The 115,343-nt window shown below is 72.8% G+C and carries 87 protein-coding genes and 1 pseudogene (2 of these 88 cut by a window edge); 55 read left to right on the forward strand and 33 right to left on the reverse strand.

Features of this window, described 5'->3' with window-relative positions; genetic code table 11:
- A protein-coding gene (locus AB0I42_RS09850) for a glycogen debranching N-terminal domain-containing protein (RefSeq protein ID WP_357535855.1) crosses the window boundary here: on the reverse strand, nucleotides 1-1,618 show its 5' portion. The gene continues 485 nt to the left of window position 1, outside the view; 1,618 of the gene's 2,103 nt are visible here — the first part of the coding sequence; it begins with the start codon at nucleotides 1,616-1,618; its stop codon lies beyond the left edge, outside the window.
- A gap of 162 nt (nucleotides 1,619-1,780) precedes the next feature.
- On the opposite strand from AB0I42_RS09850, the gene AB0I42_RS09855 reads away from it, so the two are divergent.
- The 4 genes from AB0I42_RS09855 to AB0I42_RS09870 all read left to right on the forward strand — a co-directional run bounded on the left by AB0I42_RS09855 (nucleotide 1,781) and on the right by AB0I42_RS09870 (nucleotide 6,125).
- Nucleotides 1,781-2,773: a substrate-binding domain-containing protein gene (locus tag AB0I42_RS09855; RefSeq protein WP_357535857.1), complete on the forward strand. Its 993-nt coding sequence runs from the start codon at nucleotides 1,781-1,783 to the stop codon at nucleotides 2,771-2,773.
- Nucleotides 2,774-2,799: 26 nt separating this feature from the next.
- The gene (locus tag AB0I42_RS09860; protein ID WP_357535858.1) at nucleotides 2,800-4,044 is read left to right on the forward strand and encodes an extracellular solute-binding protein; all 1,245 of its coding nucleotides are present in this window, start codon (nucleotides 2,800-2,802) and stop codon (nucleotides 4,042-4,044) included.
- Between the two features lie 67 nt (nucleotides 4,045-4,111).
- Nucleotides 4,112-5,212 carry a sugar ABC transporter permease gene (locus tag AB0I42_RS09865; RefSeq protein WP_357535860.1) on the forward strand — a complete coding sequence of 367 codons (1,101 nt, stop codon included), beginning with the start codon at nucleotides 4,112-4,114 and terminating at the stop codon, nucleotides 5,210-5,212.
- 1 nt (nucleotide 5,213) lies between these two features.
- Complete coding sequence (locus AB0I42_RS09870) at nucleotides 5,214-6,125, forward strand: carbohydrate ABC transporter permease (protein ID WP_357535862.1); 912 nt, start codon at nucleotides 5,214-5,216, stop codon at nucleotides 6,123-6,125.
- Between the two features lie 6 nt (nucleotides 6,126-6,131).
- Here the strand turns inward: AB0I42_RS09870 and AB0I42_RS09875 are convergent, their stop codons facing one another.
- Nucleotides 6,132-6,776 carry a GNAT family N-acetyltransferase gene (locus AB0I42_RS09875; protein ID WP_357535864.1) on the reverse strand — a complete coding sequence of 215 codons (645 nt, stop codon included), beginning with the start codon at nucleotides 6,774-6,776 and terminating at the stop codon, nucleotides 6,132-6,134.
- Between the two features lie 32 nt (nucleotides 6,777-6,808).
- Here AB0I42_RS09875 and AB0I42_RS09880 point away from each other — a divergent pair, with 32 nt between their 5' ends.
- Complete coding sequence (locus AB0I42_RS09880) at nucleotides 6,809-8,080, forward strand: glycosyltransferase 87 family protein (protein ID WP_357535865.1); 1,272 nt, start codon at nucleotides 6,809-6,811, stop codon at nucleotides 8,078-8,080.
- Here the strand turns inward: AB0I42_RS09880 and AB0I42_RS09885 are convergent.
- A complete protein-coding gene (locus AB0I42_RS09885; RefSeq protein WP_357535867.1) occupies nucleotides 7,973-8,527 on the reverse strand; it encodes a GNAT family N-acetyltransferase in 555 nt (184 codons plus the stop codon). The two genes, AB0I42_RS09880 and AB0I42_RS09885, sit on opposite strands and share 108 nt — an antisense overlap.
- Nucleotides 8,528-8,620: 93 nt before the next feature.
- Between AB0I42_RS09885 and AB0I42_RS09890 the strand changes: the two genes are divergently transcribed.
- Both AB0I42_RS09890 and AB0I42_RS09895 read left to right on the forward strand, forming a co-directional pair.
- The gene (locus AB0I42_RS09890) at nucleotides 8,621-9,850 is read left to right on the forward strand and encodes a crosslink repair DNA glycosylase YcaQ family protein (protein ID WP_357535868.1); all 1,230 of its coding nucleotides are present in this window, start codon (nucleotides 8,621-8,623) and stop codon (nucleotides 9,848-9,850) included.
- A gap of 59 nt (nucleotides 9,851-9,909) precedes the next feature.
- Nucleotides 9,910-10,578: a DUF2752 domain-containing protein gene (locus AB0I42_RS09895; protein ID WP_357535869.1), complete on the forward strand. Its 669-nt coding sequence runs from the start codon at nucleotides 9,910-9,912 to the stop codon at nucleotides 10,576-10,578.
- A 12-nt stretch (nucleotides 10,579-10,590) separates the two neighbouring features.
- Here AB0I42_RS09895 and AB0I42_RS09900 read toward each other — a convergent pair whose 3' ends face one another.
- Both AB0I42_RS09900 and AB0I42_RS09905 read right to left on the reverse strand, forming a co-directional pair.
- Nucleotides 10,591-11,394, reverse strand: coding sequence for a DUF4097 family beta strand repeat-containing protein (locus AB0I42_RS09900; protein ID WP_357535870.1), 804 nt, complete (start codon nucleotides 11,392-11,394; stop codon nucleotides 10,591-10,593).
- An 80-nt stretch (nucleotides 11,395-11,474) separates the two neighbouring features.
- The gene (locus tag AB0I42_RS09905; RefSeq protein ID WP_357535871.1) at nucleotides 11,475-11,957 is read right to left on the reverse strand and encodes a toxin-antitoxin system HicB family antitoxin; all 483 of its coding nucleotides are present in this window, start codon (nucleotides 11,955-11,957) and stop codon (nucleotides 11,475-11,477) included.
- A 156-nt stretch (nucleotides 11,958-12,113) separates the two neighbouring features.
- On the opposite strand from AB0I42_RS09905, the gene thyX reads away from it, so the two are divergent.
- The 4 genes from thyX to AB0I42_RS09925 all read left to right on the forward strand — a co-directional run bounded on the left by thyX (nucleotide 12,114) and on the right by AB0I42_RS09925 (nucleotide 15,998).
- Nucleotides 12,114-12,857: an FAD-dependent thymidylate synthase gene (gene thyX / locus AB0I42_RS09910; RefSeq protein ID WP_357536058.1), complete on the forward strand. Its 744-nt coding sequence runs from the start codon at nucleotides 12,114-12,116 to the stop codon at nucleotides 12,855-12,857.
- A gap of 52 nt (nucleotides 12,858-12,909) precedes the next feature.
- Nucleotides 12,910-13,830 carry a 4-hydroxy-tetrahydrodipicolinate synthase gene (dapA, locus tag AB0I42_RS09915; RefSeq protein WP_357535873.1) on the forward strand — a complete coding sequence of 307 codons (921 nt, stop codon included), beginning with the start codon at nucleotides 12,910-12,912 and terminating at the stop codon, nucleotides 13,828-13,830.
- Nucleotides 13,827-15,515, forward strand: a complete 1,689-nt coding sequence (locus AB0I42_RS09920) for a ribonuclease J (protein ID WP_357535875.1) — start codon at nucleotides 13,827-13,829, stop codon at nucleotides 15,513-15,515. Before dapA ends, AB0I42_RS09920 begins: the two co-directional genes overlap by 4 nt.
- 102 nt (nucleotides 15,516-15,617) lie before the next feature.
- Nucleotides 15,618-15,998, forward strand: coding sequence for a DUF2784 domain-containing protein (locus AB0I42_RS09925; protein ID WP_357535877.1), 381 nt, complete (start codon nucleotides 15,618-15,620; stop codon nucleotides 15,996-15,998).
- A gap of 313 nt (nucleotides 15,999-16,311) precedes the next feature.
- Here AB0I42_RS09925 and AB0I42_RS09930 read toward each other — a convergent pair whose 3' ends face one another.
- The 3 genes from AB0I42_RS09930 to AB0I42_RS09940 are packed head-to-tail and all read right to left on the reverse strand — an operon-like array spanning nucleotide 16,312 to nucleotide 20,201.
- Nucleotides 16,312-17,886 carry a YbjN domain-containing protein gene (locus AB0I42_RS09930; protein WP_357535879.1) on the reverse strand — a complete coding sequence of 525 codons (1,575 nt, stop codon included), beginning with the start codon at nucleotides 17,884-17,886 and terminating at the stop codon, nucleotides 16,312-16,314.
- On the reverse strand, nucleotides 17,883-19,715 hold the full coding sequence (locus tag AB0I42_RS09935) for an HSP90 family protein (RefSeq protein ID WP_357535881.1): 1,833 nt from the start codon (nucleotides 19,713-19,715) through the stop codon (nucleotides 17,883-17,885). The genes AB0I42_RS09930 and AB0I42_RS09935 overlap by 4 nt, the downstream gene beginning before the upstream one ends.
- Nucleotides 19,716-19,730: 15 nt before the next feature.
- Complete coding sequence (locus AB0I42_RS09940; protein ID WP_357535883.1) at nucleotides 19,731-20,201, reverse strand: YbjN domain-containing protein; 471 nt, start codon at nucleotides 20,199-20,201, stop codon at nucleotides 19,731-19,733.
- A 243-nt stretch (nucleotides 20,202-20,444) separates the two neighbouring features.
- Here AB0I42_RS09940 and AB0I42_RS09945 point away from each other — a divergent pair, with 243 nt between their 5' ends.
- The 14 genes and pseudogenes from AB0I42_RS09945 (at nucleotide 20,445) to AB0I42_RS10010 (ending at nucleotide 41,011) form a co-directional block, all read left to right on the forward strand.
- Nucleotides 20,445-22,955, forward strand: a complete 2,511-nt coding sequence (locus AB0I42_RS09945) for a DNA translocase FtsK 4TM domain-containing protein (RefSeq protein ID WP_357535885.1) — start codon at nucleotides 20,445-20,447, stop codon at nucleotides 22,953-22,955.
- Nucleotides 22,956-23,010: 55 nt separating this feature from the next.
- Nucleotides 23,011-24,477, forward strand: a complete 1,467-nt coding sequence (gene rimO, locus AB0I42_RS09950; protein WP_357535886.1) for a 30S ribosomal protein S12 methylthiotransferase RimO — start codon at nucleotides 23,011-23,013, stop codon at nucleotides 24,475-24,477.
- Between the two features lie 52 nt (nucleotides 24,478-24,529).
- Nucleotides 24,530-25,129, forward strand: coding sequence for a CDP-diacylglycerol--glycerol-3-phosphate 3-phosphatidyltransferase (gene pgsA / locus AB0I42_RS09955; protein WP_357535888.1), 600 nt, complete (start codon nucleotides 24,530-24,532; stop codon nucleotides 25,127-25,129).
- A pseudogene (locus AB0I42_RS09960) lies at nucleotides 25,126-25,614 on the forward strand (CinA family protein); the annotation flags it as partial. The gene pgsA and the pseudogene AB0I42_RS09960, both read left to right, overlap by 4 nt.
- Nucleotides 25,615-25,977: 363 nt before the next feature.
- Nucleotides 25,978-26,535: a helix-turn-helix transcriptional regulator gene (locus AB0I42_RS09965; RefSeq protein WP_357535890.1), complete on the forward strand. Its 558-nt coding sequence runs from the start codon at nucleotides 25,978-25,980 to the stop codon at nucleotides 26,533-26,535.
- 231 nt (nucleotides 26,536-26,766) lie between these two features.
- Nucleotides 26,767-27,633, forward strand: coding sequence for a PspA/IM30 family protein (locus AB0I42_RS09970; protein WP_357535891.1), 867 nt, complete (start codon nucleotides 26,767-26,769; stop codon nucleotides 27,631-27,633).
- 28 nt (nucleotides 27,634-27,661) lie between these two features.
- On the forward strand, nucleotides 27,662-28,447 hold the full coding sequence (locus AB0I42_RS09975) for a hypothetical protein (RefSeq protein WP_357535893.1): 786 nt from the start codon (nucleotides 27,662-27,664) through the stop codon (nucleotides 28,445-28,447).
- A 319-nt stretch (nucleotides 28,448-28,766) separates the two neighbouring features.
- Nucleotides 28,767-34,583 carry a ThuA domain-containing protein gene (locus AB0I42_RS09980; protein ID WP_357535895.1) on the forward strand — a complete coding sequence of 1,939 codons (5,817 nt, stop codon included), beginning with the start codon at nucleotides 28,767-28,769 and terminating at the stop codon, nucleotides 34,581-34,583.
- Nucleotides 34,584-34,763: 180 nt separating this feature from the next.
- Nucleotides 34,764-35,294, forward strand: a complete 531-nt coding sequence (locus AB0I42_RS09985) for a hypothetical protein (protein WP_357535896.1) — start codon at nucleotides 34,764-34,766, stop codon at nucleotides 35,292-35,294.
- A 164-nt stretch (nucleotides 35,295-35,458) separates the two neighbouring features.
- Nucleotides 35,459-37,606, forward strand: a complete 2,148-nt coding sequence (locus tag AB0I42_RS09990; protein ID WP_357535898.1) for a fibronectin type III domain-containing protein — start codon at nucleotides 35,459-35,461, stop codon at nucleotides 37,604-37,606.
- Nucleotides 37,607-37,770: 164 nt separating this feature from the next.
- Entirely contained in the window at nucleotides 37,771-39,504 is a 1,734-nt protein-coding gene (locus tag AB0I42_RS09995) for a BCCT family transporter (RefSeq protein WP_357535899.1), read from the forward strand.
- Between the two features lie 9 nt (nucleotides 39,505-39,513).
- Entirely contained in the window at nucleotides 39,514-40,206 is a 693-nt protein-coding gene (locus AB0I42_RS10000; RefSeq protein ID WP_357535901.1) for a dihydrofolate reductase family protein, read from the forward strand.
- Nucleotides 40,203-40,664: a deaminase gene (locus AB0I42_RS10005; RefSeq protein ID WP_357535903.1), complete on the forward strand. Its 462-nt coding sequence runs from the start codon at nucleotides 40,203-40,205 to the stop codon at nucleotides 40,662-40,664. Before AB0I42_RS10000 ends, AB0I42_RS10005 begins: the two co-directional genes overlap by 4 nt.
- 110 nt (nucleotides 40,665-40,774) lie before the next feature.
- Nucleotides 40,775-41,011 (forward strand): hypothetical protein, encoded by a 237-nt coding sequence (locus AB0I42_RS10010; RefSeq protein ID WP_357535904.1) that lies wholly within the window; start codon nucleotides 40,775-40,777, stop codon nucleotides 41,009-41,011.
- Here the strand turns inward: AB0I42_RS10010 and AB0I42_RS10015 are convergent.
- The 16 genes from AB0I42_RS10015 to AB0I42_RS10090 all read right to left on the reverse strand — a co-directional run bounded on the left by AB0I42_RS10015 (nucleotide 41,004) and on the right by AB0I42_RS10090 (nucleotide 72,748).
- Nucleotides 41,004-41,825 (reverse strand): DNA-formamidopyrimidine glycosylase family protein, encoded by an 822-nt coding sequence (locus AB0I42_RS10015; RefSeq protein ID WP_357535906.1) that lies wholly within the window; start codon nucleotides 41,823-41,825, stop codon nucleotides 41,004-41,006. The genes AB0I42_RS10010 and AB0I42_RS10015 overlap by 8 nt on opposite strands.
- 42 nt (nucleotides 41,826-41,867) lie before the next feature.
- Complete coding sequence (locus AB0I42_RS10020) at nucleotides 41,868-42,182, reverse strand: helix-turn-helix transcriptional regulator (protein WP_357535908.1); 315 nt, start codon at nucleotides 42,180-42,182, stop codon at nucleotides 41,868-41,870.
- A complete protein-coding gene (locus AB0I42_RS10025; RefSeq protein ID WP_357535910.1) occupies nucleotides 42,179-42,385 on the reverse strand; it encodes a type II toxin-antitoxin system RelE/ParE family toxin in 207 nt (68 codons plus the stop codon). Before AB0I42_RS10025 ends, AB0I42_RS10020 begins: the two co-directional genes overlap by 4 nt.
- On the reverse strand, nucleotides 42,351-43,844 hold the full coding sequence (locus AB0I42_RS10030) for a hypothetical protein (protein WP_357535912.1): 1,494 nt from the start codon (nucleotides 43,842-43,844) through the stop codon (nucleotides 42,351-42,353). The genes AB0I42_RS10025 and AB0I42_RS10030 overlap by 35 nt, the downstream gene beginning before the upstream one ends.
- A 179-nt stretch (nucleotides 43,845-44,023) precedes the next feature.
- The gene (locus AB0I42_RS10035) at nucleotides 44,024-45,085 is read right to left on the reverse strand and encodes a methyltransferase (protein WP_357535913.1); all 1,062 of its coding nucleotides are present in this window, start codon (nucleotides 45,083-45,085) and stop codon (nucleotides 44,024-44,026) included.
- A 26-nt stretch (nucleotides 45,086-45,111) separates the two neighbouring features.
- Nucleotides 45,112-46,563, reverse strand: a complete 1,452-nt coding sequence (locus AB0I42_RS10040; protein WP_357535915.1) for an MFS transporter — start codon at nucleotides 46,561-46,563, stop codon at nucleotides 45,112-45,114.
- Nucleotides 46,556-51,034 (reverse strand): amino acid adenylation domain-containing protein, encoded by a 4,479-nt coding sequence (locus AB0I42_RS10045; RefSeq protein ID WP_357536060.1) that lies wholly within the window; start codon nucleotides 51,032-51,034, stop codon nucleotides 46,556-46,558. The genes AB0I42_RS10040 and AB0I42_RS10045 overlap by 8 nt, the downstream gene beginning before the upstream one ends.
- 97 nt (nucleotides 51,035-51,131) lie before the next feature.
- On the reverse strand, nucleotides 51,132-54,434 hold the full coding sequence (locus AB0I42_RS10050) for an amino acid adenylation domain-containing protein (RefSeq protein ID WP_357535917.1): 3,303 nt from the start codon (nucleotides 54,432-54,434) through the stop codon (nucleotides 51,132-51,134).
- Nucleotides 54,431-55,177, reverse strand: coding sequence for a DUF6875 domain-containing protein (locus tag AB0I42_RS10055; RefSeq protein WP_357535919.1), 747 nt, complete (start codon nucleotides 55,175-55,177; stop codon nucleotides 54,431-54,433). Before AB0I42_RS10055 ends, AB0I42_RS10050 begins: the two co-directional genes overlap by 4 nt.
- A gap of 5 nt (nucleotides 55,178-55,182) precedes the next feature.
- A complete protein-coding gene (locus tag AB0I42_RS10060; protein WP_357535920.1) occupies nucleotides 55,183-56,562 on the reverse strand; it encodes an NAD(P)/FAD-dependent oxidoreductase in 1,380 nt (459 codons plus the stop codon).
- Nucleotides 56,559-59,849: an amino acid adenylation domain-containing protein gene (locus AB0I42_RS10065; protein ID WP_357535922.1), complete on the reverse strand. Its 3,291-nt coding sequence runs from the start codon at nucleotides 59,847-59,849 to the stop codon at nucleotides 56,559-56,561. The genes AB0I42_RS10060 and AB0I42_RS10065 overlap by 4 nt, the downstream gene beginning before the upstream one ends.
- Nucleotides 59,846-65,824 (reverse strand): amino acid adenylation domain-containing protein, encoded by a 5,979-nt coding sequence (locus AB0I42_RS10070; RefSeq protein WP_357535923.1) that lies wholly within the window; start codon nucleotides 65,822-65,824, stop codon nucleotides 59,846-59,848. Before AB0I42_RS10070 ends, AB0I42_RS10065 begins: the two co-directional genes overlap by 4 nt.
- Nucleotides 65,825-66,514: 690 nt before the next feature.
- A complete protein-coding gene (locus tag AB0I42_RS10075) occupies nucleotides 66,515-66,724 on the reverse strand; it encodes an MbtH family NRPS accessory protein (protein WP_357536062.1) in 210 nt (69 codons plus the stop codon).
- A gap of 266 nt (nucleotides 66,725-66,990) precedes the next feature.
- The gene (locus tag AB0I42_RS10080; protein WP_357535925.1) at nucleotides 66,991-67,230 is read right to left on the reverse strand and encodes a CPCC family cysteine-rich protein; all 240 of its coding nucleotides are present in this window, start codon (nucleotides 67,228-67,230) and stop codon (nucleotides 66,991-66,993) included.
- Nucleotides 67,231-67,278: 48 nt separating this feature from the next.
- A complete protein-coding gene (locus AB0I42_RS10085; RefSeq protein ID WP_357535926.1) occupies nucleotides 67,279-68,064 on the reverse strand; it encodes an SAM-dependent chlorinase/fluorinase in 786 nt (261 codons plus the stop codon).
- A 106-nt stretch (nucleotides 68,065-68,170) separates the two neighbouring features.
- Nucleotides 68,171-72,748 carry an ATP-dependent helicase gene (locus AB0I42_RS10090; protein WP_357535928.1) on the reverse strand — a complete coding sequence of 1,526 codons (4,578 nt, stop codon included), beginning with the start codon at nucleotides 72,746-72,748 and terminating at the stop codon, nucleotides 68,171-68,173.
- A 226-nt stretch (nucleotides 72,749-72,974) separates the two neighbouring features.
- On the opposite strand from AB0I42_RS10090, the gene AB0I42_RS10095 reads away from it, so the two are divergent.
- The 12 genes from AB0I42_RS10095 (at nucleotide 72,975) to AB0I42_RS10150 (ending at nucleotide 84,323) form a co-directional block, all read left to right on the forward strand.
- Nucleotides 72,975-73,334, forward strand: a complete 360-nt coding sequence (locus AB0I42_RS10095; protein WP_357535930.1) for a hypothetical protein — start codon at nucleotides 72,975-72,977, stop codon at nucleotides 73,332-73,334.
- 226 nt (nucleotides 73,335-73,560) lie between these two features.
- Entirely contained in the window at nucleotides 73,561-73,965 is a 405-nt protein-coding gene (locus AB0I42_RS10100) for a hypothetical protein (protein ID WP_357535932.1), read from the forward strand.
- Nucleotides 73,966-74,270: 305 nt separating this feature from the next.
- Nucleotides 74,271-77,093, forward strand: a complete 2,823-nt coding sequence (locus tag AB0I42_RS10105) for a Na+/H+ antiporter subunit A (protein ID WP_357535933.1) — start codon at nucleotides 74,271-74,273, stop codon at nucleotides 77,091-77,093.
- Nucleotides 77,090-77,242, forward strand: a complete 153-nt coding sequence (locus AB0I42_RS10110) for a hypothetical protein (RefSeq protein ID WP_357535935.1) — start codon at nucleotides 77,090-77,092, stop codon at nucleotides 77,240-77,242. Before AB0I42_RS10105 ends, AB0I42_RS10110 begins: the two co-directional genes overlap by 4 nt.
- The gene (locus AB0I42_RS10115) at nucleotides 77,239-77,787 is read left to right on the forward strand and encodes a Na(+)/H(+) antiporter subunit C (protein WP_357535936.1); all 549 of its coding nucleotides are present in this window, start codon (nucleotides 77,239-77,241) and stop codon (nucleotides 77,785-77,787) included. The genes AB0I42_RS10110 and AB0I42_RS10115 overlap by 4 nt, the downstream gene beginning before the upstream one ends.
- Entirely contained in the window at nucleotides 77,784-79,289 is a 1,506-nt protein-coding gene (locus tag AB0I42_RS10120; protein WP_357535938.1) for a Na+/H+ antiporter subunit D, read from the forward strand. Before AB0I42_RS10115 ends, AB0I42_RS10120 begins: the two co-directional genes overlap by 4 nt.
- A complete protein-coding gene (locus AB0I42_RS10125) occupies nucleotides 79,286-80,062 on the forward strand; it encodes a Na+/H+ antiporter subunit E (protein ID WP_357535940.1) in 777 nt (258 codons plus the stop codon). The genes AB0I42_RS10120 and AB0I42_RS10125 overlap by 4 nt, the downstream gene beginning before the upstream one ends.
- Complete coding sequence (locus AB0I42_RS10130; RefSeq protein WP_357535942.1) at nucleotides 80,059-80,322, forward strand: monovalent cation/H+ antiporter complex subunit F; 264 nt, start codon at nucleotides 80,059-80,061, stop codon at nucleotides 80,320-80,322. Before AB0I42_RS10125 ends, AB0I42_RS10130 begins: the two co-directional genes overlap by 4 nt.
- Entirely contained in the window at nucleotides 80,319-80,705 is a 387-nt protein-coding gene (mnhG, locus tag AB0I42_RS10135) for a monovalent cation/H(+) antiporter subunit G (RefSeq protein ID WP_357535944.1), read from the forward strand. The genes AB0I42_RS10130 and mnhG overlap by 4 nt, the downstream gene beginning before the upstream one ends.
- Nucleotides 80,706-80,896: 191 nt before the next feature.
- Entirely contained in the window at nucleotides 80,897-82,222 is a 1,326-nt protein-coding gene (locus tag AB0I42_RS10140) for a hemolysin family protein (RefSeq protein WP_357535946.1), read from the forward strand.
- On the forward strand, nucleotides 82,219-83,283 hold the full coding sequence (locus AB0I42_RS10145; RefSeq protein ID WP_357535948.1) for a hemolysin family protein: 1,065 nt from the start codon (nucleotides 82,219-82,221) through the stop codon (nucleotides 83,281-83,283). The genes AB0I42_RS10140 and AB0I42_RS10145 overlap by 4 nt, the downstream gene beginning before the upstream one ends.
- A gap of 11 nt (nucleotides 83,284-83,294) precedes the next feature.
- A complete protein-coding gene (locus AB0I42_RS10150) occupies nucleotides 83,295-84,323 on the forward strand; it encodes a sporulation protein (RefSeq protein WP_357535949.1) in 1,029 nt (342 codons plus the stop codon).
- A gap of 165 nt (nucleotides 84,324-84,488) precedes the next feature.
- Here AB0I42_RS10150 and leuE read toward each other — a convergent pair whose 3' ends face one another.
- Together leuE and AB0I42_RS10160 are read right to left on the reverse strand one after the other, a co-directional pair.
- The gene (gene leuE / locus AB0I42_RS10155; protein WP_357535951.1) at nucleotides 84,489-85,148 is read right to left on the reverse strand and encodes a leucine efflux protein LeuE; all 660 of its coding nucleotides are present in this window, start codon (nucleotides 85,146-85,148) and stop codon (nucleotides 84,489-84,491) included.
- 10 nt (nucleotides 85,149-85,158) lie between these two features.
- A complete protein-coding gene (locus tag AB0I42_RS10160) occupies nucleotides 85,159-86,409 on the reverse strand; it encodes a bifunctional pyridoxamine 5'-phosphate oxidase family protein/GNAT family N-acetyltransferase (protein ID WP_357535953.1) in 1,251 nt (416 codons plus the stop codon).
- Nucleotides 86,410-86,461: 52 nt separating this feature from the next.
- Between AB0I42_RS10160 and AB0I42_RS10165 the strand changes: the two genes are divergently transcribed.
- The 8 genes from AB0I42_RS10165 to AB0I42_RS10200 all read left to right on the forward strand — a co-directional run bounded on the left by AB0I42_RS10165 (nucleotide 86,462) and on the right by AB0I42_RS10200 (nucleotide 95,319).
- The gene (locus AB0I42_RS10165; RefSeq protein WP_357535956.1) at nucleotides 86,462-87,784 is read left to right on the forward strand and encodes an aminotransferase class I/II-fold pyridoxal phosphate-dependent enzyme; all 1,323 of its coding nucleotides are present in this window, start codon (nucleotides 86,462-86,464) and stop codon (nucleotides 87,782-87,784) included.
- Nucleotides 87,785-87,813: 29 nt separating this feature from the next.
- Nucleotides 87,814-88,479 (forward strand): UdgX family uracil-DNA binding protein, encoded by a 666-nt coding sequence (locus tag AB0I42_RS10170; RefSeq protein WP_357535958.1) that lies wholly within the window; start codon nucleotides 87,814-87,816, stop codon nucleotides 88,477-88,479.
- A 152-nt stretch (nucleotides 88,480-88,631) separates the two neighbouring features.
- Nucleotides 88,632-89,987, forward strand: coding sequence for an MFS transporter (locus tag AB0I42_RS10175; protein WP_357535960.1), 1,356 nt, complete (start codon nucleotides 88,632-88,634; stop codon nucleotides 89,985-89,987).
- 2 nt (nucleotides 89,988-89,989) lie between these two features.
- Entirely contained in the window at nucleotides 89,990-90,190 is a 201-nt protein-coding gene (locus AB0I42_RS10180) for a DUF3046 domain-containing protein (RefSeq protein ID WP_357535962.1), read from the forward strand.
- 180 nt (nucleotides 90,191-90,370) lie between these two features.
- On the forward strand, nucleotides 90,371-91,417 hold the full coding sequence (recA, locus tag AB0I42_RS10185) for a recombinase RecA (protein ID WP_357535964.1): 1,047 nt from the start codon (nucleotides 90,371-90,373) through the stop codon (nucleotides 91,415-91,417).
- Between the two features lie 23 nt (nucleotides 91,418-91,440).
- Nucleotides 91,441-92,172 carry a regulatory protein RecX gene (locus AB0I42_RS10190; RefSeq protein ID WP_357535966.1) on the forward strand — a complete coding sequence of 244 codons (732 nt, stop codon included), beginning with the start codon at nucleotides 91,441-91,443 and terminating at the stop codon, nucleotides 92,170-92,172.
- A 644-nt stretch (nucleotides 92,173-92,816) separates the two neighbouring features.
- Complete coding sequence (rny, locus tag AB0I42_RS10195; protein ID WP_357535968.1) at nucleotides 92,817-94,586, forward strand: ribonuclease Y; 1,770 nt, start codon at nucleotides 92,817-92,819, stop codon at nucleotides 94,584-94,586.
- An 88-nt stretch (nucleotides 94,587-94,674) separates the two neighbouring features.
- Nucleotides 94,675-95,319, forward strand: coding sequence for a LysE family translocator (locus AB0I42_RS10200; protein WP_357535970.1), 645 nt, complete (start codon nucleotides 94,675-94,677; stop codon nucleotides 95,317-95,319).
- A gap of 109 nt (nucleotides 95,320-95,428) precedes the next feature.
- Here AB0I42_RS10200 and AB0I42_RS10205 read toward each other — a convergent pair whose 3' ends face one another.
- The 4 genes from AB0I42_RS10205 to AB0I42_RS10220 all read right to left on the reverse strand — a co-directional run bounded on the left by AB0I42_RS10205 (nucleotide 95,429) and on the right by AB0I42_RS10220 (nucleotide 98,854).
- Nucleotides 95,429-96,400, reverse strand: a complete 972-nt coding sequence (locus tag AB0I42_RS10205) for an amino acid ABC transporter permease (protein ID WP_357535972.1) — start codon at nucleotides 96,398-96,400, stop codon at nucleotides 95,429-95,431.
- The gene (locus AB0I42_RS10210) at nucleotides 96,397-97,107 is read right to left on the reverse strand and encodes an amino acid ABC transporter permease (protein WP_357535974.1); all 711 of its coding nucleotides are present in this window, start codon (nucleotides 97,105-97,107) and stop codon (nucleotides 96,397-96,399) included. The genes AB0I42_RS10205 and AB0I42_RS10210 overlap by 4 nt, the downstream gene beginning before the upstream one ends.
- Nucleotides 97,108-97,149: 42 nt before the next feature.
- Complete coding sequence (locus AB0I42_RS10215) at nucleotides 97,150-98,037, reverse strand: glutamate ABC transporter substrate-binding protein (protein ID WP_357535976.1); 888 nt, start codon at nucleotides 98,035-98,037, stop codon at nucleotides 97,150-97,152.
- Nucleotides 98,038-98,101: 64 nt separating this feature from the next.
- Nucleotides 98,102-98,854, reverse strand: a complete 753-nt coding sequence (locus tag AB0I42_RS10220) for an amino acid ABC transporter ATP-binding protein (RefSeq protein ID WP_357535977.1) — start codon at nucleotides 98,852-98,854, stop codon at nucleotides 98,102-98,104.
- Between the two features lie 147 nt (nucleotides 98,855-99,001).
- On the opposite strand from AB0I42_RS10220, the gene AB0I42_RS10225 reads away from it, so the two are divergent.
- Nucleotides 99,002-99,502 carry a hypothetical protein gene (locus tag AB0I42_RS10225; protein WP_357535979.1) on the forward strand — a complete coding sequence of 167 codons (501 nt, stop codon included), beginning with the start codon at nucleotides 99,002-99,004 and terminating at the stop codon, nucleotides 99,500-99,502.
- 61 nt (nucleotides 99,503-99,563) lie between these two features.
- On the forward strand, nucleotides 99,564-101,060 hold the full coding sequence (gene miaB, locus AB0I42_RS10230; RefSeq protein WP_357535981.1) for a tRNA (N6-isopentenyl adenosine(37)-C2)-methylthiotransferase MiaB: 1,497 nt from the start codon (nucleotides 99,564-99,566) through the stop codon (nucleotides 101,058-101,060).
- A gap of 60 nt (nucleotides 101,061-101,120) precedes the next feature.
- On the opposite strand, the gene AB0I42_RS10235 is transcribed toward miaB, so the two are convergent.
- The gene (locus AB0I42_RS10235) at nucleotides 101,121-102,329 is read right to left on the reverse strand and encodes a DUF349 domain-containing protein (protein WP_357535983.1); all 1,209 of its coding nucleotides are present in this window, start codon (nucleotides 102,327-102,329) and stop codon (nucleotides 101,121-101,123) included.
- Between the two features lie 177 nt (nucleotides 102,330-102,506).
- Between AB0I42_RS10235 and AB0I42_RS10240 the strand changes: the two genes are divergently transcribed.
- From AB0I42_RS10240 to dapF, 3 genes are read left to right on the forward strand one after another with little or no spacing between them, the layout of a single operon-like run.
- On the forward strand, nucleotides 102,507-103,319 hold the full coding sequence (locus tag AB0I42_RS10240) for a class III extradiol dioxygenase subunit B-like domain-containing protein (protein WP_357535984.1): 813 nt from the start codon (nucleotides 102,507-102,509) through the stop codon (nucleotides 103,317-103,319).
- Nucleotides 103,316-104,257, forward strand: coding sequence for a tRNA (adenosine(37)-N6)-dimethylallyltransferase MiaA (gene miaA, locus AB0I42_RS10245; protein ID WP_357535986.1), 942 nt, complete (start codon nucleotides 103,316-103,318; stop codon nucleotides 104,255-104,257). The genes AB0I42_RS10240 and miaA overlap by 4 nt, the downstream gene beginning before the upstream one ends.
- 7 nt (nucleotides 104,258-104,264) lie before the next feature.
- Entirely contained in the window at nucleotides 104,265-105,110 is an 846-nt protein-coding gene (gene dapF, locus AB0I42_RS10250) for a diaminopimelate epimerase (RefSeq protein WP_357535988.1), read from the forward strand.
- A 1,184-nt stretch (nucleotides 105,111-106,294) separates the two neighbouring features.
- Here dapF and AB0I42_RS10255 read toward each other — a convergent pair.
- Complete coding sequence (locus AB0I42_RS10255) at nucleotides 106,295-107,767, reverse strand: NAD-dependent malic enzyme (protein ID WP_357535989.1); 1,473 nt, start codon at nucleotides 107,765-107,767, stop codon at nucleotides 106,295-106,297.
- Nucleotides 107,768-108,028: 261 nt separating this feature from the next.
- Here AB0I42_RS10255 and hflX point away from each other — a divergent pair, with 261 nt between their 5' ends.
- Both hflX and AB0I42_RS10265 read left to right on the forward strand, forming a co-directional pair.
- Complete coding sequence (hflX, locus tag AB0I42_RS10260; RefSeq protein ID WP_357535991.1) at nucleotides 108,029-109,477, forward strand: GTPase HflX; 1,449 nt, start codon at nucleotides 108,029-108,031, stop codon at nucleotides 109,475-109,477.
- 81 nt (nucleotides 109,478-109,558) lie between these two features.
- Entirely contained in the window at nucleotides 109,559-111,205 is a 1,647-nt protein-coding gene (locus tag AB0I42_RS10265) for a hypothetical protein (protein ID WP_357535993.1), read from the forward strand.
- 56 nt (nucleotides 111,206-111,261) lie between these two features.
- Here the strand turns inward: AB0I42_RS10265 and lexA are convergent, their stop codons facing one another.
- A complete protein-coding gene (lexA, locus tag AB0I42_RS10270) occupies nucleotides 111,262-112,050 on the reverse strand; it encodes a transcriptional repressor LexA (RefSeq protein ID WP_357535995.1) in 789 nt (262 codons plus the stop codon).
- A 292-nt stretch (nucleotides 112,051-112,342) separates the two neighbouring features.
- Here lexA and AB0I42_RS10275 point away from each other — a divergent pair, with 292 nt between their 5' ends.
- The 3 genes from AB0I42_RS10275 to AB0I42_RS10285 form a co-directional block, all read left to right on the forward strand.
- Nucleotides 112,343-112,549, forward strand: coding sequence for a hypothetical protein (locus AB0I42_RS10275; protein WP_357535997.1), 207 nt, complete (start codon nucleotides 112,343-112,345; stop codon nucleotides 112,547-112,549).
- Between the two features lie 306 nt (nucleotides 112,550-112,855).
- A complete protein-coding gene (gene nrdR, locus AB0I42_RS10280; protein WP_357535999.1) occupies nucleotides 112,856-113,371 on the forward strand; it encodes a transcriptional regulator NrdR in 516 nt (171 codons plus the stop codon).
- Nucleotides 113,372-113,425: 54 nt separating this feature from the next.
- Nucleotides 113,426-115,343: the 5' portion of a vitamin B12-dependent ribonucleotide reductase gene (locus AB0I42_RS10285; RefSeq protein WP_357536001.1), read on the forward strand. It continues 953 nt past the right edge of the window; the window shows 1,918 of its 2,871 coding nt (coding positions 1-1,918); it begins with the start codon at nucleotides 113,426-113,428; its stop codon lies off the right edge, out of view.

A 115,343-nucleotide genomic window follows, 5' to 3' on the forward strand; every position in this document is an offset into this window, starting at 1 on the left:
CGAAGCCGCCGGACAGCGCGACCGAGGAGAGCAGTTCGGCGACGGTGGTCGACTCGGCGCCGGTGAGCAGGCCGGTGCCGAGCAGGTGGCCGATGTTGCTGGTCAGTGAGTCGACCGGGCGTTTGCGGCCGTCGAGGGCGAGTGCCGGCTGGGGGCCGAGCGGGCCGTCGACCCAGAACCGGGTGCGGAAGCGTTCGGCGAGCCCGGCGGCGTAGCCGCGCCAGCGGTCGCCGCCGGGGCGGCCGAAGGCGTCGAGGAGGGCGGCCCCGGCGACGGCCGCCTCGTACGCGTACCCCTGCACCTCGGCGAGGGCGACGGGGGCCTCGGCGAACCGGCCGTCGTGGAACCGGACCGCGTCGAAGGAGTCCTTCCAGCCCTGGTTGGCCAGGCCGTGTCCGCTGGTGTCGACGTACTCGACGAAGCCGTCGCCGTCGGCGTCGGCGTGGTCGGCCAGCCAGCCCAGCGCCGCCTCGAGGTGCGGCAGCAGGCCGGCGACCTCGGCTTCGGGCAGGCCCCAGCGCCAGGCGTCGTGCAGCAGTGAGATCCACAGCAGGGTGGCGTCGACGGTGCCGTAGTAGGCGGCGGGCAGGCTGAGGCGGTCGCCGCGCAGGTGGAACTCGTGCCGGCGCAGCTCGTGCATGATCTTGCCAGGGGCCTCGCCGGACTCGCCGTCGACCCGGGTGCCCTGGCGGCGGGCCAGCGTGCGCAGGGTGCCGCCGGCCAGTTCGGTGCCCAGCGGCAGGAGCATCCGGGCGGCCCAGATGCTGTCCCGGCCGAAGAGGGTGAGGAACCAGGGCACGCCGGCGCCGAGGAAGACGTCGTGCGGGGTGTCGGCGGTGGCCAGCCGCAGGGCGGCCAGGTCGTCGACGGACCGGTCGACCAGGCGGCGCAGCCGGTGGTCGTCGGCGGTCACGGTGGGCCGCGACCAGGCGGTGTCGCCGACCGGGCGGACGACGACGGCGCGCGGGTCGTCGACCGCGAGCCGCCAGCGCAGCGTGGTCCGGGCGCCGGGGGCGAGCCGGACCGGCCAGGTGATCCGGTACGCGCCGGTCGGGTCGGCGGCAGTGGCGGTGCCGACCGTGGCGGGCCGGACCGGACCGCTCACCTCGCCGGCTTCGGCGGTGACCGTGACGGTGGTGCCGTCGGCCGCCCAGACCAGTTCGCCGGGCCGGCCGGTCTTGGCGGTCAGCGGTTCGCCGCGGCCGCCGGACTTGACCACCTCGATCGAAGCGAGGTCGCAGGCCAGGTCGACGGTGACGGTGGCGGTCACCGGCAGTCCGGCGGTCGAGGTCACCCGGATCTCCTCGGTGAGTCCGGCCGGCGTCATCCGTCGTACCCGGTCGAGGCGGACGGTCGGGTCGGGGGTGGGGTCACCCAGCCAGCGGGCGAGCGCCACGAAGCGGGCGCCGTACGGGCCGTCGGGGGCGTGGGTGAGCGGCTCCGGCTCGCGGTCGTCGACGCGTAGCAGGGCCTGGGAGAGCACCCGGGCGTCGGCGTGGAAGACCCCCTGGACCCCGGCGGTGCGGATCTGGCCGTCCGGTCCGGCCAGCGCGCTGGTCGGGGCGAGGACGAGGCCGACGAGATCGTGCAGCAGCGGTTGCAGGCGGCGGTCTTCCATGGGCGCTCCTGTTCGCGGGTGGAGGACAGGGGCGCGGACGCGTTGTCGGGGAGTTGACAGAACCGTGTCCGCGGTGTCAAAGTGCGAAACATTCCAGAAACTTGAACGATCTAATCATGCACTATCCGAATTGGAACGTTCAAGCAGCTCAGGAGGTGGTGGATGTCGCAGAAGGTAACTATCGCGACTGTTGCCGCGTATGCCCAGGTGTCCCGTCAGACTGTTTCTAACGTCATCAACAGCCCGGACATCGTGCGACCGGAAACCCGGGAGCGGGTGCGCGCGGCCATCGCCGCCCTCGGCTACCGCGCCAACCAGGCCGCGCGCCAGATGCGTACCGGCCGGTCCCGCCTCCTCGCCGTACGCATCGAGCCGGCCGGGGACGGCGTCAACGGGTCGGTCGCCGACCGGTTCCTGCACGGGCTGACCGACGCCGCCGGCGCGGCCGGCTACCGGGTGATACTCTACACCGCCCGCGACGACAACGACGAGATCGCCACCTACGACGACCTGCTCGGGGCGTACGACCTCGACGGGTTCGTGCTCACCGGGACCGGGCACGGCGACCCCCGTACCTCCTGGCTGGCCCGGCGCGACGTGCCGTTCGTGACGTTCGGTCGCCCCTGGGACACCCCCGACCTGCACCTCTGGGTCGACGTGGACGGCGCCGACGGCGTCGCCCAGGCGACCCGCCGGCTGCTCGCCACCGGACACCGGCGGATCGGCTTCATCGGCTGGCCGGCCGGCTCCGCGGTCGGCGACGACCGCCGCTCGGGCTGGGAGTCCACCCTCGCCGAGGTCGGCCTCGACCCGCACGGGCTGGCCCGGGAGACCGTCGACGGGATCGCCGAGGGCGAGGCGACGGCCCACGAACTGCTCGACCTCGACGACCCGCCGACCGCGTTGGTCTGCGTCAGCGACTCGCTCGCGCTCGGCGCGCTGCGCGCCGACCCCGACCCGGCCGGGTCGCTGGCCGTCATCGGCTTCGACGACACGCCGGTGGCCGCCGCGATGGGGCTGACCAGCGTCAGCCAGCCACTGCGCGAGGCGGCCGCCGGCTGCGTCGACCTCATGGTCGCGATGCTCGACGGCCCGCCCGTACCCCCGACCCCCCTGCTGCTGCGCCCGTCGCTGGTGCTCCGCCAGACGGCGTGATCCCACCGGAACCACCTGGAGACGACATGACCAACCGGCCACTCCGGCGGGCCGCCCTCGCGGGCGTCACCGCCATCGCGCTGCTCGGCACGGCCGCCTGCGGCAGCGGGTTCGACGACGACAGCGGCCCGGCCCAGCAGGACGGTCCGGCCGCGCTGCAGATCCTGATCGGGTCCTCCGGCGACGCCGAGACCAAGGCGGTGCAGGACGCCGCCGCGGCGTGGGCGACCGCGTCCGGCAACACCGCGACGGTCACCCCCGCCCAGGACCTCACCCAGCAGCTCGGCCAGGCGTTCGCCGGCGACAACCCGCCGGACGTGTTCTACGTCGAGGCCGGCCGGTTCGCCGACTACGCGGCCGTGGGCGCGCTGGAGCCGTACGGCGACAAGATCAGTGAGTCCGGCGACTTCTACGAGAGCCTGCGCACCGCCTTCACCCGCGACGGCCAGCTCTACTGCGCGCCGAAGGACTTCTCCACCCTCGCCCTCCAGATCAACACCGACCTGTGGACGCGGGCGGGCCTGACCGAGGCGGACGTCCCCACCACCTGGGAGCAGCTGACCGCCGCCGCCGAGAAGATCAAGGCGGCCGGGATCATGCCGCTGACCGTCGCCGACACCCGCGACCGGGTGGGCGCCTTCATGGTCCAGGCCGGCGGCTGGATCACCAGCCCCGACGGCACCAAGGCCACCGCCGACACCCCGGAGAACCTGCGGGCCCTGGAGTACGTCAAGACGCTCGTCGCCGGCGGGCTCGCCGCGTACCCGAAGCAGCTCGACGCGGGCTGGGCCGGCGAGGCGTTCGGCAAGGGCCAGGCGGCCATGACGATCGAGGGCAACTGGATCAAGGGCGCCCTGCAGAACGACTTCCCGGACGTGAAGTACGCCGTCCACCCGCTGCCCGCCGGACCCGCCGGCACCGGCACCCTGTCCTTCACCAACTGCTGGGGCATCTCGGCCAAGAGCAAGTACAAGGAACAGGCGATCAGCTTCGTCGAGGCGATGACCGCCGTCGACCAGCAGCTCACGTTCGCCTCGGCGTTCGGCGTCATGCCGTCGCGGGAGTCCGCCCGGGACCGGTACCTCCAGCAGTTCCCCGGCGACAAGCCGTTCATCGAGGGCGCCGAGTACGCCCAGGGCCCGGTGAACGCCCCGAAGATGGACAGCGTCCTGGTCGACTTCGACGCCCAGCTCGGCGGCCTGGCCAGCGGCGACCCGAAGGCGATCCTGCAGAACCTGCAACGCAACACCGAGGCGGCGCTCGGCGGCTGACCCGCGACCGGGGGCGGCCGGACCGGCCGCCCCTAGGTGCGGTGACCGAATCGTGGGGGAGGGGAAGATGCCTGACGTCTCCGGTACGCGAGCGAAGGCGGGCCGGCGGCCGGGCTCCGGCATCCGGGGCAACGAGGCCGTCGCCGGCTGGCTGTTCGTCGCCCCGGTGGTGGTGATCCTCGGGCTGTTCCTCCTGCTGCCGATCCTGATGGCGCTGTGGGTGAGCCTCACCGGCTGGAACGGCCAGGGCAGCCCGTTCCGGGCCGGCGTGCCGTTCGTCGGCGTCGACAACTACACCCGGCTGTTCGCCGAGGACGGCCTGGCCCGGCGCGACTTCATGACCGCGATCCGCAACAACCTCTACTACGTGGCGATCGTGGTGCCGGTGCAGACCGTGCTCGCGCTCTTCCTCGCCCTGGTGGTCAACCGGCGGATGCTGAAGGGGCGGTCGTTCTTCCGTACCGCGTTCTACTTCCCGTCGGTGACCAGTTCGGTCGCGATCAGCGTGGTCTTCCTCTTCCTGTTCGCCAACTCCGGCGCGGTCAACGGCCTGCTCGCCCTCCTCGGCATCGACGGGCCGGCCTGGTTCTCCGACGCCCGCGGCGTACTGCACATCGTGTTCGGCGTGTTCGGCGTCGACAGCGCGCCGGCCGCGCTGGCCGGCGGCGGGCCGTTCGGGCTGACCTGGTGGGACTGGCTGTCCGGGCCGAGCGTGGCGATGTGCGCGATCATCGCCCTGGTCGTGTGGACCACGTCCGGCACCTTCATGCTGATGTTCCTGGCCGCGTTGCAGAACGTGCCGGAGGCACTGGAGGAGGCCAGCACCCTCGACGGCGCCGGCCGGTGGCAGCGGCTGTGGTACGTGACCCTGCCGATGATCCGGCCGACCCTCTTCCTGGTGCTGACCCTCGGGCTGATCGGCACCTGGCAGGTCTTCGACCAGATCTACGTGATGAGCCAGGGCAATCCGGCGAAGACGACGCTCACCCCGGCGTACCTGTCCTACCGGACCGCGTTCCGCGACTTCGAGTACGGCTCCGGGGCGGCGATCTCGTTCGTCCTGTTCCTGATCATCATCGTCCTGACGCTGGTCCAGCGGCGGGTCCTGCGCGAGCGCGACGGCGACCGGCCCCGACGGTTCCGGCGCCGCGCCGAGCGGAGGTCCTGACATGGCCGTGACCACCGACCCGGGACGGCGTACCGGCGGCGCGGCGAAACGCGCCCCGCGTGCGACCGGCCGGCCCGCCGGGCCGCGCGGCCTGGTGAGCAACCTCGTCGGGTACGCGATCCTGGTCTTCTTCGCCCTGGTCTTCCTCTACCCGTTCGTGATCCAGATCGCCGGGTCGTTCAAGACCGAGCCGGATGCCGCCGCCAACCCGCTGTCCCCGGTGCCCGACCCGGTCGACCTCGCCAGCTTCCAGCGGATCTTCGAGGGCACCAACTTCCCACTGTGGATGACGAACTCGCTGGTCGTCACCGTCGTGGTGACGATCGGCCGGATCCTGCTCGACTCGCTGGCCGGCTACGCCCTGGCTCGGCTGCGCTTCCGCGGCCGGGGCGCGATCTTCGCGGCGGTGATCGCGGTGATGGCGGTGCCCGGCGTCGTGCTGCTGATCCCGAAGTTCCTGGTCCTCAACCAGCTCGGCATCTACGACACCTACACCGCGCTGATCCTGCCGCTGCTCGTCGACGCGGCCGGCGTCTTCATCATGAAGCAGTTCTTCGAGTCGATCCCGGTCAGCGTCGAGGAGGCGGCCCGCATCGACGGGGCCGGCGTGTTCCGTACGTTCTGGTCCGTGGTGCTGCCGATGGCCCGGCCGGCGCTGATCACGCTGACCATCCTGTCGTTCCAGGGCTCGTGGAACGAGTTCCCGCACACCCTGGTCGCCGTGCAGGACCCGGCGCTGTTCACCCTGCCGCGCGGGCTGGCCGACCTGGTCAGCGGCTCGCTCGGGGCCGGCTCGCAGTATCCGCTCAAGCTCGGCGCGGCCCTGCTGGCGACCATCCCGGTGGCGGTGATCTTCGTGATCTTCCAGCGCTACTTCATCCGCGGCGCCAACGAGGGCAGCGACAAGGGCTGACCGGCGCTACGCCGCCGGTCCCGCCTGAGCCGGCCCCGCCTCGGCCGGCGGCGCCCCGGCCGGGCCGGTCTCGGCCGACGGTGCCGGCACCGGCTCGTCCGGCACCCGGACGTGCAGCCGGAACTGGGGGACGAGCATGTCGTCCACGTCGAGCGCCCGGGCCGCCCCGTCCGGCTCCCAGCCGGTCGAGGTCAGGAACTTCCGGGTCGCGTCGTCGCCGTCGAACGCCCAGGCCACCGCCGTGGCGAAACCGTCCTCGCGCCACAGGTCGACGGTGGCGGCGAGCAGCCGGCTGCCGTGCCCGCGCCGGCCCCAGCGCGGCTCCACCAGCAGGTCGGTGACCGCGGCCGTGTGCGGCGGCAGCGCCGGCTCCTCCGGGGCCAGGGCCTGCTCGTCGGCCGGCCCGGACGCCGCGAAGCCGACCAGGACCGACTGCTCGGCCTGCTCGATCGCGACCAGCACCCGGTGCCGTGGCGACGGCGGCGACTCGACCGCCGCACTCCACTGCCGGGCCAGGAACGCCTCGTCGAGCCGGTCCAGCACGTGTCGCGGCAACAGCCGGCGATACGCTACCCGCCAGGTCGCGAGTTGGATGCGTGCGATTTCGCCGGCGTCCTGTGGACGCGCTGGACGGACGTACCCGAGCGCCATGACCGGTGAGCCTACGGACCAGGGGAGACGTGATGGCGAAGGGGGCGGGTTCCGGCACCGCGCGCCGGGTGCTGGTGGTTGTCGTACTCGCCGTCGCGGTCGCCGCGTTCCTCGCCGTCGCCGCCGAACGGCACGGCTTCTTCGACCTCCAGGTCTACTACGGGGCGATCAACTACTGGGCCAACGACGGCGGGCACCTCTACGACTGGATCCGCGTCAACACCCTGTACGGGTTCACCTACCCGCCGTTCGCGGCACTCGTCATGCTGCCGATGGCGCTGGTGAGCTGGCCGGTCGCGATCGTGGTCAGCGTCACCGCCTCGGCGGCGGCGACCCTGCTGCTGCTGTGGTGGCTGATCGACCCGGTCGCCCGCCGGCAGGGCTGGACCCGCTGGTTCGCGCTGGCCGTCGTCGCCTGCCTCGCCGCCGCTTTCGAGCCGCTGCGCGAGACGGTCAACTTCGGCCAGGTCAACATGCTCCTGCTGATCCTGGTCGCCGCCGACCTGGTGCTGCTCACGTCCCGGGGCAGCCGGTGGGCCGGGGTCGGCATCGGCCTGGCCACCGCGATCAAGCTCACCCCCGGCCTGTTCATCGTCTACCTGCTGGTCACCGGCAGATGGCGGGCCGCGCTCACGGCCAGCGGCACGGCCACCCTGGTCACCCTGGTCGCGGCCGCGCTCTTCCCCGACGCGTCGCGGGAGTTCTGGACCCAGGCGCTGTGGAACACCGACCGGGTCGGGGTGCTGTCGTTCGTCTCCAACCAGTCGTTGCAGGGCATCGTGGCCCGGCTCGACCCGGTCCACCCGAGCCGGGCGCTGTGGCTGGTGCTGGTGGCCGTCGTGGTCGCGTACTGGGTGTGGCGGGTCCGGGCCGCCGTCGCCCGCGGCGACGAGATGACCGGGCTGGCGCTGACCGGCATCGTCACCTGCCTGGTCAGCCCGGTCACCTGGGTGCACCACCTGGTCTGGCTCATCCCGGCCCTGCTGCTGCTGGTCGACAACGGGCTGGCGGCACCGGCCGGGAGCCGGCGCCGACGCGCCCTGCTGGGGCTGGCCGCCGTCAGCTACGGATTGCTGATCAGCCGGCTGGTCTGGCAGTGGCAGGTCGACTTCTCCGGCGTCGACGGGTTCCTCGGCAGCAACGCGTACGCCTGGATCAGCCTCGTCCTGCTCTTCGCCCTGCCGATCCGGGACCGCTCAGCCGGCGCCGACCGCGCCGGAGTAGCGGATCTCGGGGAAGACGTACGGGGCGAGACCGCCGGGGCGGGCGATCCGGTAGACGCTGCGCGCCCCGTCGGGCGCTAGCCCGGCCCGCTCGTAGAAGCGGCGGGCCCGGACGTTGTCGATCAGCACCCACAGCCGCAGTTCGGTCCAGCCCCGCTCGGCCAGCGCCTCCCGGGCCGCCGCGAGCAGCCGCCCGCCGACGCCGGTGCCCCAGTGGTCCGGGTCGACGTAGAGGCCGAGGATCTCGCCGTACGCCGGGTCGAGGTCGTCCTCGTCCTGCTCGTTGCGGTACGGCCCGAAGCGGACGTGACCGACGATGCCGGCCGGCCCCTCGGCGACCAGGGTGGTGAACGGCTGGTCCGGGTCGCTGGTGCCGACGTCCCGCCGACGCCGTGCCCAGGTGGCCACGTCGAGCCGGGCCAGCACCTCGTCGGGCAGGATCCCGGCGTAGCCGGCCTGCCAGCCCCGTACGTGCACCAGGGCGGCCGCCGCCGCGTCGTCGGGCCGCTCACGCCGGATCGTCAGCACCGCTCCGGTCTACCGCCTGCCCGCCGGCCGGGCAACCCGAAACGCCGCCGCGCGGGACGGTGGAGTGTCGGGGGTATCGGCTAGCGTGCGGCGGTGGCCGTACCCGAATCGCTCTCCCTCGCCCAGGCCCGGCGGATCACGCTCGCCGCGCAGGGGTTCGCCGACCCGATGCCCGGAGGCATTCCCGACCTGCGGCACCTGCGCCGTGTCCTGGGCCGGATCGGGCTGCTCCAGATGGACTCGGTCAACGTCCTGCAACGCGCCCACTACCTGCCGCTCTACAGCCGGCTCGGGCCCTATCCGACGGCGTTGCTGGACCGGGCCGCCTACCAGCGTCCGCGCGAGCTGTTCGAATACTGGGGGCACGAGGCGTCGCTGATCCCGGTCACGCTCCAGCCGGCGCTGCGCTTCCGGATGGCGGCGGCCCGGGTCGAGTCGTGGGGCGGGATGCGGCGGATCGCCGCCGAGCAGCCGGACCTGGTGCGGTGGGTTCTCGACGAGGTACGCGCGAACGGGCCCCTGACCGCCGCCGACATCGAGCAGGACACCCCGAGGTCGAAGGACAACTGGGGATGGAACTGGTCGGCGGTGAAGAAGGCGCTGGAGTTCCTCTTCTGGGCCGGCGAGGTCACCGCCGCGTCCCGCAACACCGCCTTCGCCCGGCTGTACGACGTACCGGAGCGGGTGCTGCCGAAGGTGGTGCTGGACACCCCGACGCCGGCCCCCGCCGACGCCTACCGGGAGCTGGTCGCGGTCGCGGCCCGGGCGCTCGGGGTGGCCGCCGAGCCGGAGCTGCGCGACTACTTCCGGCTGCCGGTCGACGCCGCCCGCACGGCGGTGGCCGAGCTGGTCGACGCCGGCGTGCTGACCCCGGTGCAGGTGGCCGGCTGGCGCCGGCCGGCCTACCTGCACGCGCAGGCCCGGCTGCCCCGCTGGATCCGGGCCAACACCCTGGTCAGCCCGTTCGACCCGCTGATCTGGGAGCGGGCCCGCACCGAGCGCCTCTTCGGTTTCAACTACCGCATCGAGATCTACGTGCCGGCGCCGCAGCGGGTGTACGGCTACTACGTGCTGCCGTTCCTGCAGGGTGACCGGTTCACCGCCCGGGTCGACCTGAAGGCCGACCGCAGGGCCGGGGTGCTGCGGGTGCCGGCGGCCTGGGTCGAGCCGGGCGCCGACGTCGCCGGCACCGCGCTGGCGCTCGCCGACGAGCTGCGCCGGCTCGCCGGTTGGCTCGGCCTGTCCGACGTCGCGCCGCCCGTCGCGGGCGACCTGCGCGGTCCGCTCGCCGCCGTGCTGTCGAGCCCCGCCGGTGTACGGTGAGACGAGCGCGTGCCGGGCGGGGGATGCCCGGCGTGCCGGTGGGTCCGAGACGGGGTGGGATGGCGATCGTGGTTGACCCGAAGGCCGGCCTGACGACGGGCGCGCCGGCGCCGGACGGCCCCGAGCAGGGCCCGCCACCCGTGCCCGCCGGCCAGCCGACCATGATGCCGCCCGCCGGCTGGCAGCCCGGCCCGGACGGGCAGTGGCAGGCCGCCCCGGACGGCTGGCAGCCGGGCCCCGACGGGCAGTGGCAGCCGGCGCCTGCCTTCGTGCCCGCCGAACCCGACCGCTTCACCCGCTTCATGACGAAGCTGTGGAACCGGGCGCCCCGCTGGGCGGCGCCGGTGGCCGCGCTCGGCTGCGTCGCGGCGGCGCTCGGCACCGTACTGGTGATGGACCCGACCCGCAGCTCGCCCGACGCGATGCCGTCCTGCCTGCTGAAGATGACCACCGGACTGGACTGTCCGGGGTGTGGCGGCACCCGTGCCGTCTGGTACCTGATGCACGGCGACCTCGGCGCCGCCGCCCGCCACCACCTGGTGTTCGTGTTCGTCGTACCGTTCCTGGTCTATCTCTACGTGGCCTGGGCGGCGCAGCACATGTTCGGCCGGCGGCTGCCGCAACTTCGGGTCACCCCGAAGACGATCGGCGTCGTCCTCGCCGTCTGGTTCACCTTCTCGGCGCTGCGCAACCTGCCGTGGGCGCCGTTCGACTGGTTCTACGTCTGACGCCCCGCCGCCTCAGAGCACCTTGGCCGGGGCGACCCGGTGCACGTCGATGTCACCACTGGTGGTGCGCAGCGCCAGGCTGAGCTGGTGACCGTTCGGCGGCACCGGGGCGCCCATGTCGAGCCCGTTGCGGGCCGTGCCGGACAGTGTGCTCACGTCGAGCCAGACGCCGGTGCCGGCGACGACGCCGACGGCGATGTCGCCCGAGGCGGCCGCCGCCTCGACGGTGCCGGCGCGGGTCACGCCGATGCGGATGTCGCCGGAGGCGGTACGGGCCCGTACGCCGGCCGCCGCCTCCTGGACGTCGATGTCACCGCTGGCCCCCTTGGCGACGAGGTCGCCGCCGACGTACCCGGCGTTCAGGTCGCCGGACGCGCCGGTCAGGGTGAGGCGGCCCTCGACCCGCCCCACGGTCACGTCGCCGCTGCTGCTGTGCAGGGTGGCGTCGCCGGTGACGTGTTCGGCCCGGACCCGGCCGGACGCCGCGTCGACCGAGGCGGCGGTGTACCGGCCCCGGCAGTCGACGTCGGCGGAGGCCGCCTTGACCTGCACGGTGCTGTCCTCGGGCACCCGGATCTCGACGTGCACCCCGCCGGAGCGGCGGAAGAGGCCGGAGCTGTGGGGGGTGGTGACGGTGAGGGTGTCGTCGCGCATCTCGACGGTGGTGCGTTCGGCGAGGGAGCGGGACTGGTCGTTGTCGGCGTACGGCCGCACGTCGACGGTGGCGGTGTCCCGCTTCTCGGCGACGATGTCGAGCGCGCCGGAGTTGAGCCTGACGACGACGGTCACCGGGGTGCTGCGGGGAAACTCGGGCATGACGTCCTCCTTGGTGTCGGTGCCGGGGGCACGGGGGTCTTTGCTGTCGGTGCCGTGGGCACGGGGCCCGGCGGCGGGGTTCAGGCCTGGGCGAAGCCGGTGATCCGGCGGCCGGACCGGTGGCTGGACGGCGGGCCGGTGTGTCCGGTGTGGACGGCGCCGGCGACGGCCCGGACCAGCCAGGCGTTGACCGAGACGCCCTCGGCGGCGGCGGTCCGCTCGACGGCGTCCTTGAGTGCCTCGGGCAGGCGCAGGGTGATGCGCGACACGTCACCCCCGGTGTCGACGGGCGGTGGTTGGGGGGCCGGCGCGGACGCCGGCTGGGTCTCGGTCACCACGAACTCGGCCTGCCGGCCGCGCAGGCGCACCTCCACGCCGGCGCCGGACAGTTGCGTGGTGATCTCGTCGGCGGCGTCGGAGAGCGCGTCCAGCAGGCAGAGCCGGGCGCTCGGTTCCAGCGAGCCGGCGAGCAGTTCGGCGGCCCGGCTGATCTCGGCACCGCCGGGTGCCGCGGTCGCGGCGAGGTCGCGACGCAGGTTGTCCAGGTACGGCGTGAGGTCCATGACGTCACTATGGCATCGCAATGACGCCATGGCAAGCTGTGGGTGCTGTCATCGTGGTGCGCGCGTGGTGTCGCGGGGGGCCGTCACCCGGCCCGGCCGTTGGCGGTTACAGTCCTGGGACACCAGCCATGCCATAGGGGGATCACCGTGCCGGAGATCATCGAGCCGCAGGTCAGGCTCATCGGGTGGACCCACTTCGAGGCGCCCGAGGACGTCGCGTGGTCGACCGACGCCGAAGGCGGTCAGGCCCTCGCGGAGTTCGCCGGCCGGGCCTGCTACCAGTCGTGGAAGAAGCCCAATCCGGCCACCGCCACCAACGCCGGCTACCTCGCGCACATCCTGGAGGTCGGCCACCTGTCGGTGCTGGAGCACGGCAGCGTCACGTTCTACTTCACCGGCGTGTCGCGCTCGTTCACCCACGAGCTGATCCGGCACCGGCACTTCTCGTACTCCCAGCTCTCCCAGCGCTACGTACCCGAGCGCGACGCCGCCATGGTCGAACCCCGGGTGATCGCCGAGGACCCGGAGCTGCACAAGAAGTTCGTCGAGGCGACCGAGGCGAGCGTGCGCGCCTACACCGAGCTGCTCGAGGGGCTGGAGGCCCGGTTCGCCGACGTCGAGCACGCCACCCTGCGCCGCAAGCAGGCCCGGCAGGCGGCCCGGGCGGTGCTGCCCAACGCCACCGAGACCCGGATCGTGGTCACCGGCAACTACCGCGCCTGGCGGCACTTCATCGGCATGCGCGCCACCGAACAGGCCGACGTCGAGATCCGCGAGCTGGCCGTGGAGTGCCTGCGCCAACTCCAGCGGGTCGCGCCGAACGTGTTCGCCGACTTCGTCGTCACCCGGCTGCCCGACGGCAGCGAGGTGGCGACGAGCCCGTACGCCGAGCTGTCCTGACACGGTGCGGGAGCGTGGAAAACCCGCTGCCGGCGTCCGCTAGGTTGTGTGCATGACGCAGGACCCATCCGCCACGCGCGCGAGCGCACCACGCCCGTTCGGGCGGCTGCTCACGGCCATGGTCACGCCGTTCTCCGCCGACGGGGCGCTTGACCTCGACGGTGCCGGGAAGCTCGCCGGCCACCTGGTCGACGAGCAGGGCGCCGACGCGGTCGTGGTCAACGGCACCACCGGTGAGTCGCCGACCACGACCGACGCGGAGAAGGAGGCCCTGATCCGCGCGGTGGTCGAGGCGGTCGGCGACCGGGCGCTGGTGGTCGCGGGCGTCGGCACCAACGACACCCGGCACACGGCCGAGCTGGCCGCGACCGCGCAGAAGGCCGGTGCGCACGGGCTGCTCGTCGTGACGCCGTACTACAACAAGCCGCCGCAGGCCGGCCTGCTGCGCCACTTCACCGCGGTCGCCGACGCGACCGACCTGCCGGTGATGGTCTACGACATCCCGCACCGCGCCGGGGTGCCGATCGCGACCGAGACCCTGGTCCGGCTCGCCGACCACGAGCGGATCGTCGCGGTCAAGGACGCCAAGGCCGACCTCACCGCCACCTCCTGGGTGCTCAGCCGCACCGGGCTCGCCTACTACTGCGGCGACGACGCGCTCGCCCTCCCGGCGCTGTCGATCGGCGCGGTCGGCCTGGTCGGCACCTCCACCCACTTCACGGGTGCGCTGGCCAAGCGCATGATCGAGGCGTACGACCGGGGTGACGTCGACGAGGCGCTGGCCCTGCACCGGCGGCTGCTGCCGCTGTTCACCGGCATCTTCCGGACCCAGGGGACGATCCTCGTCAAGGCCGGTCTGGCGCAACGCGGCCTGCCGGCCGGACCGGTACGGCCACCCCTGGTCGACGCGACCGAGGCCGAGATCGACCAGTTGCGCAGCGACTGCGCCGACGCCGGACTGGAGCTGCGGTGAGTCAGGCGCACATCGAGATGGAGCTGCCCCCGCCGCTGCCCGAGGGCGGGCTGCGGGTGATCCCGCTGGGCGGGCTCGGTGCCATCGGCCGCAACATGACCGTCTTCGAGTTCGGCGGCAAGCTGCTGATCGTCGACTGCGGCGTGCTCTTCCCGGACGTCGAGCAGCCGGGCGTCGACCTGATCCTGCCCGACTTCGCGTCGATCCTGGACCGGCTCGACGACGTACAGGCGATCGTGCTCACCCACGGGCACGAGGACCACATCGGAGCGGTGCCCTACCTGCTCGCGCACAAGGCCGACATCCCGCTGGTCGGCTCGCAGTTCACCCTCGCCCTGGTCGAGGCCAAGCTCGCCGAGCGGCGGATCGAGCCCTACACGCTGACGGTCCAGGAGGGCGGCCGCGAGCGGCTGGGCCCGTTCGAGTGCGAGTTCTTCGCGGTCAACCACTCGATCCCGGACGCGCTCGCGGTCGCGATCCGGACCCCGGCCGGTCTGGTGCTGCACACCGGCGACTTCAAGATGGACCAGTTGCCGCTCGACGGCCGGGTCACCGACCTGGCCGGCTTCGCCCGCCTCGGTGCCGAGGGCGTCGACCTGCTGCTGTCCGACTCGACCAACGCGGAGATCCCCGGCTTCGTCACCCCCGAGCGGGAGATCGGCCCGGTCCTGGACTCGATCTTCGCCAAGGCCCGCGGCCGGATCATCGTGGCGTCGTTCGCCTCGCACGTGCACCGGGTCCAGCAGGTGCTCGACTCGGCCGGCGAGCACGGCCGCAAGGTCGCCCTGATCGGCCGCTCGATGGTGCGCAACATGGGCATCGCCCGTGACCTGGGCCTGCTGCAGATCCCGCCGGGCCTGGTGGTCGGCCTCGACGAGGCCACCGCGCTGCCCCCGGACCGGATCGTGCTGATGTCGACCGGTTCGCAGGGCGAGCCGATGAGCGCGCTGGGCCGGATGTCCACCGGCGACCACCGGCACATCACGATCGCCCCCGGCGACACCGTGGTGCTGGCCAGCTCGCTGGTGCCGGGCAACGAGACCTCGGTCTACCGGGTGATCAACCAGCTCTCCCGGGCCGGCGCGACCGTGATCCACAAGGACGTCGCCAAGGTGCACGTCTCCGGGCACGCGCCCGCCGGTGAACTGCTCTACCTGCTCAACGTCGTACGGCCGAGCAACCTGCTGCCGGTGCACGGCGAGTGGCGGCACCTGCGGGCCCACGCGCGACTCGGCATCGAGTCGGGCGTGGCGCCGGACCGGGTCGTGCTGTGCGAGGACGGCGACGTCGTCGACCTGGTCGAGGGGCGGGCGTCGCTGGTCGGGCACGTCAAGAGCAGATACGTCTACGTCGACGGGCTCGCCGTCGGTGACGTCGGAGAGTCGCTGCTCACCGAGCGTCGCATCCTCGGCGACGGCGGCTTCATCGCGGCGACCGTGGTGGTCGACTCGGTCACCGGCAAGGTGGTCGGCGGGCCGACGGTGTCGGCGAAGGGCTTCTCCGACGACCCGGCGGCGTTCAACGCGGTCATCCCCTTGATCACCGAGGCCCTCAACCGGGCCGCCTCGGAGGGCATCACCGATCCGCACCAGCTCGGCCAACTGGTCCGGCGCACGGTCGGCCGCTGGGTCAACGACGCCTACCGGCGCCGGCCGATGATCGTGCCGACGGTCGTCGAGGTCTGAGCGACCGCCACCGGCAACTCCGTACGCGTACTCAGTACCGCCCGGGTCCGATGCGTATGGCACATCCCGCCGGCCGCCATAGGCTGGCCGGCGGGAGGATCGATGGGCTACGAACTGCTGACGACCGTGATCCTGGTGCTGCACTTCGCCTTCGTGGCGTACGTCGTGCTGGGTGGCTTCATCGCGTGGCGCTGGCCACGGACGTTCTGGGCGCACGCTGTCGCCGCGTCGTGGGGGCTGATCGTGGTGGCCGCCGGGTTGACCTGTCCGCTCACGACCGCCGAGGCGTGGTCGCGGCGGCAGGCGGGTGAATCGGGCTACACCGGGGGATTCATCGACCGCTACATCGAGGGTGTGCTCTATCCGGAGCGCTTCACCCCGCTGGTCCAGGCGCTGGTGGCGGTCGCGGTGCTGGGCTCGTGGACGGTGCTGCTCCTGCGTCGCCGGGCCGCGTCGAGGCTCCGGGCCGACCAGCGTAGGTAGCCGGCCGCACCGGACGATGTGGCCGGTGCGGGCGGTCGCCGGAAAAAGTCGGTCACGGTGAGTATTAACATGTGTGCGTTGGGTAGTGGGTCGAGGTAGGCAAGTCATCGACCCAAGGAGGTAATTCCAATGGCCAACGATCTGATCGGCGTCGTCACCGACTTCATCACCGGCCTGCTCGGCGTCATCGGCGGCCTCGTTCCCGGTGGCCTGCCGGACCTTCCGCTCTGACCGCCCGGGCCGTGACGGCGGGGCCCGCCGGGTGTCCACCCGGCAGGCCCCCGCCGCCGCTCGTTTCGCGCCGGCAGCCCCGCTACGGCAGCTGGTCGACCGCGGTGGCGAACGCCGAACCCGTCGCCAGCGTGGCGTTGACCAGCACCGCGAGCTGCGGCGCCGCGACCCCGTGCTCAAGGTCGGTGGTGACGTCGCCGGCCAGGATCAGCTCGCCCTCGCCGGTGTCGTGCACGTACGCCTTCGGCAGCAGCCGGTCGTGGTTCCAGGCGTTGCAGAACTCGTACGCCTCGGCGAGCCGGTCGACCGGCAGGCGCCGCTGCGCCACCACCCGGGCGTGCAGGATCTCCCGACGCTCGCCCAACCGCTCGAAGTGGACCAGCGCGTCGCCCCACCGGCCGCCGACCGTGCCGTCCTCGTCGACGAAGTAGTGGTCACCGCGCTCTTCCAGCGCCGCGACGATCGCCTCGACCGTCAGCGGCGCCACCACGTCGTCGCGGCCCTCCACCGGCAGCCCGGCCGGCACGGCCGCCCGCGGCGGCTCGTCCGGCGGCAGCTCGAACGGCTCGGTGAGCGGACGGGCGGCCAGCCACGCCGCGATCCGGCCCGACTGGTGCGCGGTGCCGTTGCGGGCGTCGAACCGGCCGGCCAGATCCTGCGCGGTCGCGACGAGATCGGACGCCAACGCGGTGACCGTGACGTCGGCGGCCGCCCGGTCGCCGTGCTCCGGGCGGTGGATCGTCCGCCGGCCGAGGCCGGCCTCGTCGGCGAGCCGGCAGACCAGCGCGCCGGCCGCCGCGAACTCCATCGCGGACGCCTCGTCGTAGGGCCGGTCCAGCCAGCCCAGGTGCTCCTCGAGGATGGTCAGACCCCGCTCGTGGTGCCCGGTCAGCGCGCAGAACCGCAGGTGCTCGGGAAGGAACGCGAACGAGTCCCGCTCGTACCGGTGCCGGCGGTAGGCGCGTACGTGCGCCTGCGCGGCCTCCTCGAACCGGCCGAGATGCAGGTAGGGGACCATCACCGCGACGAGCGCCTTCTCCGGCTGCTCGGTGCAGCCGAGCACACCGCTGAGCACCGGCTCGGCGATCTTCAGGGCCTCCTCCCACTCGCCCCAGCCGGCGAGCAGTTCGGCCTGCCGGGACGGGTCGCAGCCGGCACAGTCGCTGTTCTCGTCGCGGGGCGTCGTACGCCACTTCGCCAGCCACTCCCGCGCCTCCGCCTCGTCGCCGAGGTGGTCGGCGACCTTGCAGCGCAGGTTGTAGATGGTCTGCAGGCTCTGGCTGCCCTCGCGGAACCGCCGCTCCATGTCGTCGAGCGCGGCCCGGGTCTGGGCCAGCCCGACCCGGGGCGTGCTGCGCAGGGTCGCCACCGCCCACTTGTGGTACCAGCGCAGCATCTCGGTGTCCCAGTCGTCGAACATCGACGGGTCGCGGTCGAACGCGGCCAGGCACCAGCCGAACGCCGGCAGCATCCGCCACCGCTCGGTGTGGTTGTTGTACGCGTCGATCAGCGCGTACCGCGCGTCGAAGCCGAGCCGTACGTCGGCGAGGGCGTCGGCGTGCGCCACGATGCGTTCCAGTTCGGCGATCTTGCCGTCGCCGTCGGGGAGGTCCTGGGCGTCCTCCAGGGCCTCGGTCAGTTCTTCCTTGCTGGTCACGACTTCTCCTCGGTGGGACCGTCGCCGGTCCAGCGGTTGGGGGGACCGGTGAACGCCCGGTCGAGCAGAGCGAGGAACGAGCGGTTCAGCGCCGCCGTGTCGACCGCCCGGAGCGGATGGTGGCCGGCGAGCAGCGCCTGACCGTAGAGCGCCTCCACGGCGTGCCGTACCGCCGGGCCGGACGGGTCGGCGGCGATCCGGCGGACCAGCGGATGGCGCCAGTTGAAGACGAGTTCCGGACGGTGGTCGACCTCGACGCCGTCGAACGCCGACAGCACGTCGGACCACAACTCGTCGGAGGCCTCGATGCTGCGCCGCAGCGAGTCCTGGTTCGCCGCCTGCTGACCGACGATGTAGAGCGCGGGCACCGTCACCGGGTCGAACTGGCGCAGCAGAGGCTTGCAGCCCAGGTCGGCCAGCACCGTGCGGGCGGTCTCCAGGAAGCCGGCGGCGGCCGCCTCCTGACCCGGCGGCAGCGGGTCGAGCCGGGCGGCCAGCTCACCGGGGTCGAGGCGACGTACCTGGATCGTCGGGTCGACCCGGTGCAGCCGTTGCAGGATCTCGCTGTCGTAGGCGTAGCCGGCGTTGACCAGCGGCGTGCCGGCGGCGCTGGCGATCGCGGCCAGCGAGCGGAACTCGTCGACCGTATCGACGTAACGGACCATCGACAGGCCGCGGCGGAACACCCGCAGCGGCATCGCGCCCCGGCTGGTCTCGAACGGCAGCCAGGCGTCGACCAGGCGCAGCATCTCGTCGTCGCGTACGGCGAGGGCCTTGACGCCGAGGTGGTGGACGCGCAGGAAGGCGGACAGCCGGTCGGGGTGGTTGACCGACAGGTCGAGCAGCCAGCCGCGGATCTGTTCGCCGAGCGACTGGCGTACCGACGACAGCAGGTCGTCCTCGTAGAGCGCCTCCCGGCTGGCGGTCGGCCGCAGCACGGCGGTGTCGACCACGCAGCGGATGAAGAACGCCCAGTCCGGTACGACCTTGCTCGCGTCCTCGCTGAGCAGCATCCGCTTGAGGTAGACGCGGTGGCCGCCCTGGCCGACCGCCGACGCCGAGGGGAGCACGAACCCGACGCCGACCAGGCCCGCCTCGGGCACCCGCAGGTCGATGACGTCCATCGGCCGGGTGCCGAGCAGTTGCCGGCCGTAGTCGATCAGGGCGGCGTGCCGCTCCTCCGGGCTCGGGTGGTCGATCTCCCACGGGGCCCGCTCGTCGGTGAGCCGGACCGGGGCCGCGTCGGGGGCGACCAGTTCGACGTCGACGTCGAGCAGGTGGGCGTAGAACCGGACGAGTTCGCCGACCCGGTCGGGGACCAGCCAGTGCCGGGTGTCGGTCCGCGGGCGCAGGGTGACCGTGGTGCCGATCTCCGCGCGGGCGGTGTCGTCGGTCTCGGTGGTGTAGCGGCCGTCGGCGTGGCCGGTCCAGCGTACGGCCGGCCCGCCCTTGGCCGAGCGGGAGACGACCTCGACGGCGTCGGCGACCATGAAGCACGAGAGCAGGCCGATGCCGAACTGTCCCAGGAAGTCCTGCCGGGCGAAGCCGAGGTCGTCGCGCTTGGAGGTGCGGCCGACGCTGGCGAGGAAGAGGTGCACCTCGGGCTCGGTCAGGCCGATGCCGTTGTCGTGCACCCGCAGCGCGCCGTCGGGCAGCGGTTCGACGACGATGCGGCCGGGTTCGGCGGCGGCGTCGAACCCCCGCCGGGCGGTGATCGCGTCGGTGGCGTTCTGCAGCAACTCCCGGGCGTAGACCCGGGGACTGGCGTAGAGGTGGTGGCTGAGCAGGTCGACGATGCCGCGCAGGTCGACCTGGAAGCGATGCTCCATGGTGGACACCCGCGGTCAGTCCCGCAGTTCGGCGACGGCGTCGGCCATCTGGCAACCGGTGGAGACACCGCAGTTGAGGAGCTGGTCGAGCTGGGCCGGGGTCACGCCCTGTTCGAGGTCGGTGATGACCTCGCCGCAGACCCGGACGCTGCCGTCGTCGTTGACGTGCACGAACGCCTTGGGCCACAGCCGGTCGTGGTTCCACTCGTTGCAGAAGGCGTAGAGCCGGGGCACGTCGTCGATCCCGAACGTGCTGGCCGCCATCGTGCGGATCTGGAGCAGTTCGCCCGCGTTGCCGAGCCGGAAGAAGTAGATGAGGTTGTCATCCCACTTGCCGAAGATGTCGCCGTCCTCGTCGGTGTGGAACGAATAGTCCCGCGCGTCGAGCACCGAGGCGATCAGTTCGTGGCTGAGCGGTTGAAGTGTCTGCAACTGACCACCGCTGGTGGGTTCGTCTGAAGTGTCCTGGAAACCCGGCGGTGGCATGTGCGGCGTCCTTCCTGACGTGCGGGGGGCGGGGGTGACGGACCACGGGCCCGAGTGGATCGCGGTCCGGCAGACAGCACGGTAAGGCCGCGCCGCCACCCCGCGTGTTGTGTGGCTTGTGCCGGTTGGTCCGCCCATGATGCTAGGCGGGTGTGACAGCCGGCACCGCCACCGGCGACGGACGGCGGGACACGGCAGTCAAAAGCGAGGATTAGTCGGACCGCGCGGCTACCGTGTGACTCTATGGCGGGGCGGACCTCTTCGGCTAACCGGCGTCGGAGCGCGTCACCGACGCGCGGCGCCGCGACGCCGCGCGCCCGCCAGCCGGCGAAGACCCGGGCCGCCGCCACCCCCCGCAAGCGGCCGGCCCGCACCCCGACCCGCGGCCGGGCCGGCCCCGCCGTCCACCTCGGTCGCGGCGTCCGTGCCGTGTGGATGGGAGTGGCCCACTCCGTCGGCTGGGCGGTGCGCGCCGTCGGCCGCCAGGTCGCCCCCGCCCGCGACCTCGACCTGGGCCACCGCCGCGACGGCGCCGGCCTGTTCCTGCTCGGGCTGGCCATCCTGACCGGCGTCGCGGTCTGGTTCTCCGGCGCCGGGCCGGTCGGCGCCCGCGTCGCCGACACCGTCCGGCTCTTCCTCGGCGCGATCGCCGCCGCCGTCCCGCTGCTGCTGCTCGTCAGCGCGGTCAAGCTCATGCGCGAACCCGGCGACCCCGCACACCGGGGCCGCAGCCTCGTCGGCTGGACCGCGCTGATCGTGTCGACCGCCGGGCTGCTGCACATCGGGCAGGACCCGGTCGACAACGCCCAGCGCGACTACGCCGGCGGCCTGATCGGGGCCGGCGTCGGGCAGCTGCTGGTCAAGGCGGTGACCGGCTGGGTCGCCGTACCCCTGCTCGTGCTGCTGATGCTCTTCGGGCTCCTGGTCATCACCGCCACCCCGATCAACAAGGTGCCGGAACGGGTCGGCATGCTCGTCGGCTCGCTGCTCGGCCGCCCGTCGGGTCCGTACGACCCCGACGACGACATCGACGACGCCGACGGTCCCGACGGGGAGGACGAGGAACCACCGCCGGCCAAGCGCCGCCCGGCCCGCCGCCGGGTCGCCGCCGCCGCCGAGCCGGAACCCGACGAGCCCGGATACGACGACCAGGAGGTCGTCCACGACACCGTGGTGCTGCCGCGCAAGCCGGCCGGCAAGGGTGCCGCCCGCAAGTCAGCCCCGCCGCCCGAGCACTCCCCGGCCCCGACCCGGGCCGAGCAGTTGGCCATCTCCGGGATGGCCGGCGACTACCGGCTGCCCCCCGCCAACCTGCTCAAGGGCGGCAGTGCGCCCAAGACCCGCAGCAAGGCCAACGACGACGTCATGGCCGCCCTCGAGGGCGTCTTCGACCAGTTCGGCGTCGACGCGGCGGTGACCGGTTTCACCCGTGGCCCGACCGTCACCCGCTACGAGGTCGAGCTGGGCCACGGCGTCAAGGTCGAACGGATCACCCAGCTCTCCCGCAACATCGCCTACGCGGTCAAATCGCCCGACGTACGCATTCTCAGCCCGATCCCGGGCAAGAGCGCGGTCGGCGTGGAGATCCCCAACTCCGACCGTGAGGACGTGGCACTCGGTGACGTCCTGCGCTCACGGGCGGCGACCAGCGACCACCACCCGATGGTGGTCGCCCTCGGCAAGGACATCGAGGGCGGCTACGTGGTGGCCAACCTGGCGAAGATGCCGCACATCCTGATCGCCGGCGCGACCGGTGCCGGCAAGTCCTCCTGCCTCAACTCACTGCTGGTCTCGCTGCTGAGCCGGGCCACCCCCGACGAGGTACGGCTGGTGCTGATCGACCCCAAGCGGGTCGAGATGAGCGCGTACGAGGGGATCCCGCACCTGGTGACCCCGATCATCACCAACCCCAAGAAGGCGGCCGACTCGCTGGACTGGGTCGTGCGCGAGATGGACATGCGCTACGACGACCTGGCCGCCGCCGGGGTCCGCCACATCGACGACTACAACCGCAAGGTGCGCGCCGGGCAGGTCAAGCCGCCGCCGGGCAGCGAACGGGAGATCCGCCCCTACCCCTACCTGCTGGTGATCGTCGACGAGCTGGCCGACCTGATGATGGTCGCCCCGCGCGACGTCGAGGACTCCGTGGTCCGGATCACCCAGCTCGCCCGGGCCGCCGGCATCCACCTGGTGCTGGCCACCCAGCGGCCCTCGGTCGACGTCGTCACCGGCCTGATCAAGGCCAACGTGCCCTCCCGGCTGGCGTTCGCGACCAGCTCGCTCGCCGACTCCCGGGTCATCCTCGACCAGCCCGGTGCCGAGAAGCTCATCGGTCGCGGCGACGGCCTCTTCCTGCCGATGGGCGCCTCCAAGCCGGTCCGGATCCAGGGCGCCTGGGTCGGCGAGTCCGAGATCAGCGACATCGTCAAGTTCTGCAAGGACCAGCGCGAGCCGGAGTTCCGGCCGGACGTGCTCGCCCCGGCGCAGGACAACAAGAAGAAGATCGACGAGGACATCGGCGACGACCTGGACGTGCTGATCCAGGCGATCGAGCTGGTGGTGACCTCGCAGTTCGGGTCGACGTCGATGCTCCAGCGCAAGCTGCGGGTCGGGTTCGCCAAGGCCGGCCGGCTGATGGACCTGATGGAGACCCGCGGGATCGTCGGCCCCTCCGAGGGCTCCAAGGCCCGCGACGTGCTGGTCAAACCCGACGAACTCGAGGAGGCGCTCGCCGCGCTGCGGACCGACCACTGACGCCGTACGGGTGCCGGGGGGCCGGGCTGTCAGTCCGGCCCGGTACCCTCGGGAGGTGTCTGTGACCTCCTCCTCCCCATCTCCCGACGGCCGCCGGGTGGCGCTGCTGACCCTGGGCTGCGCTCGTAACGAGGTCGACTCGGAGGAGTTGGCCGCCCGCCTGCACGCGGACGGATGGCAGGTCAGCACCGACGGCGAGGGCGCCGACGTGGTGCTGGTCAACACCTGCGGCTTCGTAGAAAAGGCCAAGCAGGACTCCATCCAGACCCTTCTCGACGCCGCCGACACCGGTGCCAAGGTGGTCGCGGCCGGCTGCATGGCCGAGCGCTACGGCCGCGAGCTGGCCGGCAGCCTGCCCGAGGCCCAGGCGGTGCTCGGCTTCGACGACTACCCCGACATCTCCGCCCGGCTCCGGTCGGTGCTGGCCGGGGAGCAGCTCGACGCGCACGTCCCGCGCGACCGGCGCGAACTGCTGCCGCTGACCCCGGTGTCCCGCCGCGACAGCGCGGTCGTGGTGCCCGGCCACGCGACCGTCGACGCGCACACCCCGGCCCACCTGCGGCCGGTGCTGCGCCGCCGGCTCGACGCCGGGCCGGTCGCCTCGCTCAAGCTCGCCAGCGGCTGCGACCGCCGGTGCTCGTTCTGCGCCATCCCCGCCTTCCGCGGCGCGTTCGTCTCCCGTACGCCGGACGAACTGCTGGCCGAGGCCGAGTGGCTGGCCAAGACCGGGGTCCGCGAGCTGGTCCTGGTCAGCGAGAACTCCACGTCGTACGGCAAGGACCTCGGCGACCCGCGGCTGCTGGAGAAGCTGCTGCCCCAGCTGGCCGCGGTCACCGGCATCGTGCGGGTCCGGGCCAGCTACCTCCAGCCGGCCGAGACCCGGCCCGGCCTGGTGGCGGCGATCGCCACCACGCCCGGCGTCGCGCCGTACTTCGACCTGTCGTTCCAGCACTCCAGCGAGCCGGTGCTGCGCCGGATGCGGCGGTTCGGGTCGACGGCCCGCTTCCTGGAGTTGCTGGAGTCGGCCCGGGCGCTCGCCCCGGAGGCCGGCGCGCGCAGCAACTTCATCGTCGGCTTCCCCGGCGAGACCCGGGCCGACGTCGACGAACTGGTCCGCTTCCTGACCGACGCCCGGCTCGACGCCATCGGCGTCTTCGACTACAGCGACGAGGACGGCACCGAGGCCGCCGCGCTGCCCGGCAAGGTGTCGGCGGCGACCGTGAAGCGGCGCTACGACAAGCTCGCCGCCCTGGCCGATGAGCTGTGCTCGCAGCGCGCCGAGGAGCGGATCGGGACGACGGTCGAGGTGCTCGTCGACTCGATCGACGACGGACTGATCGAGGGGCGGGCCGCCCACCAGGCACCCGAGGTCGACGGTTCGACGACGCTGGTGGCGCCACCGACGGGGGGAGTGGACCTCGCCGTCCTGCGCCCCGGCGACCTGGTGCGGGCGACCGTGACCGGCACGGAGGGGGTCGACCTCCTCGCGGTGCCGGTCGAAATGATCTCGGCAGCGGCGTGACCGGGGCGGCCCACCGGGTCCGGCCGCGGCGCGACCGGGCGGGGACGTGCTGATGGAGACGACGAGTCACCCGCCGTCCAGTTCGTCCTCCGTCGCCGGCCAGGTGCCACTGCTCAACGCCGCCAACGCGCTGACCGCCCTGCGCATGGTGCTCATCCCGGTCTTCGCGGTGCTGGTCGTCACCTCGGCGATGACGCACTCCAGCACCCGGATCGCGGCCTGCGTGACCTTCGCGGTCGCCTCGGCGACCGATCTCGTCGACGGCTGGATCGCCCGCCGGTTCGGGCTGGTCACGGCGTTCGGCAAGGTCGCCGACCCGATCGCCGACAAGGCGCTGACCGGGACCGCCCTGGTCCTGCTCTCCTGGTACGACCAGCTGCCCTGGTGGGTGACCGGGCTGATCCTGGTCCGCGAGTTCGGGGTGACGCTGATCCGCTTCTGGGTCATCCGCTACGGGGTGATCGCGGCCAGCCGGGGCGGCAAGCTGAAGACGGCGCTGCAGACCCTCGCCATCGTCTGGTACCTGTGGCCGGTGCCGGCGGCCCTGGCCGGTGTCGGTCCGTGGATCATGGCCGCGGCGGTGCTGGTGACCGTGCTCACCGGGCTCGACTACGTGCTGCGCGCCCTGCGGCTGCGCGGCCGGGCCGGATGACCGCCGCCCGGCCGGCCGGCGTCGACCCGGCGGCGCTGACCGGGCTGGTGGACCGGCTCAAGGCGCGGGGATCGACCCTGGCGACCGCCGAGTCGCTGACCGGTGGCCTGCTGGCGGCCACCCTGGTCGAGGTGCCCGGGGTCAGTGCGGTCTTCCGGGGCGGGCTGGTGGTCTACGCCACCGAACTGAAGGGGTCGCTGGCCGGCGTACCGGCCGGTCTGCTGGCCGAGCGCGGTCCGGTCGACCCGGACGTGGCGGTGGCGCTGGCGGACGGCGCGCGGGCCGCCTGCGGGGCCGACTGGGGGCTGGCGACGACCGGGGTGGCCGGGCCGGAGCCGCAGGACGGCAAGCCGGTGGGGCTGGTTTACGTCGCGGTGTCCGGTCCGCCGGGGCCGGCGGTCCGCCGGCTGACCCTCGACGGCGACCGGACCGCCGTCCGGGCGGGCAGTGTCGTTGCCGCGCTGCGCCTGCTGGCCGAACAAATCGACGCCCTCACCGGCGTCGGAGGAACGGCCGCCGCCATCGGCGTCGGAGGAACGGCCGCTGCCACCGGCGTCGCAAAAGCGGCCGCCCCCACCGGCGTCGGGAAATCGGCCGCTGCCACCGGCGTCGGAGGAGCGGCCGCCGCCGTCAGCGCCGAGCGGGGTGACGAGCCGCCGGAATCTGGCTGAAACCAGCGAGATGTGCCCGATGGGTGGGATTCTGGGCCCCCGCGGCGGACTGATCACCGCGGGGGGATGGTGGACGAATGCCCCGGCGGGGCAGGATGTCTTAAGGGCTCCGCAGCGGGTACGGTTGCGGGAAGCCTCCGGCAGACGCCGGTTGGCCCCGCGTGAGGAGGAGGTGCCATGGTCCTGCTACGCCGGGTGATCGGTGACGCATTGCGCGCGCGCCGGCAGGGACAGCACCGCACCCTACGCGAGGTCTCCACCGCCGCCAACGTCAGTCTCGGCTATCTGTCCGAGATCGAGCGGGGTCAGAAGGAAGCGTCCAGCGAGCTGCTCGCGTCGATCTGCGACGCGCTCGGCGCCCACCTGTCCGACCTGCTGCGCGAGGTCAGCCACACGGTCGCGCTGGCCGAGCAGATGCAGGGCGTGCTCGTGCCGGTGCAGGACGCGCCGGGCGCCGATTCGGCCGCCGGACGCGAGGTGCGGCCCGCCGGTGCCGCCCGGCCGGCCCGGACCGCGGTCGGCGCGGACGCGCGTGCCCCCCGGGCCGCCGAGGTGCGGCCCACCGCCGACGCCGGCCGGCTGCCGGTCGGTGAGGCCAAGGTGCGCCAGGTCACCTCCGACGGCAAGGTTTCGGTGTCGGTGCGCCAGGAGGGGCCGCTGAAGGCGACCCTGCGGACCACCCGCACGGTGCGCTCCGGCAAGAAGCACGACCTCGACGTCGTCTACGCCGCCTGATCGATCGCCCGCGCTACCCGGTGTGTCCGTACGGGCACGCGCCGGCTCGGCAATGCTGGCCGGGCCTGGGTAAGGTTGATCTCCTGACCGGACCGTATCCCCGGATATCCCCCTGAGGCCGGGTGACGCGCTGGCGCCGGGCTGGGACGATGGAGACGTGCCGTACGGTCGCCCGGGTTGGGTCGACCCGGGCGGGACACCGCACTGATGACACTGAGGGGACACGCGAATATGGCGAACCCGTTCGTCAAGGGCTGGCGCTACGTGATGGCGCTCTTCGGCGCCAAGATCGACGAACATGCCGATCCGAAGGTGCAGATCCAGCAGGCCGTCGAGGAGTCCCAGCGCCAGCACCAGGCGCTCGTCCAGCAGGCGGCCGCGGTGATCGGCAACCAGCGGCAGCTGGAGATGAAGCTGTCCCGCCAGATGTCCGAGGTCGAGAAGCTCCAGTCGATGGCCCGGCAGTCGCTGGTGCTCGCCGACCGGTCGCGGGCCTCCGGTGACGAGGCCGAGGCCGGCAAGTACGAGCAGACGGCGCAGACGCTGGCGACCCAGCTGGTCTCCGCCGAGCAGTCGATGGAGGACCTCAAGGCGCTGCACGACCAGGCGCTGGCCGCTGCCGCCCAGGCCCGCCGGGCGGTGGAGAACAACGCGATGGTCCTCCAGCAGCGGCTGGCCGAGCGCACCAAGCTGCTGAGCCAGCTCGAGCAGGCCAAGATGCAGGAGACCGTGGCCCGGTCGCTGGAGTCGATGTCGTCGCTGGCCGCACCGGCCAACACCCCGTCGCTCGACGAGGTCCGCGACAAGATCGAGCGCCGCTACGCCAACGCGATGGGCCGGGCCGAACTGGCCAGCAACTCCGTCGAGGGCCGGATGCTCGAGGTGCAGAAGACGACGCTGGACATGGCCGGCTCGTCGCGGCTGGAGCAGATCCGGGCCAGCATGTCCGGTGAGCAGTTGGGTGGCCAGCAGGCCGCCGGGCAGCCCTCCGTCGGCCAGGCCGCGACCGGTGACCCGGCGAGCGTGGCCCGGCTGGACGAGATCCGGGCCAGCCTGTCCAAGGAGCGCAACACCGGCGATCAGAGCGCCGCCGGCTGATCCGGCCGGGGCGGGGGAGGGGCTTCACGTGGCCGACCAGCGGGCGCGCTACTTCCGCCGGCTCCGCAAGCTGCGCCGGTCCGCCCGGCGCTGGACCGTGCTCGGTGGCGGCTTCGGTGGGGCCGCCGCCATCCTGATCCCGTACGCCGGGATCGGGCTGCCCGACGCCGCCTGGGCCGCCGCCGCGGGTGGCTCGATCGCGCTCGCCGCGTGGCGGTGGATCGACCTGCGGGCGCTGGCCGCCCAGCCGGCGCCGCCCCCGCCCGAGCCGGTGAGCCCTGAGCAGGCCCGGGCCCGGCTGGTCGCGGCGGTCGAGCGGCTGCCCGTCGGCAAGACCGCGATGGAGGAGGTCCGCCGGCAGCGGTCCCGGATGGCCCTGCGCGGCTCCTCGGCGGCCGAGCCGTCGGCGCGGCTGGACCGGGCGTCGGCGGCGATGGCCGGGCTGGCGGGCGACCTGACCGGCTCGGCCGACGCGGCGGTGCTGGACGCGGCGGTGGCCGAGCGGTCGCTGCGCGAACTCGCCCAGCGGGTGGCCGGCGTGGAGCGGGCGCTGCGGGTCGCGCCCGCCGACTCCCGTGACGGTCTGGACGAGGCGCACCGTAACCTGGTCGACCAGTTGACCGGGGGCGTGACCGCCTACGAGCGGCTGGTCGCGGCGGCGGCGGGTTATGTGGCCGAGGACGGCCGGGGTGCCGTGGAGCATCCGGCGGTGTCGCAGTTGGCCGACGCGAGCGAGCGGCTGCGCGGGGTCGCCTCGGACCTGGCCGAGTTGCGCAAGTTCGCCGACCCGATGCGGGCCCAGCAGCAGCACTGACGGCGGCCGGGCACCGGGTGCCCGGCCGGCGGTGCCGACCGGTGTCGCCCTCGCCCGCGCGGGCTCGGGTTCTGGATTGCGGATCAATCCGGCGAATCGATCAAGCCGATCTTGTGTTTACGTAACCGTTACAAATGTTGGCTTGTCTATGTCTTGCGCCGTCGGGGCGTACCGGGGCTAATTTGTTCAACCACCCTACAAAATGGGGCGGGCGACCTCGGCGGGTCGCGCGCGCCTGAACCCCCACCACCCGACTCCGGCCCTTCGGCGAGCTGGCGACGGGACTCATCCCTGTCCTCGACAGATGATGGAGATCCCCGTGTCCCCAACGCGCCGATCGCGATCACCGCGCGCCCTGACCCGCCTCCTGCTCACCGGCACCCTCGCCCTCGCGCTCGCCGCGACCGGCGTGGTGGCCGGCCCGGCACCCGCCTCCGCCGCGCCCGTACCCACGCGCGCCGTGACGGCGGTCGACCCGTACTCGGTCCTGGTCTTCTCCAAGACGGCCGGGTTCCGCCACGACTCGATCCCGGCCGGCATTGCCGCGATCCAGCAACTCGGCGCCGACAATGGGTTCACCGTCGACACCACAGAGGACGGTGCCGCGTTCACCGACGCCAACCTCGCCCGGTACGCCGCGGTGATCTGGCTGTCCACCACCGGCGACGTCCTCGACCCCGACCAGCAGGCCGCGTTCGAGCGGTACGTGCGGGCCGGCGGCGGCTACGTCGGCGTGCACGCCGCCTCCGACACCGAATACAGCTGGGAGTGGTACGGCGGACTCGTCGGCGCGTACTTCTCCGCCCACCCGGCCAACCAGCAGGCCACCATCAAGGTCGAGGACCCGGCGCACCCGTCCACGGCGGCGCTGCCGGCGAACTGGTCCCGCTACGACGAGTGGTACAACTTCCAGACCAACCCGCGCGGCGACGTACACGTGCTCGCCAGCCTCGACGAGCGGACGTACACCCCGGGGGCCGGGGCGATGGGCGCCGACCACCCGATCGCCTGGTGCCACGACTACGACGGCGGCCGGGCCTGGTACACCGGCGGCGGCCACACCAACGAGTCGTACACCGAACCGGAGTTCGTCGCGCACCTGCTCGGCGGCATCCAGACCGCCGCCGGTGCCGTCGACGCCGACTGCCGGGCCACGTTGGACGACAGCTTCGAGAAGATCAGTCTGGACAGCAACACCAACAACCCGATGGAACTCGACGTCGCCGGCGACGGCCGGGTCTTCTACGCCGAGCGGGACGGCCGGGTCCAGGTGATCGACCCCGAGACCGGGCTGACCAGCACCGCGATGACCCTGCCGGTCTTCACCGGCAACGAGGACGGTCTGATCGGGCTGCGGCTCGACCCCGGCTTCGACACCAACGGCTGGATCTACCTCTACTACGCGCCGGCCGGCGGCGGCCCGCGCAACCTGCTCTCCCGCTTCACGGTCACCGGCACCACCATCGACCCGGCCAGCGAGAGCGTCGTCATCCAGGTCGACACCCAGCGCAACACCTGCTGCCACGCCGGCGGCAGCATGGTCTTCGACGCCGACGGCAACCTCTACCTGGCCACCGGCGACAACACCAACCCGTTCGAGTCCAGCGCCTACACCCCGATCGACGAGCGGCCGGGCCGGCAGGACTACGACGCCCAGCGCAGCTCCGGCAACACCAACGACCTGCGTGGCAAGGTGCTGCGGATCCACCCGGAGGACGCCGGCGGCTACACCGTGCCGACCGGCAACCTGTTCCCGGCCGGCACCGCGCAGACCCGCCCGGAGATCTACGCGATGGGCTTCCGCAACCCGTTCCGGATCGGCATCGACCAGCAGACCGGCGTCCTCTACGTCGCCGACTACGGCCCCGACGCCGGCACCGCCAACCCCAACCGGGGACCCGAGGGCCGGGTCGAGTGGAACGTCGTCGACGCGCCCGGCAACTTCGGCTGGCCGTACTGCCACGGCAGCAACCTGGCGTACAACGACTTCACGTTCCCGTCCGGACCGAGCGGGGCGAAGTTCGACTGCGCCGCGCCGGTGAACAACTCGCCGAACAACACCGGCCTGACCAACCTGCCGCCGGCGATCCCGGCCACCGTCGACTACGGCTACAGCCCCGACCCGCGTTACCCGGAGATCGGTGGCGGCGGCGCGCCGATGGGCGGCCCGGTCTACCGGTACGACCCCGAACTGGCCTCCGACACCAAGTGGCCGGCGTACTTCGACGGCAAGGCGCTGTTCGGCGAGTGGAACCAGTCCAAGATGTACACGTTCCAGGTCAGTGCCGACGCGACCGAACTGGTCGACATCAACAACCTGCTGACCGGCATGGAGTTCATCCGCCCGATGGACTTCGAGTTCGGCCCCGACGGCGCCCTCTACATGATCGAGTGGGGCAGCGGGTTCGGCGGGAACAACGACAACTCCGGCGTCTACCGGATCGACTACATCGCCGGTGACCGGGCCCCGATCGCGGTCGCCAGCGCCGAGCCCACGTCCGGGCAGGCGCCGCTGGCCGTACAGTTCTCCAGCGCCGGCTCCCGCGACCCGGACGGCGGCCAGATCACCTTCGCCTGGACTTTCGGCGACGGCGGCACCTCGACCGCCGCCAACCCGGCACACACGTACGCCGAGCCGGGCAACTACACCGCCCAGCTCACCGTCACCAACGAGAAGGGCCGGGACGCGGTCGCGAACGTGCCCGTCACGGTCGGCAACACCGCGCCGACGGTGACCATCGAGTTCCCGCCGGACGGCGGCTTCTTCGACTGGGGCGACCAGGTCGAATACACCGTGCGGGTCACCGACCCCGAGGACGGCGAGATCGACTGCGACCGGGTCGTCCTGCAGTCGTTCCTCGGGCACGACGAGCACTCCCACCCGCTGGACACCTACCACGGCTGCACCGGCACGGTGCAGACGTCGCTGGCCGCCGGGCACGGTGCCGAGGCCAACGTGTTCGCGGTCTTCGAGGCCAGCTACACCGACAACGGCGGCGTCGGCGGCGCCAGCCCGCTGACCGGCCGGTCCATCGAGCGGTTGCAGCCCAAGCGCAAGCAGGCCGAGTACTTCACCGCCACCGGCCGGACCGCCGACGGCACCGGCGGCGGCGACCCAGGCGTGCAGAAGGAGACCACCGGCGACACCGCCGGCGGCTTCCAGAACATCGGCTTCATCGAGGACGGCGACTGGTGGTCGGTCGCGCCCGCCAGCCTCTACAGCATCGACCAGCTCCGGTTCCGGGTCGCGTCCGCCGAACAGGGCGGCCTGATCCAGGTCCGCAGCGGCGCCGTCGACGGTCCGCTGCTGGTCACCGCCACGGTGCCCGGCACCGGCGCCTGGCAGACGTACACCGACGTCACGGTCGACCTGACCGACCCGCCGGCGGGCAGCGCACCGCTGTTCTTCGTCGCCAAGCATCCGAGCGGCGGCGCCAACTCGCTGTTCAACGTCAACTGGGTCGACTTCCTCGGCCGCGGCGTCACCGAGAACGCCCCGCCGGTCGTGACCGTCGCCGCCGACCCGACCACCGGCACCGCCCCGCTGACCGTGAACTTCACCGGGACGGCGACCGACCCCGAGGGTGAATCCCCGCTGACCTACCAGTGGGACTTCGGCGACGGCGGCTCGGCCACCACGGCGAACGCCACCCACACCTACACCGTGCCGGGCACGTTCACCGCCACCCTCACCGTCACCGACGCGCGGGGCGCCAAGGCGTACGCCAGCACCACCGTCCGGTCCGAGGCGCCCAACACGTCCTGTTTCGGGGCGCGTTCGGACGACTTCACCGGCAACTCGCTCGACAAGACCCGGTGGACCACGGTCGTACGGGAGAACCAGCTCTACTCGGTCGCGGACGGCGTGCTGAAGCTGCCGACCTCGGTCGGCGACCTGTACGGCGCCCGCACCGACGCCACCAACATCGTGCTCCAGCCGGCGCCCGGCGGGGCCTGGCAGGCGACGACGAAGGTGACGGTGCCGGTCACCGCCAACTACCAGCAGGCCGGTCTGATCGTCTACGGCGACGACGCCAACTGGGCGAAGCTCGACCTGCTCTTCGGCGATTCCCGGAAGATCGAGTTCATTCGGCAGACCGCCGGCACCCCGCGCAACGAGGGGGCCGACGCCGCGCCGGCGCCGGCCGGTGACACCGTGTACCTGCGGATCATCAGCGACGGCACGACCCTGACCGCCGAGGCGTCTCCCGACGGGCAGAACTTCACCCCGGTGGGCCGGTCGGCCGCGCTCGCCGGCATCGAGAACCCGAAGATCGGCCTGTTCGCGCTCAACGGCGGCACCACCGCGCCGGTGGTCGAAGCCCACTTCGACTGGTTCCAGGTCACCCCGGACGAGCCGGCCGGACCGGTCGAGCCGTCCGACGAGTTCGACGGCAGCGCGCTCGACAAGTGCCGGTGGGACGCGATCCTGCGCGAGGACGCGACCGCCTACCGGCTCGAGGGCGGGTCGTTGAAGATCGACGTACCGAACGGTGACATCTACACCGGCAGCAACACCGGGCCGACGAACTTCATCATGCAGGGCGCGCCGGAAGGCGACTGGACCCTGGAGACGAAGGTCGACGGCAGCCTGCTGAACGAGCAGTACCAGCAGGCCGGCCTCATCGTGCACGCCGACGACGACAACTACCTGAAACTCGACTACATCGTCGACAACACCCCCGGTCAGCCGGTCTCCCGCCGGATCGAGTTCCGCAGCGAGATCGGGTCGGTGGTCCAGAACCCGCAGCCCCAGGTCACGAACCTCACCGACTCGGTGTGGCACCTGCGGCTGAGCCGGACCGGGAACGTCTACACCGCGTCGTACTCGCTCGACGGGCAGGAGTGGACGAGCTTCGAGCCGTTGACGAACACCGCCGTCGGGGCCACCCCGAACGTCGGCCTGTTCACCCTCGGCGCCAACCAGACGGCGTCGAAGACCGCGTCGTTCGACTACTTCCGGCTGACCACCGAAACCGCCGACGGCACCGCGCCGGTCACCACCGGCACCGTCGACGGGCCGGTGAACGCCGGCTGGTACACCGGCCCGGCCACCGTCACCCTCACCGCCACCGACGAGGCCGGCGGCAGCGGCGTCGCGTCGACCGAGTACCAGCTCGACGACGAGACCGGCTGGACGGCGTACACCGAACCGGTGGTGATCAGCGGCGACGGCGAGCACGAGCTGCGGTTCCGGTCGACCGACGAGGCCGGCAACGTGGAGGAGACGAAGACCGTCGAGGTCCGGATCGACACCACCGCGCCGGTGACGGCGGCCGAGTTCGCCCCGTCGAACGACAACGGCTGGCACGCCGGCACCGTCCCGGTCACCCTCACCACGACCGAGACCGGATCCGGCGTCACCAAGGTCGAGTACGCGCTCGACGGCGGTGACTGGACGCCGTACACCGAACCGGTCGACGTCAGCGGCGACGGGCAGCACGAGTTGCTGTACCGGGCCACCGACGCCGCCGGCAACGTCGAGACGCTCAAGTCCGCGATCATCAAGATCGACGGTACGAAGCCGACCGTCATCGTCGCCGGGCTCGCCGACGGCCAGCTCTACGGGGACAGCCAGGACGTCCGGGTCACCTTCGCGGCCGTCGACCCCACCAGCGGCATCGAGGCCACCGTCGGGAAGCTCGACGGGGTGACGTACCACAGCGGGACGCTCCAGGCCATGTACGAGCTGACCCTCGGCATGCACGAGCTGACCGTCACCGCCACGGACAAGGCCGGGAACGAGACGACCTCGACCGTACGGTTCTTCGTCACCACCTCGTTCCGCGACATGCAGAACCTGATCGACCGGTTCAAGGCCACCGGACGGTTGTCGAACAAGGCCCACCGGCAGCTGACGAACAAGCTGGCAGCTGCCCGGCTGTCCGAGGCCGAGGGGCGTGACAACCGGGCGATCCAGCAGCTCACCGCGTTCCGGGGGCTGGCGTCGGACACCGCGCTGGTGACCGACGCCGAGGTGCGCGCGGTGCTCGTCCGCGACACCGACGCGATGATCGTCCGGCTGGGCGGTTCGGCCAGTACGGCCGGCGTCAGGGCCAACGACGGGAAGTCCGTGAAGGGGGCCGGCCGGGTGGCCGAGGACCCGACCCGGATCGCCCCCGGCGGCAAGCTCTAGGCACCACCGGTCGCCGGTAGGCGGCTTGCAAGGAGGAGTTGGGTCGCCGGTAGGCGGCCTGCAAGGGGAATTTCGGTCGCCGGCAGGCGGCCTGCAAGCAAGGAGGTGCGGGGCGGCCGCCGGACGGCCGCCCCGCACCCCGGCCACGGCGCCACCCGGCGCCACTGGAGGTTTGGTCAGATGCGACTGCTCAGAATCGTCCTCGTCACCCTGCTGGCCGCCCCGCTCGTCGCGGTGGGTGGCCAGCCGGCCGCCGCGCACGGTGGCAAGGTCACGCTCGAGGTGGCCGGTGACGGTGGTGCCGGGGTGACCATCCAGGCCCGGTACGAGGACGGCCACCCGGTCGACAACGGCATGCGGCTGGTCCTGAACGGCACCGGCGAGGGCGGTCGGATGGTCGGGCCGGTGCAGGTCGGCCCGTCGAACGAGGGGCTCGGTTTCTACCGGGTCGGATCGCTGCTCTCGCCCGGCGACTGGGAGATCACCGTCGACACGCCGCCGCCGAACCCGACCCGGGTCACCACGTCGGTGCGGGCCCGCGTACCGCAGGAGGCTCCGCCCGGCGCGGCCGGGCCGGCCGCCGCGGACGCCGGGGAGGGGGCCGGGATGCGGTGGTGGCTCGTCGGGGGAGCGGCGGTCGTGGTCGCCGGCGCCGTGGGTCTGGCCGTGGTGAACCGGCGCCGTCTCGTGCCGGTGCGTGCCCGTCGCTGAGCCGCCGGTCAGTGGCACCGGTCACCTGTCGGCCAGTCGATAGTTACGAGTGTCCTGGCCACACCCCTGTCACGCTGGACTGGAACCGACACACCGTCTGAAGTGGACGGAGCGGTTCCGGGCGGACCGGGGGGGCACCGCCCTCTCCACGAGAGAGGGACGACGTGAGAAGACTCATCCAAGCCGCGGTCGTCGCGGCGGTGGCCGCGGCCGGGGGGATGCTGGCGCAGGTGGCCCCGGCCCATGCCAGTCCCATGTGCGACCGGCCGAAACCCCCGCCGGCCTGCGACACCGGCGGACCCGGGCTGCCCCCGAGGGGGAAGCTCGGCACCGCGACCCGGGTGCCGGCCGGCGTCGCCGTGACGGGGCAGGCCGAGGACCCGGACGGCGGCAACGTCCGGGTCGACATCACCATCGGCGGTAAGAAGGCCGGTTCGGTGACGGCCGGTGCCGACGGCCGGTTCTCCGGCACGGTGCCGGCGGTCGTCGGCGGCAACGTCTGCGCCACGGCGATCAACAACGGGCCCGGCCACGACGTGGGGATCGGCTGCGTACCGCTGGCCGTCGGGGTCGACCCGGTCGGCTCGTTCGACCGGATCGACCGGTCCGGAACCACCGTCACGCTGCACGGCTGGGCCCTCGACCCGGACACCGCCGGGGCGGTCGACGTGCAGGTCCTCCAGAACGGATCGCTGGTCGCCACCACCCGGGCGAACCGGGCGCTGGCCGCCGCGCCGGCCGGGTACGCCGCCTACGGCACCGCCCACGGCTTCACCGTCCAACTGCCCGAGCACCCGTCCGACGGTGAGCACACCATCTGTGTCCGGGCCCTCAACGTCGGCGCGGGCAGCGTCAACACCCAGCTCGGCTGCCGTACGTACACGGTGCGGCACGACCCGATCGGCACCGTCGACGAGGTCACCCGCGTCGGCGGCACCGTCCGGGTCCGGGGCTGGGCCGTCGACCCCGACGAACCCCGCGCCCCGGTGCAGGTCGAGATCTACGAGGACGGCGCCCTGGTGCGTACGGTGACCGCGAGCGCCCACCGGCCGGAACTCGGCCCGGAGTACGGCCCGGCACACGGGTTCGACGTGACGGACCTGCCGGCGACGATGCGGCCGGGGGCGCACACCATCTGTGTCCAGGCCGTCAACCGCTCGCACGGTGGGAACGACCGGGTCCAGTTGGGTTGCCGCGACTACACGGTCCCGGTGCCGGTCCCCACGCCGGTGATCGAGCCGTTCGGGCAGTGGTCCATCTACTCCACCTCGATCGCCCTGAGGTGGGCCGGCAACACCACCGGTGTGACGGGCTACCGGGTCGAGAGGTCGACCGGTGGCGCGTGGCAGGAGATCTACCGTGGGCGCGCCGACATCCGCTGGCTGACCGACCGCGACGTCACCCCGGCCACCCGCTACTGCTACCGGGTGATCGCATTCAACGAGGCGTCCCAGGCCGCGTCGGAGACCTGTGCCACCACCCTCCACCCGGCGCTGCCGAAACCGAGCGGCCTGACCGTGGTCGCCGAGGGTGAGGCGTCGCTGCAGATCCGGTGGAACGACAACGCCGAGGGCGAGGACAGCTACGTCGTCGGATGGCGCCCGGTCGGCGAGGAGACCTGGAAGAACGTCACCATCCCGGCCAACCCGGGCACCGGCGTGATGACGTACACCATCAAGGGCCTGACGTCGTCGACCCACTACGAGTTCGGTGTGCTGCCGCGCAGGGCCGGCCACGACACCGGGGAGAGCCTCAACGGCACCGCGTGGACCAAGGGCGCCCCGAAGGTCGAGAGCTTCACCTCGTCGCCGGCGGCGGTGCAGGCCTGCGTCAACGCGAAGATCACTCTGAGCTGGCGGACCACCGGGGCGAACCGGGTGGTGGTCAAGCGCGGTGACGCCACCCTGTACGACAAGACCCAGAACACGGTCGCCAGTTGGACGGGTGAGGTCGCCGGCGGCACCCATGACGGCAACGTCGCCTACACGCTGACCGCGTACGGCCCGGACGGCCGTACGACCACGGCGACCGTCGGCGTGCAGCGGGCCAGCGCGTACCCGCTGCTCGCCGCGCTCGAGTTCACCAACACCGGCTGGTACCAGCTGGAGGCCTGGTACTTCGACCTCCAGGGCAACCCGATCAAGAAGATCGCCGACGTGCCCTCCGGCGGCCGGACCCTCATCCGGCCGGAGCACTGCACCCTGGCCCGTATCCAGGTGATCGATCCGAACACCAGGCGGGTCGCCTTCAACTACCCGACGATCGTGCTCGGCCACAAGGAAGGCCACCTCGACCAGCGGGCCGGCGGCTGATCCGACCGCCTGACCGGCAACCCGGGCCGGTGGGACCGCGTACGCGTGGTCCCACCGGCCGCGCCGTTCCGACTCGCCACTACCGGGCAAATGTCCGTTCCATTATCTTGCCTGCCATTTACCCGATATAACGCTCTTATGGTGGACACAGCGGTGAACCCGGCATGAGCAGCGAACCGGCGACTCCCGACGAGCGCGTGGAGCCGGCCGAGGAAGCGGTACGTCAGGCGGCGGGCGAGCGGCGCACCCCCGACCCGGTGGTCGTCGGGGTCGGCCTGCTCGGGGTGCTGGCGGTGGTGCTGTGGGGGATTCTCTCCCAGGAGTCGCTCGGCGCCTTCGGCGCGCGCGGGCTCGACTGGACCATCGCCACCTTCGGCTGGTTCTTCGTCGTCGCCGCCAACGCCTTCCTGGTGCTCGCCATCGTGATCGCGCTCAGCCGGTTCGGGCGGATCCGGCTCGGCCGCGACGACGACGAGCCGGAATTCAGCAACCTGGCCTGGATCGCCATGATGTTCAGTGCCGGAATGGGGATCGGCCTGGTCTTCTACGCGGTCGCCGAGCCGATCGACCACTTCCGGGTCCCGCCCCCGGCCAGCGGGGTGGCGCCCGAGACCGGCGCGGCCGCCTCGGTCGCGATGCAGTACACGCTCTTCCACTGGACCCTGCACCCGTGGGCCATCTACGCCGTCGCCGGGCTGGCGCTGGCCTACGCCACCTTCCGCAAGGGGCGCGGCAACCGGATCTCCGCCGTCTTCCACCCGCTGATCGGCAAGCGCGCCGACGGTGTCGCCGGGCAGGCCATCGACCTGCTGGCGATCTTCGCCACGGTCTTCGGCACCGCGACCAGCCTCGGCCTGGGAGCGCTGCAGATCGCCGCCGGCCTGCACATCGTCGCCGGTGTCGAAGAGGCCGTCTCGGTCGAGTTGATCGTCATCGGCGCGTTCACCCTGGCCTTCGTCGTCTCCGCCTTCTCCGGGCTGCACAAGGGGATCAAGTGGCTCTCCACCACCAACGTGGTGCTGGCGGTGGCGCTGATGTTCTTCGTCTTCGTGGTCGGGCCCACCGTCTACATCCTCGACGTGCTCCCCGCCGCGGTCGGCAACTACCTCGCCGGCCTGGTCGAGATCTCGACCCGTACCGGGGCGTTCGCCGGCTCGGAATGGCTCGGCGTGTGGACCATCTTCTACTGGGCGTGGTGGATCTCCTGGGCACCGTTCGTCGGCACCTTCATCGCCCGGATCTCCCGGGGCCGGACCGTACGCCAGTTCCTGGTCGGCGTGCTGCTGGTGCCCAGCGGCGCCAGCGCGGTCTGGTTCGCGGTGATGGGCGGAAGCGCCCTGCGGGCCCAGACCACCGGGTCGCGCGACCTCGTCGCCGACGTCGAGGCCGGCACGGAACAGGCCCTCTTCGGACTGCTCGACACGCTGCCGCTGGCCGCCGTCACCAGCGTGGTGGCCATGGTGCTGATCGGGATCTTCTTCGTCACCAGCGCCGACTCCGCCTCCCTGGTGCTCGGCTCGCTCTCCTCCCGGGGCGCGCTGTATCCGCACCGGGCGCTGACCGTGCTCTGGGGGGTCATGATCGGCGCCGTCGCCGCCGTACTGCTGGTCGCCGGCGGCCTGGGCGGACTCCAGCAGGCGACCATCATGGTCGCGTTGCCGTTCGTCGTGGTGATGCTCGGTCTGGCGGTCGCGCTGCTCAAGGAGATGGCGGCCGACCCGATGGCCGGCGGCGGGCCACGGCGGACCCGCCCGCACGGCCTGGCCGAGGCGGTCCGTACCGCCCGCTCCTACCAGGAGGAGCGGATACCGCGGACCCGCCCGGTACGCCGCTGGTATGTCCTGCGCCGGCCGGAGGAACCCGACGACCGGGAGGGCACCGAGGGCCCGCGACTATGATCCGGCCCCGTGGGCGACCGGCCGTACGTGCTCCTCAGTTGCGCCGTATCCATCGACGGCTACCTGGACGATGCCACCGCGGACCGGCTGCTGCTGTCCAACGACACCGACTTCGACCGGGTCGACGCGGTACGTGCCGAGTGTGACGCGATCCTCGTCGGAGCCAACACGGTCCGGCGGGACGACCCGGGGCTCCTCGTCCGCTCCCGGGCCCGCCGCGACACGCGGATCGCCCACGGCCGGCCCGCCTCGCCGGTGAAGGTGACCCTGACCGGCCGTGGCGATCTCGAGCCGACCGCGCGGTTCTTCCTGACCGGCGACTCCGAGAAGATCGTCTACTGCGCGACCCCGGCGACCGGCGAGGCCCGGGAACGACTCGACGGTGCGGCCACCGTCGTCGACGCCGGGCAACCGGTCGACCTGCGGCGGGTGTTGGCGGACCTGGCCCGCCGTGGCGTCAGGCGGTTGCTGGTCGAGGGCGGTGGCGCCGTCCATACCCAGTTCCTGGCCACCGGGCTCGCCGACGAACTGCACCTCGTCGTCGCTCCGATCTTCGTCGGCAACTCGCGCGCTCCCCGGTTCGTCGGTGACGGCGTCTTCCCCTGGAGCACCGGCAATCCCGCCACCCTCGCCGAGGTACGCCAGATCGGTGACGTCGTGCTGCTGCGCTACGCCCTCTCCGAGCGGTTCGGTGCGGCATGAACCGCAGACACGCGGTCGACCGGGAGTGGCTGCGGTTGGCGGTCGACCTGGCCCGGCTCAGCCCGCCGGTGGAGACCGCCTACGCCGTCGGCGCGATCATCGTCGACCGGCGTGATCAGGAACTGGCCCGGGGCTATTCACGCGAAACGGATCCGCGCGTCCACGCCGAAGAGTCGGCCCTGGCCAAGGTCGCCGGCACCGGAGTCGACCTGACCGGCGCCACGGTCTACAGCTCGCTGGAGCCCTGCTCCATCCGCGGGTCCAGGTCCCGCCCCTGCGCGGAGCTGATCATTGTCGCCGGAATCGCGCGGGTCGTCCTCGCCCTCCGCGAACCACCGGTCTTCGTCGACTGCCACGGCGTCGAACTCCTCGAAGCGGCCGGAGTCGAGGTGGTCGAGATTCCCGACCTGGCCGACCGGGTCAGAGCGACCAACGCCCGCGTACTCGGTCTGGAATGACCAACCTCATTAGATATAGGATCGTCGATACGTGCTCGTTTGATGCCCCGGCTCGTTCGATGCCCCGGCTCGTTTGATGCCCCGGCTCGTTTGATGCCCCGGAGGACGCCGTGCGCCCGTCGATCCACCGCATCCTGGCCCTGATGGCCGCCACCGCCGCCACCGTGGCCGCCACCGCCGTTCCCGCCCAGGCCTACGTGACGACCTGGTACGGGCCGTACGGCTACTACGAGTGCGAGGCCGCGTACAACGACCTCATGACCAGCGGCGCCCCCGTCCCCCGGACCATCGACTGCCAGTACCGGAACGACCCCATCCCCGGCTGGTACTACGCCACCCTCACCTGATCCCGGACCGGCTCGGCCCGGTCCCTGGCCCGGGCTGGCAGGTGGGGCACCAGAACGTGATCCGTTCGCCCTGGTCGGCGCGGCGGACCAGGGTGCCGCAGCGGTGGCAGGGCCGGCCGGCCCGGCCGTACACGTAGTTGGCCTCGTCGCGGCGCAGCGAGCCGGTGGTGGTCTGCAGCCAGCGGCCCCGGTTCGAGGCGAGCAGACGCTGCGCCAGCCGGACCAGGGCCGGCAGGTCCGGCACCTCGCCGACCGGGGTCCACGGCCACAGCCCCCGCAGGAACAGCGCCTCGGCCTTGTAGAGATTGCCGATGCCGGCGAGGTTGCGCTGGTCGAGCAGCGCGTCGGCGATCTCGACCGCCGGGGCGGCGGCCAGCCGGCGGGCAGCCTCGGCCGCGTCCCAGTCGGCGCCGAGCAGGTCAGGCCCGAGATGGCCGACGAGGGTCGACTCCTGATCCGTCGGTACCACGGCGATGTCGTGCAGGTGGTATCCGACCGCGACCGCGTCCGTGGTCCGCAGCACCACCCGGATCAGGTGCCCCGGCCGGGCCGTCCAGCGCTGGCCGGGGGCGTACGTCCGCCAGGTCCCGTCCATCCGCAGATGCGAGTGCAGGGTGAGCCGGCGGTCGGAGTCGGGGTGGCGCAGCCGCAGCAGCAGGTGCTTGCCCCGGCTGGCGGACTCCAGCACCGCCCACCCGGTCAGGTCGGTGGTCGCCAGTCGCGGCACCCGGAAGTCCGACCCGGTCAGGAGTCGGCCGGCCAGCGCGCGTTCCAGCACGCGGGCCGTGTTCCAGACGGTGTCGCCTTCGGGCACCCGTCAATCCTGCCGCACACCAGCCGCACCCCCGCTGATCTGTCACGCGATCTGGCGGAGGTCGTTCCCGTAGTCGAAGATGATCCGCATCCGGGCGCCCAGCGCCCGTGCGTACCGGCTCAGGGTGGCAACCTCGTTGGCGTCGAGATCCCCGTTCTCGATCTGGCTGACCCGCCCCGGGGTGACGCCCATGAGGTCGGCGACCTCCCGTTGGGTGAGTCCGAGTCGTTTGCGCTCTTCCGCGAGGTGGAACGCGCTGACCCAGGCCTCCGTGCGGGCGCGCTCCGTGTCAAGCGCGTCGCTGTCTCCGTCGTCCAATTCGGCCCGGATGTCCTCCCAGTCGTGAAACTCTGTCACGATTCCTCCCTCCGCTTCCGTTCGAACGCCAGCCAGGTTTCGTAGGCGATCTCCGCGGCCGGGATCGCGGTCTTGTACCACCGTGCCCAGTTGCCGGCCTTGTTGCCGCCCACCAGCAGCACCGCTTGGGACGAAGGGTCGAACACGAAGAGCACCCGGATCGCGATTTCACGGCCGGACCTGGGCCAGTTCGCTTGGATCATTTCCGGCGGTGGCTCCGCACGAAGGTGTACCCGGGGTCCAAGGGACGGTCGACGACCTGCGCGGCTCGAATCGCCTCCTGGTGCAGTTCGAGTTGCTCCGGTGAAGGTCGAGCACCCAGCGGCAGCTTACGGACGAAACCACTGACCCAATGGGCCCGCCGAGTTGCGCCCAGGGCAGTGGAGCCGGGGCTGTTTGCCGGCGGCTCCAGGGGCTCGACTGCCGGCGCGTAGCGCAGGAGACTGGTACGGGCGTGCCCCGCCCGCGCCGGGTAACTGGGGTAGCCGGCAGCGTCGACACTGCCGCGCAGTCGTGTGACATGCCCGTAGCGCACCAGTTGCTCGACGGTTTGACGGATGCGGCCAAGCCGAGCGGGCGGCATGCCGAGGGCTCTACAGTTTCAGTCAGCGTCGCCTCCGTGAGGATGACGCTGCCGTCGTCGAAGAGGTATCCCAGTCGGCGCAGGGTGTACGTCACCCAGCCTGGGTCTGTCAGGCGGCCGTCTTGCGAGTGCCGTTCGTCGCCGGCGTCGAGATTTCGCGCGACGACTCGGGGATCGTATCGGTGGAAGTAGCCGACGCCGTCGATGCTCACCGGCTGCGGCAGCCGGTCCGTGCAGCCCACCGCGAGGCGGTCGTCCTCATTCCAGGTGACGGTGAGTATGGTGCCAGGGCGTAGGTCGGCCGGCCAATCAATGCCAGCCAGTTGCCAGCCGCTGCGGCTTTGCTGCAGCGTCGATTCGAAGGCTCGCCGGATGTGTCCGGTGTCTGGATCCTGGTGGTCGAGAACGAACCGAACCCGCTGTCCAGCGAACACGTCCACCTGTCCGTCGGGTAGCGGGCAGGATGCACCGTCAAGGTGCGCCTGTCCTAGCACGGCCTCCCATTTGTGGTGGGACGTCTCGTGACTCAGCCATCGCGCGTGGTCGTCCTCCTCTCCCGGCGCGCTGGGCCGGCCGGGCTCGGATTCGTTGTCCAGCGCGGGGGCGTCATCCTCATCCGATCTCCCGGGCCGGCCCTCCTGCCGTCCGGGCTCTCCATTCGGCGCGGGCAGGTGCTCGACGCGACCCCTGTTCTTGAAGGTGTCCAACAGTGACGGCAGTTCCCAGTAGTTCAGGAGAAAGGCGTCCGGTCGCGCGGTGATTGCGTACTCGGGCCGGAACACTCGTCGAATGATGCACCGGCTGTCCGATCGTTGGAGTCGCCAAAGCGACTCGATAGGCAATAAGCCGTCCCGGGAGAACCACGCCCTGACGACGGCGGATCGTCTCACATCCTGCAAGGCGGTGTAGAGGTCTTCGGCGTGTTCGCCTGGGAACTGGAACTCCTCGATTGATTCGAACACAGCCTCCGCGTTGCGGATCAGCATAGTGTCGGCATGAAGGGCCAGGTCCCAAGAGCCACGCAGGATAATCCCGTCCCGGACAACGCCGAACTCTTCCGGACGGGATTTCCTTGCCATGACGCCCCTTTTCTGCGGCAGAGCTTGCGTACGGAAGCCGGACGGGCCGAAACCCCGCCGCGTGGTCGAACTGACCACCTCCGACCCGCATGGCCCGAGCTGTTGATCTGGGCGTCAGCCACCTAACCCGGCGCGGATAAGGTGTCTGGCGCCCAGATCAACAACGACGCCTCGGCAGGTCAGTCACCCGTGGGCAGGGTAGCGACGACCAGGTGGTCGGTGTCGGAGCGGGTCAGCAGGGTCTGCCGTACGTCGGTGAAGCCGGCCTCGCCCAGCAGGTCGGTCAGCTCGTCGAGGCCGTACGCCCGGCCGCCCTGGGTGTGGAACAGGTTGAGGCTGAACATCCGCACGAACGACTCGCCGACCCCCGGCGGCCGCTCCGGTACGTCGGCGAGCGGTTCGAGCAGTGCCACCCGGCCACCGGGGCGCAGCGCGGCGGCGGCCCGGCGCAGCAGGGTGAGCACGTCGTCGCGCTGGTAGCCGTGCACGATGTTGAAGAGCAGCACCAGGTCGTGGCCGGTGCCGATCTCGGTGCCGAAGAGGTCGCCGGGGCGCAGGTCGACGCGGTCGTCGACCCCGGCCGCCGTCACCGTCTGGGCGCCCTGGCGCAGCGCGCCCTCCAGGTCGACGACGGTGGCCCGCAGTTCCGGGTTGGCGCGCAGGAACGCCACCGAGTAGCTGGCGTGGCCGCCGCCGAGGTCGACGAGGCTGGTCGCGCCGGCGCCGAGCGGCACCAGCGGGACGATCTCCTCGCCGAGCCAGTCGGCGAGCCGGCGCAGCATGGTCTGGAAGTCGGCCAGGGTGTCCGGGCGGGTTTCCAGCCAGGCGTAGAAGTCGCCGGTCGGGCCGCCGCGCCGGACCGACTCCTCCAGGTCGTGCCACCAGTGCGTGACCAGCGCCGACCAGAACGACAGCACCGGGGCGAAGGTGCCCGGCGCGGAGCGCAGCAGCCAGCGGGCGGTGTTGGCGCTGTTGGCGTAGCCGGCGTCGGTGCGCTCCAGGTAGCCGTACCCGGCCAGGGCCTCGACCAGCAGGCGCAGGCCGAGCCGGTCGGTGCCGGTGCGTTCGGCGAGCGTGTCGAGCGGCAGCGGTCCGTCGGCGAGCGCCTCGAAGACGCCGAGCCGCAGGCCGGCGCCGGCGGTCCGGAACGACACCGCGTTGAGCAGGTCGAGGTACGCGGCGGGCGCCTCGTCGGTTTCGACGAACTGCTTGAGTTCGTCGGGTTGGATCGGCACCGGCATGGCTGGGCTCCTTCGGGTGGTTCTGGTCAGCGGGTGGCGGGTGCGGCGTCCGGCTCCGGTTCGCCGGCCGGCTTCGGCACGGGTGCCGGCTCGGTGTCCGGCACGGGTCCGGCGGCGGCCGGTGCGACCGTGCCGGCCCCGCCCTCGGCCGCGGCGGGCTCGGCGGGGGCCGGGTCGTCGGGCAGCGCGTCGGGAAGGTCGTCGACCCGCCGTACGCCGGGGGTGGCCCAGGCGACCGCGGCCAGCACCACCATCACCGAGCCGGTGATCACGAACAGCAGCGCGATGCCCCGGCCCGGACCGGTGCCGATCACCGAGCCGACCGAGTCCGCCAGCGCGCCGCCGGGCTGCAGCAGCGGTTCGAAGAAGCCGTCGACGAGCGGGCCGGCGATGACGTACGCCAGCGGCACGCTCGCGTCGCCGAGCACCCGGGCGGTGGCGAGCACCCGGCCGAGCACCGACGGCTCGGTCTTGGTCTGGATCAGCGTCATCGTGGAGCTGTTGATGATCGGCAACATGAAGAGGAACAGCGGCGCGACGATGCCGATCAGCCACGCCGACGGCGACAGCGAGTGCAGCACCAGGGCGACGCCGCCGCCGGCGAGGCCGCCGCAGACCGCGTTGATCCGGCGCTTCGGGCCGCCCCAGGCACCCATGACCAGGCTGCCGGCGAAGAGGCCGGCGCCGCCGGCGAACATCAGCACGCCGAGGGTGTCGGCGTCGGCGAACGACAGGATCAGCGGCTGGACCAGCACCCCGGCGATGCCGAAGAGGAAGTTGTAGACGGCGAAGACGACCATGAGCTGGAGCAGTCCGGGCCGGTCGCGCAGGTGCCGCCAGCCGGCGGCGGCCCGGCGCAGCAGCGGTTCGGCCGCGTCGCCGCTCTTCGGCGGCCGGGTGATCGACGACGGGATCTTGACCAGCATCAGGGTGGTCGCCGCGATGACGAAGGTGACCAGGTCGATCGCCATCACGCCGGCGACGCCGATGGTGACCACGAGTACGCCGGCGAGCAGCGGGGCGGCGATCTGCACGGCCCGGGAGACCTGCATCAGGCCGTTGAACCGGCCGAGGTGCTTCTTGCCGACCAGCGACGGGGTCATCGACTGGTAGGCGACCCCCTGCACCGTCGACGCGGCGGCGGTGACCGCACCGGCGACGTAGATGTGCCAGACCGCCAGGTTGTCGCTGGCCACCAGCAGGGCGAGGGCGGCGGTGCCGAGCGCGGCGACGGTGTCGCTGACCAGCATCAGCTTGCGCCGGTCCCGGCCGTCGGCGAGCACCCCGGCGAACGGGGCGACCAGCACGGCCGGCAGCGTCGCGGACAGGAAGATCATCGCGAACTGGGTGACCGACCCGGTCTCCTGGTAGACCCAGACGCCCAGCACGAACGCGGTGAGGCTGGATCCGATCAGCGAGAGGAGCTGGGCGAGCCAGATGGCGACCAGCCGGCGGGCGGGGATGGCGAGGTCAGCCATTGCTGCTCCCGGTAGATGGTGGGTCGAGGAAGCCGGCCCGGACGAACGCCGACAGGTAGGTGTGCACCAGGGCCGCGTCCGCCGGCGGGCAGACGATGCCGGCGGCGGCGAGCGTCGCCTCGGTGGCCGAGCAGTCGAAGGTCGGCTGGGTACGTACCGGCGTCTGCGTGCCGAACATCGGGGCGAAACCGGCCAGCGCGGCGTCCGGCCGGTCGAGCAGGGCGGCCCGCCACGTCCCGTACGGCATCAGCTCGGCGGGGTAGCCGAAGCTGGCCAGCGCCTCGGCGAGGCCGCCGAAGCTGATCGTCCGGTTGTTGTAGAAGTGGTGGTCGCCGGTCGACCCGCTCCGGGTCAGGTGCCCGATGCCGGCACCGACGTAGTCGACCGGGGCGAGGTCGACGGCGTCGTCGATGTCGGGTACGGCGCGCAGCTGCACGCAGGTCTTCAGCAGCCGGCTGAAGTAGTCGTCGACGTTGCCGGTGCCGGAGACGGCGTCGCCGGTGATCCGGGCCGGCCGGTGCACACCGACCCGCATCCCCCGGTCGCGGGCGGCGCGGACCAGCGCGTCGGCGACCCACTTGGTGGCGTTGTAGCCCTCGCCGATGCCTTCGCAGTCGTCCGGCCGGTCGCCCTCGTGGACCAGTCCGAGGGTGTTCGACGGGGTGAGGAAGACGCCCAGGGTGGAGACGAAGTGGACGGCGGTCGGCCGGCCGGTGCCGGCCAGCCGCAGCACCTCCAGGGTGCCGCCGACGTTCGCCGGTCGCAGCGCCGGATAGGCCTGGAGGAAGTTGACCACGCCGCCGTTGTGCACGACGGCGTCGAGCCGGCCGGCGAGATCGTCGAACCCGGCCGGGGTCAGCCCGAGCCGGGGCTCGCCGAGGTCGCCGGGCACCCCGACGATCCGTTCGGCGTACCCGTCCCGCCACTTGCCGTACTTGCGCAGGTTGGCGCGTACCCGTTCGGTGGCGGCGGCCGGGGTCGCGGCCCGGACCAGGCAGTGCACGGTGGCCGCGGTGTGGTCGAGCCAGTCGGCGAGCAGGTAGGCGCCGAGGAAGCCGGTGGCGCCGGTGAAAAGCACCTCGGCCGGTACGGCGGCCGGTTCGCCGGCGGGGACCGGCAGGTCGTCGCCGAGCCGGGCCTCGGCCCGCAGCAGCTCCACGCCGGCGGCGGCCCGGTCGGTGCCACCGCCGTCGACCAGGGCGGCGAGGCCGGCGAGGTCGGCGGTGTCGAACAGCGCCCGCATCGAGACGTCGACGCCGAGCCGGCCCCGCAGCGCGGCGACGAACGGCGCGGCGAGCAGCGAGTGGCCGCCGAGGTCGAAGAAGTTGTCGTGCGCGCCGACCCGCGCGCCGTCGAGCAGTTCGGACCAGACGGCGGCGACGGCGCGTTCGGTGTCGGTGCGCGGCGGCACGTACGGCGGCCGGTCGGCCTCGCCGGGGTCGGGCAGGGCGGCCAGGTCGAGCTTGCCGTGCCGGTTGACCGGCAGGTCGGGCAGGACGACGAACGCCGACGGCACCAGGTGGTCCGGCATCCGCCGGCGCAGCGCGGCCCGGGCCGCCGGTACGTCGACGTCGCCGGCACCGGGCACCAGGTAGGCGACCAGCCGGGGCCCGGCGGTGCCGTCGGCGACCACGACCGCGGCCCGGGCCACCCCGGGAAGGTCGGCGCAGGCCGCCTCGACCTCGCCGATCTCGATCCGGTGGCCGCGGATCTTGACCTGCCGGTCGGTGCGGCCGAGGAACTCCAGGGTGCCGTCGGACCGGTGCCGGGCCAGGTCGCCGGTGCGGTAGAGACGGTCGCCGGGGGCACCGAACGGGTCGGGTACGAAGCGGGTGGCGGTCACCCCGGGCGCGCCGAGGTAACCGCGGGCCGGTGCGGTGCCGCCGACGTACACCTCGCCGGGGGTGCCGATCGGCACCGGGCGCAGATCGGGGCCGAGCACGTGCACCCGGACGTTGGGCACCGGCCGGCCGATCGGCAGCCGGGTCAGGCCGGGCAGCTCCGCGCCGTCGACGGTGGCGTACGTGGTGGCGCAGACCGTCGCCTCGGTCGGTCCGTAGTGGTTGTACAGCGAGATCTTGCCGTTGGTGCGGGCGGCGAAATCCCGTACGGCGGACAGCGGCACCCCCTCGCCGCCGACCATGACCGCCCGCAGCGGCCCGGTGTCGACGGTGTCGCCGGCCGTGGCCAGGTCACCCACCCAGCGAATCCACAGTGGAGCGGCGGTGTCCACCAGGGTGATGCCGTGCCGGTGGCACAGGTCGAGCACGCCCGGACCGGTCAGCGCGGCCGGTTCCCGGTGCAGGACCACGGCGGCCCCGCTGACCAGGGCGGGGAAGAGGTCGCCGACCGAGGCGTCGAAGCTCAGCGGCGGCAGCATCAGCAGCCGGTCGCCGGGGCCGATGTCGTGCAGGTCGGCGAAGGCGAGCGCGAGGTTGGCGGCGGTGCGGTGGCCGACCATGACGCCCTTGGGGGTGCCGGTCGAGCCGGACGTGTAGATGACGTACGCGAGCCGGTCCGGGTGCCCGCCGACCGGGACCACGGGGTCGGCCGCCGGCCCGTCGCCGGTCGGGTGTCCGTCGGCGTCGAGCACGACCAGGGTGCCCGGCCAGCCGGCGAACGCGGCCGCCTCGGCGGCGCCGGTGACCGTCACGGTCACCCCGGCGTCGTCGAGCAGTGCCCGCAGCCGGGCCGGCGGGTGGGTGGGGTCGAGCGGCAGGTAGCCGGCGCCGGCCCGGAGCACGCCGAGGATGCCGGTGACCGCGGCGACGCCGGCCGGCAGCGCGACGGCGACCGGCCGGTCCGGGTGTGCCCCGGCGGCCCGCAGCCGGGCGGCGAGCACGCCGGCCCGGTCGTCGAGTTCGCCGTACGTCACCACGGGGGTGTCGGAGACGGCCGGCGGCGGTGCCGACCCGTCCGGGCGGGCGGTGGCCGACCGCGTCCCGGCGTCCGCGTCGGGGCTGGCGTCGAGCAGCGCCGGGGCCTCCGGGGCCAGGGCCGCCTGCGCGGCGAAGAGGTCGTACAGGCCGGCACCGGACTGGTAGTCGCGGCCGGTGTCGTTCCAGCGGGCCAGGTCGGCCAGCTCCGCCGGCCCGGTCAGGTCCAGTGTGGACAGCCGTCGGTCGGGCTCGGTGGCCAGCGCCGACAGCACCGCCAGGAACCGGGCGACGAGACGGTCGATGGTCGCCGCGTCGAACAGGTCGGTGTTGTAGTCCATCACCCCGGCGAGCCGGCCGGCGAACTCGTACGCCGCCACGGTCAGGTCCATCCGGGAGGTGTCGCGGGCCAGCCCGACCGGCCGCAGCGTCAGGTCCTTCCACGGCCGGGTCACCCCACCGGGGTTGATCAGGGCCATGACCTGGAAGAGCGGGTTGCGGCTCAGGTCGCGGGGCAGCTTCGCCAGCTCGACCACCTGCTCGAACGGCAGCTCGGCGTGGTCGAGCGACTCGACACAGGTCCGCCGTACCCGGCCCAGCGCCTCGGCCAGCGTCGGGTCGCCGGACAGGTCGGTGCGCAGCGGCAGGCTGTTGACCATCAGGCCGACGACCGACTCCTGCTCCGGCCCGCGCCGGATCGACACCGGCGAGCCGACGATGACGTCGTCCTGGCCGCTGAGCCGGCACAGCAGGACCTGCGTCGCGGCCAGGAACACCATGAACCTGGTCGACCCGGTCCGCTTGGCCAGCGCGTCGACCGCGGCGGCCAGCTCGTCGGGAATCGGGAACGGGCGGGTCTTGCCGGCGAACGTCTGCTTCGCCGGCCGCGGCCGGTCGGTGGGCAGCTCCAGCATCCCGGTCGCGCCGGCGAGCTGCCCCGTCCAGAACTCCCGCTGCCGCTGCGCCGCCCCGGCCGCCATCCGGCCGTGCTGCCACACCACATGGTCGGGAAACTGCACCGCCGGCGGCTCCGCCGCCCCCTCCCCGGTGCGGTGCCGGTGCTGGCCGTCGAGGATCTCGGTCATCACCACGCTGACCGAGCGGTCGTCGGCGACGATGTGGTGCAGGCTGACCACCAGCAGATGGTCGTCGGCGCCGAGCCGGGACAGCCGTACCCGCAGCAGCGGTGCCCGGCCCAGATCGAACCCGGTCTCGGTCTCGGCCCTGGCCGCCGCGACGATCGCCGCCTCCAGGTCGGGCCGGTCGGACAGGTCCTCGTGGAAGAAGGCCGACCGGGTCCGCGGGTCACCGGCCGGCAGCACCACCTGCTCGACCCGGCCGTCCCGCTCGGTGAAGTACGTCCGCAGCGCCTCGTGCCGGGCCACCACGTCGTCGACGGCCGCCTGTACGTCCCCGTGCCGCAACGGGCCGCCGAGCCGGGCCGCCTGGCTGAGGACGTACGCCGGGTTGCCCGGCTCGAGCCGGTCGAGGAACCACAGTCCCTCCTGCATCGGCGACAGCGGGATCGGGGCATCCGCCGGCCGGCGCGGGATGCCGGTCGGCCGGACCGCCGTCGCCAGCCCGCGCCGGGCCATCAGCTCCCGGATCAACCGCTCCCGATCGACGTCGGTCACGCCCCCACCTCGCTCCGCTCGGCGGTGGCGTGCCTTGCACCGAGCCAGCCGATTCCGGTCATGACTGCTCGCCGAGCAGTGCGCGCAGCTCCTCGGTGGACAGCCCGGCCACCTCCTGCCGCAGGGCGGCGATCGTGTCGACGTGACCGGCGGCCGGCTCGCGGTCGCGCAGCGCCCCGGCCATGGTGGCCACCGTCGGAGCCTCGAACAGCACCCGGATCGGCACCTCCATCTCGAACGTCGCGCCGATCCGGCTCAGCGCCTGCGCCCCCAGCAGCGAGTGCCCGCCGAGCCGGAAGAAGTCGTCGAACGCCCCGACCCCGTCGACCCGCAGCACCTCCTGCCAGATCTCGGCGAGGACCCGCTCGACCGGGTCGCGCGGCGGCACCCGCTCCGCCTCCGGGTCACCCCACCGCGGCTCGGGAAGCGCGTTGCGGTCGACCTTGCCGTTGGCGTTGAGCGGCAGCGCGGTCAGCGGCATCAGGGTAGCCGGGATCATATACTCCGGCAGCCGTCCGGCCAGGGTGGGCCGGACCGCCGTCCACAGTGCCTCCGGGTCGGTGCCCGGCGCCGGTACGGCGTACCCGACCAGTCGGGCGTCGCCGCCCTCGCCGGCCCAGGTGCCGACCACCGCGTCGGCGACCAGTTCGTGCTCGCGCAGCGCGGCCTCGATCTCGCCCAGCTCGATCCGGAACCCGCGCACCTTGACCTGGTGGTCGATGCGGCCGAGGAACTCCAGCCGCCCGTCGGACCGCTGCCGTGCCAGGTCGCCGGTGGCGTAGATCCGGGCACCGGGCCGGTCGGAGAACGGGTCCGGCCGGAACCGCTCCGCGGTCAGCCCGGCCCGGCCGTGGTAGCCGCGCACCACACCGGCGCCGCCGATGTGCACCTCGCCGACGACCCCGACCGGCACCGGCTGGAGGGCCTCGTCCAGGACGTACAGCCGGGTGTTGGCGATCGGGGCGCCGAGGTCGATGGCGGCGTCCGGCGCGACCGGGGTCGCCGCCGACCAGACCGTGGTCTCGGTGGGGCCGTAGCAGTTCCACAAGGTGGCGCCGTCGGTCGTCAGCGCGGCGGCCAGGTCCGGCGGCAGCGCCTCGCCGCCGCACAGCCGCAGCCGCAGCCCTTCGGGCACCCCGCCGGTGGCCAGCAACAGCCGCCACGTCGCCGGGGTCGCCTGCATCGCGGTGACGCCGGCGTCGACCAGCCGGCGGCGCAGCGCCGGGCCGTCACCGACCTCGTCGGTGCCGACGACGAGCAGCGGCACGCCACGCACCAGCGGGACCAGCAGTTCGAGGACCGAGATGTCGAACGACAGCGTGGTCACCGCCGCGAACACGTCCGCCGGCCCGAGATCCAGGTCGTCGTGGAACGATGCGACCAGGTTGACCACGGCCCGGTGCGGCACCGCCACACCCTTCGGCCGGCCGGTCGAGCCCGACGTGTAGATCAGGTAGGCGAGCCCTTCCGGGTGGACCGCGACGCCCGGCGGACCGGCCGGGACGTCGCCGCCCGCGCCGTCGTCGAGCCGCAGGACCGTGGGTACGTCGTCGAGCGCCCCGTCGAGCCGGTTCGCGACCGCGTTCTGGGTCACCACCACCCGGGCGCCGGAGTCGGACAGCATGTAGCGCAGCCGGTCGGCGGGCAGGCCCGGGTCCAGCGGCAGGTAGCCGGCACCGGCCTTCCAGACCCCCAGCACCGCGGCGACCATGTCGACGCCCCGGTCCAGGCACAACCCGACCGGCGTGCCCGGCTCGACCCCGGCCGCGACGAGCCGGTGCGCGATCAGGTCCGACCGCCGCGCCAGCCCGGCCGGGTCGACGGCGCCGTCCGGGCCGGTCAGCGCCGGCGGGGTGCCGGGCGCCGCCGGTTCGTCGTCGAGCAGGTCGAGGATCGAGTCGACCGGCGGCAGGCCGCGCTCGGTGTCGTTCCACTCCACCACCGCCCGCCAGCGCTCCACCCCGGTCAGCAGCGGGATCCGGTTCAGCGGCCGGTCCGGCTCGGCCGTTCCGGCGTCGAGCAGCGCGGTCAGGTGCCGGCCGAGCCGGGCCACCGTCTCGGCGTCGAACAGGTCGGTGTCGTACTCGAACGCCAGCCGCAGCGCACCCGACGGCATCGTCTCGCCGACCAGCGAGATGTCGAACTTGGCGCTGCCGCTGTCGACCTCCAGCGAGTTCGCCGTGGCCGAGCCGAAGACCAGCTCGTCGTTCGGCGCGTTCTGCAGGATCATCTGCGCCTGGAAGACCGGCGAGTGGCCGAGGCTGCGCTCCGGCTGCAACTCCTCGACCAGCCGCTCGAACGACACGTCGGCGTGGCCGAGCCCGCCGAGCGTCACCTCCCGTACCCGGCCGGCCAGTTCCCGCAGCGACGGCGAACCGGCGGTCGACACCCGCAGCGCGATGGTGTTGACGAAGAAACCGACCAGCCCCTCCAGGTCCGGGTGGTTACGGCCGGCGACCGGGGTGCCGACCACGATGTCATCCTGGCCGCTGTGCCGCGACAGCACCGCCTGGAAGGCGGCCAGCAGGGTCATGAACATCGTGACGCCGGTCGCCTGGTTGAACGTCTCCAGCCGCTGCTTCAGGGTGTTCGGCAGGGTGAAGTAGTGCAGCGCGCCCCGGTAGGACCGGACCGCCGGCCGGGGCCGGTCGGTGGGCAGCGACAGCAGCGCCGGCGCCCCGCGCAGGTGGTCGACCCAGTAGTCGAGCTGCTCGCGCAGGGTGTCGCCGGCGAGCCTGTCGCGCTGCCAGACGGCGAAGTCGGCGTACTGCGTCGGCAGTTCCGGCAGCTTCGGCTTCTCGCCGGCCAGGATCGCCGCGTACGCCGTGCTCAGCTCCCGGAACAGCACGCCCAGCGACCAGGCGTCGCAGATGATGTGGTGCAGGTTGAGCGTGAGGTAGTGCTCCTCCTCGTCGACCCGGATCAGCCCGGCCCGGAACAGCGGCCCGGCGGCCAGGTCGAACGGCGCGGCCGCGTCGGCCCACGCCAGCCGGACCGCCTCCGCCGCCCGGTCCGCCGCCGGATGCCCGGACAGGTCGGTCACCGGCAGGTCGAAGTCGACCGACGGCCGGACCACCTGGACCGGCTCGCCACCGGCCTCGGCGAACGTGGTGCGCAGCGCACCGTGCCGCCCGACGACCACGTTCAGGGCGGCCCGCAGCGCGCCGGCGTCGAGCGGACCGGCCACCTTGAACGCGACCGGGATGTTGTAGACCGGGTCGCCGGGCTGGAACCGGTCGAGGAACCACAGCCGCTGCTGCCCGAACGACACCGGGTAGCTGCGCGGCGCCTTCGCCCGCTCGGTCAGCATCCGCGCGAGCAGCGCCCGCTTGCCGCCCTGGGCCGGAACGTCCGCCGTCATGACACCTTCTCGATTCGCTCGCTCATTGACATCCGGCGCAGCGGGGCCGGCTCGGTACGCGGTTCGGGCACCGTCAGGCCGAACCGGCCGGCCGCCGCCGCGACCTGCTCACGCAACCCGACCGACCCCGCGTGCGCGAAGTGCCGCAGGTACGCGGCCAGCGTCACCGGGTTGTCGGCGAGGAACGGGAAGTCGTTGGCCACCATGTGACGCACGGCCAGCAGCGGCAGCGGGCTGTTCAACGGCAGGAAGTCCGGGTTCCACAGCCCGCCCTTGGCCGGCGGCCCGTCGTGGAACTCGCCGATCATCAGCCCCTGCTCGGTGTACGCCGGCTTGAGCCGCTCCTGCGCCGCGTCGATGATCGGCCGGGCGGTCTCGTTCGCCAGGTCGGGCAGCGTCACCAGGATCGTCTTGAACTGGGCGGCCGGGCCGGAGACCGGGTCGAGCCGCCGGAACCAGTCCCGGTAGCCGGCGAGCAGCTCGTCGAGTTCGACCAGGTCGACGGTGCTGCCCCGGTAGACGGCCAGGTAGAAGATGCCGCGGTCCAGCGACCCCTGGGCGTACGGGCACACCGGTCCCTTGCGGCCGAGGTCCGGATGCGGTTCGCAGAGGTATTCGCGGGCCCACTGAATCACCCCGCGCAGCCGGTCGGCGATGCCGTCGATGCGCGGGTGCAGCGGTTCGGCGACCAGGTCGGCCGCCTCGAACAGGGCCAGTCCGGGCCGGTCGGGATGGGTCAGCACCGCGCTCACCTGCCCCGGGAACGACGCCGCAGCGCCGCTCCGATCGTCGTGACCGCGCCGAGCGCGGCGAGGGCACCGGCGGCCGCGGTGGCACCGCGCAGGATCCGGTCCTGCCGCCTCGCCCGGGCCAGCGCGTCGGCGTACGGCGTCGTGGTGTGGGCGACCATCGTGTAGAGCGGGGTCCACCGGTCCGGCAGCAGGCGGGACAGCAGCCGGTCGGCGACCGCGTGCGCGGTGTAGGCGGGCTTGTGGACCCGGTCGCGCAGGTCGACGAAGTTGGCGATGGACAGGTCGGCGAGCACGTCCGTGTGCGGCTTGCGGGCCGCCTCGAACGCGGCCAGGGCCGCCGCCCGGTCGGGGTGCCGGGCCAGGCAGCCGTCCAGGACGAGGCAGTCCTCGAACGCCGAGTTCATGCCCTGCCCGTAGAACGGGACGACGGCGTGCGCGGCGTCACCGATCAGCACCACCCGGTCGCCGTGCCGCCACGGTGCGGTCCGTACGGTCACCAGGTGGCCGACCGGGTGCCCGGCGATCTCCTCGACCAGGTTCGGCATCAGCTCCTCGGCGTCGGCGAAGTTGGCCCGGAAGAAGCCGAGGACCGCCTCCGGGGTGTCCAGCGTCGCGAAGCTGACCGGGCCCTCGTGCGGCATGAACAGCGAGCAGGTCAGCGAACCGTCCACATTGGGGTGGGCGACCATCATGGCGGAGTCGCCCGGCCACACGTGCAGCGCCTCGAGGCGTACCCGGGGGTCGCCGTCGTCGCCGACCGGGATGGTCAGCTCCTTGTAGCCCCACTCCAGGAACTCCTGCGAGTAGTCGGCCCGCAGGCCCCGCTGCAGGTGCTGGCGGACCACCGAGTGGATGCCGTCCGCGCCGACGACCAGGTCGGCGGTCACCTCGACCGGGTCGCCGCCGGCCTCGGGCAGCACCTCGACCGTCGCCGTGTCGCGGTCCAGCCGGGTGAGCCGCCAGCCGAAGTGGAACCGGACCCCGGCGCTTGTCTCCGCCGCGTCGACCAGCAGCGCGATCAGCTCGTCGCGCAGCACCGAGTGCAGGATCTCGTGCTCGCGGACCCCGTACGGCTGGAACCGCACCGCGCCGTCCGGCGAGTGCACGACCCGGCCGCGCATCGGCACGCTGCGCTTGAGTACGTCGGTGAGCAGCCCCACCTCGTCCAGCGCCCGCATGCCCCGGGCGGAGAGCCCGAGATTGATCGACCTGCCGCCGAGCCCGGCCGGCGCGGTACGGGGGTCGGGCCGGCGCTCGTAGACGTCGACCTGGTATCCGCGCCGGGCGAGGTAGACCGCGGCGAGCGAGCCGGACAGGCCCGCACCGATGACGACTACCCGTTCCTGGCGACTGAACGGGTTCTGCCCGTCCGTCATTTGCCCTCCTCGGCGATCAGGGTGTCCAGCAGCTCGTCGATCTCCCGGTCGGAGAGGTCGTCGAGCGATGCGAGCAGGTCCTCCGGGGCCCGGCTGGCCGATCCGATGTGGTCGGTGACCGGTTCGGGCCGGCCCGGCCCGCCGGCGGTGTCGAGCAGTGGCGCCAGCCCGGCGATCGTCGGTGCCGCGAACAGGCTGCGCAGCGGCAGCTCGACACCGAACGCGGTCCGGATCCGGGCGATCAGCCGGGTTCCGGTCAGCGAGTGCCCGCCGAGGGCGAAGAAGTTGTCGTGCACCCCGACCTCGGTCAGGCCGAGCACCTCGCGCCACAGTTCGGCGAGCTTCTCCTCGACCGGGTTGGACGCGCAGGCCGGCCCGTCGGCGGTCGTCTCCCGCCAGGACGGCTCCGGCAGCGCCCGGCGGTCGATCTTGCCGCTGCCGGTGCGCGGCAGCGCGTCGAGCACGACCAGGGTCGCCGGCACCATGTAGTCCGGCAGCCGGCCGGCCAGCGCGGCCCGTACGTCCGGCCACAGCGCGGCGCTGTCGGTGCCGGGGGTGGTGGTGAGGACGTACGCGGCCAGCCGGACGTCGTCGGCGTCGCCGCGCCAGGTCGTCACGACCGCCTCGGCGACGGCCGGGTGGTCGCGCAGCACCGCCTCGATCTCGCCGAGTTCGATCCGGAACCCGCGCACCTTGACCTGGTGGTCACCCCGGCCGAGGTATTCCAGCCGCCCGCCCGGCCCCCAGCGGGCCAGGTCGCCGGTGGCGTAGAGGCGGCCGCCCGGCCGTGGCCCGAACGGGTCGGGGCGGAACCGGTCGGCGGTCAGCGCGGGCCGCCGGTGGTAGCCGCGCGCCACCCCGAGCCCTCCGATGTGGACCTCGCCGACGGTGCCCTCCGGCACCGGCTGGCCGGCCTCGTCGAGCAGGTAGATCCGGGTGTTGGCGGTCGGCCGGCCGAGGTCGACCGGGCCGTCGGTGCCGACCGCGCCGGCCGTCGAGTAGATCGTGGTCTCCGACGGGCCGTACCCGTTGATCAGGGTGGCGCCGTCGGCGCGCAGGGCGTCGGCGAGGTCGCGCGGCAGCGCCTCGCCGCCGCTGATCCGCAGCCGCACCCCGGCCGGTACGCCCCCGGCGGTGACCAGCATCCGCCAGGTGGCCGGCGTACCCTGCGCGGCGGTGATCCCGCGGGCGGCGAGCGCGTCGCGCAGCGCCGCCGCGTCCAGCGCGGTCGCCGCGTCGACCAGCTCGATCCGGGCGCCGGCCAGCAGCGGCAGGACGAGTTCGACGACCGAGATGTCGAACGCCGGGGTGGTGATCGCCGCGACCCGGTCGGCGGCGGTGAGGCAGAGCAGCCGGTCGAAGCCGGCCAGCAGGTTGACCACCGAGCCCTGGGTGACGGCGACGCCCTTCGGGGTGCCGGTCGAGCCGGACGTGTAGAGCAGGTAGGCCAGGCTGTCGCGGTGGCCGGCCACGGCCGGCGGGGTGCCGGGCAGCCCGGCCAGGTCGGCGGTGTCCAGCCGCAGCACGACCGGCACCGGGTCACCGGCACCGGCGACCGCCTCGGCGGCCCGTTCGGCGGTGGACGCGTCGGTCAGCAGCACCGGCGGCGCGGCCTCGCGCAGCATCGTCGCCAGCCGGGCCGCCGGCAGCGCCGGGTCGAGCGGCAGGTAGCCGCCGCCGGCCCGCCACACGCCGAGGATCGCCGCGACCAGGTCGGTGCCGCGCCGCAGCGACAACCCGACCGGTACGTCCGGTCCGACCCCGTGCGCCCGCAGCAGGTGCGCGATCCGGTTGGCGCGCTCGGCGAGCTGCCGGTGGGTCAGGGTGCCGTCGGGGCCGGCGACCGCCACGGCGTCCGGGTCGGTCGCCGGGTGCCGGTCGAGCAGTTCCGGTACCGAGGCGACGTCGGGCAGCGCCAGGTCGCTGTCGTTCCAGCCGTGCAGGATCCGCTCGCGTTCGGCGTCGGCCAGCAGCGGCAGCGCGCCGACCGGCGAGCCGGGCCGCTCCAGCGCGGCCCCGAGCAGGGTCAGGTACTGGCCGGCGACCCGGTCGATCCGGGCCTCGTCGTAGAGGTCGGTCCGGTAGGCGATCCGGACGGTGAGCCCCCCGGGCCGTACGTCGACGGTCAGCGTCAGGTCGAACTTGACGGTCCCGTTGTGCCACTGCTGCGGCGCGATCCGCAGGCCGGCCGAGGACACCACCGGCGGCGGCTCGTCGACCGCGAACATGACCTGCACCGCCGGGGCGTACGCCAGGCTGCGCTCGGGCGACAGCCGGTCCACGATCCGGTCGAACGGCACGTCCTGCCGGGTCTGTGCGGCGGTGGCGCTCGCCCGCGCCCGGTCGAGTACGTCGGCGAAGCTCGTCGCGCCGTCGAACCGGGCCCGCAGCGCCAGGGTGTTGGCGAAGAAGCCGACGACGTCGCGGGTCTCCGGCCGGGTACGCCCCGCCACCGGCACCGCCACCAGCAGGTCGTCCTGGCCGGTCAGCCGGTGCAGCAGGCTCTGGAACCCGGCCAGCAGCACGGCGAACAGGGTGCTGTCGGCGCGCTCGCGCAGCCGCCCGGCGAGCGCCGCCGGCACCGGGTAGGACAGTTCCCGTCCGTGCGCGGTCTGCTCGGCCGGGCGGGGCCGGTCGGCGGGCAGGTCGAGCAGGGTCGGCGCGCCGGCCAGCGCCTCGTGCCAGAAGTCCAGGTCGGCGTCGAACGCGCCACGCTCGGACTGCTCGCGCTGCCAGACGGCGAAGTCGCCGTACTGCACCGGCGGCGGGGGCAGGTCCGGCACGCCGCCACCGACGGCCGCCCGGTAGCCGGCGGCCAACTCGCCGAACAGGATGCCGAACGACCAGCCGTCGGCGACCGAGTGGTGGATCACCACGGTCAGCACGTGGTCGTCCGGGCCGCGCCGGATCAGCCCGAACCGGGTCAGCGGGCCGGCCGCCAGGTCGAACGGCTCGCGGCCGGCGGCGTCGACCAGCTCGCGTACCGGGTCCGCCGCGCCGTCCGGGCCGGCGGTGGCGGCGTCGACCACGGTCAGCTCGACCGGCCACGGCGGGCCGACCACCTGGGCCGGCTCGCCGTCGACGGCGGTGAACCGGGTACGCAGCGCCTCGTGCCGGTCGACCAGCCAGCCCAGCGCCGACGACAGCGCCGCCACGTCGAGCGGGCCGGCCAGGTCGACCGCCCAGGCGATGTTGTACGTGGCGGTGCCCGGCTCCATCTGGTCGATGACCCACAGTCGACGCTGGGTGAACGACGAGGGCAGGACGAACGTCTCGGCGGCGCTCATGCGGGCGGCCTCTCCCCGGGGTGACCGGATGGTGCGGCGGTGGTGGTCGGTGCGGCGGGCGTACGGGTGTCGACCGCGACCAGGCGCAGCTCGGCGGTCCGGCGCCGGCCCTCGGCGTCGGTCAGCCAGGACTGCTCCGGGCCGGGCAGCATCTCGCTCAGCCGCAGGGTCGCGGTGTCGCCCGCCCCGTCGACGGTCCGGCGGACCGCCCGGCAGAAGACGTCGACCGAGGCGAGGCTGGCGAGGTCGAGGTGGAACGGCTTCTTCTCCACCGGGGTCTTGACGAACACGTGGCGGGGCAGCCCGACGCGGGCCTGCCAGCGGCGGATCGCGCGGAACCGCTCGCCCTCGTCGGCGACCCGGGCGAAGTCGAGGTCGGCGGCGGTGAACCGCCAGCTCTCCCGGGCCAGCACCACCCGGTCGACGGTGACCCGGGGCTGGTGGTCGGCCGGGCGCAGGATGTCGAACCGCTGGATCATCTGGAGCATCAGCGGCTCACCGATCACCTCGGTCAGCGGCAGGCGGTAGCGGCCGTCGCGGCTGCGTACGGTCAGCACCCCGTCGACCGGCTCCAGCACGCAGTCGGCGACCGCCACGGCGGTGGCCGGGTCGAGGCCGCCGCTGTCGTGCCCGAAGACCAGCCGGACGTCCCGACCGATGATCAGCTTGTCGGTGATCCGGGCCGGCGCGCCGCCCTCCTCGCCGGTGGCGGCCAGCACCAGCCGCTGGTCGGGCAGGTCGGCGGCCATCGCCGCGCGCAACTGCTCCGGGTCGGGGTGCTGGGCCACGAACAGCGCCGAGCGCAGCGTGTTGACGCCCGGATGCACCTCGCCGACCACCCAGCGGAAGTCACCCCGGGCGATCGCGTCCGGACCGTCGGCGGCCAGCATCACGTCCGGGCTGTGCTGGTAGGCGCCCATCCAGCCGGGGCGCGGCGCGGCGAACTCGGCCATCGCCCGGTCGTGGATCTCGGCGCTGGTGGTGGTGATCCGGTGGTCGACCGCCGCCGGCAGGATCCGCGCCCAGCGGTCCTGCAGCGCCCGGGTGACCGGGGCGATCAGCTTCTCCGGCAGGTCGAAGAGCAGGTCGTTGGCCCACAGCCAGAAGTCGCCGAACGGGACCGACGTCGACCCGGTCCGCTTCACCAGCTCCTGGTAGCGCTCGGTGCAGGCCCGCCGGAAGAGGGCCGCCCCGGCGAACGTGAACCACCGGGCGCTCTCCAGCAGCAGGCTCAGCGTCGGCCACAGCGTCCCGGCCAACTCGGGGGAGAGGCTGACCTGCGTACCGGACCGGCAGTCCTCGTAGACCAGCGTGCGGCCGGCGTAGACCTTGCCGGCCCGCCGGGTCGCGGCGCTGCCGGTCAAAGTGGTGAACCGCTCCTCGAGGTCGGCCAGCGCGGCGCCGAGGGCCGCCGGGTCGCCGGCCGCGCCGGCGACCGCGTCGCGGGCGGCGATCAGGTCGTCGAGGGCGGCCAGCGCGGGCTCGCGCAACGCCGGGTCGGGGACCGCCGCGAGCCGGGCGCGCACCACCCGTTCGGCGAAGAGGTCCTCCTTGGGTACCTCCAGCGACCAGGTGATCCGTTTGGTGTCGCGCAGCTCGCCGAGCAGCCGGTAGACCTGCTCCGGGCCGGTCAGCCCCGGGGTTCCGGCGGCCAGCAGCTCGGTGGCGATCTCGTGGGCCGTACGGCTGCCGTCGCAGGCGAGCAGCAGCTCGGCCACACCCGGCGGCAGCGGCGTGGGCGGCGTCAGGGGCATGGCGAACTGCCCGTCGACCACGGTCAGGTAGGGCAGCCGGCGGGGGATCAGCCAGGGGCCGAGCCGGGGTTCGCGGGCGACCACCGCCGCCGCTGCCTCGGCCACCGCCCAGTTCTCGAAGTAGACCGTACGCTTCGCCAGCGGCGCGGCGCCGTGCCGGACGCGTACCGGTTCGTCCTGTTCGTCGACGCGGGCCCAGCCGACCGGACCGAAGAAGCCGATCGTGTCGTTCTTGACGCAGTAGCGCTGGAGGTAGGTGGCGACCAGCGCCTCGTGCTGCCGGTGCTTGGAGCCGGTGCCGCCGTCGGCGGTGCGGACCGCGTCGATCCCGGTCCGCAGCGCGTGCCGGTTCTGCCAGGTCACCGCCTCCCGGAAGAGCGGGTCGGCGGCGGCGGCGCGCAGCGCCTCGGAGCGGCCGGCGGCGGCCCGCCGGTGGGCGGCGTCGAACCGGTCGCGGGCGGCGTCGAGCCCGGCGTACGCGGCCACCACCGTCGTGTGGGCGCGGACCAGGGCACCGCCGTCGACCTCCTCGGCGCCGTCGGGCAGCGGATCGGGTGCGGCGTCGCGCCGGCCCTGCCGGATCGCCCGGTTCCAGCGGGCACGCTCGTCGGCCGGCGCGGCGGCGCGGACCCGGCGCAGCCGGTCGGCGAGGTCGTGGCGGGCGGTGTCGAGGTGGTCCTCGGCGGCGAGCACCGCGTCGGCGGCGGCGACCAGGTCGACGTCGCCGAGCGCGGTGAGCAGGTCGAGCGGGAAGCCGGCGGCGCGCAGCCCGACCCACCGCCACATCGCCCACGGGCCGGGGGTCGGCTTGACCAGGTGGCCGGGGACGCCGTCGGGTGCCGGGGACCCGGGGCCGGTCTGCCGCGCCGCCGTGGCGGTCGGGCCCGGTACGGCGGTGGCCGGGGCGGTCGCGGTCGGGGCGGGCGCGGCGGTGGCCGGGGCGGTCGCGGTCGCGGTCGGCGCGGCGGTGGCCGCGGCCGGGACGGGCATCCGGTAGCGGTCGCGGTCGCGGCGGACCACGCCCTCGACCGGGGCGGCCGGCCGGGCCAGGTGCTCGTCGATCGCGGTCGACAGGGCGGCCAGGCTCGGCCGCTCGTAGACCACCCGGACCGGTACCTCGACGCCGAACCGGTCGGCGATGGCGAAGGTCAGCCGGGTGGCCAGCAGCGAGTTGCCGCCGAGGGCGAAGAAGTCGTCGTCGGCGCTTCCCGGTGCGGTGCCCAACAGTTGCGCCCAGGTGGCGGCCAGCCCGGCCTGGGTCGGATCGGTGGGCGGCGTCGCGCAGTCCGGGCGGTCGGCGGCCGGTGCCGCCGGCGCGGGCAGCGCCCGCCGGTCGATCTTGCCGTTGCGGTTGAGCGGCAGGGCACTCAGCACCACGTGGGCGGCCGGCCGCAGCGGCCCGGGCAGCCGGTCGGCGGTGTGCCGGGCGAGGTCGTCCGGGGTGGGGGCGGCGGCGCCCGGGCGCGGGGTGACGTACGCGAGCAGCCGGCGCTGCTCGCCGGTGCCGTCGACGACGACCGCGGCGTCACCGACGCCCGGGTGGTCGCGCAGTACGGCGGCGACCTCGCCCGGCTCGACCCGGAACCCACGGATCTTGACCTGCTCGTCGGCCCGGCCGAGGAAGTCCAGCGTGCCGTCCGGCCGCCAGCGCACCCGGTCGCCGGTGCGGTACATCCGCGAGCCGGGGCGCGGGTCGAACGGGTCGGGCAGGAACACCGCGGCGGTGGCCGCGGCCTGGCCGACGTAGCCGCGGGCCAGCCCGTCGCCGCCGGTGTAGAGGTCGCCGGGCATCCCGACCGGCACCGGGCGGAGCTGGTCGTCGAGCACGTAGACGGTGGTCCGGGGCACCGGCCGGCCGATCGGCACCGGGTCGGGCACCGCCGCCGGGTCGGTCAGCACGTGGGTGCAGGTGAACGTGGTGTTCTCGGTGGGGCCGTACCCGTTGACCAGCGGTGCCCCGCCGCGGACCCGCAGGGCGCGGCGGACCGCGCTGGCGGCGAGCACGTCGCCGCCGGCCAGCAGCTGGCCGACCCCGGCGAGGGACTCCGGGTCGAACTCCACGACCTGGTGGAACAGGCCGGCGGTCAGCCACAGCACGCTGATCTTCTCGCCGCGCAGCAGCTTGGCCAGGTCGGTGACGCCGAACGGGCCGGGCGGGGCGACCACCAGCCGGGCGCCGTTGCCCAGCGCCCCCCAGATCTCCAGGGTGGCCGCGTCGAACGCGACCGGGGCCAGGTGCAGCACCGTCTCCTCGGGACCGAGCCGCAGGTAGCCCGGCTCGTGGACGAGGCGGACCACGGCGGCGTGCGGTACGGCGACGCCCTTCGGCCGCCCGGTCGAGCCGGAGGTGTGGCTGATGTACGCCAGGCTCGTCGGCCGGGGCCGGGTGGCCGGCGCGGTGGCCGGCTGGTCGGCCAGGGCCGGGGCGAGTTCGTCGAGGCGCAGCACCCGGTCGGCGCCGGGTACCGGGCCGGCGGCCAGCACCGGCGGCTGGCCGCTGCCGGCGAGCAGCCGACCGGTCCGGGCCGGCGGGTCGTCGGGGTCCAGCGGGAGATAGGCGCCGCCGGCCTTGAGGACGGCGAGCAGGGCCACGATCAGGTCGAGCGACCGGGGCAGGGCGACCGCGACCGGCTCGTCGACGCGTACGCCGTGGGCGCGCAGCAGGTGGGCGAGCCGGTTGGCCCGCTCGTCCAGCTCCCGGTAGGTCAGCTCGCCGTCGGGCGCGCTGACCGCCACGGCGTCGGGGCGCCGGCCGGCCTGCGCGGCGACGAGATCGGGGACGGTGGCGGCGACCGGGTAGTCGGCGTCGTGGGTGTCCGGGGTGGACGGTGCGGGCAGGCCGGCCCAGGCGCCGGTCAGCAGTGCGCGGTCGGTGGCGTCCTGGAGCGGCAGGTCGGCGACCGGGCGGTCGAGCCCGGCCGCGAACCCGACGAGGATGGTGTGGAACTGCCGCAGCATCGCGTCGGCGGCGCCGTCGGTGAGCCGGCGTCGGTCGTGGTAGAGCAGGACCCGTACGGTCGGCTCGCCGAAGACGCAGACCGTGATCGGCGGGGCGGGCCGCCGGTGCACCCGCGCCGACCGGTCGCCCCAGTCGGGGATGGTCCGGCGCAGCGCCGCCTGCAGGTCGCGGTGCTCGTACATGAGCAGGTTGTCGAAGAGCGGGGTGTTGGCGGGCAGCCCGGTCCAGCGCTGGATCTGTGGCAGCGGGGCGACCTGGTGCGGGCGTACGGCGTCGATCTGCCGCCGTACGTCGGCCAGCCAGTCGCGGACCGTGCGGTCCGGGGCGACCCGGATCAGCAGCGGCACCGTGTTGATCAGCAGGCCCATCATCAGTTCGGCGCCGTCGACCGTGCCCCGGCGGCAGGTGCGGGTGCCGCCGAAGACCACGTCGTCGCCGCCGCTGTAGCGGTGCAACAGCACCGCCCAGGCGGCGTTGACCAGGGTGCTCAGCGGCACCCCGGCCGCCGCGCCGGCCTCGTTGAGCGCGGCCGTCTCGGCGGCGGTCAGGGTCAGCGTCGTCTCGCGGGACGGGTCGGGCCGGGCCGACGGGCCGACCGGCGCGTTGGCCAGCGGCAGCGCGGTCGGCAGGGGTACGCCGGCCAGCCGGCCGGTCCAGAACTCCCGGTCGGCGTCGGTGGCGCGGGTGCCGGCCCAGGTCGCGAAGTCGCGGAAGGCGGGCCGGGTCGGGGCCTCGTACGCCTGCCCGGCGGTCGTCGCGTCGTATTCGGCGACGACCTCGTCGAGCAGCATGTGCAGCGAGCGGCCGTCGAGGATCGCGTGGTGGAAGGTGACGACGATGCTGTGCCGGCCCGGGCCGTGCGTGATCAGCGCGAGCCTGGCCAGCGGTGCGGTGGCGAGGTCGACCCCGGCGGCGCGGTCGTCGGCGAGGAACGCCGCCAGCCGGTCGTCGGCGCCGTCGGGGGCGTGGTCGGTCCAGTCGAGTGCGGCGACCGGCAGCGTCACCCGGGGCAGCACCTCCTGCACCGGCTCGCCGTCGTCGGGCCAGGTGAACGCGGTGCGCAGGACGGGGTGGCGGTCCACGGCGTGCTGCCACGCGGTCCGCATCGCCGCGCTGTCCAGCGGCAGCGGCCAGTCGACGACCACCTGGATGATGTCGATGCCGGACCGGGGTTCGTAACTGTGCGCGAATAACATGCCGGGCTGGAGCGTGACGGTGTTGTACCGATCGTCGACGACGGTGTCGAGGGGCGTGCTTCGCACAGTTTGGATCCCTATCTGATGACTGCTTGCCGAACACCCCGTTGAACCGGCGCGGAAGATTGTTAAATCTTGCGGCCGGGCTGCGGCATTGCCGAACGATTGATAGGCCCACGGCGGGCCTGACAAGAAATTACGAGAACCATTCACCTGTGTCAACCACTGTTCTAGCGGGTGACATTGGTTCCGTCGATGTTGTGATGTGTTGCTGAAATGTGGACATCTGCCGATGTGGCGAGAACTGAGCTAAGAGTCAGGAAATTCACTTAGGTGCCTGAGCTATCCCGCTTTGTGCGTTTGACCGTTTGTCCTGTCCTGCGTCGGCCATTCGGCGGCGGTGTGGCGGCCGTACGGTTCCCGACGGGAGGGCTGACCGGCCAGCCCGGCTGTCCTGATCTTGGCGGCAAGAGGGTGGGATGTCCGATCTTGCTGTTACACCTGGTGAGCGGGTCGAGACAGAGGGGCCTCGGCCCGCGGGTCCGGCGAGGGGTGGCGGACCCGCGGGGTTGGCGCGACGGCTTTGCGCGCATGGACTACGGTTACGGGAACTGCATTTTGGGGGCAGATTGCGGTTCAACCGGTCACCGGTGCGACGAAACGTCGGTCGAGGTGGCCGGTCGACGGTTGTCCGGCTCCGGAAAGGAGCGGACGGACGGTTGTGTCGCGGTCGATCCGAGCTGGTTGGCGCCGCGTTCAGATGTTGCTCGCGGCCCATTCTCGAAGGCTGCGCGGACGCAGGTCGGTCCAGACCTCTTCGATGTGGGCAAGGCAGGCGGCGCGGTCGCCGCTGAATCCGGTGGTGCGCCAGCCGGCCGGGATCTCGGATCCGTCGGCCCAGATCGAGTACTGCTCCTCGTCATTGACGACCACGTGGTAAAGGCGGCGGTCTTCGAGTTCTTCCATCATGTCTCCGGGATTCTTCGCTGAAACGGTGAAGCGATATCCGAGACTGTACATCGACGAATTCGCGATTGTCTGTACCCGACGGGCGGTCGCCCGGATCGGCGTGCCCCGGGCCGTCCGGCGGCCACCGGGCGACCGCCGTCGACCTGCCGGGCAACCGCCGGGCGGCCACCGGTCGACCCGCCGCGCGGCGGCGGGCGAGGGCCGGGCAGACCCTGGGGGCGGGTGGAGAAGCGGCCGGTGCGCCCGCGGGCGCACCGGGCCGGTCACGGGTACTCGTCGACCCGGGGCGGCCGGACGGTCTCCCGGTAGCGCTCGTGGCTCGCGCCGTAGATGGCGAAGTTGAGTCGGGCGTGGGCGAGGCTCAGATCGCCGTTGGGGCCGCCGCGGACCACGTCGGCATCATGGTCACCCTGGCCGTCGTCGGTCCAGAAACACACCGGACAGGTCAGGCAGCCGGTCCGGTAGCTGCAACATGGACACTTGGTGATCGGAGACGTATCCACCTCACAAGCCTTTCACAGTAAGCGATCGGGCGCGCAGCGCACCTCCGGTCAGTGCACCGTCACCAGTCGTACGACGTGGCCGGGGCGGACCGCGAGCACCGCCGCCGCCCGCCCGCCGTTGACCGCCACCGCGGCCCGGCCGGCGGAGTCGACGTAGACCACCAGGCCACCCGGGTGGGTGTCGCCGAACGTCCCACCCCGGACGGCCCGGATGCCGCCGACCCGCAGTCGCGACCCCAGGGTGTCGAGCGCCGTACCGGACGCGGCCAGCTGTACGTTGCCGTACCGGTCGACGGTCAGCACCTGCGACTCCAGCCAGCCCTCGCCGGCCGACACCGCCGGCTCCGGCAGCCGCACCAGGCCAGCCGGGTCGATGGCCGGGCCGGCGTCGGCCAGGGACGCCCCGGTGGCGAGCCGGGCGGCGACCGGCGCGAAGACGTCCCGGCCGTGGAAGGTCCGCGACGCGCCCACGAACCAGTCCGAGTTGGACAGTTCGACCGCGGCGGTCGGCCCGCCGAGCGCGTCGGCGGCCCACGGCAGCAGGCCGTTGTCCGGCCCGACCAGCAGCCCGCCCGGGGTCTGTACGGCCACCGGTCGCCGCGCCGTGCCGACGCCCGGGTCGACGACCGCCACGTGTACCGCCGGCGGCAGGAACGGCACGGTCTGGGCGAGCACCACGGCGCCCCGGGTGATGTCACCCGGATCGACGAGATGGGTGACGTCGATCACCCGTACGGCCGGGGCCAGGCCGGCGATCACCCCGTGGCAGGCGGCGACGAATCCGTCGGACAGTCCAAAGTCGGTAGTGAGGCTGATCACGGGGTAGTCGACCATGACCGGAACGTTATCGCGCCCGCGCCCGCCCGTCGCCCCCTGCCCGCCGGCGGTCCGGCCCACCCGCCGTCGGCGGTCCCGTTCCGCCCGTCGGCGGCGCCGATCGTCAGCCGCGAAGGCGCAGGCCACGTGGGGTGGCCCGGAAGCCGGCCTCGGTGAGCGCGTCGTGCAGCGGGGAGGCGCGGACCGCCGCGCCGTCGGCACGCTCGACCGACATCGCGCCGAGCGCGCCGGAACGGACCGCGCCGGCCAGCGCCCGCGCCGACCGGGCCAATGCGTCCGAATCGTCCATGAAGGACAGAATTGTGCGACCGCCGCGCTCGACGTAGAGGACCAGTTCGCCGTCGACCAGCACGACGAGGGCACCCGCCTTGCGGCCGGCCCGGTGCCCGGTGGCCGTGGCCGGCTCGCCGTCGCCGGCGTCGACCACCCGGTCCGGCCACGGCAGTGCCGCGCCGTACGGGTTGGCCGGGTCGGTCGCCGCCAGCACCAGCGCCGGCCCGCCGGGCCGCTGCCCCGGCCCGTCCGGTTCGGCCCGCGCCCGCAGCCGGTCGACCGCGCCGGGAACCGCGAACTGGGCCGCCCCGAGCCCTTCGACGAAGTAGCCACGCCGGGCCGCGCCCCGCTCCTCCATCGCGGCCAGCACCGGATAGACCCCGGCGAACCCACCGGTGATCCCCTCCGCGCCGACCGCGCCCCGGGTCACCACGCCGTGCCGCTCCAGCAACAGGTCGCCGAGCGCCGCCGCCCGCCGGGTCGGGTCGAGGTCGCGGTCGGGCAGCCGGGACCACCGGCCGGCGACCGTCGGCGGCCCGCCGCGCGACCCGAGCGCCACCCGTCCCGGCCGCCGCTGCCGGGCGCGCGGCGCCGACGCCCGCGCCCGGTGGGTGCCACCGGCGCCGAGGCTGGCCCGCAGCGGTGCCAGCGTGTCGTTGGTCAGCCAGCCGGCCCAGACCAGATCCCACACCGCCGCCACCAGCGCCGGTTCGTCACCGCCACCGACCCGCTCGGAAAGGGCCCGGAAGAACAGTGCCTGACCGTCGGCCAGGGCGTCGAGCACCGCGTCGTGCAACGGCGTACGGGCCAGCGACTCGTCGGGCGGTGCCAGCAGCAGCGGGGCGCTGTCGGCGTAGACCAGGTTCACCCAGCCGTCGCCACCGGCGATGGCGCCTGCGCCGGCCCACAGCACCTCGCCGCTGGCGCACAGTTCGTCGAGGTGGGCGGGGGAGTAGTCGGCGACCCGGGCGGGCAGCACCAGCCGTTCGAGCGCCGACGCGGGCACCGCCGCCGCCTGGAGCTGCTCGACCACGGCGGCGACCCCGTCGACCCCGCGCGCCGACGAGCCGACCTGCTGCCAGCGGGGCAGGAACGTGGCCAGCGCCCGGGGCGGCACCGGCTCGATCTCGCGGCGCAGCGCGGCCAGGGACCGGCGGCGCAGCAGCCGCAACACCTCGGCGTCGCACCACTGGGTGCCGACCCCGCCGGGGGAGAACTCGCCGGACACCACCCGGCCGGTCGCGCCGAGCCGCTTGAGCGCCTGCTCGACCACGAACACCCCGAGCCCGAACCGGGCCGCACAGGTCGCCGCGGCGAACGGACCGTGGGTACGGGCATAGCGGGCGACCAGGTCGCCGAGCGGATCGGGGACCGGTTCGACGTACGCGTCGGCGACCCCGACCGGCAGCGCCACGCCGAGCGCGTCACGGAACCGGCCGGCGTCCTCGACCCCGATCCAGCGCTCCTCGCCGGCGACCCGGATGCGCAGCGCCCGGCGCGCCGACTCCAGGTCGGTCAGCCATCCGGGGTCGGCGCCGCGCTCGACCAGTTCCGCTCCGGTGAGGTCACCGAGCACCCGCAGCATCTCGGCGACGTCCTCGGCGTCGCGGGGCCGGCGTTGCTCGGTCAGCCAGCGCAGTTGCCGCTCGGACTCGGCGACCACCGCCGGATCCAGCAACTCGCGCAGGTCGACCCGGCCGAGCAGTTCGCCGAGCAGGGCGGAGTCCAGGGCGAGGGCGGCGGCCCGGCGCTCGGCCAGCGGTGCGTCACCCTCGTAGAGGAAGGCGCCGACGTATCCGAACAGCAGCGACCGGGCGAACGGCGACGGGCGCGACGTCTCGACCTCGACCAGCCGCACCCGCCGGCCGGCGACGTCGCGCATCAGACCGACCAGCCCGGGCAGGTCGAACACGTCGCGCAGGCACTCCCGGGCGGCCTCCAGCGTGATCGGGAAGTCGGCGTACTCGCGGGCGACGTCGAGCAGTTGGGCGGCCCGCTGCCGCTGCTGCCACAGCGGCTGTCGGCGGCGCGGATCGCGGCGCGGCAGCAGCAGGGCGCGGGCGGCGCACTCGCGGAACCGGGCGGCGAACAGCGCCGACGAGCCGACCGACTCCTCCACGATCGCGCCGATCTCGTCGGGGTCGAACGCGACCAGGTCGGCGCCGGGCGGTTCGTCGGCGGTGTCCGGTAGCCGGACCACGATGCCGTCGTCGGAGGGCAGCACCTGGGCGTCGACGCCGTAGCGTTCGGCCAGCCGCCGCCCGATCGCCAGCGCCCACGGGCCGTTGACCCGGGCGCCGAGCACGCAGTGGACGGCGAGTCGCCAGTCGCCCAGTTCGTCGCGGAAGCGCTCGACCACCACCGTCCGGTCGTCCGGCACCGACCGGGTGGCGTCGCGCTGGTCGCGCAGGTAGGCGAGCAGGTTGCCGGCGGCCCACTCGTCGAGGCCACCGGCCCGCAGCGTGTCGGCCGCCGCGTCGCCGCCACGGACCAGCCCGCGCAGCCGGGCGCCCAGCGCCCGGCCCAGCTCCAGCGGGCGCCCCATCGAGTCGCCCTTCCAGAACGGCATCCGGGCGGCCTGCCCGGGGGCCGGCGAGACCAGCACCCGGTCGGGGGTGATGTCCTCGATCCGCCACGACGACGAGCCGAGCAGGAAGACGTCGCCGATCCGCGACTCGTAGACCATCTCCTCGTCCAGCTCACCGACCCGGGCGGCCCGCTCCGCCCCGGCGAGGAAGACCCCGAACAGGCCCCGGTCCGGGATCGTGCCGCCGCTGGTCACCGCCAGCCGCTGCGCCCCCGGCCGCCCGGTCAGCAGGTCGGTGACCCGGTCCCAGACCAGCCGCGGCCGCAGCTCCGCGAACGCCGTCGACGGATAGCGCCCGGAGAGCATGTCGAGCACCGCGTGCAGCGCCGAGTCGGGCAGTTCGGCGTACGGCGCCGCCCGCCGGACGACCGCGGCCAGCTCGGCCACCGGCCACGGGTCGAGCGCCACCATCGCCACGATCTGCTGGGCGAGCACGTCGAGCGGGTTGCGTGGATGGCGCAGCTCCTCGATGGCCCCGTCGGCCATCCGCTCGGCCACCACCGCGCAGGCGAGCAGGTCACCGCGGTGCTTGGGAAACACGACCCCCCGCGACACCGCGCCGACCTGGTGCCCGGCCCGGCCGACGCGTTGCAGGCCGGCGGCGACACTGGGCGGCGCCTCGATCTGCACGACCAGGTCGACGGCGCCCATGTCGATGCCGAGTTCGAGGCTGGAGGTGGCGACCACGGCCGGCAGCCGGCCGGACTTGAGCGCCTCCTCGATCTGCCGCCGTTCCTCGCGCGACACGCTGCCGTGGTGGGCGCGGGCGATCACCGGCGGGGCACCGTCGGCCGCCCCGGACTGGGCCATGATCTGCGCGGGCAACCGGGCCGGCCCGGCCGGCCGCCCCACCCCAGCGTCGGGGCCGGGGCCGGCGCCGTCCGGGGCGGGTCCGCCGGCGGCGCGCTCGGCGGCCAGTTCGTTGAGCCGGGCGCACAGCCGTTCGGCGCCACGCCGGGAGTTGGTGAACACGATCGTCGACCGGTGTCCGGCGATCAGGTCGAGGACCCGCTCCTCGACCGCCGGCCAGATCGACGCCCGGCGCGGGCCGTCCGGGTCGCCGGGCCGCTCGACCTCGTCGAGGCGGGTCATGTCCTCGACCGGCACCTCGACGCTGACCTCGATGGTCTTGGCGGTGCGTGGTGCGACGACCTCGACCGGGCGGGCACCGCCGAGGAAGCGGGCCGTCTCGTCGACCGGCCGTACGGTCGCCGACAGGCCGATCCGCTGGGCCGGGCGGGGCAGCAGCTCGTCGAGGCGTTCCAGCGACAGCGCCAGGTGGGCGCCGCGCTTGGTCGCCGCGACCGCGTGCACCTCGTCGACGATCACCGTCTCCACTCCGCGCAGCGACTCCCTGGCCGCCGAGGTGAGCAGCAGGAACAGCGACTCCGGCGTGGTGATCAGGATGTCCGGCGGGGTGCGGGCGAACGCCCGCCGCTCGTCGGCCGGGGTGTCACCGGTCCGCATCCCGACGGTGATGTCCGGCGGCGGTGTCCCGAGCCGGGCGGCGGCCTGCCGGATGCCGGCCAGCGGGGCGCGCAGGTTGCGCTCGACGTCGACGGCGAGGGCCTTGAGCGGGCTGACGTAGATCACCCGGCACCGGTGCCGGGCGTCGGCCGGGGCGGGTTCGCGGGCCAGCCGGTCCAGCGACCACAGGAACGCGGCCAGCGTCTTGCCGGACCCGGTGGGCGCGACGACCAGCGCGTTACGCCCCGCGCCGATCGCCCGCCACGCCCCCGCCTGGGCCTCGGTGGGCGCGGCGAACGCGGCGGCGAACCAGTCCCGGGTCGCCGCCGTGAACCCCGCGAGTACCTCCACCACGTCCCCATCCTGCCCGCCCGGTACGACACAACCCTGCCATCCCGTACGACGGTGACGACCGGTCGCCGGCGCTCGCCGCACCGGAGCGGGACCGGAAGTTGTCCAGGTCACGAAACCGATGGGCGGGACGAACGTTGATACCGGCAATTGATGGAAACACTTGCCGGTATTGCGAGGAATGCAGTAACTTCGCCGGCAACGCCAAAGGTCAGTCGGGGGGGCCGGAATGACCGGGATTCAGCGTAATTTTCAGCACGACAGCGACGTTCTCATCCGCCAGGTCGACAACCACCTCGCCGTGCTCCGGACCGCGGACGCGGGCGACCTCGGCCTCGCCGAGCGGCTCGCCGCGTCACTGCGCGACCTTGTGGTGAGCACCACCCGGGCCAGCGCCGCCGACCGGGCCTGGGTGCGGGCCGCCGTGCACTACTTCGTACTGCGCCGGGAGGGCCGCCACCGCGGGCGGTCGATCCGCTCGCTGACCGCCGACCAGCGGGTCATCAACGAGATCGCGCTGGCGCTCGGCCGGCCCGACCTGGTGGTGGATGGCGTCACCCCGCTCGCCGGACCCGCCCGGGCCGCCTGACCCGGGCGCCACCCGCCGTCACCGGCACCATCCACGGCCACCGGCACCGGCCGCCGCGCCCGGATACCGTCCGCCACCGCTCGGAAACGGCCACGCCACCGGGAAGCGGCAGCCGGACGCCGGCCGGCCGTGGCGTTCCCCGGGGCCTTCGGATTGCAATGTTTCGTTCAAGTAACGACCATTGGGAGCCGCTACACTTACCGCCGGACGATCGGTGGGAGGTGACATGCGGGGACGAACCCAGGCACTCCGACCGATCGATCGGCTGCTCGCGGCCGTTCTGTTCACCGTACTCGCAATCACCTTCGTGCATGGCGCGGCCTCCGCCGCCGTGCCGGCCGGCGCCATCGCGCAGGCGCACGCCTCGATCGGCGCCGCGCTGTTCCCGCTCGCATCGAGCACGGGCGCCGGCACCGACAGTGATGCCGGCGCCGGACGCGCCACCAACCGGCAGTGGACCTACGAGGAACTGCGCCGGCCGGCCGTGGAACAGGTGCAGCTGGGCAACCCCACCGTCCCTCCCGAACCGGAGCCGGAGCCGCTGGACCTGTCCCGCGCCGCACCGCCCGGGGCCCGGTTACCGGAGAGCCCGGTCGGGGCCCAGCCCGGCCGGGCACCGCCGGTCGGCTAGCCGCCCACGGAAGGTCCGCGTCCGCGGGCCGGCCACGTGGCGGGCGACCCACCCCGGTCCACCGGCCCGACCCTGCGCGGTCCGGTCGGCACCCCTCCCGGCTGACCGGGATCGGACGGACGGGTCGCCACCAGGCACACTGAGCTGTCCGCAACCCCCGGACGGCCTGCCATCTACCGGGAACGGCACCAACCCGCGTGCAATTCGGCCATACAGGTCCGTCACGCGGGGCCGGTGCCGTCTGATCCGTATAGCAGCCGCAGACCCTGCCGCAGGGCCTGCGATGACACCTATCTGGAGTACGCATGCTGGTGCTGCTGGCCCTCCACCTCGTGATGGCGCTCTGTGCGCCGCTGTTCGTCCGGTGGTGGGGCCGGCATGCCTTCTACCCGCTGGCCATCGCCCCCGCCGCCGCACTGGGCTGGGCCGTCGCCCAGACCGCCGGCGTCCGCGACGGTCGGGCGGTCGTCGAGACGTACCCCTGGGTTCCGCAGCTCGGGCTCGACCTGTCGTTCCGGGTGACCACCCTGTCGTGGCTGATGGTCCTGCTCGTCGGCGGTGTCGGCGCGCTGGTGCTGGTCTACTGCGCCCGCTACTTCTCCGACAGCGAGCCCGGCCTCGGCCGGTTCGCCGGGGTCTTCGTCGGCTTCGCCGGGGCGATGCTCGGCCTGGTCGTCGCCGACGACCTGATCCTGCTCTACGTCTTCTGGGAACTGACCACGGTCTTCTCCTACCTGCTCATCGGGCACAACCCGGAGAAGCGGGCGAGCCGGCGGGCGGCGGCGCAGGCGCTGATCGTGACCACCGTCGGCGGCCTGGCGATGTTGATCGGCTTCATCATGCTCGGCCAGCACGCCGGCACCTACCGCTGGTCGGAGATCGTCGACGGGGCGAAGCCGTCCGGGGCGTACCTGGGCGTCGCGCTGGTGCTCATCCTGGCCGGCGCGCTGTCGAAGTCGGCGATCTTCCCGTTCAGCTTCTGGCTCCCGGCGGCCATGGCCGCACCCACCCCGGTCAGCGCCTACCTGCACGCCGCGGCCATGGTCAAGGCCGGCATCTACCTGGTGGCGACCATCGCGCCGCTGTTCGCGTACGCCGGGCCGTGGCACCTGATCGTGTACGCCCTCGGCGGGCTCACCATGGTCATGGCCGGCTGGGCGGCCCTGCGACAGACCGACCTGAAGCTGCTCCTGGCGTACGGCACCGTCAGTCAGCTCGGTTTCCTCGTCGCGGTCACCGGCGCCGGCACCTACAACGCCGCCCTCGCCGGTGCCACGATGCTCCTGGCACACGCCCTGTTCAAGGCCACCCTGTTCCTCGTCGTCGGCATCGTCGACCACAACGCCGGCACCCGCCAGCTCGGTGAACTGTCCGGGCTGTGGCGCCGGATGCCGGCCGTCTTCGCCGCCGCCCTGCTCGCCGCCGCGTCGATGGCCGGCATCCCGCCCCTGCTCGGCTTCGTCGGCAAGGAGGCGATCTTCGAGGCGTTCCTGGACGAGCCGCTGGTCCTCGCCGTACTCGTCGTCGGCGCCACGCTGACCGTCGCCTACAGCGCCCGGTTCGTGTGGGGCACCTTCGCCGACAAGCCCGGGCTCGAACCCACCCCGGTCCGCAAGGTCGGCGGCGCGTTCTTCGCCCCGGTCGGGGTGCTGGCCCTGGCCGGGCTGGTGCTCGGACCGCTCGCCCCGGTCGTCGACAGCTACCTGAGCCCGTACGCCCGGCTGGCCGGCGAGGGCCGCTACCACCTCGCCCTGTGGCACGGCCTCACCCTGCCGCTCGGCCTGTCGGTCCTCGCCGTGGTCGTCGGCCTGCTCTTCTTCCAGCGGTACGGCCGCGGCGGCCGCGCCGTCGGACGGATCGGTGTCCCGATCGAGGGCGCCGAGGTCTATTCGAAGCTGACCCACTGGCTCGACCGGGGTGCCGTCGAACTGACCGGTGCCACCCAGCGCGGTGCGCTGCCGCAGTACCTGGGCACGATCCTGGTGGTGCTGGTCGCCGTGCCGGGCGGCGCGCTGCTGATCGGTCGGCCCTGGCCGGAGCAGGTGTCGCTGTGGGACACCCCGCTGCAGCTCGTCGTCGGGGTGGTCCTCGCCGCCGCCGCGATCCTCGCCGTACGCACCCAGCGCCGGCTCACCGCGATGGTGCTGGTCGGGGTCACCGGCTACGGCACCGCGATGATGTTCGTCCTGCACGGCGCACCCGACCTGGCGCTGACCCAGTTCCTGGTGGAGACCGTCACGATCGTGGTGTTCGTGCTGGTGCTGCGCCGGCTGCCGGCCCACTTCTCGGCCCGGCCGCTGCGCAGCAGCCGGTGGACCCGGATCGTCATCGGGGTCGCCGTCGGCGTGACCATGTCCGGGCTGGCGCTGGCCGCCGCCGGCGGGCGGGACGCGGTGCCGATCTCCGTCGACTTCCCCGAGCTCGCCGTCTCGTACGGCCACGGCCGCAACGTCGTCAACGTCACACTCGTCGACATCCGCGCCTGGGACACCATGGGCGAGATCGCCGTACTGGTGGTGGCCGCGACCGGGGTGGCCAGCCTGATCTTCCTGCGGCCCCGGGGCGGCCCCGGCCCGCGCCGCCGCGACCTGCCGAAACGACGCCGCGAACCGGTGTGGCTGCGGGCCGGGCCGACGGTGCACAGCCGGCAGCGGTCCATCGTCTTCGAGGTGGTCACCCGGCTGATCTTCCACACCATCGTGCTCTTCTCGATCTACCTGATGATCTCCGGGCACAACGCGCCAGGCGGCGGCTTCGCCGGCGGTCTCGTCGCCGGTCTCGCCCTCGTCGTGCGGTATCTCGCCGGTGGCCGGTACGAACTGGACGAGGCCGCCCCGGTCGACGCCGGACTCGTGCTCGGTTCCGGACTGTTCGTCTCGGTCGGCACCGGCCTGGCGGCCCTGCTGTTCGGCGGCGACTTCCTGCAAAGCACGGTGGTCGACCTCCATCCGCCGCTCATCGGTGACGTGCACCTGGTGACGTCGATCTTCTTCGACATCGGGGTCTACCTGATCGTCGTCGGCCTGGTCCTGGACATCCTGCGTAGCCTCGGCGCGCAGGTCGACCGGCAGATGGAGGCCGACGGCGAGGCCGAGTCCCCGGCCCGCCGAGAGGAGGAGCTGGCATGAGCGCGCGCAGCGTGCGAATCATCGGGCTCTGTGTTGGTCATGCCGGTGCCGAGCGCAGCGAGGTGACGGGCATGAGCGCGCGCAGCGTGCGAATCGGGTGGCTCGGTGTTGGTCATGCCGGTGCCGAGCGGAGCGAGGTGACGGCATGAGCCCCAATCTGGTTCTGGTGGTGGTCATCGGGGTGCTCTTCGCCTGCGGTGTCACGCTGCTGCTGGAGCGGAGCCTGACCCGGATCCTGCTCGGGGTGATCCTGCTCGGCAACGGCGCCAACCTGCTGATCCTGGTCGGCGGGCGGGCGGGTGGCGCGCCCATCGTCGGCGTCACCGACGAGGCCGACATGAGCGATCCGCTGCCGCAGGCGATGGTGCTGACCGCCATCGTCATCACGCTCGGCATGACCGCCTTCCTGCTCGCGATGGCGTACCGGAGCTGGCAGGTGATCGGGCACGACGAGGTCCAGGACGACCTGGAGGACCGCCGCATCGTCCAGCTCGCCGAGCGTGACGAGGTCTCCGGCACCGACGACAGCACCGACGGGACCGACGACGACGGTGTCGACCCGGAACAGGTCGATCCCGAACCGGTCGGTGACGAGGCGCCCGCCGAGGGCGCGCCCGCCGACCGGCCGGAGGAGATCGCCGTGGACGCCGCGCAGACCACCGTCGACAAGAACGACAAGGACGGCAAGCGATGACCAATTTGGTGCCCCTGCCCGTGGTCATGCCGCTGCTGGGGGCGGCGCTGACCCTGGTGCTCGCCCGGCATCCCCGCAGCCAGCGGGCGGTCAGCGTGGTCGTGCTCACGGCGACCCTGGCGGTGGCCTGCGTGCTGCTGGTCGTCGCCCACCGCGACGGCCCGCTGGTGGTCAACGTCGGCGGCTGGCCGGCGCCGGTCGGCATCGTGCTCGTCGCCGACCAGTTGTCGGCGCTGATGCTGGTCGTCTCGGCGGCGGTCACGCTGTGCGTGCTGCTCTACTCGATCGGCGAGGGCCGGGCCGACGGGGACGAGGGCACACCGGTAGCCATCTACCACCCGACCTATCTGGTGCTGACCGCCGGTGTCACCAACGCGTTCCTCTCCGGTGACCTGTTCAACCTCTTCGTCGGGTTCGAGATCCTGCTCGCCGCGAGCTACGTGCTGCTGACCCTGGGCGGGACCGAGGTACGGATCCGGGCCGGTACGACGTACGTCGTGGTGAGTCTGCTCTCGTCGCTGATCTTCCTGTCGGCGATCGGGCTGATCTACTCGGCCACGGGCACCCTGAACATGGCCCAGCTCGTCGATCGGCTCGACGCGTTACCGGACAACCTGCGGCTGGTGCTGCAACTGATGCTGCTGCTCGCCTTCGGCATCAAGGCGGCGGTGTTCCCGCTGTCGGCCTGGTTGCCGGACAGTTATCCGACGGCGCCGGCTCCGGTCACGGCCGTGTTCGCCGGCCTGCTCACCAAGGTCGGCGTGTACGCGATCATCCGTACGGAGACGTTGCTGTTCCCCGGCGGGCGCACCGCCGACCTGCTGATGATCGTGGCGTTGCTGACCATGGTGGTCGGCATCTTCGGCGCGGTCGCCCAGTCCGACATAAAACGTCTGTTGTCGTTCACCCTGGTCAGCCATATCGGCTACATGATCTTCGGGGTGGCGCTGATGTCGGTGGCCGGCCTGTCCGGGGCGATCTTCTACGTGGTCCACCACATCACCATCCAGACCACGTTGTTCCTCGCCACCGGTCTGGTCGAACGCCGCACCGGCAGCACCAACCTGGACAAGCTCGGCGGGCTGGCGAAGATGGCACCGTTACTCGGTGTGATCTTCTTCCTACCGGCGCTGAACCTGGCCGGCATACCGCCCTTCTCCGGGTTCCTCGGCAAGCTCGGCCTGCTCCAGGCCGGCGTCGAGGCCGGCGGCCTGCTGCCCTGGCTGCTGGTGGCCGGCGGTACGGCGACCAGCCTGCTCACCCTGTACGCCACCATGAAGGTCTGGAACCTGGCGTTCTGGCGCAGCCCGAAGCAGGTGTCGGAGGGGGCGCAGACGTCGCTGCCGCCGCTGATGGTCGGCGCCACCCTCGGGCTGGTGATCTTCGGGCTGGCGCTGACCGTGGTCGCCGGGCCGCTGTTCGACGTCAGCTCCGACGCCGCCGAGGACCTGCGGGCCCGCACCCCGTACGTCGAGGCGGTCTTCCCGGAAGGAACCCGATGACGACGACATCACCCCCACCACGCGCCACCCCCCGGCGCTGGCGTGACCAGATGGTCGCGGTCGCCTGGCTGGTCGTGGTCTGGAACCTGCTGTGGGGCGACTTCACCGTCGGCAACGTGGTCGGTGGTCTGGTCGTCGCGGTCGTCGTACTCGTCTTCTTCCCGCTGCCCAGGGTGACCTTCGGCGGCCGGATCCGGCCGTTCGCCCTGCTCCGCTTCGTGGTGCGCTTCCTGGCCGACCTGATCACGGCGAGCATCGAGGTGGCCGGGGTGGCGCTGCGGCCCGGCTACCGGCCGAGCAGCGCCATCATCGCGGTGCGGTTGCGGGTGCACTCCGACCTCAACCTGACGCTGACCGCCGAGGCGCTGTCGCTGGTGCCGGGCAGCCTGATCGTCGAGGCCGACCGGTCCACCGGCACCCTCTACGTGCACGTGCTCGACCTGGCGGGACCCGAGGCCGTGGAGCGGATGCGTCAGGAGATCCTCGAACTCGAGGCGCGGATCATCCGGGCGACCGGGTCCGACGCCGAGCTGCGTCTCCTGGAGTCCGGAGCCACCGGCCCGGGCGACACCGCGCGGAAGACCGACATGGCCGGGGAGGCCACCGCCACCGGCAAGGCCGGCCCGGCCGAATCCACCCGGAAGACCGGCGATTCCACCCGGAAGACCGGCGAATCCACCCGGAAGAAGACCGGCGATTCCACTGGGAAGACCGGGAAAGCCGATCAGGCCGGCAAAGCCGCCAACTCCGATGACGAAGGAGCATCCCGATGACCATCGCCGTCGTCGTGGCCGTCACCGCACTGCTGTCGACCGCCGCCGTACTGGCGATCGTCCGGATCGTGCGCGGCCCGACCCTGCTGGACCGGGTGGTGGCCACCGACGTCCTGCTCGCCGTGCTCGTGGGGGCGATCGGCGCGGAGGCGGCCTTCAACCGCCACGCGACCACCCTGCCGATCCTCGTCGTGCTGTCGATCCTCGGGTTCGTCGGCTCGGTCAGCGTGGTCCGCTTCGCCGCCCGGGACGACTCGTGAACACCGCCGCCGACACGCTGTCGGCCATCTTCCTGATCGCCGGCGCGCTGCTCAGCCTGGCCGCCGGCGTGGGCCTGGTGCGGTTCCCCAACGTGCTGGCCCGCATGCACGCGGCCACCAAGCCGCAGGTGCTCGGACTGCTGCTGATCCTGGCCGGTGTCGCGCTGCGGATCCGGTCCCGGTCCGACCTGACGATGCTGCTGCTGGTCGGCCTCTTCCAGTTGGTGACGGCGCCGGTGGCCGCGCACATGGTGGGCCGGGCCGCGTACCGGTTGAAGCGTCCCGAACCGGACCTGGTCGTCGACGAACTCGCCGATCGGGCGCCGACCGGGGCCGTCGACAGCGGCGGCGGTGGCGGCAACCGGCGGCGGCGCCGCGGCTGACCCACGGCGCCGGGTCGGGCCGGGCGGGACGGTCCCGGCCCGGCCCTCCGTTCCGTGACCCGGAGGGCCGGTCGAGGCTTATAAACTGACCGGATGACCGAACCGACTGCCCAGGAGGGCAGCTATAGCTGGCCGGGTAACGCCCGGCACAACCAGCACGCGGCGTCCGGCCCGGGGGCGCTGAGCCACCCGTGTTGATCCTCGTCGGCCTCGTGCTGATCATCGTTCTCACCGCGGCAACCGGATACTTCGTCGCCCAGGAGTTCGGCTACGTCGCCGTCGACCGGGGCAAGCTGCGGCAGCTCGCGGACGGTGGCGACGCCGCCGCCGAGCGGGCGCTGAAGGTCACCGCCCGGCTGTCGTTCATGCTCTCCGGTGCGCAGCTCGGCATCACGGTCACCGCACTGCTGGTCGGCTATGTCGCCGAACCCTTTGTCGGTGACGGCCTCGCCCAGTTGTTCGGCGGCGCCGGGGTGCCGCAGTCGGTCACCCTGCCGCTGGCCATCGCGCTTGCGCTGGTCATCGCCACCGTGATCCAGATGGTGCTCGGCGAACTGGCCCCGAAGAACCTCGCCATTGCCCGGCCGGAGGTCCTGGCCCGGGCTCTGAGCCGCTCCACCCTGATCTACATGGCGGTCGCCGGGCCGCTGATCCGGCTCTTCGACGCCTCCGCGACCCGGCTGTTGCGCCGGGTCGGCATCGAGCCGATCGAGGAGCTGCCCACCGGTGCGACCCCGGAGGACCTGGAGCAGATCATCGCCGAGTCGCGTGAGGAGGGGCACCTCGACGCCGAGATGTCCGACCTGCTCGACCGGGGGCTCGACTTCCGTCAACTGACCGCCGGCGAGGCGATGGTGCCCCGCGTCGACGTGCACACCGTACGCGCCGACGAGCCGGTCCGCCGGATCGTCGAGATGGTCGACACCGGGCACTCCCGGTTCCCCGTACGCGGCACCGACGGCGTCGACGACGTCGTCGGTGTGGTCGGGATCGCCGACGTACTCACCATCGAACCGGGGAAGCGCGACACCACCCCGATCTCGGCGGTGCTCGTACCGCCGCTGCTGGTGCCCGACACCCTGCCGCTGCCGACCGTGCTGGACCGGCTGCGGGGCGGCCACCGCCAGCTCGCCTGCGTGGTCGACGAGTACGGCGGCTTCGCCGGCGTGATCACCCTGGAGGACATCGCCGAGGAACTGGTCGGCCCGATCCGCGACGAGGACGACCCGCCCGAGCCGACCCCGATCCGGCAGCCGGACGGCTCCTGGGTGGTGCCGGCGCGCTGGCGGATCGACGAGGTGGCCGACGCCACCGGCATCCGGTTGCCCGAAGGCCCCGAATACGACACCGTCTCCGGCCTGGTCATGCGCGAACTCGGCCGGGTGCCGCAGGTCGGCGACCGGCTGGAGATCGAGCTGGTCGCCGAGGCCGACCAGGGCCGGGCGAGCGCCGCCGTAGAGGTGCTGGCCGTCGACCGGCACGTCGCCGACTCCGTACGCCTGGGGGTGGCACCGTGACCCCGGGTGTTGCACTGCTGATTTCGGTGGTCCTGCTGGCGCTCAACGGGTTCTTCGTGGCCGCCGAGTTCGCGCTGGTGGCGAGCAAGCGTTACCGGTTGGAGCAGGCCGCCGCCACCGGCGGCCGGGCGGCCAAGGCCGCCCTCGACGGCGTACGCGAGCTGTCCCTGATGCTGGCCGGCGCGCAGTTCGGCATCACCGTCTGCACCCTGGGGCTCGGTGCGCTGGCCGAGCCGGCGATCGAGCGGCTGGTCGCACCGCTACTGCACACGGTGGGCCTGCCCGACGCGGCCAGCCACGTGATCGCGTTGGTCTTCGCGCTGTCCCTGGTGACCTTCCTGCACCTGGTGGTCGGCGAGATGGCCCCGAAGTCGTGGGCGATCACCGACCCGGAGCGGTCGGCGCTGCTGCTGGGGCTGCCGTTCCGGGCCTTCGCCCGGGTGTCGCGGCCGATCCTGTCGGTGCTCAACGAGATGGCCAACGCGACCCTGCGGCTGGTCAAGGTCAACCCGCAGGACCAGCTCGCCCAGGTGCACGGGCCGGAGGAACTGCGGCTGCTGCTCGAGCAGTCGCGCGAGCACGGGCTGCTCGCCGCCGACCAGCACGAGATGCTGACCAGCATGCTGGAGCTGCAGGCCACCCGGGTCGCCGACGTGATGGAGCCGTTCGACCGGATCGTCAAGGTCGACAAGGGCGACAGCGCCGAGCGGATCGAGGAGATCTGCCGCGACAGCGGCCGGTCCCGGCTGATCGTGCTCGACGGGCCGGAGCAGGTGGTCGGCATCGTGCACGTACGCGAGGCGGTGCGGGCGGTGACGGCGGGCCGTAAGGCGACGGCCGGGGAGCTGATGGGGGAGACCTTCAGCCTCGGCGCCGGGGCGACGGTCACCGAGGCGGTCGCCGCGATGCGGGCCGACCGGGCGCAGTTGGCTCTGGTCACCAACGGGGCGGGCACCGGCCGGCCGGTCGGTTTCGTCGCGCTGGAGGACCTGCTGGAGGAGGTCATCGGCGAGTTCGACGACGAGACCGACCCGGTGCCGCGCGGCCGGCGGATGCGCTAGCACGGGCGGCGGTGGTCCGGACGAGGATCCTGAGCAGGTTCGGTGCCGGCGGCCCGGCCGTCGACACCGTGCTCGCCGAGCCGGTGGTCCGGCCCGGCGGCCGCCTGCGCGGCGAGGTCCGGGTGGTCGGCGGCGACATCGACGTCACCGTCGACCAGGTGGCGGTCGGCCTCGTCTGCCGGGTCGACGTGTCCGCGGCCGACCCCGACGACGGCGCCTCGGTGGAGTTCCACCGGGGCACCGTCGCCGACGCGTTCACGTTGCGCGCCGGCGCCCGTCACGCGTTGCCGTTCGAGGTCGAGGTGCCGTGGGAGACCCCGGTGACCGAGGTACGGGGCCGGCCGCTGCCCGGCATGGCGGTGGGCGTACACACCCGGCTGGCGGTCGTGCGCGCCGTCGACGAGACCGGGATGAACGCGATCCGGGTCGCGCCGGCCGCCGTGCACGAGCGGATCCTGGTGGCGTTCACCCGGCTCGGATTCTCCTACCGGGACGCGCGGATCCGCGACGGCCGGCTCGACGGGGTCGACCAGCGGCTGCCGTTCCACCAGGAGGTGGCGTTCCGGCCGCCGGAGTCGTACCCGGGTTGGTTGTCCGAGGTCGGTGTGGCGATCGTCGCGGACCCGACCGGCGCCGACGTGGTTCTCGGGCTGGCCGGGCGGCTCGGCGGCCGCGGTCGGGGCCGGGTCGGACGGTTCCGGGTCCGGCACACCGACGGGCCGGACTGGCCGGCGGTGCTCGACGGCTGGCTGCGGGAGATGCTCGCGGGCCCGGACGGCGACCCGGCCGGGCGGGCGGGGACGGGTGGCGGTTCGCCGGAGCCGGCCCACTCGCCGCCGGGCCGTTCGGTGGCGGGTCGTTCGGGGACGGGCCGTTCGGAGACGGGCCGTCGGGGGACGGGCCGGTCGGCGGCGGGCCGGTCGGGCGCGGCGAAGCGGGCCTGGTGGCGGCGTCGGGCCCGGCCGGTGGACGAGACCGCCGGCCCGGGTGGCTACGACCAGCCCGGCCACAGCGGCGGCGCCCCCGACGGCACGAGCTGACCGGCCCGGCCCCCGACGGTCCCCGACCGCGCCGATCAAGGGGATGTCATTCACAAAACGGACGCCGATCCCCACGATTACTCCATGATCGACGCCGCGCCGGCCTGCCCCGGGCCGGGCCGCGCCCGTCCCGCCGCGCGCGGCGGGACGGGCGCGGCCCGGCGGCTAGACCGTGGTGGCGGTGGCGAGTTTGAGGCTGAAGCCGAGGAAGAGGGCGCCGATCCCGGTGGTGGCGCCGGCGGCGAGGCGGCGTCGTTCCCGGAACCGGGCGGCCAGGAACGTGCCGGTGAAGATCAGCACGCTCAGGTAGAGCACGCTGCCGAGCTGCGCGATCGCGCCGAGCAGCAGGAACGACAGCGCCGGGTGGGCGTACGACGGGTCGACGAACTGGATGAAGAACGAGACGAAGAACAGGATCGCCTTGGGGTTCAGCACGCTGATCACCGCGGCGCGGCGGAACGGGTGCCGGACCGCGGCCGGCTCGGCGGCGTGGATGAGCGGGGTGGTGTCCGGGTCGTTGCGGGTCCGGAAGCGCCGCCAGGCGGCCCGGAACATCGTCAGTCCGACATAGGCCAGGTACGCCGCGCCGGCGTACTTGATCACCAGGAAGATCGGCGGGTACGCCCGCAGCAGCGACGCGACCCCGGCGGCCGACAGCACCATGAGCACGGTGTCGCCGAGGAACACCCCGGCGGCGGCCTTGTAGCCGGCGGGTACCCCACGGCGGGCGGCGGTGGACAGGACGAAGAGCGAGTTGGGACCGGGCAGCAGGATGATCGCGATGGTGCCCAGGACGTAGGTCCCCAGGTCGATGGTGCCGAGCATGGCTGGATCCTCACCCCGCGGGGGTCGCGGGGCGAAGCGATTCCCGCAGCCTGACCTGTGCGTTTGGCCACTCGTCGTCGATCATGGCGAACTGGACGGTGTCCCGCCACGTTCCGTCGGGCCGGCGCCGGTGGTTGCGCAGCACCCCTTCGCGGCGGGCGCCGAGCCGGCCGATGGCCGCCTGCGAGCGCTCGTTGCGCAGGTCGGTGTGCCAGACCACCCGCCGGGTCCCCAGTACGTCGAAGGCCCGGCCGAGCAGCAGCAGCTTGGCCTCGGTGTTGACGCCGGTACGCCAGTGGTCGCGGCCGAGCCAGGTGTGACCGATGGCGACGGACCGGTTGACCTCGTCGACCTCGTAGTACGACGTGGTGCCGGCGATCTCGCCGGTCCGCGCGCAGCGCTGCACCCACGGCACCCGGTCGCCGCGCTCGTGGGCGCGCAGCGCGTCGGTGACGATCGCGGCCATGCCGGCCCGGTCGGTCGGCTGCCGGTTGCCCAGGTGACGCCACACCTCGGGGTCGGCGCCGGCGGCGAGCAGCCCGTCGACGTGCGAGTGGTCGAGCGGTTCGAGTACGACGTGCGCGCCGCGCAGCACGGCCGGGGTCAGCCACGGGGACCGGGGTGCCCGCAGGTAGCCGGGGAGCGGCGCGGTGACCCGGGCGTCGGGCTCGGGCACGCCGGGCACGTGGCGCAGCGGCACCACGCCGGCCCAGTGCGGCAGGTCGAGGTCTTCGGGGTCGTCGGCGACGCCACCGAGGCGGGCCTTGACCGACACCTCGCGCAGCGGCAGGGCGATCACGGCGGTCTCGGCGAGTTCCCGGCGGGTCGGCGGGCGGCTGTCGGCGGCCCGGCCGGTGCCCAGCTTGTCGACCAGCGCGGTCATCGCGGCCCGCTTCTCGGTCTCGTCGGTGACCAGGTGGGCGCTGCCGTGTGCGACGACGGAGCGGTAGTTGGCGCTGTGGTGGAACTGGGAGCGGGCGTAGACGAGGCCGTCGAGGAGGGTGACGGTGACGCAGACCGGCAGTCCGGCGGGGCCCCGGGCGGCGAGCAGTGGCCGGCTGCCGGTGGAGCCGTGCAGGTAGAGCGTGTCGTCGACGCGTACGTGCAGGGTGGGCAGCGCCCGTGGTTCGCCGTCGACGGTGAAGGCGAGGGTGCAGTGGTGGGCCTCGTCGAGGATCGCGTGCGCGGTGGCGCGCTCGTACGCGATCCGGTCCCGGATGCGGCTGGCGGTGGTTCGAGGGGTCTGCGGGTAGTCGCCCATCGCCGACTCCTTCGTTCTGTCGGGAGCATTGTTCTAGTACAATGTTCAAACTGTGACAGCACAATATCAGCCGACCGGCACCACGGCCGCCGGGATTTCGGCCAGCATCGAGGCCGGCGTCCGCGGCGGCGACCTGCCCCCGGGCGCCCCGCTACCGGCCGTCCGCGCCCTCGCCGCCGACCTCGGGGTCAGCCCGGCCACCGTCGCCAGCGCCTACCGCACCCTGCGCCAGCGCGGCGTCGTCGAGACCGCCGGCCGGGGCGGCACCCGCATCCGGCCCCGGCCACCGGTCGCCACCACCCGCTCGGCGCTGCGTCCCGCCGTACCGGCCGGGGTTCTCGACCTGTCCGCCGGCGACCCCGACCGACGGCTGCTGCCGCCGCTACCGGCCGTGCCGCCGGCCGACCCGGTCGGCTACGCGGCCGGCGGCGTACTGCCGGAACTCGCCGACCTGGCCCGCGCCCGGCTCGCCGCCGACGGCGTCGACGCCACCGCGCTCACCCTGACCAACGGCGCCCTCGACGGCATCGACCGGCTGCTCACCGGCCACCTGCGCCCCGGTGACCGGGTCGGCGTCGAGGACCCCGGCTGGGGCAACCTGCTCGACCTGGTCGCCGCTCTCGGCCTCGAACCCGTCCCGGTCCCGGTCGACGGCGACGGCCCGACCGTCGCCGGGCTGCGCCGGGCGCTGGCCAACGGGATACGCGCCCTGGTCGTCACCACCCGAGCCCACAACCCGACCGGGGCCGCCGTCACCGCAGCCCGGGCCGCCGCCCTGCGCGACGTCCTCGCCGGCCACCCCGACCTGCTGCTCATCGAGGACGACCACGCCGGCGAACTCGCGTCCGTACCCCTGGCACCGCTCGCCGGGGCGACCCGGACCTGGGCGTTCCTGCGGTCGGTGAGCAAGCCGTACGGCCCCGACCTGCGGCTGGCCGTGCTCGCCGGCGACGAGGCGACCGTCGCCCGGGTCGCCGGCCGGATGCGGATCGGCGCCGGCTGGGTGTCGACGCTGCTGCAGCGTACTGTCGTGCGGCTGTGGCGCGACCCGGCGACCGGCCGCCGGATCACGGCCGCCCGGGAGAGCTACGACCGGCGCCGTACCGCCCTCGTCGCCGCGCTGGCCGCCCGTGGCGTGCCGGCCACCGGCCACACCGGCATCAACGTCTGGGTCCCGGTGCCCGACGAGACCCGGGCGGTGACCACGCTGCGCGACAGCGGGTACGCCGTCGCCCCCGGCTCGCTCTACCGCCTCGCCAGCGCCCCCGGAATCCGGATCACCGTCACCCCGCTCGACGACGCCGACGTCCCCGGGCTCGCCGCCGCGGTCGCCGCGGCGGTCGACTCGCCGACCCCACCGACCTTCAGCGCGTGATGTCGGTGGCACCGGGTACAAACTCCGTCATGCCCCGCACCGAAACCGCCCCTGGCGCGCAACCGTACGTCCCGCCCGCCTCCGCCAGCCTCGACGAGGTACGCGCCGCCGCCCCGAACTGCCGCGGCTGCGAACTCTACGAGCCGGCCACCCAGGTCGTCTTCGGCCGGGGCGACGCCCACGCCCGGGTGGTGTTCGTCGGCGAGCAGCCCGGCGACGTCGAGGACCAGCGCGGCCTGCCGTTCGTCGGGCCGGCCGGACACCTGCTGCGCCGGGCGGTCGACGCGGCCGGCATCGACCCGGCGCACCTCTATATCACCAACGCCGTGAAGCACTTCCGCTTTGAGATGCGCGGCAAGCGGCGGATCCACCAGACCCCCGACCAGACGCACATCGTGGCCTGCCGGCCCTGGCTGGTCGCCGAGTTCGCCCGGCTCCGGCCGGAGATCGTCGTGGTGCTCGGCGCGACGGCGGCCAAGGCGCTGCTGGGGCCGTCGTTCCGGGTCACCCGCTCACGGGGCGAACTGCTGCCCTGGCCGGCGTCGGCGCCGAACCCCGGGGACTTCCCGGTCGAGCCGGCCCGGCTGGTGGCCACCATCCACCCGTCGGCGGTGCTGCGCGCCGACAACCAGGAGATCGCCTTCGACGGCCTGGTCGCCGACCTGAAGGTGGTGGCCCGGGCCCTCGCCGCCTGAACCCGCTCCCGCCGCCGTGCTGCTGCGGCCCGGGCGCTCTGTGATCGTCTGCGGCGCAGACCGTCGACCCGCCGTGCCGGCGACGCCTGAACCACAGACGATCATCGGGCCGCCGGTCGGCGCCGTCGCCCCGGCGGTCGTACGCTGACCCGATGTCCATGATCGGCGAGCCGGTGGCGGTGGACGTGCCCCGGGTGCAGCGCCGGACGCTCCGGCTGCTGTTCGGCACCCAGATCGTCGGCGGGATCGGCACCACCATCGGCATCTCGGTCGGGGCGCTGCTCGCCGCCCGGCTGGTCGGCACCAGCCTCTCCGGGCTGGCCGCCAGCGCCAGCGTGGTCGGCGGGGCACTGCTCGCCGTACCGGTCACCCGGATCATGACCGGCCACGGGCGGCGGCCCGGCCTGGTGACGGCGTACGCCGCCGGTGCCGCCGGGGCCCTGCTCGTGGTGGCGGCGGCGGTCACCAACTGGGTGCCCCTGCTGTTCCTGGGCATGCTGCTCTTCGGCGGCGGGTCGGCGGCCAACCTCCAGGCCCGCTACACCGCCGTCGACCTCGCCGAGCCGGCCCGCCGGGGGCGGCAACTGTCGGTGATCGTCTGGGCGACCACGATCGGCGCGGTCACCGCGCCCAACTTCGCCGCGCTCGCCGACCGCGCCGTCAGCGGGTTCGCGCTGCCGCCGCTGTCGGGGCCGTTCGTGTTCAGCGCGGTCGCCTTCGCCCTCGCCGCCGGCGTACTGCTGGTCCTCCTGCGGCCCGACCCGCTACTCACCGCCCGCCGGATCGCGACCGCCACGATCCCGCCCACCGTCGGACCCGAGCCGGCCGGCGCCACCGCGGCCGTGGGCTCCGCGCCGGCCGGATCCCCGCCGGCCGCCGGTGCGTCATCCGCGCCGGCCGGCACCGGCGGCATGCGTGCGGCGTGGCGGGTGGTCGCGGCGCGCCCGGCGGCCCGGCTCGGGGTCACCGCGGTCGCGGTCGGCCACCTGGTCATGGTCGGTGTGATGGCGATGACCCCGGTGCACCTCGGCGAGTCGCACGGTGACGCCGACGTGCTGCGGGTGGTCGGGATCGTGCTCAGCGCCCACATCGCCGGCATGTACGCGCTCGCGCCGGTGGTCGGCTGGCTGACCGACCGGCTCGGCCGCCGGCCGGTCATCCTCGGCGGCGTCGGCCTGCTGCTCGCCGCGTGCGCGGTGGCCGGCACGGCCGGGCACGACACCGTACGGCTGGTGGTCGGCCTGGTCCTGCTCGGTCTCGGCTGGTCGGCGACGATGGTCGCCGGCTCGACGCTGCTGTCGGAGTCGGTGCCGGTCGAGGCGCGGCCCGCCACCCAGGGGTTGTCCGACCTGTTGATGGGACTGGCGGGCGCGTCGGCCGGCGCGGTGAGCGGGTTTATCGTGGAGGCCGCCGGATACCCGGTGCTCAATTTGCTCGCCGCGATCGCCACCGTCCCGTTGACGGCGCTGGCGCTACGCGTCCGGGGTGCTGCGGTGAAGGGGAGCTGACCGTGCGGCTGACCGAGTTCTGGGCCCGGCTGGAGGAGACGTTCGGGCCGGCCTACGCCCGCAGCATCGCCGCCGACCAGGTGCTGACACAGCTCGGCGGCCGGACCGTCGACCAGGCGCTCGCCGAGGGCGTGGAGACGCTGCGGGTGTGGCGGGCGGTGTGCGCCGCATATCCCGATCGGGTGCCCGCGCGACTACGCTGAGCTGCTCGTACGCCTGTTCTGGCGTGTCGCGGTTGCGTCGTACACCTGTTCGGCTATTGTCCACAGCGCGGTGCTTGTCCACAGGCCACGGCCTGGCGGCTGTTTTCTGTCGGACCCAGCGCTTAGCGTGTCCGCGTGACTAAGGGTGGAAAGATGCCGGCGAAGGCAGGGGTGGCAACGATGGCGGCAGGACCTGACCGGGAGAAGGCGCTAGACCTCGCTCTCGCGCAGATCGACAAGCAGTTCGGCAAGGGCTCGGTGATGCGGCTGGGGGAGCGGCCGGTCGTCCAGACGGCGGTGATCCCGACCGGGTCGATCGCGCTCGACGTGGCGCTGGGCGTGGGCGGCCTGCCCCGGGGCCGGGTCGTCGAGATCTACGGGCCGGAGTCCAGCGGTAAGACGACCGTGGCGCTGCACGCGGTGGCCAACGCCCAGCGGGCCGGCGGCATCGCCGCCTTCATCGACGCCGAGCACGCGCTCGACCCGGAATACGCCAAGGCGCTCGGCGTCGACACCGACGCGATGCTGGTCTCCCAGCCCGACACCGGTGAGCAGGCGCTGGAGATCGCCGACATGCTGATCCGCTCCGGTGCGCTGGACATCATCGTCATCGACTCGGTCGCCGCCCTGGTGCCGCGCGCCGAGATCGAGGGTGAGATGGGCGACAGCCACGTCGGCCTCCAGGCCCGACTGATGAGCCAGGCGCTGCGGAAGATCACCGGTGTGCTCAACAGCACCGGCACGACCGCGATCTTCATCAACCAGCTCCGCGAGAAGATCGGCGTCATGTTCGGCAGCCCGGAGACCACCACCGGTGGTCGGGCGCTGAAGTTCTACGCCTCGGTCCGGCTCGACGTGCGGCGCATCGAGAGCCTCAAGGACGGCACCGACGTCGTCGGCAACCGCACCCGGGTCAAGGTCGTCAAGAACAAGGTGGCCGCCCCGTTCAAGCAGGCCGAGTTCGACATCATGTACGGCAAGGGCATCTCCCGCGAGGGCTCCCTGATCGACGTCGGTGTGGAGCAGAGCATCATCCGCAAGTCCGGTGCGTGGTACACGTACGACGGCGACCAGCTCGGCCAGGGCAAGGAGAAGGCCCGCGAGTTCCTGCGGGAGAACCCCGACGTCGCCGCCGAGATCGAGAAGAAGATCCTCGAGAAGCTCGGTGTCGGCGCGGGTGCCATCGACGCGGCGAGCGGCCCGGAGCTGCCGCCGGTCGACTTCTGACCGGCCGCCGGACGTCCTGACCGATGGCTGGACGACGGCGAGGCGCCCGTTCGGGGCGGGGTTGGGATGCCGCCCCGCCCCGGATGGACGCTCCCTCCGCCCAGCGGTCCCGGCGTGGCCGGGCCCGCCCCACCGACGACTCCGGGCCGCCGCTCGACGAGGACGGCTGGCCGGAGGGCGCCACGACGACCCCGCCGGTCGTCGAGCCGGCCAAGCCGCCCCGTGACGAGGCCGAGGTGGCCCGCGAGATCTGCCTGCGACAACTCGCCACCCGCCCACGCACCCGGGCCGAGCTGGCGGCGGCGCTGGCCCGCCGGGGCATCTCCGAGCAGACCACCGACGCCGTCCTCGACCGCTACGACGAGGTCGGCATGATCGACGACGCGGCGTTCGCCCGGGCGTGGGTGGCGAGCCGCCACCACGGGCGCGGGCTGGCCCGCCGGGCCCTGGCCAACGAGTTGCGGCAGCGTGGCGTCGACTCCGACACGGCCAGCGAGGCGCTGGGCGAACTGGACGAGACGACCGAGGCGCAGACGGCCCGGGTGCTGGTCGACCGCAAGCTGCGCACGGTCCGGGGCGAGCCGGACGCGGTGTTCCGCCGCCTGGTCGGGATGCTGGCCCGCAAGGGCTACCCGCCCGGGGTGGCGATCCGTGCCGTCAAGGAGGCGCTGGCCGCGCAGAGCGCCGAGGCCGCCGAGTTTGCCGAGCACATCGACGCCGATGCCCTCACCGATGCCGAGGGGCCGGAGCACTAGACGATAAGGCTGATTGGTGATCTCTGTCCGGTTTGAAGGGTGATGTGCCCTGGATCGGTAGGGTTCAGGGCGATGAGCTGCGGGTAAGGACCCGTGTGCCCTCTGTTTGCGTCCCTGCTCGATCATGGGTTCTTGACCGAACGGCCCCCGGCCCCCTAGCCTCGCGTACAAGCGAGATAACCGACCCTTGCAGGCTAAGCGCACAACATAGATCGCGTAACAGTACGGCATCACTTTTGGTCAACATGGTGGCCAGACAACCCGTTAGCGGACAGGCCGGTCCGTAGGCGGCAAGATATACCAGTGGCCTCAGGCGGTGCCTTTCCGGCACCGCTCGAAGGGTCGCACCCTCAGCCGCCTAGGTCGGGCGTCTCAGCCGAGGAAGCGGCAACGGGAGGGGTTGACCTTCCGGCGCCGGACGGTGGAGGGGAGGCGGCCCAGATGAGCGAGGCGGAAGACGGGTCAGGCCCCACAGAGATGCCCCACCGGGCATCGCTGTGGGTGCGGCGCGACGTGCTCGCGGCGAGCCGGACATGGCGCATGACCGGGCGTAGCGAGGACAGCGATCGGCTCGGTGTGCGTCGTGCGGGCAGCGGTCGGCTCGGTATGCGTCGTGTGAGTGCCGAGCGAAGCGAGGCGGCCGCATGACCTGGGTGCTGCTTGTCGCGATCGTCCTTCTCGCCGCCATCGTGGTCATCGGGCTCGTCCTCGGTGCCCGCGCCCTGCGCCAGCTCCGTGTCGCCCAGCCCACCCTGCCGCCCACCGACGACCCGGCGTACGTCGCCGAGAAGGACCGCCAGCAGCAGTCGCTGGCGGCGCTGCGGTCCGCCGCCGACGAGGCGACTTCCACCGTCGACGAGGCCAAGTCGGCCGCGGCGGCTGCCCGCGCGGAGGCGGCCGCGGCCAAGGCGGAGGCCAACTCGGCGCGGGCGGAGGCGCGCCGGGTGCTCGACGCCGCCCGGGCCGAGGCCGACACCGTGCTCGAGCGGGCCCACCGGCAGGCCGAGGCCGACGCGGAGCAGGTACGCGCCGCGGCCCGGCGCAGCGGCGAGCGCGAGATCGCCCTGCTGGCCACGACGACCAAGGAGCAGGCGGCCGAGGTCGAGCGGCGGGCCCTGCGGATGGACGAGCGCGAGCGCCTGCACAGCGAGGAGGTCGACCGGCTCACCGAGCGGGAACGCCGGCTGGCGGCCGCGGACGCGGAGCTGGTCGGCCGGGAGGCGGCGCTGGCCACCCGGGAGGCCGCGCTGGCCGAGGCCGAGGAGCGGCAGCGGCGGGAGCTGGAACGGGTCGCCGGCCTGACCGCGGAGGTCGCCCGGACCGAGCTGATCGACGCGATCGAGGGTCAGGCGAAGCGGGAGGCGGCACTTCTCGTACGCGACATCGAGACCGACGCCCGCAGCACGGCCGAGCAGCGGGCCCGGCACATCGTCGTCGACGCGATCCAGCGGGTCGCCAGCGACCAGACCGCGGAGAGCGTGGTCAGCGTGCTGCACCTGCCCGGCGACGAGATGAAGGGCCGGATCATCGGCCGCGAGGGCCGCAACATCCGCGCGTTCGAGTCGGTGACCGGGGTCAACCTGATCATCGACGACACCCCCGAGGCGGTCCTGCTCTCCTGCTTCGACCCCGTACGCCGGGAGATCGGCCGGCTGACGCTGGAGAAGCTGGTGCTCGACGGGCGGATCCACCCGCACCGTATCGAGGAGGTCTTCGACACCGCGAAGCACGAGGTCGAGCGCCTGTGCCAGCGGGCAGCCGAGGACGCGCTGGTCGAGGTCGGCATCACCGAGATACACCCGGAGCTGGTGACGTTGCTGGGCCGGCTGCGCTACCGCACGTCGTACGGGCAGAACGTGCTCAAGCACCTCGTCGAGACCGCGCACATCGCCGGGGTGATGGCCGCGGAGTTGCGGCTCGACATCCCGACCATCAAGCGGTGCGCGTTCCTGCACGACATCGGCAAGGCGCTCACCCACGAGGTCGAGGGCAGCCACGCGCTGATCGGTGCCGACGTGGCCCGCAAGTACGGCGAGTCCGAAGAGGTGGTCCACGCCATCGAGGCGCACCACAACGAGGTGCTGCCGCAGACGATCGAGGCGGTGCTGACCCAGGCGTCGGACGCCTGCTCGGGCGGCCGGCCGGGCGCCCGGCGGGAGAGCCTGGAGTCGTACGTCAAGCGGCTGGAACGGATCGAGGAGATCGCCGGCGGCAAGTCCGGGGTGGAGAAGGTCTTCGCGATGCAGGCCGGCCGGGAGATCCGGGTGATGGTCAAGCCGGACGACATCGACGACATCGGGGCGGCGGTGCTGGCCCGCGACGTGGCGAAGCAGATCGAGGAGGAGCTGACCTATCCGGGACAGATCCGGGTGACCGTGGTCCGCGAATCCCGGGTCACCGAGATCGCCCGCTGAGTCACCGGCTCGCGGCAGGACCCGGCCGGCCGGGTCCTGCGACGGGAAACACGTCGAGGGTGGCCGGGACGGTCGTTACCGTCAGGCGGTGACCTGGTCTTCCTACCTCTCGTACGTCGCCTTCGCCGCCGTCCTCGTCCTGGTGCCGGGGGCGGACTTCGCGGTGATCGTCAAGAACACGCTGGCCGGTGGCGCCCGCCGGGGACGCTGGAGCGCCGCCGGGGTGGCCAGTTCCAACGCCGTCCAGGGACTGGCCGCGATCGCCGGCCTCGGCGCGGTGATCGTGCACTACCAGCCGCTCTTCCAGGCGATCAAGTGGGCCGGTATCGCCTACCTGGTGTACCTGGCGATCCAGACGTTCCGGTCGGCGTGGGCGGGCCGGTACGCGGCCGTTCCGGACGACCCCGGCCCGGCCCGGGGTCCGAACCGGGCGGCGCAGGCCAGGGCCGGCTGGCGGCAGGGCTTCCTGTCCAACATCACCAACCCGAAGGTGCTGGTCTTCTACCTGGCGGTCCTGCCGCAGTTCGTCGGCCCGTCGACGCCGCTGCCGGTCCTGCTGGTGTTCGGCTTGAGTCACGCGCTGCTGTCGCTGACGTACCTGTTGGTGGTCGTGACCGGCCTGCACCGGGTTCGTGGGGTTCTCGGCCGGCGCCGGTTTCGGCGGGCGCTGGACGCGGTGACCGGCACGCTCCTGCTCGGCTTCGGCGTCCGGCTGGCCGCCGAGCAGACCTGACCGCCGGGTGACATGACAGGCCACGAAACGGAACGGACCCGCCGGTGGGCGGGTCCGTTCCGTTCTGCCGTCCACTGGACACCTCCGCTGGTGGCGGGGTGGAGCCAGTTCAGAGCTTGGCTGGTGGGGTGAGGTCGGCGGCCAGGGCGGCCGGCGGCGTGTCCTTGGCCCGGCGCAGGGTGCCGGTCTTGCGGCCCCGCGCCAGCCGGCGCTGGACGTACTCGGCGAGCTTGGACAGCGCGTAGTTGACCGCGATGTAGATCACCGCGACCACGAAGTAGACCTGGATCGGGTTTTCCAGGTTGCTGATGACGAAGGAGCTGACCCGCAGCACTTCCTCGTAGCTGATGATGAAGCCGAGCGAGGTGTCCTTGAGGACCACGACGAGCTGGCTGATCAGGGCCGGCAGCATGATCCGGAAGGCCTGCGGCAGCAGGATCAGCCGGATGGTGGCGAAGCTGCTCAGGCCGATCGCCTCGGCCGCCTCCCGCTGGCCGCCGGGTAGCCCCTCCATGCCGGAGCGCAGGATCTCGCCGATGACCACGCTGTTGTACAGCGTCAGGCCGATGACCAGGTACCAGAGGATGCTGCCCAGGTCGAGGCCGAGGTCGGGCAGGGCGGTCGCGACGAAGAAGATCGTGACGACCACGGGCAGGCCGCGGAAGACCTCGACGCAGAACCGGGTGATGCCGTTCAGGACCACGGTCAGCGTGCGCAGGGCGATCGCGACCGGGCGGCTCTGGCCCACGAAGCGCCGCTTCATCAGGGCCTTGAGCTCAACGCGGAGCACGGCCAGGGCGGTGCCCACGATCAGCGACGTGATGATCGCCAGCACGGCCGCGATCAGGGTGGCCTGGAAGCCCTCGAGCAGCCGGGCCCAGACCAGCGAGAAGACCTCGTTGGACGGGTCGAGCAGCGGACCCCACAGTTCCAGGTCGAACTGGCCCTTCTCGTCGAGCGGCCGGTAGACCAGGAAGTAGGCGCCGATGGCGAGCAGGACGGTGACGACGGCGCTGACGATCAGCGTGACCCGCCGCGCCCTCGGTCCCGGGCTGTCGTAGAGGACGGTCTGCTGGCTCATCGCGCGGTCACCGCCCGCCGCTTCTCGATCCGGTCGAGGAACAGCCCGAACGGTACGGTCATCACGAGGTATCCGATCCCGATCCCGATGAACACGGGGATGATGGGCTCGCCCAGGGCGCTGGTCAGGTTCTGCGCGGAGTTGGACAGGTCGCCCACCACGCCGAAGAAGCCGGCCAGCGCCGAGTTCTTGATCATCGCGATCAGTGCGCTGCCGAGCGGCACGATCGCGGTCTTCCAGGCCTGTGGCAGCACGATCAGCCGCAGGTTCTGCGTGAAGGTGAGCCCGATCGCCCGGGCCGCCTCGGCCTGGCCGGCCGGTACGGCGTTGATGCCGGAGCGGATCGCCTCACAGATGAACGCCGCCGTGTAGACACTCAACGCGATGATCGCGAAGCGGAAGTACGGCAGGTCGATGCCGAGCCGGCTGAAGATGCTCGACAGGCCGGGGATCCGCAGGAAGTCGGCGTTGGAGCCGAGTGCCGGAAGACCGAACGCGGCGAAGAAGAACACGATGGTCAGCGGACAGTTCCGGAACACCGTCACGTAGGCGGTGCCGATCCAGCGCAGCGGCGGCACCGGCGAGATCCGCATGACCGCCACGATGGTGCCCAGGATCAGGGCACCGATCGCGGCGAGCACACAGAGCTGGAAGGTGAGCCAGAACCCTCCGACGAACACGTCGAAGTGTTCGACGAGCACACTCACGTACACACTCCCGTCTCACTCACCTTCCAGCTCTGGTTTTACTCAGTAGCGTTCGACGGCCGGGCCGGTCGGGGTGTTCTCGTCGAACTTGCCGGCGGTGTCCTTCCAGGCCTTCTCGTACGTGCCGTCGCCGTAGAACTTCTCCAGCGCGTCGTTGATGAAGGTACGGAAGGCGGTGTCGCCCTTCTTCAGGCCGATGCCGTACGGCTCCTCGGTGAACTTCTCACCGGCCAGCTTGAACTTGCCCTCGTTGCGGGCGATGAAGCCGAGCAGGATGACGTTGTCCGTGGTGACCGCGTCGACCTGGCCGCTGGCCAGCGCGTCCGCGCACTTCTGGTAGACGTCGAAGACGACGAGCTGCTGGCCCTCGTTGGCCAGGTACCCCTTGATGGTCTCGGCCGGGGTCGAGCCCTGGACCGAGCAGACCTTCTTGTCGCCGGCCTTGAACGAGTCCGGGCCGGTGATCGAGCTGTCGTCGGCGCGCACCATGATGTGCTGGCCCGCGACGTAGTACGGGCCGGCGAAGTCGATGCGCTCCTTGCGCTTGGGGTTGATCGTGTAGGTCGCGATCACGATGTCGGCCTTGCTCTGCTCGATGACCTCTTCGCGGACCGCCGACGGGGTCTCGATGTATTCGATCTTGTCCTCGGGGATGCCGAGCTCGCTGGCGATCGCCTTGCCGATCTCGACGTCGAAGCCGGCCGGCTTGCCGTCCAGACCCTTCAGGCCGAAGCCGGGCTGGTCGAACTTGGTGCCGACGATGATCTTCTGCGCCTTGTTGAGGCGCTCCATCGTGCTGCCGGCCGCGAACTCCTTGCTGCCGGCGCCGGTGTCGCCACCGTCACCGTCGCCGTCACCGCCGCCACAGGCGGCCACGGTCAGTGACAGTGCCGCCACCGTAGCCAGTGTCGCGATACGGGTTACGCGCATTGTGTTTCTCCTCCTCGAAAGAGCCGGCGGCCCGGGGGGCGTGCCTGCCTCTGGTGATGACGCCTCAGTGCGTCAGGATCTTCGACAGGAAGTCCTTGGCCCGGTCGCTGCGGGGGTTGGCGAAGAACTCGTCCGGGGGAGCGTCTTCGACCAGTTGGCCGTCGGCCATGAAGATGACCCGGTTGGCGACGTGGCGGGCGAACCCCATCTCGTGGGTGACCACCACCATCGTCATGCCCTCGCTTGCCAGCGACGCCATGACGTCGAGCACCTCACCGACCATCTCCGGGTCCAGCGCGCTGGTCGGCTCGTCGAAGAGCATCGCCTTGGGCTGCATGGCGAGCGCCCGCGCGATGGCGGCCCGCTGCTGCTGGCCGCCGGAGAGCTGGGCGGGGAACTTGCTGGCCTGGTTGGCGATGCCGACCCGGTCGAGCAGCTTCATCGCCCGGTCGCGGGCGGCGGCCGGCTTCTCGCCCCGGACCTTGATCGGTCCGAGCGAGACGTTGTCGACGATGGTCTTGTGCGCGAACAGGTTGAACGACTGGAACACCATGCCGACCTCGCTGCGCAGCTTGGCCAGCGCCTTGCCCTCGGCCGGCAGGGGCTTGCCGTCGAAAGTGATGGTGCCGCTGTTGATCGGCTCCAGCCGGTTGATCGCCCGGCACAGGGTGGACTTGCCCGAACCCGAGGGGCCGATCACGACGACGACCTCGCCCCGCTTGACGGAGAGGTCTACCTTCTGGAGCACGTGCAGCGGACCGAACCACTTGTCGACCTTGTCGAGCACGATGAGTGGTTCAGCCTTCGTCACCGTCATTCCAACCGCCCTGTCCGGTATTTGATCGAGGACATCAGTCCTGGATTGAGCCACTGTAGGCGGCACGGTGTGTCAGAAAGCAACTCGGATGGTCACGGAGCGATAACACACGCCACAAGGTGCCTCCGAGGCCGGCAACATGATCGTATGGCTTACCCGTCGGCCTCCTCCGCCCTCTGGAACTGGTTGATCGACGCGCCCGTACCGGCGCGCGAGATCCGGGCGGCCCTGGCGGCGGTGCTCGGCCGTCCGGTGGCGGCGTTCGGTGTCGGCAACCCCGGTGAGCTGCCCACCGGTACGGTCCACTGCGACGTCTGGGTCGGCGGCGGCGACTTTCCCGTCCGCGTCGACTGCTACGCCGCACCGGTCGAACCGGCCGAGTCGGCGGTCGCGGCGGCGTTCGCCCGGCGGCTCGGACGCGCCTGCCTCCTGCCCGACGACACCCTCGACCCGGGCCGGCACCTGCTCGCCCAGCCGGACGCGACGATCAGGCCGGTCCATGTGAAGATCACTGAGGGTGAGGACGGCGACGACTACTCACAACTCCGGCTGTGCACGCCCACCGACCCGTGGTGCCGGGACTGGGCCCGGTACGGCCCGTCCCGCTGGGCGCCCGGCGCGGTGATCACCACCCGCGCCGCCGCCTGACCGCGCCGCCCGCCCGCCGGCCCGGACGGTGCCGGGCAGCGCCCGATACTCTGTTTCTGCTATGACTACCGCGCCGAAGAGCAGCGTCCCGCGCACCTACCAGGTGCGGACCTACGGCTGCCAGATGAACGTCCACGACTCCGAGCGGATCTCCGGGCTGCTGGAGGCGGCGGGCTACACCCCCGCCGACGGGTCGACAGACCCCGACGTCGTCATCTTCAACACCTGTGCCGTACGGGAGAACGCCGACAACCGGCTCTACGGCAACCTCGGCCACCTGCGCCCGACCAAGCTCCGCCGGCCCGACATGCAGATCGCGGTCGGTGGCTGCCTGGCCCAGAAGGACCGCGGCGAGATCGTGCGCAAGGCGCCGTGGGTCGACGTCGTCTTCGGCACCCACAACATCGGCTCGCTGCCGGCGCTGCTCGAACGCGCCCGGCACAACGCCGCCGCCGAGGTCGAGATCCTCGAATCCCTCGAGGTGTTCCCGTCGACGCTGCCGGCCCGCCGCGAGTCGACGTACGCCGGTTGGGTGTCGATCTCCGTCGGCTGCAACAACACGTGCACCTTCTGCATCGTGCCGTCGCTGCGCGGCAAGGAGAAGGACCGCCGGCCCGGCGACGTGCTCGCCGAGGTACGCGCCCTGGTCGCCGAGGGCGTGCTCGAGGTGACCCTGCTCGGCCAGAACGTCAACTCGTACGGGGTCGAGTTCGGCGACCGGCTCGCCTTCGGCAAGCTGCTGCGCGCCTGCGGCGACATCGAGGGGCTGGAACGGGTCCGGTTCACCAGCCCGCACCCGAAGGACTTCACCGACGACGTGATCGCGGCGATGGCCGAGACACCCAACGTCTGCCACTCGCTGCACATGCCGTTGCAGTCCGGCTCGGACGACGTGCTGAAGGCGATGCGCCGGTCCTACCGGGCCGAGCGCTACCTCGGCATCATCGACAAGGTCCGGACGGCGATGCCCGACGCGGCGATCACCACCGACATCATCGTCGGCTTCCCCGGCGAGACCGACGCCGACTTCGAACGGACCCTCGACGTGGTCCGCGCCGCCCGGTTCTCGTCGGCGTTCACCTTCCAGTACTCCAAGCGGCCCGGCACGCCAGCGGCCACCATGGACGGCCAACTGCCCAAGCAGGTCGTGCAGGAGCGGTACGACCGGCTGATCGCCTGCGTCGAGGAGATCACCTGGGCGGAGAACCGCAAACTGGTGGGGGAGACCGTCGAGGTGCTGGTCGCGGTCGGGGAGGGCCGCAAGGACCAGGCCACCGGCCGGATGTCCGGCCGGGCCCGGGACGGCCGGCTGGTCCACTTCGGCACCGGCGACCTCGCCGGGCAGATCCGGCCCGGCGACATCGTGCACACCACCGTCACCTACGCCGCCCCGCACCACCTCAACGCCGACGGGGCGCCACTGTCGCACCGCCGGACCCGGGCCGGCGACGCCTTCGAGGCCGGCCGCGCGCCGCGTACCCCCGGGGTCCTGCTCGGACTCCCGACGGTCGGTGCGCCACCCGCGGCGCCGGTCGCGGCCAGCGCCTGCGACCGCTGACCCCGGACACCGAAGAGGGGGCACCGTCCGCGCGGACGGTGCCCCCTCTTTTTCGGTACGTCAGCTCGCCTGCTCGGCGAGGGCCAGGAACTGCTTCTTCGACGCGAGGGCCTGCTCGGCCTCCTTGATCCGCTTCGCGTTGCCGGCGGCCTGGGCCCGGGCCAGCCGCTGCTCGGCCTCGGCCACCTGCTCGCGCATCTGAACCAGCAGCGGGTTCGCCGACGGCTCGGTGCGCCGCCAGGCGGAGTCCATCGCGACGCGTACCTTCTCGTCGATTGCCCGCAGCCGGCGGTCGAGACCGGCCGCCGCCTCCCGGGGCACCCGGCCCGCCTCGTGCCACTGGCCCTGGATCTCGCGCAGCTTGGCCTGTGCCGCGCGCGGGTCGGCGTCGACGTCGAGCGCCTCCGCCTCGGCCAGCAGCGCCTGCTTGCGCTCCAGGTTGCCGCGCTGCTCGGCGTCACGGGCCGAGAAGACCTCGCTGCGCCGGGAGAAGAAGCTGTCCTGCGCGGCGCGGAACCTCTCCCACAGCCGCTGCTCGGCCTCCTTGGACGCCCGCGGCGCGGCCTTCCACTCGCTCATCAGCTCCTTGAGCCGGTTGGCGGTGGCCGCCCAGTCGGTCGACTCGGCCAGCGACTCGGCCTCCCGGACGAGGTCGTCCTTGGCACCCTGGGCCTGCTTGCGCTGGGCGTCGAGGGTGGCGAAGTGCGCCCCGCGCCGCCGGGTGAAACCGTCCCGGGCGGCGGCGAACCGCTTCCACAACTCGCCGTCGGTCTTCTTGTCGACGCCCCGGACGGTCTTCCACTCGTCGAGGATCTCCTTGAGCCGGTCGCCGGCGGACTTCCAGCCGGTCGATTCGGCGGCCAGCTTCTCGGCCTCCTCGACCAGGGCGGTCTTGCGGGCCACCGCCTCGGTCCGGGCCGCGTCCCGGGCGGCCCGCGCCTCGCCCGCCTTCTGCTCGGCGGCGGCGGCGAGCTTGTCGAGCCGCTCGGTGAGCCCGTCGATGTCGCCGACGACGTGTGCCTCGGCGAGCGAGGCCCGCAGCCGCTTGACGGTCGTCAACGAGTGGGCCGCGTCGGCCGCACCCGAGTTGAGCCGCGTCTCGGTCAGATCCACCTCGGTCACCAGGTCGGCAAAGCGGCGCGCGAAGTGGGCCAGACCTTCCTCGGGTGCGCCCGCCTGCCAGGAACCGACGACGCGCTCGCCTTCGGCGGTCTTGACGTAAACCGTGCCGTCCGCGTCAACCCGTCCGAAGGTCGTCCAGTCGCTCATGTGCCCATCCTCGTTCTCCCGGCGCCGCCGGGCGGTTCAGCCCGGCGATGGCCGCCACAGCGCAGTGAGATTGCAGCGAAGTTTCCCAGGGGCATTCTCACAGGTCCGCCCCGGTCCGCGTCGAGCGCCTGAGGGCGACCGTGACCATACGGTGTCCTAGTCGGCCCCGACGGGTGTATGAGCCGGTGTACAGTCGCCGCCCGCTACGGTGGTCGCGTGTCCCTGGTCGCCGCAGCCGTCTGCCCACACCCGCCGGTCATCGTCCCCGACATCGCCGGTCGGGCGGCCTCCGAACTCGACGATCTCCGTGCGGAGTGTGACGCGGCGGTCGCGCGACTCGTCGGTTCCGGTGCCCGTACGATCGTGGTCGTCGGGGCAGATGATGAGCAAAAGACGTATGTATCCCCTTTCATCGGTTCTTTCGCTCCGTGGGGAGCGCCGATGACGGTGACCGTCGGCGCAGCCGCCGCGAACCGTGTTGCCGCCCCTACGGACGGTGCTGCCGCCCCCGCCGACCGGCCGCTGCCGCTCAGCCTGCTCGTCGGCGCCTGGCTCCTCGACCGGGCCGGCCGGCCGTCCACCGGCGCGGCACCCGCGATCGCGATGGAGACGGTGGCCGCCGGACAGACGCCCGCGGACTGCGCCGCCCTCGGCGCCCGGCTCGCCGCCGATGCCGGCGGCGAACCGTGGGCACTGCTGGTGATGGGCGACGCGTCGGCGTGCCGGGGCCAGAAGTCACCCGGATACGACGACCCGCGCGCGCGGGCGTACGACGAGGCGGTCGCCGCGGCCCTGGCCGGCGCGGACGTCGACGCCCTGCTCCACCTCGACCCGGCGCTGTCGGCCGAGCTGCTGGTCGCCGGGCGCGCGCCGTGGCAGGTGCTCGCCGGTGCCGCGGCCACAACCGGCCGACCGTGGCACGGCCGGTTGTCCTACCACGACGCTCCGTATGGCGTTACCTACCTCGTCGCCACCTGGGCCCCGGCGTGACCGCCGCCCCGGACCGGCCGGCGGGCCGGCCCGGCCCGGTCGTGGCGGTCGTCGGGCCGACCGCCGCCGGCAAGTCGGCGCTGAGCATCGCGCTGGCCCACGAACTGGACGGCGAGGTGGTCAACGCCGACTCGATGCAGCTCTACCGGGGCATGGACATCGGCACCGCCAAGCTCACCCCCGCCGAACGCGACGGCGTGCCGCACCACGTCCTCGACATCTGGGACGTCACCGAGCCGGCCAGCGTCGCCGAATACCAGCGCCTGGCCCGCGCCGCCGTCGACGACATCCGGGCCCGGGGTCGGGTCCCGCTGCTGGTCGGCGGCTCGGGACTCTACGTACGCGCCGTACTCGAGGAGTTCGAGTTCCCCGGCACCGACCCGGCCCTGCGGCAGCGGCTGGAGGACGAACTCGCCGCGACCGGCCCGGCACCGCTGTACGCCCGGCTGAGCGCCGCCGACCCGGCCGCCGCCGAGAAGATCCTGCCCGGCAACGGCCGGCGGATCGTGCGCGCCCTGGAGGTGATCGAGCTGACCGGCCGCCCGTTCACCGCCGCCCTGCCCGAACCGAAGCCGTACTACGACAGCGTGCAGCTCGGCGTCGACCTCGACACCGCCGTACTCGACGAGCGGATCGCCCGCCGGGTCGACGCGATGTGGGCGGCCGGCCTCGTCGACGAGACCCGGCGGCTCGCGCGGGTCGGGCTCCGCGACGGCCGTACGGCCGGCCGCGCGCTCGGATACCAGCAGGTCCTGGCCTTCCTCGACGGGGTGGGAACCGAGGCGGACGCGCACGACGAGACGGTACGGCTCACCCGCCGGTTCGTCCGCCGGCAGCGGTCCTGGTTCCGCCGCGACCCCGGCGTCCACTGGCTCGACCCGACCCGCCCCGACCTGCTGCCGGCCGCCCTGACAGCGGTCCGGGCGGATCGGGAATGATGGGACCGTGCAGTTCACCAAAGGCCACGGCACCGGCAACGACTTCGTGATCCTCGACGACCCCGAGGGCCACCTCCCGCTCACGCCGGATCTCGCCGCCGCGCTCTGCGACCGGCGCCGGGGCATCGGCGGTGACGGCGTACTGCGGGTCGTGCGGACCGCCAACCACCCGGCGGCGGCCGGCTACGCCGACCGGGCCGAATGGTTCATGGACTACTGGAACTCCGACGGCTCGCTGGCCGAGATGTGCGGCAACGGCGTACGCGTCTTCACCCGCTACCTGTCCTCGATCGGCGTGACCGGCTCGCCCGACACCGGCCTGCCGGTGGCGACCCGGGCCGGCGTCGTGCACGCACTCGTCGGACCCGACGAGATCGCCGTCGACATGGGTCAACCCCGGGTGTACGGCCGCAGCACCGCGACCCTCGACGGGCTGGTCCTGCCCGGCGCCGCCGTCGACTGCGGCAACCCGCACCTGGTCTGCGCCCTGCCCGCCGGCGTCGAGTTGGCGGCCCTCGACCTCACCCGGGCACCCGAGTTCGACCGGGCGCTGTTCCCGGCCGGCGTCAACGTCGAGTTCGTGACGCCCGGCGAACCGCTCGACGGCACCGACCTGCACACCCTGATGCGGGTGTACGAACGCGGCTCCGCCGAGACCCTGTCGTGCGGGTCGGGCGCCTGCGCCGTCGGAGCGGTGGCGCTGCGCGACGCCGGGCTGGACACCGGAGTGGTGGCGGTCGACGTGCCGGGCGGCCGGCTGACCGTCACCATCGACGAGCGCACCTGCTGGCTGGCCGGGCCCGCCGTCCTGGTCGCCAGGGGCGAGGTCGACGAGACGGCCCTGCGGAGCTGACCCGCCGCTGCGGGCCCGTACCCGGGCATGTTCCCCGCTCTTCAGGGCCTGCGCCCTGCGCTGGCGTGCTCTGCCTGGCGGCGCGCTGCTCGGGGTGCTCCGCGTGGCGGCGCCCTGCTCGGGGCGGGCCGCGCGGGGCGTGTGCCGCTCGGCGGCGTGTGCCGCTCGGCGGCGTGCTGCTCGGTGTGCGCAGCTTGGCGGCGTGCTGCTCGTGGTGTGCGCCGCGGGGGTGTGCGTTGCTCGGGGTGCACCGCGTGGAGGCGCCCGACTTCTGGTGTGCGCCGCCCCGGGCGCCGCTCGGGCGCGCCGATCAAGGACAAATCGTGCCCGCTGTGTCATGGCTGTCGCGCAACAGCTCCGTGATCGACGGGGCGCCTTGATCGTCTGTCGTTCAGACACTCGGAGACCGGCGTGTCGGGTGTCTGAACCGCAGACGATCGAGACCGTCGACGCCGACCGGCCGGAGGCGGGGTATCGCTGTCCGGGCCCACAGCGAATTCGGCGTAACCACAGCGAATTCGCTGTGGAGCTCAGCAGCAACCTTGCCCTGCCCCACCGCACCAATTCATAGGAGCGGAGCGTGGCGTGATCGCGGACACCCGTTGATCGTCTGCTGGTCCGCCGGTCGACACGCCCTGCGGCAACGGCAGACCAGCAGACGATCACGACAGACCGATGGACGATCACGGCAGGGCAGTAACGTCCCCACGACCGGCCACCCGCCGACGGCCGCCACTGCACCGTGACCGCGAACCGGGGTCGCAACCGGCCGGACCACGATCGGCCGGACCACGATCGGCCGGACCACGATCGGCCGGACCACGATCGGCCGGACCACGACCGGCCGGACCACGATCGGGCGGGGCCGCAACCGGCTCGGGCCACGTCCAGCCGGGCCCACGAGCGGCCGGACGCGTCCGGCCAGGGGCGCAACCGGCCTGCTCGTCGCCCAGCCGGCCCGCTCGTCGCGTAACCACCCCGCATCCCCGCATCCCGCCACCCCACTGGCGGAACCCAGCCCCACCGGGAGGAGAGACGCAGCCCCACCGGGAGAAGAAACCCAGCCCACCCGCCGATCGAGGAGTAGTCGTGGCGCTTTTGCCCGGTTCAGACCCCGATTACCCCAAGATCGACGGACAGGGGGTGGGGCTGTGGGAGAAGGCTGAGCGGCGAGGGCGGCGAGGTCAGTTGGCCAGGGGCGGGGTGGGGGCGGCGGCTTCGGCGGCCATCTCGGGCAGGTCGGTCGGGCCGGAACTGGCGACCGCCGGTGCCTGGGCGGCGGCCCGTACGGCGGCGGCCACGGCGGGCGCGACCCGGGCGTCGAAGACGCTCGGCACGATCACGGTCGGGTTGATTTTCTCTTCGCCGACCACGTCCGCGATGGCCCGGGCCGCGGCGATCGCCATCTCCTCGGTGAACTGCTCGGCGTGCGCGTCGAGCATGCCGCGGAACACCCCGGGGAAGGCGAGCACGTTGTTGATCTGGTTGGGCTGGTCGGAGCGGCCGGTGGCGACGACTGCGGCGTGCTTGCGGGCCTCCCGCGGGTCGACCTCGGGGTCGGGGTTGGCCAGCGCGAAGACGATCGAGTCGGGGGCCATCGTGGCGATGTCGTCGCCGGTGAGCAGGTTGGGGGCGCTGACCCCGATGAAGACGTCGGCGCCGCGGATGGCGCCGCGCAGGTCGCCGGCGTACCCGTCGCGGTTGGTGTTCTCGGCCAGCCACTGCCAGGCCGGGTTGAGGTCGGGCAGGCCGGGGTGGAGGGCGCCCTGACGGTCGTACGCGATGATGTCGCCGACGCCCTGGCGCAGCAGCAGCTTCATGATCGCGGTGCCGGCCGCGCCGGCACCGGAGACGACGACGCGGACGTCGGCCAGTTTCTTGCCGACGACGCGCAGCGCGTTGGTCAGCGCGGCGAGCACGCAGATGGCGGTGCCGTGCTGGTCGTCGTGGAAGACCGGGATGTCCAGCAGGTCACGCAGCCGGGCCTCGATCTCGAAGCAGCGCGGCGCGGCGATGTCCTCCAGGTTGATGCCGCCGTACGCCGGCGCGATCGCCCGCACGATGGCGACGATCTCGTCGGGGTCCTGGGTGTCGAGCACGACCGGCCAGGCGTCGACGCCGCCGAAGCGCTTGAAGAGGGCGGCCTTGCCCTCCATGACGGGAAGGGACGCGGCCGGGCCGATGTTGCCGAGTCCGAGGACCGCGGATCCGTCGGTGACGACGGCGACCGTGTTGCGTTTGATGGTCAGCCGGCGGGCGTCGTCCGGGTTCTCGGCGATGGCCAGGCAGACCCGCGCGACACCGGGGGTGTACGCCCGGGACAGTTCGTCACGGGTGCGCAGCGCCACCTTCGGGGAGACCTCGATCTTGCCGCCGAGGTGCAGCAGGAACGTCCGGTCGGACACCTTGCGTACGTCGACCCCGGGCAGGTCGACCAGTGCCTTGACGACCTGGTCGGCGTGGGCGGAGTCGGCGGTGTCGCAGGTCAGGTCGACCACGACGGTGGCCGGGTCGGAGTCGACGACGTCCAGGGCGGTGACGATGGCGCCCGCATCACCGACGCAGGTGGTGAGCCGGCCGATCGCCGAGGCGTCGGCGGTGACGCCGATCCGGATCGTGATCGAGAAGCCGGCGCTGGGCAGGCGGGTCGTCGCCACGGGGGTTCCCTCCGTCGTTGGATGCGGCCGGCGGGCCGCGGGGAATGTCACGCGGCCGGCGCGGGCCGCGGACGGGCGGCCAGCGGCCGCCACATGGCATTGTCGCGCGACGCGGTCGGGGCGTCGCCGACCCCCGGGTTACCGGTGAGTCACCTCATTTCCGCGACCGCCGCCGGTGGCCGGAATGGCGGCGGCGCGCCGGCATTTATGGATGCGGTGGGCGCGTCGGCGTGTCACGATCGAAGCCTGAGGAGGCAACTTTTGCGTACATACCGGGCCGACGAGTCGGCCGTCCCCACCTTCGACCTCGACGACGACACCGAGGCCACGACGGGTGAACTCGAGCTGGAGGACCGTAACGCGCTGCGCCGCGTAGCCGGTTTGTCCACCGAGCTCACCGACGTCACCGAGGTCGAATACCGGCAGTTGCGGCTGGAGCGGGTCGTCCTGGTCGGGGTCTGGACCGATGGTTCGGTCACCGACGCGGAGAACTCCCTCACCGAACTGGCCGCGCTCGCCGAGACCGCCGGCTCCCAGGTCCTGGAGGGGCTCATCCAGCGCCGGGGCCGACCCGATCCGGCCACCTACATCGGCCGGGGCAAGGTCGGCAGCCTGGGCGACGTCGTCGTGTCCAGCGGCGCCGACACCGTCATCTGCGACGGGGAACTCTCCCCGTCCCAGCTCCGCAACCTGGAGCAGCAGGTCAGGGTCAAGGTCATCGACCGTACGGCCCTGATCCTCGACATCTTCGCCCAGCACGCCAAGAGCAAGGAGGGCAAGGCGCAGGTGGAGCTGGCCCAGCTCGAATACCTGCTGCCCCGGCTGCGTGGTTGGGGTGAGGCGCTGTCGCGGCAGAGCGGCGGTAGCGCCCGCGGCGGCGGTGCCGGCGGCGGCGTCGGCCTGCGCGGTCCCGGTGAGACGAAGCTGGAGACCGACCGCCGACGGATCCGCACCCGCATCGCCCGGCTGCGCCGGGAGATCAAAGGCATGCGGACCGTACGCCAGACCAAGCGGGCCCGCCGGTCGCGCAACGAGGTGCCGGCCGTGGCCATCGCCGGCTACACCAACGCCGGCAAGTCCAGCCTGCTCAACCGGCTGACCGGTGCCGGGGTGCTGGTCGAGGACGCGCTGTTCGCCACCCTCGACCCGACCACCCGCCGGGCGCAGACCGGCGACGGCCGGGTCTACACCCTGTCGGACACGGTCGGCTTCGTCCGGCACCTGCCGCACCAGATCGTCGAGGCGTTCCGCTCGACGCTGGAGGAGGTCGCCGACGCCGATTTGGTCGTGCACGTCGTCGACGGGGCACATCCCGACCCCGAGGAGCAGGTCCGCGCCGTACGCGAGGTGCTCGCCGAGGTCGGCGCCGACCGGCTGCCCGAGCTGCTGGTCGTCAACAAGACCGACGCCGCCGACGAGGAAACCCTGCTGCGGCTCAAGCGGGAGTGGCCGGACGCCGTCCTCGTCTCCGCCCGGGCCAACCGGGGCATCGACGAACTCCGGTCGGTGATCGAGAGCCGGCTGCCGCGGCCGGCCGTCGAGGTCCGGGCGGTGCTGCCGTACGACCGGGGTGACCTGGTCGCCCGGGTGCACCGCCGGGGCGAGGTGCTCGGCACCTCCCACCTGCCGGAGGGCACGCTGTTGCACGTACGCGTCGACGAGGCTCTCGCCGCCGAACTGGACCCCTTCCGGGCCGACGGAAAGCGCTGAGTTGTTGCACCCAGCGTGATTGATCACGGCGTAACACAGGGGTCGCGCGCAACGTGCGACACTGGGCGAATGCGGCGTGTCATGTCAGGGGTCGTGGTTGCCTGCGGCCTGGTCGGGATCGGCTTGGCGCTCACCGGAGGACCGGTGGCGGCCGCACCGACACCCAGTCCGTCCGGGGCTCCCGAGGTGCCGAAGGCGTCCGGCGAAGAGGTCTGCACGGTCACCGACAACCGCACGCGGGAGCTCTCCGGCATCATCGCCACCGAGAGCGGCTACATCGTCGTCAACGACGGCACCGACATCCAGTCCCGCAAACGGGTCTTCTTCCTCGACGACAAGTGCAAGGTCGTCAAGGACGTCTCGTTCCCGAGCAGTCCGCGCGACCCCGAGGACCTGGCGTTGTCGCCGGACGGCAACACCGTCTGGATCGCCGACATCGGCGACAACGCCACCAACGACGAGCGCCGGCCGCACGTCGCGCTGTGGAGCATGCCGGTCGACGGGTCGACCCGGCCGGTGATCCACCGGGTCGCCTACCCCGAGCGCGAGCCGCGGGACGCCGAGGCGCTGCTGATCGCGGCCGACGGCACGCCGGTCATCGTCTCCAAGACGACCGGCAAGGCCGAGATCTTCGTACCCGAGGGGCCGTTGCAGGCCAACAACGAAGAGCCGGTGTCGATGCGCAAGGCCGGCGAGCTCACCCTGCCCCGGACCCAGACCGAGAACCCGCTGCTCGCGGCCGGCCGGCTCACGGTCACCGGCGCGGCCCGCTCGGCCGACGGCCGCAAGGTCGTGCTGCGTACGTACGCGGACGCCTTCGAGTGGGACGTGCCCGACGGCGACATCGTCAAGGCGCTGACCACCGGTACGCCCCGGGTCACCCCGCTCGCCGACGCGTTCGGCGAGGGGATCAGCTTCAGCGCCGACGGCTCGAAGTACGTGACGGTCTCCGACGTCGGCACCCTCGGCGACGACTCCGACGTGATCATCATGAGCTACACCCCGACCAGGGTGGAGGCCACGCCGGCCGGGGACGACCCGGCCGGCGGCAACGAGCAGTCGTGGTTCGACACGCTGAGCCTCCAGGACATCACCTACCTGATCGCCGCGGTCGGCGTGGTCGGCGCGCTGATGGTCGGTGCCGGCATCTTCGGCATCGTCCAGGCCCGCCGGCGCGGCGGCAAGACCGCCGCCGAGCCGCCGAAGAAGGTCGGCCGGCAGCCGGTGAAGGGGGCTGTCGCGCCGCCACCGGACCGCCGGCGGGGCGACGACTTCGACCGCTCCGGCCCGGTGGACGACCGGGCGGGCGGCGGTGTCTACGGTGGCCGGCCGGGCGGCGGCGGGCGTTCGGCCGGTGGTGGCGGCGTCTACGGCGGCCGGTCCGGAGCCGGCGGCGCGACCGGCGGCTCGACCGGTGGTGGCGGCGTCTACGGCGGGCGTTCGGCCGGTGGTGGCGGCGTCTACGGCGGCGGCACCCGGGACGGCGGTTCGTCGGGCGGCCGCGGTGGCGGTGGCGGTGTCTACGGCGGCGGCCGCGACTACCAGGACGGCGGCGATTCCCGCGGTGGCTGGGACCGCCGCGACGACCCCGAACCGTATGGCGACCCGCGGCGGCGCCCCGCCGGCGGGAGCTCGCCCGGACGGGCCCGCCCGGGCGACTATCCGCCGGCCGGCTACGACGACCACGCCGGGGCGTACGGGCCGGCGCAGGGCCACCACCCGCACTGACCGTCAGGCCGTCGGTGGTCCGGGCGGGCGGCCCCGACCACCGACGGCACCGTGCCTCAGATGCGGCGGAGCACCGCCACGACCCGGCCCATGATGGTGGCGTCGTCGCCGGGGATCGGGTCGAAGGCCGGGTTCTGCGGCATCAGCCAGACGTGCCCGTCGCGCAGCCGGTAGGTCTTCACCGTGGCTTCGCCGTCGAGCATCGCCGCGACGATCTCGCCCGAGTTGGCGTTCGGCTGCTGGCGTACGACCACCCAGTCGCCGTCGCAGATCGCCGCGTCGAGCATCGAGTCGCCCTTGACCTGGAGCATGAAGACCTCGCCCTCGCCGACGAGTTCGCGGGGGAGCGGGAAGACGTCCTCGACCGCCTGCTCGGCGAGGATCGGCCCACCGGCGGCGATCCGGCCCAGCATCGGCACGTACGCCGGCTTGGGCCGCTGCGCCCGGGCGGCCTCGTCGTCGACCAGGTCGTTCGGCGGGCGTACGTCGACCGCCCGCGGGCGGTTGGGGTCGCGGCGCAGGAAGCCCTTGCGTTCCAGTTCCTTGAGCTGGTAGGCGACGCTGGACGGGGAGACCAGGCCGACGGCCTCGCCGATCTCACGCACGCTCGGCGGGTAGCCGTAGCGCTCCACCCAGTCGCGGATGAACTCCAGGATGCGTCGTTGCCGGGCGGTGAGGTCCGGGGTGGCGAGGTCGGGGAAGGTGCTCACCACCGGGGTCACCGCCCGTAGGTTGGGCGCGCTGGCGCGGGCCCGGGCCGGACCCTTGCGGCGGGTGGTCGCCGGTGCCGGAGCGAGATCCTTCTGCGGTTGCTGCTGCCGGCTCGTCCGGTCGTCGGTCGACACGTCCGTCCTCCCTGGTCGGCGTCGGGTGCCTTGTCGGCTCGTGGTGCGTATCGGGGGGTGGTGCTGAGCGGTTGTGTTCGTGGGGCCGGTCGGTTTCGCTGGGGTGATCGGATCGCCCTGTCGCGGAATCGGTGGGCTCCGGTCGCTCATGACCGTATCGGTGGGATCGGCCAGTTTCAAACATCTGTACGACGTGGCGTCGGCGTGTCGCTTGCGAATGCTCGACATCAGTACACGTGTTCTGATAGACCCATCGTACGCGCGTTCGAACGATGGTCGTAGGATCTTGGAGGTGACCATGGTGTCGGTGCAGGTCGCGCCGGCCCGGAAGGCGCCGCGGCTGAGGCTCACCCGTCGCGGTCGGGTTGTGGTGGTGCTGTTCTTCGTGTTGGTGGCGGCCGCGGTCGCGGCCCTGGGGACGCCGCCGGCGCGGGCCTCGGATGGGTCCGTGGCCGGCGTGCCGGTAACCGCAGAGCGACCCCATCTGTTGGATGGGTGACGACGCGCCGCGACCGGCCCGTCAACTTGACCGGCGCCCCTCGGCGGCATACGGTCGACCCCTAGATGTAGTAGTCACAGGGATGTAAGTCAGCCACAGGTTGGGTTTCCAGACTGTCACCGGGATCTTCCAAGGTGTCATCGGAAGCTCCGGTTGGCGCTGAGCACAGGTCGGCCCGACGGCCCACCGCACCTCCGCACGCACCACCGACAGCGACGTTCGCCGCCCGGCGGCCGGCCGCTGTCCCGTGGCGTGCGCGGACCTCGGTGGGGCGGCGCGGCCCACCGGCGGAAGGGAGACTCGGCGATGCGGTGCCCGTACTGCCGGCACGCCGACTCGCGGGTCGTCGACTCACGCGAGGCCGACGACGGCCAGCTCATCCGCCGGCGGCGGTCCTGCCCCGAGTGCGGCAAGCGGTTCACCACCCACGAGGAGGCGGTGCTGGCCGTGGTCAAGCGCAGCGGCGTCACCGAGCCGTTCAGCCGCCTGAAGATCATCGGCGGTGTCCGTAAGGCGTGCCAGGGCCGGCCGGTCGACGACGACGCGATCGCCCTGCTCGCCCAGAAGGTCGAGGAGACCGTACGGGCCAAGGGCGCGGCCGAGCTGCCCAGCCACGAGGTCGGCCTGGCCATCCTCGGGCCGCTGCGCGAACTGGACGAGGTGGCCTACCTGCGGTTCGCCAGCGTCTACCGCTCGTTCGAGTCGCTCGACGACTTCGAACGCGAGATCGAGGCGCTGCGGGTCGCCGCGGCCGAACGGTTCCGGACCGCGAACGGGGCGGGAGCCGCCGGCGTGGCGCCGGCCGCTGACCGGACCAGCTGATTTTCATCCCGATCGTTGCGCGGCGGGTGCCGCGTGTGTCAAGGGGGCTATGAGATGTCGGGGGAGAGCGTGACGACGAGCAAAGGGCGCACACGGACCGTGAGCACGGCGGGGCTCAAGGTCGAACGGGTCTGGACGACCGAGGGGGTCCACCCGTACGACGAGGTGACCTGGGAGCGGCGCGACGTCGTCATGACCAACTGGCGGGACGGCTCGGTCAACTTCGAGCAGCGGGGCGTGGAATACCCGACCTCGTGGAGCGTCAACGCCGCCAACATCGTCACCACCAAGTACTTCCGGGGCGCGGTCGGCACCCCCGAGCGGGAGTGGTCGCTGCGCCAGCTCATCGACCGGGTCGTCAAGACCTACCGGAAGGCGGGTGAGGAACACGGCTACTTCGCCTTGCCGAAGGACGCCGAGATCTTCGAGCACGAGCTGACCTCGATGCTGCTCAACCAGGTCTTCAGCTTCAACTCGCCGGTCTGGTTCAACGTCGGCACCCAGTCGCCGCAGCAGGTCAGCGCCTGCTTCATCCTCGCCGTCGACGACTCGATGGACTCGATCCTCGACTGGTACAAGGAGGAGGGGCTGATCTTCAAGGGCGGCTCCGGCTCCGGGGTCAACCTGTCGCGGATCCGGTCCTCCCGCGAGCTGCTCTCCAGCGGCGGCACCGCCTCCGGCCCGGTGAGCTTCATGCGTGGCGCCGACGCCTCGGCCGGCACGATCAAGTCCGGCGGCGCCACCCGGCGGGCCGCCAAGATGGTCATCCTCGACGTCGACCACCCCGACATCGAGGAGTTCGTCGTCACCAAGGCCCGCGAGGAAGACAAGATCCGCGCGCTGCGGGACGCCGGTTTCGACATGGACCTCGGCGGCGCCGACATCGTCAGCGTGCAGTACCAGAACGCCAACAACTCGGTCCGGGTCTCCGACGAGTTCATGCGCGCCGTCGAGACCGGGGGCACGTTCGACCTGCGGGGCCGGCTGAACGGCGAGGTCATCGAGACCATCGACGCCAAGGACCTCTTCCGCAAGATCGCCCTGGCGGCCTGGGAGTGCGCCGACCCCGGCCTGCAGTACGACGACACGATCAACGACTGGCACACCTGCCCGGAGACCGGCCGGATCACCGCGTCCAACCCGTGCTCGGAATACCTGCACCTGGACAACTCGTCGTGCAACCTGGCCTCGCTCAACCTGATGAAGTTCCTCCGCGCCGACGGCGGGTTCGAGGTCGAGCGGTTCGTCAGGTCGGTCGAGTTCGTCATCACCGCGATGGACATCTCGATCTGCTTCGCCGACTTCCCGACCGAGAAGATCGGTGACACCACCCGCGCCTACCGGCAGCTCGGCATCGGCTACGCCAACCTCGGCGCCCTGCTGATGGCCTCCGGCCTGCCGTACGACTCCGACGGCGGCCGGTCGCTGGCCGCCGCCATCACCTCGCTGATGCACGGCACCGCCTACCGCCGCTCCGCCGAGCTGGCCGGCATCGTCGGCGCGTACGACGGCTACGCCCGCAACGCCGAGCCGCACAAGCGGGTCATGCGCAAGCACGCCGCCGCCAACGACGAGATCAAGCCGACCGGCACCGTCGCCACCGCGATCGTCCGCGAGGCCACCAAGCAGTGGACCGTCGGCAACAAGATCGGTGACAAGTCGGGCTGGCGCAACGCCCAGGCGTCGGTGCTCGCCCCGACCGGCACCATCGGCCTGATGATGGACTGCGACACCACCGGCGTCGAGCCCGACCTGGCCCTGGTCAAGTTCAAGAAGCTGGTCGGCGGCGGCTCGATGCAGATCGTCAACCAGACCGTGCCGCGCGCCCTGCGCAGCCTCGGCTACCCCGAGGAGCAGGTCGAGGCGATCGTCGAGCACATCGCCGACAACGGCCACGTGGTCGACGCCCCCGGCCTCAAGCCCGAGCACTACGCGGTCTTCGACTGCGCCATGGGTGAGCGGTCGATCGCCC

It is taken from the genome of Polymorphospora sp. NPDC050346 (assembly GCF_040655695.1).
Taxonomy (GTDB): domain Bacteria; phylum Actinomycetota; class Actinomycetes; order Mycobacteriales; family Micromonosporaceae; genus Polymorphospora; species Polymorphospora lycopeni.

Coding starts and splice junctions, on each gene's coding strand:
- AB0I42_RS10050 (WP_357535917.1), bottom strand. CDS start 54,434: ATGACGGCGGACGTTCCGGCCCAGGGCGGCAAGCGGGCGCTGCTCGCG.
- AB0I42_RS09935 (WP_357535881.1), bottom strand. CDS start 19,715: ATGGAGCATCGCTTCCAGGTCGACCTGCGCGGCATCGTCGACCTGCTC.
- AB0I42_RS09870 (WP_357535862.1), top strand. CDS start 5,214: ATGGCCGTGACCACCGACCCGGGACGGCGTACCGGCGGCGCGGCGAAA.
- AB0I42_RS10130 (WP_357535942.1), top strand. CDS start 80,059: ATGACCATCGCCGTCGTCGTGGCCGTCACCGCACTGCTGTCGACCGCC.
- AB0I42_RS10045 (WP_357536060.1), bottom strand. CDS start 51,034: ATGGCCCGGCGCGGGCTGGCGACGGCGGTCCGGCCGACCGGCATCCCG.
- AB0I42_RS10030 (WP_357535912.1), bottom strand. CDS start 43,844: ATGGCAAGGAAATCCCGTCCGGAAGAGTTCGGCGTTGTCCGGGACGGG.
- AB0I42_RS10060 (WP_357535920.1), bottom strand. CDS start 56,562: ATGACGGACGGGCAGAACCCGTTCAGTCGCCAGGAACGGGTAGTCGTC.
- AB0I42_RS10190 (WP_357535966.1), top strand. CDS start 91,441: ATGGCTGGACGACGGCGAGGCGCCCGTTCGGGGCGGGGTTGGGATGCC.
- AB0I42_RS10170 (WP_357535958.1), top strand. CDS start 87,814: ATGCCCCGCACCGAAACCGCCCCTGGCGCGCAACCGTACGTCCCGCCC.
- AB0I42_RS09965 (WP_357535890.1), top strand. CDS start 25,978: ATGGTCCTGCTACGCCGGGTGATCGGTGACGCATTGCGCGCGCGCCGG.
- nrdR (WP_357535999.1), top strand. CDS start 112,856: ATGCGGTGCCCGTACTGCCGGCACGCCGACTCGCGGGTCGTCGACTCA.
- AB0I42_RS10065 (WP_357535922.1), bottom strand. CDS start 59,849: ATGAGCGCCGCCGAGACGTTCGTCCTGCCCTCGTCGTTCACCCAGCGT.
- AB0I42_RS10235 (WP_357535983.1), bottom strand. CDS start 102,329: ATGAGCGACTGGACGACCTTCGGACGGGTTGACGCGGACGGCACGGTT.
- AB0I42_RS10205 (WP_357535972.1), bottom strand. CDS start 96,400: ATGAGCCAGCAGACCGTCCTCTACGACAGCCCGGGACCGAGGGCGCGG.
- AB0I42_RS09970 (WP_357535891.1), top strand. CDS start 26,767: ATGGCGAACCCGTTCGTCAAGGGCTGGCGCTACGTGATGGCGCTCTTC.
- recA (WP_357535964.1), top strand. CDS start 90,371: ATGGCGGCAGGACCTGACCGGGAGAAGGCGCTAGACCTCGCTCTCGCG.
- AB0I42_RS10005 (WP_357535903.1), top strand. CDS start 40,203: ATGAACCGCAGACACGCGGTCGACCGGGAGTGGCTGCGGTTGGCGGTC.
- AB0I42_RS09900 (WP_357535870.1), bottom strand. CDS start 11,394: ATGCCCGAGTTTCCCCGCAGCACCCCGGTGACCGTCGTCGTCAGGCTC.
- rny (WP_357535968.1), top strand. CDS start 92,817: ATGACCTGGGTGCTGCTTGTCGCGATCGTCCTTCTCGCCGCCATCGTG.
- AB0I42_RS09860 (WP_357535858.1), top strand. CDS start 2,800: ATGACCAACCGGCCACTCCGGCGGGCCGCCCTCGCGGGCGTCACCGCC.
- AB0I42_RS10100 (WP_357535932.1), top strand. CDS start 73,561: ATGCGGGGACGAACCCAGGCACTCCGACCGATCGATCGGCTGCTCGCG.
- AB0I42_RS10095 (WP_357535930.1), top strand. CDS start 72,975: ATGACCGGGATTCAGCGTAATTTTCAGCACGACAGCGACGTTCTCATC.
- miaB (WP_357535981.1), top strand. CDS start 99,564: ATGACTACCGCGCCGAAGAGCAGCGTCCCGCGCACCTACCAGGTGCGG.
- AB0I42_RS10240 (WP_357535984.1), top strand. CDS start 102,507: ATGAGCCGGTGTACAGTCGCCGCCCGCTACGGTGGTCGCGTGTCCCTG.
- AB0I42_RS10115 (WP_357535936.1), top strand. CDS start 77,239: ATGAGCCCCAATCTGGTTCTGGTGGTGGTCATCGGGGTGCTCTTCGCC.
- AB0I42_RS09855 (WP_357535857.1), top strand. CDS start 1,781: ATGTCGCAGAAGGTAACTATCGCGACTGTTGCCGCGTATGCCCAGGTG.
- leuE (WP_357535951.1), bottom strand. CDS start 85,148: ATGCTCGGCACCATCGACCTGGGGACCTACGTCCTGGGCACCATCGCG.
- AB0I42_RS10085 (WP_357535926.1), bottom strand. CDS start 68,064: ATGGTCGACTACCCCGTGATCAGCCTCACTACCGACTTTGGACTGTCC.
- AB0I42_RS09940 (WP_357535883.1), bottom strand. CDS start 20,201: ATGCCACCGCCGGGTTTCCAGGACACTTCAGACGAACCCACCAGCGGT.
- AB0I42_RS10105 (WP_357535933.1), top strand. CDS start 74,271: ATGCTGGTGCTGCTGGCCCTCCACCTCGTGATGGCGCTCTGTGCGCCG.
- AB0I42_RS10265 (WP_357535993.1), top strand. CDS start 109,559: ATGTCAGGGGTCGTGGTTGCCTGCGGCCTGGTCGGGATCGGCTTGGCG.
- AB0I42_RS10125 (WP_357535940.1), top strand. CDS start 79,286: ATGACGACGACATCACCCCCACCACGCGCCACCCCCCGGCGCTGGCGT.
- AB0I42_RS10220 (WP_357535977.1), bottom strand. CDS start 98,854: ATGACGGTGACGAAGGCTGAACCACTCATCGTGCTCGACAAGGTCGAC.
- AB0I42_RS09905 (WP_357535871.1), bottom strand. CDS start 11,957: ATGGACCTCACGCCGTACCTGGACAACCTGCGTCGCGACCTCGCCGCG.
- AB0I42_RS10025 (WP_357535910.1), bottom strand. CDS start 42,385: ATGATCCAAGCGAACTGGCCCAGGTCCGGCCGTGAAATCGCGATCCGG.
- AB0I42_RS09895 (WP_357535869.1), top strand. CDS start 9,910: ATGGCGATCGTGGTTGACCCGAAGGCCGGCCTGACGACGGGCGCGCCG.
- dapA (WP_357535873.1), top strand. CDS start 12,910: ATGACGCAGGACCCATCCGCCACGCGCGCGAGCGCACCACGCCCGTTC.
- AB0I42_RS09985 (WP_357535896.1), top strand. CDS start 34,764: ATGCGACTGCTCAGAATCGTCCTCGTCACCCTGCTGGCCGCCCCGCTC.
- AB0I42_RS10120 (WP_357535938.1), top strand. CDS start 77,784: ATGACCAATTTGGTGCCCCTGCCCGTGGTCATGCCGCTGCTGGGGGCG.
- AB0I42_RS09880 (WP_357535865.1), top strand. CDS start 6,809: ATGGCGAAGGGGGCGGGTTCCGGCACCGCGCGCCGGGTGCTGGTGGTT.
- AB0I42_RS09925 (WP_357535877.1), top strand. CDS start 15,618: ATGGGCTACGAACTGCTGACGACCGTGATCCTGGTGCTGCACTTCGCC.
- AB0I42_RS10215 (WP_357535976.1), bottom strand. CDS start 98,037: ATGCGCGTAACCCGTATCGCGACACTGGCTACGGTGGCGGCACTGTCA.
- AB0I42_RS10175 (WP_357535960.1), top strand. CDS start 88,632: ATGTCCATGATCGGCGAGCCGGTGGCGGTGGACGTGCCCCGGGTGCAG.
- AB0I42_RS09945 (WP_357535885.1), top strand. CDS start 20,445: ATGGCGGGGCGGACCTCTTCGGCTAACCGGCGTCGGAGCGCGTCACCG.
- AB0I42_RS09865 (WP_357535860.1), top strand. CDS start 4,112: ATGCCTGACGTCTCCGGTACGCGAGCGAAGGCGGGCCGGCGGCCGGGC.
- AB0I42_RS10160 (WP_357535953.1), bottom strand. CDS start 86,409: ATGGGCGACTACCCGCAGACCCCTCGAACCACCGCCAGCCGCATCCGG.
- pgsA (WP_357535888.1), top strand. CDS start 24,530: ATGGAGACGACGAGTCACCCGCCGTCCAGTTCGTCCTCCGTCGCCGGC.
- AB0I42_RS09875 (WP_357535864.1), bottom strand. CDS start 6,776: ATGGCGCTCGGGTACGTCCGTCCAGCGCGTCCACAGGACGCCGGCGAA.
- AB0I42_RS10035 (WP_357535913.1), bottom strand. CDS start 45,085: ATGCCGGTGCCGATCCAACCCGACGAACTCAAGCAGTTCGTCGAAACC.
- AB0I42_RS10075 (WP_357536062.1), bottom strand. CDS start 66,724: ATGGAAGAACTCGAAGACCGCCGCCTTTACCACGTGGTCGTCAATGAC.
- AB0I42_RS09995 (WP_357535899.1), top strand. CDS start 37,771: ATGAGCAGCGAACCGGCGACTCCCGACGAGCGCGTGGAGCCGGCCGAG.
- AB0I42_RS10110 (WP_357535935.1), top strand. CDS start 77,090: ATGAGCGCGCGCAGCGTGCGAATCATCGGGCTCTGTGTTGGTCATGCC.
- AB0I42_RS10225 (WP_357535979.1), top strand. CDS start 99,002: ATGGCTTACCCGTCGGCCTCCTCCGCCCTCTGGAACTGGTTGATCGAC.
- AB0I42_RS10040 (WP_357535915.1), bottom strand. CDS start 46,563: ATGGCTGACCTCGCCATCCCCGCCCGCCGGCTGGTCGCCATCTGGCTC.